An 88,082-nucleotide genomic window follows, 5' to 3' on the forward strand; every position below is an offset into this window, starting at 1 on the left:
GGGAGCACCCGGCGGCCGCGGCGCCGGCGAGCCGCTCGATCTCGCCAACACCGGCCCCCGTTATCAGCAGCAGGCCGCTCCCCCGGCCGCGCAGCCCGGCTATCCGCCGGCCCAATCCGGCTCTCCCGCGCCCGCCGGCGGCGCCGGCCTGACCACGCTGCCGCCCTCGGCAACGCCGCGCGACGAGTTCGACCTTGGCATCGGCTACATGCAGCGCAAGGACTACGCGCTCGCCGAGCAGACCATGAAGAACTTCACGCAGAAATATCCGAGCGACCCGCTGCTCGGCGACGCGCAATACTGGCTCGGCGAGAGCTACTTCCAGCGCCAGCAATATCGGGACTCCGCGGAAGCCTTCCTCGCCGTCACCACCAAATACGAGAAATCGGCCAAGGCCCCGGATGCGCTGCTGCGGCTCGGCCAGTCGCTCGCCGCGCTGAAGGAGAAGGAGGCCGCCTGCGCCGCCTTCGGCGAGGTCGGCCGCAAATATCCGCGCGCCTCCGCCGGCGTCAAAGCCGCGGTCGACCGCGAGCAGAAACGGGTGAAGTGCTGACGTCGGGGGTCCTGACAACGCGGATGGCGCTGCGCTAGACATCGTAACCATCCGCCTGCGACGGTCAGGGCCGCGTCATGTCAGACGACGACAATTCTCCGATCTCGACACGCGAGGCGAGGCGGCTCTTCGCCGGCCTGAAGAGCGCGCCGGCGCTGGTGCTCGCCGTGTCGGGCGGGCCCGACTCGGTCGCGCTGATGTGGCTTGCGGCGCGCTGGCGGCGCAGCCTCGCGCGCGGCCCAAGTCTCACCGTCGTCACGATCGATCACGGCCTGCGGCGAGAGGCGGCGCGCGAGGCGCGCGAGGTCAAGCGGCTCGCCACTGAACTCGGATTGCCGCACCGGACCCTGCGCTGGCGCGGCGCAAAGCCGAAGACCGGACTGCCGGCGGCGGCGCGCGAGGCGCGTTACCGCCTGCTCGCGCAGGCCGCGCGTGCCGTCGGCGCGAGCCATGTGCTGACCGCCCACACCCGCGACGACCAGGCCGAGACCCTGTTGATGCGCCTGTTGCGCGGCAGCGGACTTGCCGGGCTGTCGGCAATGGCCTCCCTCAGCGAGCGCGACGGGATCGTGCTGGCGCGTCCGCTGCTCGAGGTCCCGAAGGCGCAGCTGATCGCGACCTTGAAGCGGGCCAGGATCGGCTTTGCCGACGATCCCACCAACCGCGACACCGCCTTCACCCGGCCGCGGCTGCGGGCGCTGCTGCCGCTCCTTGCGGCCGAGGGTGGCGACGCCCGCACGCTGGTGCGGCTCGCGGCCCGGCTGGCGCGGGCCAATGCGGCGGTCGAGCTGCTGGCCGACGGCGCCGAGCGCTTCCTCCATTTGAGGGATCGCGGCGATGCGCCGCAGGCAGGTGTTCGAAGCTTCGAGGCCTCGGCCTTTGCCGTCCTGCCGGAGGAGGTCCGGCTGCGGCTCCTGCTGCGGGCCATCAACGCGCTCGGGCATGAAGGGCCGGCGGAACTCGGCAAGGTTGAGTCTCTCCTTGCCGCGCTCGACCAGGCCATCGCCGCAAGCCCTCGCACGGGCGCAAATGGCCGGCAGGCCTTGAGGCAGACCCTTGCGGGAGCCTTGATCAGCCTTGCCGGCGGGCGTATCCACATCGCACCGGCGCCGGTCCGGCGTCGCAAGGGCGGATAGGCGCGGACGAGGGCGGATCATGACACCGGCCAATTCGGCCCCGCGCCGTCAGGACACCTTAACCAGGCAGGAAAAACCCCGCTCCGGACGCCATTATTTCAGCGGGAATCGCTCTAAGATGGGATAAATAGTCCCACCTCGTTCCCTTGGCAGCGACCGGGACGGCACCTAAATTGTATGCGTCTAACGATGAGGATTCCTTGGGGATTTCCTCGTAGAGCCCAAGGATGAGGCCGCGATCCGCGCGACCACGAAGGAAGATCGATGAACGCCAATCTGCGCAATTTCGCCCTCTGGGTCATCATTGTCTTGCTGCTTTTGGCGTTGTTCACGCTCTTCCAGAATCCGGGTCAGCGGGCCTCCTCGCAGGACATCGCCTTCTCGCAGCTCCTGAGCGAGGTTGACCGCGGCAATGTGCGCGACGTCGTGATCCAGGGGCCGGACATTCACGGCACCTTCACCAACGGCTCCAGCTTCCAGACCTATGCGCCCAGCGACCCGACGCTGGTGAAGCGCCTCTATGACAGCAAGGTGCAGATCACCGCGAAGCCGCCCGGCGACAACGTGCCGTGGTTCGTCTCGCTGCTGGTCTCCTGGCTGCCGTTCATCGCCCTGATCGGCGTGTGGATCTTCCTGTCGCGGCAGATGCAGGGCGGCGCCGGCAAGGCGATGGGCTTTGGCAAGTCGCGCGCCAAGATGCTGACCGAAGCGCATGGCCGCGTCACCTTCGAGGACGTCGCCGGCGTCGACGAGGCCAAGCAGGACCTGCAGGAGATCGTCGAATTCCTGCGCGACCCCGGCAAGTTCCAGCGCCTCGGCGGCCGCATTCCGCGCGGCGTGCTGCTGGTCGGCCCTCCCGGCACCGGTAAGACCCTGATCGCGCGTGCGGTCGCGGGCGAAGCCAACGTGCCGTTCTTCACCATCTCCGGTTCTGACTTCGTCGAGATGTTCGTCGGCGTCGGCGCGAGCCGCGTCCGCGACATGTTCGAACAGGCCAAGAAGAACGCGCCCTGCATCATCTTCATCGACGAAATCGACGCGGTCGGTCGTCATCGTGGCGCCGGCCTCGGCGGCGGCAATGACGAGCGCGAGCAGACGCTGAACCAGCTGCTGGTCGAGATGGACGGCTTCGAGGCGAACGAGGGCGTGATCCTGATCGCCGCGACCAACCGTCCCGACGTGCTCGATCCCGCGCTGCTGCGTCCGGGCCGCTTCGACCGTCAGGTCGTGGTGCCGAACCCCGATGTCGTCGGCCGCGAGCAGATCCTCAAGGTTCACGTTCGCAAGGTGCCGCTGGCGCCCGATATCAACCTCAAGACCATCGCGCGCGGCACCCCGGGCTTCTCCGGCGCCGACCTGATGAACCTCGTCAACGAGGCCGCTTTGACCGCCGCCCGCCGCAACAAGCGGATGGTGACGCAGGCCGAATTCGAAGAGGCCAAGGACAAGGTGATGATGGGCGCCGAGCGCAAATCGCTCGTCATGACCGAGGAAGAGAAGTTGCTGACCGCCTATCACGAGGGCGGCCACGCCATCGTCGGCCTCAACGTCGTCGCGACCGACCCGATCCACAAGGCGACCATCATTCCGCGCGGCCGTGCGCTCGGCATGGTCATGCAGCTCCCCGAGCGCGACAAGCTGTCGATGTCTCTGGAGCAGATGACCTCGCGGCTCGCGATCATGATGGGCGGCCGTGTCGCCGAAGAGCTGATCTTCGGCCGCGAGAAGGTGACCTCGGGTGCGTCCTCCGACATCGAGCAGGCGACACGCCTGGCCCGGATGATGGTGACGCGCTGGGGCCTGTCCGAGGCGCTCGGCACCGTGTCCTATGGCGAAAACCAGGACGAGGTTTTCCTGGGCATGTCGGTGTCGCGCACCCAGAACGCATCGGAGGCGACGGTCCAGAAGATCGACACCGAGATCCGGCGTTTCGTGGAAGAGGGCTACAACGAAGCGACGCGTATTCTCACCGAGAAGCGCGCCGATCTCGAAGCGCTCGCCAAGGGCCTGCTGGAGTTCGAGACGCTGAGCGGCGACGAGATCGTCGATCTGCTCAAGGGCAAGAAGCCGAACCGCGAGTCCGTGCTCGAGCCGAGCACGCCGCGCGCCTCCGCGGTGCCCCCGGCCGGCAAGTCGCCGCGCCCGCGGCCCGATACGGATCCCGGCCTGGAGCCGCAGCCGCAGGCGTAATTGCGAGCGGCAGGTGAGATTGCAAAACGCGGCGGAAACGCCGCGTTTTTTGTTGGCTGGCGGTTCGCGGATGCAGGGCGCTCCCGGCGCGAGCGAAGCGCGCGGCTTCCGGGGCAACCGCGGGAATCACTAAAGAAGAACTTAACGCTTGCGTCCTATTTTGGCCCGCCATGACTGACCAGGTCGTCCACAGCGCGGTTCAACCGTTTTCGGCACGTGCAGCGCTCCCTTGGGCAGTGGGCCTCGGCGTCTATGCCCTGTTGCTGACCGTTGGGCCGTGGCTGCTCGGTGATCCCGACAGCTATTCTCATATCGAGGTCGGGCGTTGGATCATCGCGCATGGCACCCTGCCGGAGAGCGATCCCTTTTCGTTTTCGAAGCATGGCGCGCCCTGGATCACCTTCGAGTGGCTCTCGGAAATCGTCTACGCCGGAGCCTACGCATTGTCCGGCTGGCCCGGCGTCGTCGTCGTCGCAGCAGCGGCGATAGCGCTCGCCTTTGGCCTGTTCACCTTCTTCCTGCTGCGCGAGCTCTCGCCGGCCCTGACGCTGCTCATGGTGATCGCGGCCGTCATCCTGTTGGCGCCGCATATGCTGGCGCGGCCGCATGTCCTCGTGCTGCCGGTGATGGTGATTTGGGCGGCGGCCCTGGTGCGCTGCATGGATCGCGGCGGGCCTCCGCCATACTGGGCGCTGCCGCTGCTGGTGCTGTGGACCAATCTGCATGGCAGCGTGGTGCTCGCGCTCGGGCTGATCGGTCCGGCCGTGCTCGAGGCGCTGCTGCGTGAGGAGCGAAGCGAATGGCCGCGCGTGCTGCTGCGATGGCTGCCCTTCTCGGCCCTTGCCCTCGCTGCGTCCTGTCTGACGCCGCACGGGCCGGAGCCGCTGCTGATGCCGCTGACGACACTCGGCCTCGGCTCTGCGCTCGCCTGGATCGGGGAATGGCGGCCGCAGGATTTCAGCCATGTCGGTGGCTTCGAGTTGCTGCTGCTGGCCGGCATCTTTGCGCTCGCGCGCGGCGTGACGTTGCCGGTCGTGCGGGCCCTGGTGGTGATCGGCCTGCTCCATTTCGCACTGGCGCAGGTACGCAACGCGGATCTGCTGGCCATGCTGGCGCCGCTCTATCTGGCGGCCCCCTTGGGTCGGACATTCGGCGGGCGGATCACGGACGATGCGGAGGGCGCGTCGCGCGGCCTGAATCTGGCCGCGTTCGGTGTTCTGATCGCGATGAGCGGGGCGGCGCTGGCGCGCGACATACGGCCGGCTACCGTCATCACCCCTCAAGCTGCCGTCGCGCAAGCCGACCTCGCCAAGGCGGGGCGCGTGCTCAACGATTATTCCTTCGGCGGCTATTTGATCTTTGCCGGCATTCCCACCTTCATCGATGGTCGCGGCGAACTGTATGGCGGGCCGTTCATCGACCGCTACAATCGTGCCCTGGCGCTGGTTGACCTCGCAGATTTTCTCAAGCTGCTCGACGAATACGACATCGGCGCGACGCTGCTCGCGCCGCGGACACCGGCGGTCGCGATGCTCGACCGGCTGCCCCAGTGGCAACGCGTCTACAGCGACGACGTGGCGGTCGTGCACAAGCGGCGGGATACGCCGCAAAGATAAGTCAGACGGACCCGAAGGCCGCGTATTGGCCGCCGAGCGACACGCCGCTCAGGGCATCTTCGAGGCGACGCGCCGGTTTGGTGTCCCAGGGGAGCAGCAGGAAATGGCGGGCGCCGATCTCCCGCAAGCCGCCCGCAGCCATCAATTTTCGGGTTTTGCCGGCACTGAGCAGGACGGCGTCCCGGTCGAACTCGCAGCGCGCAACGGCAAGACGTGTCAGCGGGTTGTAGGGATTGTGCTCGATCACGCAGACGAGCCCCCCGGGCCGCACCACCCGCCGCATCTCGGTGATGAAATGCGTCCATTCGGCCGGCACGATATGGTGCATCACGCAGATGGCCGTGACGAGATCGAAGCTGGCGTCCTCGAAGGGAAACGTGCGGCCGTCAAACTCGCGGTAGTCGACCCCGCTATTGGCCGCGCGGGCCTGCGCCAGGCTGGCCGACGAAACGTCGATGCCGCTCAAGCGGCCGACCATGCCGTGCAACAGGGGATGAAGGCTGCCGACACCGCAGCCGACGTCCAGCATGTCGGGCCTCTCGGTGTTCAGCCGCTGCGCGATCAGATCGGCCAGGAGATCGGCCTTCGCGCGCATGAAGAAATCATGCGGCAAGCCGGAGAAGTCGATCGAGGATTGGACAACGTCACGGTAGTTGGCGTGATAGCCGTCGAAGAGCTCGCTCATGCGCCGGATCACTCGTTGACTGCGTGGATTGCAGGCGCTGCCGCCGCCTCGTTGCGATCGAAGCCGGCGCGCGTCTGTACCACATAGAGCGGGCGGCGTTTCACCTCGGCATGGATGCGGCCGACATACAGCCCCACGATACCGGTCATCAGCATGTTGATTCCGCACAGCAGCGACACGACGACGATCGTCGACGACCAGCCGGTCACGAGATGGCTGTCTTTGCTGAGCCACAGCAGGATCACCCAGCCGCCGTAGAGCAGGGCCAGTCCCGAAACCGTCAAGCCGCACCAGATCGCAAGCCGCAGGGGCAGATCGGAAAAGCCGAGCGCGGCGTTCACCGCGAGTCGCACCATCTTGAACAGCGGGTATTTGGTTTCGCCCGCGGCTCGCTCGAGGCGGTGGAAGGCGACCTCGGCCTGCCGGAAACCGAGCCAGGCGATCATGCCGCGTACGAAGCGATCCTGCTCCGGCATCTGCCTGAGTGCGTCGAGCACCTTGCGATCGATCAGGCGGAAGTCGCCGACATCGGCGGGGATGCCGACCGAGGACATCCTGCCGAGGAGCCGGTAGAACAGATGCGCCGTCGCACGCTTGAACCGGCTTTCGCCTTCGCGTGACAGGCGGCGGGCGTGGACGACGTCGTTGCCTTCCTGCCATTTTGCGATCAATTGCTCGATCACTTCGGGCGGATCCTGCAAATCGGCATCCATCACGATGATCGCATCACCTTCCGCGGCGTCCATGCCGGCGGTGATTGCGACCTGATGGCCGAAATTTCGCGACAGGCCGATATAGCGAAAGCGCGGATCGCGCTTGGCGAGCGCCTGGAGCACGATCGAGCTGGAATCGCTGCTGCCGTCGTCGACGAAGATCGCTTCAGCCGGACCGTCGAGCCGGGACAAGACCAGGTCGAGCCGGCGCAGCAGGACCGGCAGCACGGCTTCCTCGTTGAACACGGGGATGACGAGGCTGTAGCGGATCGATCTGGAATTGGCCGCCATGCGAGAGATTCCGGCTGGGTTGCAGGGGCGGGAGTCTAGTTCGGCGGTGGTTAAGGTCGCCTTGCCGCGACTGTTAAGGATCTAGGGCACTCGGGCGATTGAGGGCGGAGGCGGAACGGAATGGCGATGCACGATTAACCATGCTTGCGCAGCCGTGGCGTCGGTCTAGGACCTGCGGCGGATCTTGTAGAGAACAAATCGCTCCGAGGTGTCCAGCACCTCGAGCAGTTCCGGCAGCGGGTTCGCGGCCGGCGGTCCGAGCACATAGAGATAGTCGTAGTCCCGGTACCAGGTGCGGATGAACGGCGGAACGTCCGCCGGCGGCCGGCTTGCCGCAATCGCGGTGAGCAGCTCCGACGGCACCGGCCCTCCATAGGGAATGGCAAGGCGGCGCGCGCTCTCGCGTGGCCGCACCGGCTGCTTGCCCGCTTCCGTGAAGAGGTTGGGCACGAACGCGTTGGCATAATGCACGGCCAGCGTCGGCGCATAGTACATCGGATACGAGGTGAGGTCGGCGAAGGGCGGATCACCATTGTCGCCCGTGCTTCCAACGAGAACGCGTGAGCCGCGCTCGATCTTCTGGAACGAGGCGATGATCGCCGCATAGTCGGCGCGGTAAGGCAGCCACACCGCGAGGACGATCGCGAGATTGATCAGTGTGATCCCACTGATCGCGGCGAGCGCAGCCGTTCTCCAGGCCCGGCTCGGCAGCGACAGCGAGCAGAAGGCCGGCAGGATCAGAGCTGCAGCGGGAATCACGCGAAGGTCCACGAACGAGGTTCCGAACAGCTTGGAGGGAATGACCAGGTAGAGCAGTGCAAAGCCGATCGCGAGCCAGAGGCCGGCCGGCTCGAGCTTGAGGACGCCGCGCCTTGCGGCAAAAAGCAACGAGATCATCAGCGCCAGCCCGGTCACTGCCGATGCCGTCAGGCTGTAGCCGTTCAGGATGCGCAACGGCCAGATCGGCTTGAATCCGAAGAACCAGCTCGTCCCCTCGCTTCCGATCGAGCCCGCCGTCATTTGCATGATCCCAAACAACACGAGCGCCGGCAGGGCCAGCGCGCCGAGCCGCGCGGCCACGCCCAGGTACGATGCTCGCTGCTGACGAATGCGCGAGAGCTCGTAGAGGCCAAGCGTCGCGCCGTAGATACCGAGGGAGAAGAAATGCGCCGCATACAGCGCAGCGACGAACAGCAAATTGGCGACGAAACGCAGCGGCCATGGGCCTTCGGCCAGCATCAGGTAGATTGCGATGCCCCAGAGAGCGAGGCCGAGGCCAAACTCGAAATTCACGAAGCCCCAGCTGAACGGCAGACAGTAGAGGAAAGCGAGCGCAGCGAAGCCGGCAAGATGAACCCGGCCCTTCCGCGCCCATTCCAGCAGCAGCGCACCCCCGACGATCAGCAATTGGCTCAGCAGCAGAAACAGCCGCGTGGCGTGCTCGACGCTCATCAGCCGCGCCAGCTGCGGCACCAGCAGATCCATTCCAAGGTTGGGATAGAAGGCCCAGGCCACCTCGTAATACGGATTGGCGTCGGGGGTGCCGTTCCGGCTCAGAATGTACATGCGGGCGAGGTGATTGGGATAATCCACCATCGCGGGAATGGGGGTCAGCAGCACCGGAAGAAGGGAGACCGCCGCCAGCACCGCAAGAACGGCGATTCCCACGGACCGCTCCGAGTCGAGCCGAGCCGGGATGGTCAAAGTCGGCCTGTCAAAACAAGACATGTCGCGGGATCGCCGGGGTTTGAGCGTGGTGTGCCAGGTCGCGTCCACGTCGCCTTTGGAGGGACATCTCACGGTTACGAGTACGCCCTCAAGGAGGTTCTCACTTCGAAGGCGTCGCTGTCGCGCTGTCCGCATGGTCTCGCACATGGATCACCGCGATGTCGTCCGCATAGATCCGCTTCCAGCCCTTGAGCTGGTCGAGGATCTGCGGGCCCGGCGCATCGGCAACCAGGAGCGTCGCGTCGATCTTGTACTCGTCGAGCAGGCGCGGCAGCAGCTCGGGCTTCTTGCCCTCCGTCGCCTTGAAGAAGTCCATGACGAATTTCTCGCCATAGAGCTCGGCACGGCCGTCAACGAAGACCGGAATATCGCGCGAGATCAGATAGCCGCCGAACTGGTAGGCATTGAAGATGCGCTGCATCTTGCGTTGCTCGAGTACGTCGACGGCCGCAACCGGCGTGTGCGTCGTCGTGAAGGTGAAGCGGTGGTGCGCCATGTAGAGCGACGTCGAGGTCCAGCTCGCCGCCACGATCATCAGCGCGCCAAGCGCGGTGACATGGCGGGCGGGCCAGCGCCCGGCACCGGCGGCGTCAGGCGCCGGGCGCGGGAACATCTCGCCGAGCGGCTTTGCCAGCACCAGCGGCACCACGAACGCAAATGCCTCGATGCTCCTGACATGGGTCAGCGCGCTCCAGGTCAGGAACAGGATCAGGAAGATCCGGGGCGCCGACAGCACCAGGCCGCGATAATAGCCGAATGCGATCAGGCCGAGCAGGGCGCCTTCGAATGGGGTGAACGTGGAGAAGTTCGCGGGCATCCATTCGAAGATCAGCGACAGCAATTCGCCGAGGCCGAGAATATTGGTCGCGCCCAGCAGCGTCCGCCAGCCATACGGCGTGCAGCAGCTCGCGATCAGAGCACCGATTCCAAACAACACCCAGCGCATGAACAGCTGGAGCCGTCGTCCCTTCTCGGCGTGCTCGACGGCCTCGAGCGCGATCGGGCCGATCAGCACGAGGCCCAGCACGAAGCCGCCATGCAAATTCGCCCAGAGCGCCATCAGCGGCAGCCAATACCAGGACGGCGCGCTCTTGCGGTCGGCAGCTGCCATCAGCAGACCGACCCACGCCACCATGACGGGCAGCGCCAGGATATGCGGCCGCGCCAGCACGTGATGGGCCGACAGCAGCAGCGCCAGCATCGCGAACAGCACTGCGCGTGGTGCCTCGATCTGCACGTCGAGCAGATAGACGAAGATCGCGACCGTGACCGCGACCGCGACCGCGGTGAGGATGACGGGACCTGCCCAGTCCCATTGCGCGTGGGAATAGGCGAACAGCACCTGCGACAGCCACGACGTCGACATCCATGGCGCGCCCGTTCGCGTGAACGAATAGAAGTCGGTGGTGGGCATGGCGCGGTGATCGAGGATCCATTGCCCGATCTTCACCTGCCAGAACGAGTCGGAGTCCTGTAGCCGGGTGTCGCCGAGGTAGAGGAAGAACAGATAGACGCCGGCGCCGACGCATAGCGGCACCAGGGCCCTCGCGCGGCTCTGCGCCGCGATGCTGTTGGCAAAGGAAAGTGACATGCCGCCTCGTCGTCCTGTTGTTCTTGTCGGTCGGGCATGATCCGGACCCGGCGGGCCGCGTTGGCGCAAAGTGAGGTGCGGTTTCCGAGAAGATCATGCTCAAGCAATCACCTGAAGCGCGATGAAGGATTTCATCTCATCGCGCGCCAGTCCGAGCGGGCGGCATTGGATCACGGGCGGTCATAACTTCGGGTAAACCTGCAGGCTACGCCGGTTTCATGTCCCGACAATTTAACGGATTGTTTTAGATTTCGATTTACCATCGGCGAATACACGCAAACCGCTCGGTGTTTACGCAGACGAATTAACTGCGGCGCAATTCTTTGCCTCTACGTTTGGTTCCATGGTCGGGCGGCGCTGGGAAGCCGAAAAGACCAGATCAGTTGTAGCCTCGTGTACTCATTTGGAGCACTCTATGAAGAACCTCGTTGCGCGTTTCCTGAAGGATGAATCCGGCGCCACCGCCATTGAATACGGCCTGATCGCTGCCGGCATCGCGCTGGCCATCATCACCGTCGTCAACAATCTCGGCACCACGCTGAACGCCAAGTTCACCTCGATCTCGAGCAGCCTCAAGTAAGGCCGGCCGACCTGAGAATTCTGAGAGCCTCGTCCAAGACGAGGCTCTTTTCTTTTGTGCGAGGGCTTGCCGCCGGCCGATAGGCTAACGGACGAGGTGGCGTTTCGCGGGGAGGTGTCCGGCTCTCATTTTGGCGAGCCCGCGGCTTGTGTCTTGAGCCGTGTGGCCGGCGTTCCTGCCCGTGCGAGGCGCGCGAGAGCTGGCGGCCTGAAGCATGATCCGGATCATGCTCGAGATTTGGTTCGTGCCTCATTGTGACGCGGAGGGTTTGGTCGGTGTGTCGTCGCGAACGTGGACCACCGCGATGTCATCCGCATAGAGTCGTTTCCAGCCCGGCAAATGGTCCATGATCATCGATGCCGGGACCGTCCTGTTCAGCAGAGTCGCGTCGATCCGGTAGGTTTCGAGCAGGCGCAGCAGGGTCTCGACGTTCTTGCCTTCGACAGCCTCGAAATAGTCGAGCACGAATTGCTCGCCATACAGTTCGGCGCGGCCGTCGATGAAGGTCTTGATGTTGCGGGTGACCAGATAGCCGCCGATCGGCGCGGTGCTGAAGATCCGCTGCGCGTGCCGCCGCTCGAGCAGGTCGACCGCGGCCGCAGGAGACGGATCGCTGATGAAGGCATAGCGGTGCGGCGTGGCATAGGACCTCGTGATGCTCCAGCCGGCCGCGACGATCGCGAGCGCCGCGATCGCGGTCAGCGCAAAAGAGGGCCGCGTTTCCGTTCCCCTGGGTGCAACGGACCTCGTCATTCCAAAATGTTCGGCGAACGGTTTCGACAGCACGAGCGGCGTCAACAGCGCAAAAACCTCGATGTTCCTGAAGTGGCTGAGAGCCGCCCAGACCAGGCCGAGCAGCAGAAGAATACGGGTCGCGGTCAGCACCACGCCGCTGTAGTAGCCAATGCCGATCAAGCCGAGCAGGCTGACTCCGAACAGATCGAGCGAGCTGAAGTCGGCTGGCCTCCACTCCCCGATCATCGAGAGCAGCTTGCCGAGGTTGAGGATTTTCGTCGACGCGAGGAGCGTGTTCCAGCCATAGGGCGTGCAGCAGCTTGCCGCAAGCGCGGCAAGCCCGAACACGGTCCAGCGTGCGGCCAGTGCAAAGCGGTCCTTGCGATCGGCGGACGCGATCGCATCGAGGCCAACGGCTCCGATCAGCGCTAGACCCATGACGAAGCCGCCGTGAAGATTGGCCCACAGCGCCATCAGGGGCAGCAACAGCCAGGATGGCGCGGTGCGCCGGTCGGCGGCCGCCAGCAGTCCGCCGACAAAGGCCAGCATGACAGGCAGGGCCAGCATGTGCGGGCGCGCGAAAAAATGGCCCATCGACATCACGAGAATTGGGGCGATGAGCAGCAAGGCGCGCGCGGGATCCAGATAGGGGTCTATCAGGTGCGCGAAAATCGCCGCGGTCGCGCCGATCGCGAGCGACGTCAGGATAACCACGCCCGCCCAGTTCGACGGTTCGTAAACCAGCGCGAACAAAACTTGCGACAGCCAGGAACTCGAGATCCAGGGCTCGCCGTCGCGCGTGAACGAATAGATGTCGTTGTGGGGCAACGCGCGGTGTTCGAGGATCCACTGGCCGATCTTGATCTGCCACAGCGTGTCGGAATCCCGCAGCATGATGTCACCGACGCCAAGAAAGAACAGGTAGGCACCGGCACCGATGCAGAACGGCAAGATCCAGCGTGCTAAGCCGCGCGCGGGAGCGCTGCTTGTCAGGGAAAGCGACATTGAACTCTCGGGGTTGGATCGACCACGCAGTGACGGCGCATCGGCACATCACCATGATCGCGTTTAAGTTGAGGTAAACCAAACTGATCCTCCGCGGTCATCCCGCGTAAGGATGCGTTTATTATGCTTACGCCTGCTCTCCCGAGGTGCCGGGCGTTCGGATGATCATTTGCGTCTTGTCATCCCGCCTGAATAGTTGTTCAGTCTTTGCGGGGCGATTTGCATCTTTTGCGTGACGAAGCGTTTTGCCGCAGGGCGTGCGGCAGGCGTGTGGGACAGGAAGCGCGCCATGGTTTATCGGCGGACGCATCAAGTGGTGAAGCGCCTTGCGGCGCGGCGCAGTGCGATCTTGACGGCGGCACGGGAGACTGCAGCGGAAGGCGGGATGGCGGCGGTGCAGATCGCGCCCGTCGCGGTCCGGGCCAATGTCGCGGCCGGCACGGTCTACCGCTACTTCCCCTCCAAGGCCGAGCTGATCTCCGAGCTCATTGCCGAGGTCTCGCGCGATGAGCTCGCGGCGATCCGCCGGGCGGCCGATGCCGCGCCGGGGCCATCCTCGGCGCTGGCGGCCGCCGTCACCACCGTGGCGGTCCACACCCTGTCGCAGCGGCGGCTGGCCTGGGGCATTCTGGCCGAACCTGTCGATGTCGATGTCAGCGCCTCCCGCCTTGCCAGCCGGCGGGAGATTGCCGGCGAGATTGCCGCCCGGATCGACGCCGCGGTGCGTGCCGGTCACTTGCCGGCCCAGGACACCGCACTCGCCGCCACCGCCTTGCTCGGCGCGCTGCATGAGGCCCTGGTCGGGCCGCTAGCGCCTGACAATCTCGACGATCCCGTCAAGATGCGCGATGCGGTGCAGACCGTGACGCTGCTGGCGCTGCGTGCGGTCGGCGTCATGGACGCCCGCGCCCGGGGACTCGTGGTGCAGCAGACGCTGTTGCCGGCCGCGAAGGCGCTCGTTGGGGCGTAAAATCGCCCTGTGCACGAAGCGGCCGGCCTGACGGCGCTCAGATGGTTGACTGAGCGAGCCTTTTCGCAAAACCACAGCAGGATCGCCGGGCCCTCCGGCTACTGTGCATGGGGTTGTTTTTCGACTTTTTGTTTGGCGTGCCCTGGCGGGCCTACATGATCGCGTCGCCCTCGGGGCCGACCGAGGCGATGCGCACCATGTTGGTGGTGCCGGGGATGCCGAGCGGCACGCCTGCGACGATGATGACACGCTGGCCGGCGCGGACGAAACCGTCCCGGAACGCGATCTGGCCGGCGCGGCCGACCATGTCGTCCTGGTCGCGCGCGTCTTCCGCCACCACGCAATGCACGCCCCAGACCACCGCGAGCCGTCGGCCGGCGGTGATGTTCGGCGTGATCGCCACGATCGGCGGCTTCGGCCGCTCGCGCGCCACCCGCACTGCGGTCGAGCCCGAGCTGGTCCAGCAGATCAGGGCGGGAAGGTCGAGCGTCTCGGCGATCTGCCGCGCGGCGTCGGCGATGGCATCGCCCGCGGTGGATTCCGGCGCGGGACGCTGTGCGGTGAGCACGGAACGATAAATCGGGTCGCGCTCGACCTCCTCGCCGATGCGGTTCATGGTCGAGACCGCCTCGACCGGGAATTTGCCAGCCGCCGATTCCGCCGACAGCATGATGGCGTCGGCGCCCTCATAGACTGCCGTGGCGACGTCGGAGACCTCGGCGCGGGTCGGCACCGGCGACTGGATCATCGATTCCAGCATCTGGGTTGCGATCACCACCGGCTTGCCGGCGCGGCGTGCCATCCGCGTCATCTGCTTCTGCAGGCTCGGCACGCGCTCGAGCGGCAATTCGACGCCGAGGTCGCCGCGCGCCACCATCAGCGCGTCGGAAGCCTCGATGATGTCGGCGAGGCGGTCGATCGCCTGCGGCTTCTCGATCTTGGCCATGACCGCGGCGCGGCCGCGGATCATCTTCTTGGCTTCGATCACGTCGTCGGCACGCTGCACGAAGGACAGCGCGATCCAGTCGATGCCGGTGACGAGCGCCGCCTCGAGGTCGGCGCGGTCCTTCGAGGTCATGGCGGAGACCGGCAGGTCGGTGTCGGGCAGGCTGACGCCCTTGCGGTCGCTCATCTTGCCGCCGACCACGACCCGCGTCACCGCGTGCTCTTTCGAGGTCTCCTCCGCGATCAGGCGCACCTTGCCGTCGTCGAGCAGCAGCGCGTGGCCGGGCCGCAGCGCCGCCAGGATCTCGGGATGCGGCAGGTGGACGCGCGTGGTGTCGCCGGGGGCCTTGTCGGAATCCAGCGTGAAGGTCTGGCCGTTCTGCAGCTGCACCGAGCCTTCGGCGAACGAGCCGAGCCTGAGCTTCGGGCCCTGCAGGTCGACCAGGATGCCGATCGGCCGGCCATAGCTGCTCTCGACGTTGCGGATCGTCGCCACCAGCTCCCGCATCTTGTCATGCGGGGTGTGGCTCATGTTGATGCGAAACAGGTCGGCGCCGGCCTCGAACAGGCGGCGGATCATCGCGAGGTCTGAAGAGGCTGGGCCCAGGGTCGCGAGAATCTTTATACGGCGAAGACGCCTCATGGCTTATTTCCAGACGGGGGCGAGGGAGCTGGCGGGAGGCCAGGCGGGGCGGGGGGCGTACCACCGGGCGGGCTATTGGGCAAACCCGGAACCCCGCCCGGGCCAACCGGACCGGGGAGGCCGGGTACGCGCTGCTGCGCCGGCTGTTCGTTGGCATCGGTGAGCTGCACCGTCCACGCCCGCTGCTCACCGGTATCGACCTCGAAATAGCCGGTCCGGTCATAGCCGCGCGCGAGGCAATCCTCGGTGCCGCGGATGGTGAACTCCTTGTCGCGCGAGCACATGAAGGCCTGCCCCGACCACTCGCCGCCGCGGTCATAGTCGATGGCGTAGATGTAATAGTAACGGGCGACCAACGTTCCCCGCAGCAGGGTCTCGCAGGAGCGGGACGAGATGTTCCACCAGCCCTCGGTGGTCCAGCCCTCGGCGTCCTTGTAGCCGAGCGCAATGCCGACCCGGCTCGACGTGTTGTTGCAGAGACGGAAATCGGCGGAGGCCGGGCTGCTCCACAAGCACAGCAGGCCAATCGCCAGCACCGGGACCAACCGGGCGAGCATGCGAAGGGGGGAGCGGGGAGATTCGGCGATCATTGTCGCGGAAGCTATATCAGATCATTGGCGATTTGGCGTAGGGGGCCGGGGAACTGCCTCAAGGCCGGGTTCGGGTCGGTTTGCGCCGGGATATGGCAAAATCTGTGACAGGACCCACCTGATCCCATAAGGGTGACCGCAATCGGGGCAGGCCCAAAGGGATATCAAGGGACATAGCCATGGCAATCGACGACAAAACCAGAACGGAGCTCGAGGCGGCCGCTTTCCGCCGTCTGGTCGATCATCTGAAATCGCGGACGGATGTCCAGAACATCGACATGATGAATCTGGCGGGCTTCTGCCGCAACTGCCTGTCCAACTGGCTCAAGGAAGCTGCCGACGCCCAGGGCGTCGCCTTAAGCAAGGACGAGAGCCGGGAGGCCGTCTACGGCATGCCCTACGAGACCTGGAAGTCGAAATACCAGGGCACGGCCACGCCAGAACAGCTCGAGACGATGAAGAAGGTCCATCCCCACGGGCACTGAACGGCCCGGGTGCGCCTCGCTGAGTCGCACCACACAACAGCTTTCTTGGCCTCGCCGCAGGAAGGTGTGGGCGCGCTGTGGACGAGCGCGATGCTGCCTTGAACGCAGTCGGTACCAACCCTAAGGGTCTACCAGCACGCGCGGTGAGGGATGCCGGCGTCACCTCGTTTTGCCAGTTCCATTGGGAGTACCTAGATGGCCACCTCCGCCGCCGTCCGCGACGACGAGCCCGCGACGAAATTTGCCAAGGACCAGCTCAAATCCATCATCGAGCGCATCGAGCGGCTGGAGGAAGAGAAGAAGGCGATCTCCGACGACATCCGCGACGTCTATGCCGAAAGCAAAGGCAACGGCTACGACGTCAAGGCGCTACGCACCATCGTGCGCATGCGCAAGCAGGACCCCAACGAGCGCGCCGAGGCCGAGACGATTCTCGAGACCTACATGCAGGCGCTGGGCATGCTCTGAGGCGTTCGCGCCTCAAGCACGACTGCGGCAGCCCGGAGCACAGCGAAATCCGGGTTCTCGCAGTGTGAAAGCAATCCCGGATTGCGCCGCGCTCCATCCGGGCTAAAAATGGCGCGTGTTTCGTTTGCGAACGGAGTCGCGAATGACTGCGCCATCGCTGCCGCGCGAGGTGAACCGTGCCTTCGGCGCTCTGCCGGCACCGATCGGCAAGCGGCTGCTTCAGGTGCGCGCGCTGATCTTCGCGACGGCCGCGGCGTATGAAGAGGTCGGCCGGCTCACCGAGACTCTCAAATGGGGCGAGCCGGCGTATCTGACCGACGAGACCGGCAGCGGCTCGACGATCCGGCTCGGCCGCGTCAAGGACTCCGCACACGCCGCCATCCTGTTCAATTGCAAGACGACGCTGATCGATAGCTTCCGCGAACGCTTTCCCGATCGGTTCGAGTACCGGCAGACCCGGGCGCTGTTGTTGCCGGTGGTGGGCAAGCTGCCAAGCCGCGAGCTATCGGTCTGCCTGTCGCTGGCGCTGACGTATCATCTGGACCGGCGAGCGCGAAAGCGCGGTAGGGCGTTCTTGTAGCCTGGATGGAGCGAAGAGACTGAATTCGTGGAGGTAGCTCGGCGCCTCAGCGCAGCGCGGCCGTGCGCATGACGAAAGACGTCGTCTGGAGCTTCGCGGTCGCGCTGCCCGAAAAACTGTCGCAGGACAGGCCGTGCATCGGGTCGTCGGCAAAGCCCATCGCGATCACGGCCTGCGGCTTGACGAAATAGCCGCGCAGCGCGGCCGTATCGAGCTCGCCCATCAGCGTGACCGACATCGCGCGGCTGGCGCTCGGCGATAGCATCACGATCTTGAGCCAGATGCTCTCGCTCTTGGCGGCCGAGAGGCGGGTCGCGGTCGCGACCGCGCCGTCGACGCTCTTGCCGACCACCGTGTTGATTTCGGTCGCCTGGGCGATGCTGCGTGACGCGGGACGGGCCGAGCGCGGGATCGGCGCGGAGGCGGCGACGACATTGGCGCGATCAACCGGGGAGGCGGCCGGCGCGAAAGCCAGCGCCTGAAGGGCCGCGTTGGACACGCTCGCGGTTGCTTGCGGATCGGTGGCAGAGGCGAGCGCCTGGCGGGCCTTCAGCGCAGCGATTTGCGCCGGCGTCGCCTGCTGCGGCGCGGCCGGGACATCATCCCAGAAGCCGCGGGCGTTGATGATGTCGGCCGGGGTTTCCGGCTTGCCCTCCGCAGATTTGGGTGCCGGCTTGTCAGCCACGGCCGCGGGCTTCGGCTTGGGCGGCGCGACCAGCTGTGCGTCGGCCGAGGCGAGCTGGATCGCGGCGGCGATCTGCGGCTTGGCGCGCGGCGTCGGCACCGGATCGGCGGGCTTGGCTGCGGCTGCGACGACAGTTGCTGCCGCCGGCTTGGCGGCCGGCGCGGGCGCGCCCTCATCGTCCTCGTCGCTGCTGGCGGCCGGAGCGGCGGACTTGCCCTTGAACAAAGCGGCGAAGAAGTTCGGCTTGCTGCTGGAGTCGTCGCCATTGCCGCGGCGCTCGATCTCGGCCTTGGCGAGCTCATAGCCCTTGAGCGGGGTGCCGTCTGTCGGCAGATGCACCGTCTTTCCGTCCGGGAAGACGCGGGCGAGCTGGTCATGCGTCATGCGTGGCCAGTGCCGGATGCTGCCGGTGTCCAGATGCACGAAGGGCGAGCCCGACGTCGGGTAGAAGCCGACGCCGCCGCGCTGCAGGCGCAGGCCGGCGAAGCGGATCTGCTCCAGCGGCACGCCCGGAATGTAGAAGTCCATCGCATGTCCCAGCATGTGCTGGCTGAAGCGCGCCACCCCGGAGGAGCGGCGGCGGAGCATGGCGTTGGTGGCGGGGGAGCGGTAGGAGGAGATGATCTGGATCGGCTGCTTGGCGTCGACGTCGCGGTAGACTTCCCAGAGGATATCGAAGAGGCGGCGGTCCATGACCGTCTCGTCCTGGGTGCGCCAGTCGCGCAGGAAGTGATTGAGCTGCTTCAGCGCCGCTTCGTCATAGCGGCCATCACGCTTGAAGGTGACGGTCAGGTCTTCGCCGGAATGGGTGTGGTGGAAGGAGAGGGTCTTGGTTTCGCTCAGCGCGGCGGCGTTGTGGACTGAACCCGCGGCAGCAAGCAGCAATACGGCAGCGAGGCCGATCCGGGATCCGGCCTTCACTCCCGCATGGGACAACGACAGCACAGTAAATTGGCGTGCGAGACCAGTCAGCACGTATGAGCCCACCCAGTCGACGAGCGTTCAAAATGGACTCTCCCGCCAACCCCGTAGCAGTGCGAAAGAGGATGAACGCTTTCTTAAAGCGAGAAGGTTAATTCGAGGTTGACCTTCCCGCGCCCAAACCAAGTCAGGCTACAATCCTAACCCGTTGAGTGTGGCAAAAAAACGCCCGGTGCCGGGAGCCAGGTGGACAATGGTTAACGTTAAACGGCCCCATCCATGGGACGGGGCCGTTGATATCGTTGTGGAATTCGAAAAGCTGAGTTCCCGCAGCCTTACCGGGTGAACACCCGCTGCTGCTGGGACCGGCGGCCGACCGGAGCCGGCGGCGGGGTCGGCGCCCCGCCTCCGAACAGCCGTTCGAAGAAGTTCGGGCCCGACGAGCCGAAGCCACCGCCATTGTTGGCCACGGCCACGCCTGAGGGCAGGGTCGTCGCCGGGCGCGAATAGCTCGGCTGCGAGTGCGCAACGACGGCCTCGAGATCCTTGCCCCGGTTGTTCTTCAGGATGTTGATCATGGTCGCGTCGCGGCCATAGACGTCCTTGCGGAACTGCAGTTTGCCGGCATCGTCCACGAAGGCGGTCTGATAGGTGATGTTGACCGGGACCGGAGTCGGGAATTTCAGGTCGATCTCGCTCTTGCCGTACATGCTGCGCACGCGCTCGGGCGTGTACTTCTCGTTCGGCATGGTGATGTTGAGCAGCACGGACGCGTACTGATCCGGATTCTGCACGCGCATGCAGCCATGGCTGAAGGCGCGATCTTCCCTGGCGAACAGGTTCTTGTCCGGCGTGTCGTGCTGATAGACCAGGAACTTGTTCGGGAAGTTGAAGCGGATGCGGCCGAGCGCGTTGGCTTCACCGGGCGGCTGCGAGATGTGCACCGAGCCGTCGCGGTTCTGTTCGAGCTTGAGGCCCATGCGCTGCAGCACGGTCGGGTCCTGCTGCAACGCCGGCAGATACTCGTTGTAGACGATCGACGGCGGCACGTTCCAGGTCGGATTGACCGTGATGTACTTCATCGTCTCGGTCAGCAGCGGGGTCGCATGCGTGCCCGGCTTGCCGGTGACGACGCGGGTGGTCCAGACCTGCTGGCCGCGCTGCATCACCTTCAGCGTGTAGTCGGGAATGTTGAGGATCACATAGGCATCGCCCAGCGCGGGCGCGCCGAGATCGCGCGGCAGCCAGCGCCAGCGCTCCATGTTCACCAGCACCACGTCGATCTGCTTGTCGCGCTTGGGGGTGTTGAGCGCCTTGACCGTCTTGTCGTCGAGGATACCGGTCGCCTTCATCTCGGCGCCGCTCTGGAACTTGCGCACGGCGTCGGCGACCGCTGCGTCATAGCGGGTGTCGCCGGCATTCTCGGCAAGGCCGAGCTTGGCGCGAAGCTGCGGCACACGCGCATCTTCCACGACGACCTCAGCCTGCTTCTTGCTGGCCGGGGTGTATTTCAGCGCCGGACCGTCGGCGATCTCGATCACCGGGCCGCTGCCCTGACCACGAAGCTCCGCGAGCTTGGCCTTCAGCTCCTTGTAGAGCTTGTGCGGCGGATTGTAGCTGTCGAGCGCAGCGGAGGCGTCCGTCGCGGTCGTGACCTTGGCGAGCACCTCATTCGGGTCGACCGGATGCTCGGGATAGAGGATGTCGCCGCTGACCTGCGACCAATGCATGCGGCCGCTCTGGGCCTGGCGCGCATAGTCGAACATGCTGGCGGTGAGCTTGAGCTCGGCATCGGCCAGCGCATCGGGCGTGGTGGCGCTGGCGAAGTCCGGCACCGGATAGTCGGCGGGATTGAGGCCGTCGGACGCCGCGTCCTTCAGCCGCGCGATGACGCCCTTGGCCGCGGTGGTCAGGCTGCCGCCTTGCGTCCAGACCGGCGCGAAGTCGCGTGCGCCATAAAACTTCTCGATCGCCGCGCGCTCGTTCTTGCGATCGAAATGGCGCGAAGTCTTGGCGCCAATGATGTCCTTGAGCTTCTCGGCGACCGGCTGGTCGGCGGCGGGAACATTGCTCGCGGCCTTCACGGGCTCAACGGTAGGGGCCGCAGCCGTGGCCGGTGCCGCAGGCGCAGCCGGCATGGCGGTGTCTGCCTTGGCCGGCTCGGTCTTCACAGGCTCGGTCTTGGCAGGCTCGGTATTGGCCGTTTCGCCCTTCGGCGCCTCGGCGGCGGGCGTGGTGGCGATGTCGGAAGGCTTGGTCTCGACCTTGTTCGGGGCCGGCGCGATGTCAGCCTTCACGGGCGCCTGTGCCGGCTCCTTGGCGGAATCCTGCACCGTGGCGGTGGTGTCGAGCTTGATATCGGAGGCGGTCGGGGGCGGGACGTTGGCCGGCTCGGGGCGCGGGATCGCGGCTTCGATCGCGAGCTCGGCAGCGCTGCTGCGCGCCTGATCCTGCGCCAGGGCTGAGCTGGCCGACACCGTGAGGAAGGTCGCCGCGACCGTCATCAAGACACGGTCGAAGCCCGCACGGTGGTTCAAACAGTCACGCATTGTGTCGCACCCCTCGGGTGAACTGTCCCTCGTGGAACAGCTTTGTTATCGCCTATTGAGCTTCGGCTAAATCGCGCCGGCCTCTCGAAAGTTGCACGCCTGCACGCAACGATTCATACGCAGACGATATACAGGCCCCGGTTTTGCAGCCAGCGCTAACCGGGACAACTCACGCCAAACTGACTTCAAGGGAGCCTCTTGGCAACGGATTGTGCGCCTGCACAGCGCGCTTTTCCCTGTGTCTGTCACTTCCAAGTCACGGTTCAAGAAGCAGTCGAATTCTGTCGTCAGGCGAACGGCTTACAGCCGCTCCCGCATCGCCGCGCGAACCCTCGTTCGCATGATGCTCAGTGCGTCTCCTCGCCGCTTTTCCCGCCATGTCCGGGAACCCCGGCCTCGTCGAGTTTGCGGTAGAGGGTGGACCGGCCGATTTTGAGGCGGCGAGCCACCTCGGACATCTGGCCGCGGTAGTGCGAGATCGCGAAGCGGATGATCTCGTTCTCCATGTCCTCCAGCGAGCGGACATCGCCGGTCGCGGTGAGCAGGGCGAGCGTGCCTACCGCCGGGAGCGGCGCGATCGGTATTTCATTACCCGATACCACCGACGGGGTCGCCGCCGGCTCGAGCATCAGCGGGGCGGTCGGAATCTCGGTTACGGGATGCTGCTGCGAAGCGAGCAGAGGGAAGTCGCCGAGGCCGAGCTGGTCGCCGTCGCTCATCACCACGGCGCGGTAGACCGCGTTCTCGAGCTGGCGGATGTTGCCGGGCCAGTCGAGCTGGGCAAGATGGGCCATGGCCTCGCCGCTGATGCCGGTGATCGCGCGGTTCTCCTCGGCGGCAAACCGCGCCAGGAAATGCCGGAGCAGATGCGGGATGTCCTCGCGCCGCGCCCGGAGCGAGGGGATCGTCAGCGGCAGCACGTGCAGGCGATAGAACAGGTCTTCCCGGAAGTGTCCTTGTTTCACCCGCTCCAGCAGCCGGCGATTGGTTGCCGAGACGATGCGGACATCGACCTTGACGGGCTTGCGGCCGCCGACCGCCTCGACTGCGCCTTCCTGGAGCGCGCGCAGCAGCTTGACCTGCGCAGTCAGCGGCAGCTCGCTGACCTCGTCCAGAAACAGCGTGCCGCCATGGGCCTCGACGAACTTGCCCATGTGCCGCTCGGTCGCGCCGGTGAAGGCGCCCTTCTCGTGGCCGAAGAGAATGGACTCGACGAGGTTGTCGGGGATCGCGCCGCAATTGACGGCGACGAAGGGCTTGGCCTTGCGCTCGCCGCTGCCATGGATGGCGCGCGCGAACATCTCCTTGCCGACGCCGGACTCGCCTTCGATCAGAACGGGAATCGCCGAGTTCGCCGCCTTCTGCGCGGCGCGCATCACGGGTGCCATCGCCTCGGCGCGGGTGATGATGTCGGAGAAGGTCAGCCGGCCTTCGCGGCTGTGCCGGATGCGCTGCAATTCGCCCTTGAGCGCGGAGGCGTTGAGCGCGTTGCGCAGCGAGACCTGGAGCCGCTCCACACCAACCGGCTTGACCACGAAATCGGCCGCGCCGGCGCGCATCGCCGAGATCACGTTGTCGATGCCGCCATGGGCGGTCTGCACGATGACGGGGACGCTGAGGCCCGCTTCGCGGATTTTCGCCAGCACGCCCATGCCGTCGAGGCCGGGCATCACGAGATCGAGGATGACGGCGTCGATGGCCGGCGCGTCGGGAGCGGTAAGGGCGGCGATCGCGGCGTCACCGGAGTCCACGACGACCGTCTCATAGCCGCATTTCTGCACCATGTTCTCGACCAGCCGGCGGGCTACGGCGTCGTCGTCAGCGATCAAAATACTGGCAGCCATGGTGTTCCCCGCACGCTACTACTATCTGTCTCGAATCGGGGCACTCTGGCCGAAGCCGATTAACGCACTCTTAAACCTTGATGCCTCCGCCCGCCGTCGCGCTTGTTGAACACAGGTTTCCCACACAATGAATTCGCGCTCCAAGACTGCTCTCCGCAAGCCTGCCGCCAAAACATCCGCCGCCAGAACATCCGCCGCCAAGAAATCCGCCGCCAAGGCAAAGTCCCCCAAAACGCCGCTCGCAAAGCCTGCGAGCAAGACCGGCAAGCTTCCGGAGTGGAACCTTGCCGATCTCTATTCCGGGATCGATGCGCCGGAAGTGGCGCGCGATCTCGAAACGATGGATGCCGACTGCGTCGCGTTCGAGACGGACTACAAGGGCAAGCTGGCGACAGGGACAGCAAACGAAGATGGCGGAAAATGGCTCGCGGAAGCCGTGCGACGCTATGAGGCAATCGACGATCTTGCCGGCCGGCTCGGTTCCTATGCCGGGCTCGTCCACGCCGGCGACAGCGTGGACCCTGCGATTTCAAAGTTTTACGGCGATGTGTCGGAGCGGCTGACGGCGGCGTCCACGCATTTGCTGTTCTTTGCGCTCGAACTCAATCGTGTCGATGACGATATTTTGAACCGGGCCATGCAAGCGCCCGAGCTCGCGCACTACCGTCCCTGGATCGAGGATCTGCGCAAGGAGAAGCCGTATCAGCTCGACGACAAGCTCGAGCAGCTTTTCCTGGAGAAGGCGCAGACCGGCTATTCCGCCTTCAATCGGCTGTTCGACCAGACCATCTCCGGACTGCGCTTCAAGGTCGGGGCCAAGGAGCTGGCGATCGAGCCGACGCTCAATCTGTTGCAGGACCGCGACGGCGCCAAGCGCAAGAGCGCAGCCGAGGCACTGGCAAAAACCTTCAAGGCCAATGAGCGCACCTTTGCGCTGATCACCAACACGCTCGCCAAGGACAAGGACATCTCCGACCGCTGGCGCGGCTTCCAGGACGTCGCGGATTCCCGCCATCTGAACAACCGTGTCGAGCGCGAAGTGGTGGATGCGCTGGTCGCCTCGGTGCGGGCGGCCTATCCGAAGCTGTCGCATCGCTATTACGCGTTGAAGGCGAAGTGGTTCGGCAAGAAGCGGCTGGCTTATTGGGATCGCAACGCGCCGCTGCCCTTTGCCGCGACCGATACCATCGGCTGGCCCGACGCGCGCAACATGGTGCTGACGGCCTATCGCGGCTTCTCGCCCAAAATGGCCGATATCGCCGAGCGCTTCTTCACCGATCGCTGGATCGACGCGCCGGTGCGGCCGGGCAAGGCGCCGGGCGCGTTCTCGCATCCGACCACCCCGTCGGCGCATCCCTATGTCCTGATGAACTACCAGGGCAAGCCGCGCGATGTGATGACGCTCGCCCACGAGCTCGGCCATGGCGTGCATCAGGTGCTGGCGGCGAAGAACGGTGCGCTGATGGCGCCGACGCCGCTGACGCTGGCCGAGACCGCCAGTGTGTTTGGCGAGATGCTCACGTTCAGGCGGCTCCTTGCCCAGACCAAAAATGCAAAACAGCGCCAGGCGCTGCTCGCCGGCAAGGTCGAGGACATGATCAACACCGTGGTGCGGCAGATCGCGTTCTACTCGTTCGAGCGCGCGGTCCACACCGAGCGCAAGAACGGCGAGCTCACCGCGACGCGGCTCGGCGAGATCTGGCTGTCGGTGCAAGGCGAGAGCCTGGGTCCGGCGATCGAGATCAAGGCGGGCTATGAGAACTACTGGATGTACATCCCGCACTTCATCCATTCGCCGTTCTACGTTTACGCCTATGCCTTCGGCGATTGCCTCGTGAACTCGCTCTATGCGGTCTACGAGAACGCGGCCGAGGGTTTTGCCGAGCGTTATCTCGACATGCTCGCTGCCGGCGGCACCAAGCATTATTCCGAGTTGCTGCGGCCGTTCGGGCTCGATGCCAAGGACCCGAAGTTCTGGGACGGCGGCCTGAGTGTCATCGCCGGGATGATCGACGAGCTCGAGGCGATGGGCTGAGTGTAGGGCCGTAAAACATTTGTTGAACAATTGGGTGGGTCGTGTTATACAGATGTATAACGAGGTGCTGCCATGAACGAGAACGCGAGCTCTAAGGACTTGAAGAACGAATCCACCGTGCTTCAGGTGCGCAAGATAGGCAATTCGATCGGCGTTATCCTGCCGAAGGAGCTCGCGGGTCGTCTGAATCTCAAAGAGGGCGACAGGCTGTTTCCGGTCGAGCAGTCGGACGGTGGCGTGTTGCTGACGCCGCATGATCCTGACTTCGAAAAAGCAATGGAAGTCGCACGGCGAGGCATGAAGCGTTATCACAACGCTCTCGCCGAGCTTGCCAAGTGAATGAGCCGTTCTGGCTGACGCGTCGGATCATCATTGCGATCCACCACGAACAACTGGCGATCCATGGCGGCGCAAGCGGCCTTCGAGATGAAGGCATGCTCGAATCCGCGCTCGATCGGCCCAGAAACAAATGGTCTTACGAGAGCGCCGATCTTCCCGAATTGGCGGCGGCGTACGCCTTCGGCATCGCGCGCAACCATCCGTTCGTCGACGGCAATAAGCGCACGTCGCTGCTGGCGCTGTACACGTTTCTCGGCGTGAACGGCATCGACTTCGTTGTACCCGAGGCTGAAGCGGCAGCCATCATCCTGTCGCTCGCTGCCGGCGAGGTCAGCGAGGAGAACCTGACGCGTTGGATCCGCGACAATTGGGATTCCAAATGAGCCGATTTGCGGGAAAACCGCTGCCCAGCGCCGTTGCCCTGCTCGAAGGTTTCAGGTATCCCAGCCCAAGAATTCGACTTTCGACTGGGGACAATCCATGGCTGATCATAGCGAAGTGGCGTACAGCACCGCCGACGGCAACGACTACGTTGCCCACGAGCAGACCTACGAGGGCTTCATCAAGCTGGTGAAGTACGGCACGGTCTCGGTCGCGCTCATCGTGATCCTGATGGCGGTCTTCCTGACCTGATCTGTCGGCAGCTGCACACGCCAGCGGCAGCAGCTGCCCAGAATATTTGCATCCAAGCCGGTGCCAAAACCGGTATCGAACGCCGCGGGAGTAACGCTTAGTTTGCGCGCGCGCTGTCCCGCGCCGCCGGAGGACCTATGAAGATCGCCGTTGCCAAGGAAATCGATCCGCTCGAGCCGCGAGTCGCCGCTTCGCCCGATACGGTGAAGAAGTTCAAGGCGCTGGGCGCCGAGATCGCCGTCGAGCCGGGCGCCGGCCTCAAATCGGGCCTGCCGGATTCCGAATTCACCGCGGTAGGTGCCACCGTCAGCGCAGATGCGCTGAAGGATGCCGACATCATCATCAAGGTGAAGCGTCCTGAAGCCTCCGAACTCGCGCAGTACAAGCGCGGCGCGCTCGTCATCGCCATCATGGACCCCTATGGCAACGAGGCCGCGCTGAAGACGATCGCCGATGCCGGCGTCTCCGCCTTCGCGATGGAATTGATGCCGCGCATCACGCGCGCGCAGGTGATGGACGTGCTGTCCTCGCAGGCGAACCTCGCCGGTTACCGCGCCGTGATCGAGGGCGCCGAGGCGTTCGGCCGCGCCTTCCCGATGATGATGACCGCTGCCGGCACCGTGCCTGCGGCGAAAGTGTTCGTGATGGGCGTCGGCGTCGCCGGCCTCCAGGCGATCGCGACCGCGCGCCGTCTCGGCGCCATCGTGACCGCGACCGACGTGCGGCCCGCGACCAAAGAGCAGGTCGAATCGCTCGGCGCGAAATTCCTCGCCGTCGAGGACGAGGAGTTCAAGAACGCGCAGACCGCCGGCGGCTACGCCAAGGAGATGTCTAGGGAATACCAGGCCAAGCAGGCCGCGCTCACCGCCGAGCACATCAAGAAGCAGGACATCGTGATCACCACGGCGCTGATCCCGGGCCGGCCCGCGCCGAAGCTCGTCTCCGGCGAGATGGTCAAGTCGATGAAGCCGGGCTCGGTGCTGGTCGATCTCGCCGTCGAGCGCGGCGGCAATGTCGAAGGCGCCAAGGCCGGCGAGGTCGTCGACCTCGATGGCATCAAGATCGTCGGCTACACCAACGTCGCCGGCCGCGTCGCGGCCTCGGCCTCCAGCCTCTACGCGCGCAACCTGTTCTCCTTCATCGAGACCATGGTCGACAAGACGGAGAAGAAGCTCGCCGTGAACTGGGACGACGAACTGGTCAAGGCGACCGCGCTCACCAAAGACGGCGCCGTCATCCACCCGAACTTCCAGCCGAAGGCTTAAGGAGACCCGCCATGGAGCATGCTGCACAGGTCGTCGACCCCTTCATCTTCCGGCTGTCGATCTTCGTCCTCGCCGTCTTCGTCGGCTATTTCGTGGTGTGGTCGGTGACACCGGCGCTGCACACGCCGCTGATGAGCGTGACCAACGCGATCTCCTCGGTGATCGTGGTCGGCGCGTTGCTTGCCGGCGGCGTCGCGAACGTCTCGAGTGGCTCGGGCTGGGCCCGCGCCTTCGGCTTTGTCGCGCTCATTTTCGCCTGCGTGAACATTTTTGGCGGCTTCCTTGTCACCCAGCGCATGCTGGCGATGTACAAGAAGAAGTCGAAGTAAGCGGCCACCTCGGGCTGAAGGGATCAATGGGGACCTGAGATGAGCGCCAACCTCTCTGCATTTTTGTATCTCGTGGCGGGAGTGCTGTTCATCCTGTCGCTGCGCGGGCTGTCGAGCCCGGCTTCGTCGCGCCAGGGCAATCTGTTCGGCATGATCGGCATGGCGATTGCGGTCGCCACCACGCTGGCCAACCATCCGCCGGCAGACGGCCTCGCCTGGGTGCTCGTCATCGTCGGTATCGCCATCGGTGCCGCGATCGGCGCGGTGATCGCCCGTCGCGTGCCGATGACCTCGATGCCGGAGCTGGTCGCCGCCTTCCACTCGCTGGTCGGCATGGCCGCGGTGCTGGTCGCCGCCGGCGCGTTCTACGCGCCCGAGGCCTTCGATATCGGCACCCCCGGCAATATCCATCCGCAGAGCCTGGTCGAGATGTCGCTCGGCGTCGCCATCGGCGCGCTGACCTTCACCGGCTCGGTGATCGCGTTCCTGAAGCTGTCCGCGCGGATGAGCGGCGCGCCGATCATCCTGCCCGCCCGCCACATCATCAACATCGCGATTGCCGTGGCGCTGGTGTTCTTCATCGTTCGCCTGGTCCTGACCGGCGGCGCGCTCGACTTCTGGCTGATCGTCATCCTGGCGCTGGCGCTCGGCGTGCTCATGATCATCCCGATCGGCGGCGCCGACATGCCGGTCGTAATCTCGATGCTGAACTCCTACTCCGGCTGGGCTGCGGCCGGCATCGGCTTCACGCTCGGCAATTCCGCGCTGATCATCACCGGCGCGCTGGTCGGCTCGTCGGGCGCGATCCTGTCGTACATCATGTGCCACGCGATGAACCGGTCCTTCATCTCGGTCATCCTCGGCGGCTTCGGCGGCGAGACCGCGGCGGCCGGCGGTGGCGGCGGCGAGCAGAAGCCCGCCAAGCTCGGCTCGGCGGACGACGCGGCCTTCATCATGAAGAATGCCCAGAAGGTCATCATCGTGCCCGGCTACGGCATGGCGGTGGCGCAGGCGCAGCACGCGCTGCGCGAGATGGGCGACATCCTGAAGAAGGAAGGCGTCGAGGTGAAGTACGCCATTCACCCGGTCGCCGGCCGCATGCCCGGCCACATGAACGTGCTGCTCGCCGAAGCCAACGTCCCCTATGACGAGGTGTTCGAGCTCGAGGACATCAACTCCGAGTTCGCGCAGGCCGACATCGCCTTCGTGATCGGCGCCAACGACGTCACCAACCCGGCGGCCGAGGAGGACAAGACCTCGCCGATCTACGGCATGCCCGTGCTTCAGGTCTGGAAGGCCGGCACCGTGATGTTCATCAAGCGCTCGCTCGCCTCCGGCTATGCCGGCATCGACAATCCGCTGTTCTATCGCGACAACACCATGATGCTGCTCGGCGACGCCAAGAAGGTCACCGAGAACATCGTCAAGGCGATGTAGCACGCGAAGGAAACGGACCGTGGCCATCAACATGGAATGGTACCGGTCCCATCGCATGCCGCTCAAGGCGACGCGCGAGCAGCGCGTCGCATGGCATGCCGACCACAAGGCGGCGTGCGGCTGCCGCGACGTACCGGCGAGCCTCCGGCCCGATGTCATGAAATTGCTGCGGAGCCGTCGCAAGCCCTGAGCCTGAACCGGGGGCCAGCCGCGCAATGATCACCATCGCCAAATGGACCGTCATCCTGCTCGCGACCGTCTATCTCGCCGGGCTCGTCGCGCTCTATGCCCGGCAGCGCGAGATGCTGTTTCCGATACCGACCGCCAAGCGGACCCCGCCTGAGGCAGCAGATTGTCCCGAGCGGAGGAGCATGTCCTGACCACCTCGGATGGCGAGAAGATCATCGTCTGGCATGTGCCGGCGAGGCCGGGTCGTCCCGTGATCCTGTATTTTCCGGGCAATGGCGATTTTCTCGCCGGCCGTGTCAGCCGCTTCAAGGCCATGACGGCTGATGGCACCGGCTTGGTCGCGCTGTCCTACCGCGGCTATGCCGGCTCGAGCGGCGCGCCGAGCGAGGAGGGGTTGCTACGCGATGCCGCTGCCTTCTATGCCTTCACCACCGCCCGCTACACGGCGGAACGAATCGTCGCCTGGGTTTCTCGCTCGGGACCGGCGTGGCGGTTGCGCTCGCCTCGGAACAGCGTGTTGGAAAGCTCGTCCTGGAGGCCCCCTATACCTCGACGGCCGACATTGCATCTTCGTCATTCTGGTTCGTGCCGGTGCGCCTCTTGATGCGCGATCCGTTCCCTTCCGACGAGCGGATCGCGCGCGTCACGGTGCCGCTCCTGGTGATGCATGGCACCAATGACCTTGTCATTTCGATCGTGTTCGGAGAGCGTCTGTTCGCGCTCGCGCATGAACCGAAGCAGTTCGTTCGCTTTGCGGGCGGCGGACACGACAATCTCGATGCGTTCGGTGCGATCGAAACGGCAAGGCGCTTCATTGGATCCTGAACGGCTCGTCTCCCGGCTGTGGGGCGTATCCCTCGCCGCCATCCTCGCTTTGTTGCCGCAGCAGGCCTGGGCCGCAAGCGGCCTCGATGGTGCGGCGATGCGCTGGCCCTATGCGCTTCCCTTTGCCGGCCTGTTGCTGTCGATCGCGCTCGGACCGCTGCTGTTTGCAAAAGTCTGGCACCATCATTACGGCAAGATCGCTGCTGCCTGGTCGCTGCTGGCGCTGGCCTCGCTCGTCATTTTTGCCGGGAGCATGGCGACGCTGGCGGCGTTCGTCCACGCCATGCTCGCTGAATATCTCGGCTTCATCGTGCTGCTGTTCGCGCTCTATGTCGTGGCCGGTGGCATTCTCGTCACGGGCGACATCAAGGCCACGCCGGCGACGAATGCCGGCATCCTCGCGCTCGGCACCCTGATGGCAAGCATCGTCGGCACCACGGGGGCCGCGATGATCCTGGTCCGTCCGCTGATCCGCGCCAACCGGCCGCGGCGCCACAACGCCCATGTCATCATCTTCTTCATCATCCTGGTCGCCAATGTCGGCGGCGCGCTGAGCCCGCTCGGCGATCCCCCGCTGTTCGTCGGTTTCCTGCACGGCGTCGACTTCTTCTGGACCACGCGGAGCATCTGGTTGCAGACCGCAATCGTCGCCGGATTGCTGCTCGCGATCTTCATCGCCATCGATTCCTGGCGCTTCCGCAGCGAGCCCGCGCTGGGCGACGCCGGTCCTGCGGATCCGGTCCGCATCCGCGGTCTGGTCAACCTCGTGCTGATCGCAGCCATCGTCGCGAGCCTGCTGGCCTCGGCGATGTGGAAGCCCGCTATCGCCTTCGACATTCTCGGAACGAAGCTGGAGCTGGAAGACATCGCGCGCAATTTGGCGCTGCTTTCCATTGCGGCGCTGTCGGTGTGGCTGACGCCGGACGAGCACAGGCTGGCCAACGGCTTCACCTGGGAGCCGATCCGCGAGGTCGCAAAACTGTTCGCGGGCATTTTTGTCGCCATCATCCCGGTCATTGCCATGCTCAATGCCGGCCATCACGGCGCCTTTGCCTGGCTGTTGTCGGCCGTGACGGCACCGGACGGCACGCCGCGCGAGGTCGCCTATTTCTGGTTCACCGGCCTGATGTCGGCGTTTCTCGACAATGCGCCGACCTATCTCTTGTTCTTCCAGCTTGCCGGCGGCGATCCGCAAATGCTGATGCATCAGCTGTCGGGCACGCTCGCGTCGATCTCGATGGGCGCCGTCTACATGGGAGCGCTCACCTATATCGGCAACGCGCCGAACTTCATGGTCAGCAGCATTGCCAGCGAGAACGGGATCAAGATGCCGAGCTTCTTTGGCTATCTCGTGCGCGCCGGCGCGGTGCTGATCCCGCTGTTCATGCTGCTGACGCTGCTGCCGGTCGCGCCGATCCTGCGCTGGCATTGAATCCGCCGGCCGATTTGCTCGCCGCTCGACAACGAGCTCGAGCTCGGCCTCGACGCCCGGGGGGCAGCGTGCTCTTGCTCCCGACCTTCGTCCTGAGCATGCCGACCTTCGGCACGGGCAGGACAAACGTCCTGTTCGGGCTGGTCCATGTGATGGTATTTGGCGTCTACGTATTCATGGTTTCGTTGCCCTGAACCCACTTTGCGCTCACGCGGCCCTTCGGGGGCCGGGATCGCGTCCCAGGAGAGGTCCCAATGCTTGCCGCCAGATCCGAGGTTCAGGTCGACAACGAGGAGGTCCGGGTGACGGAATGGCGGCTCGGTCCGGGCAGCGCCACGGGGCATCACACCCACGGCATGGATTATGTGATTGTTCCCGTCGTCGCGGGCGAAATGACCATCGTGGCGCCGGGCGGCGAGCGGTCCAAGGCGCAGCTGGCAGCCGGGAAATCCTATTTCCGCAAGGCGGGCGTCCAACATGACGTACTTAACGAAACCTCAACCGAGATCGTGTTCCTTGAGATCGAGCTGAAGCCGTAGGTCCGGCCTTACAACTTGCCATCGATCCGTCGCAGTTGATCCCTTACAATGCCCCAAAGTTCCCGCATCAGATCGCGCGGGGAGTGGCCGGAATGCTGAAATACCTCGCTAAAATTTCGATGGATATTTTCCCCTCGGTGCTCGCGACGATCATCGGGGCGTACATCGTTAACCACTACATCAACGCCAAGCCGGCGGCTGACGCCCCTGCGGCCGTCGTGGCCCCTGCCGAGGCCGGCAAGAACGGCAAGCCCGCCGATGTGGCCAATCTCCCGGCGCCCGGCGTCAAGGCCAAAGGCATCCCCGAGAAGAGCGTGACGGACAAGCCGGCGGCTGAAAAGGCTGCCGATCAGCCGACTGCCGAGCACAAGGCTGCGGATGTGGCTCCGGCCGAGGCCAGCCCGCGTGGCAAGCCCTCGGCGCGCGAGAAGGCGGTCGCCAAGTCTACCCCGACGTCTACCCCGGCCGCCAGCACGCCCGCTCCCGCCGCTCCGGTGGTTGAGGCCAATTCGGCGCCGGCTGCCGCGGCTCAGGCCCCCGACGCCAACGACCTCGTGCGTGCTGCGATCGAGCGTCTGCGCAAATCTCCTGAGGGCAAGTCTCCTGAGGGCAAGTCGTCTGAGGGCAAGTCCGCCGAGACCAAGCCTGCCGAGGTTAGGCCGCCCGAGACCAGGTCAGCCGAGAAGCCGACCGAGCCTGCCGTGCGGGAAGCCGCTCGCACGCCCGAGGCCCCGCGGGTCATCAGCATGGAGCCGGCTACGGTCCGTCCGCTGCCGCCGCCGATCACGGTATCGACGCCCTCACCAGAGGCCTATGGCAAGGATGGCTCCTCGCCGGCCAATCCGTCCTATACGGCCTCGGTCGGCAGCGATGATCCGAACCGGATGACGCCGCCGGCCGACATTCCCGTGCCGGTGATCGCGCCACCGCTCGATCTGCGCGCCGACGCTGGCGGCTCCATGCCGCGGCCCAAGAAGACCAATGTCGCCGACGAGATGCTGTCGGGCATGAAGTCGATGTTCCACTCGGTTCTGCCGAAGAGCGCCACCCCCGATTGAGACGGTGCCAGAACCGTCAGCCGCCGACGCGGGCCAGGCCGCTGCGCGCGGCGTCGTCGCGTGGACGAAGCGAGACAGCCCTGGTGTAGGACGCCGCCGCCTTGGCCCTGTCGCCCAGCCGCTCATAGGCCTGTCCCCGCGCGGTCCAGACCTGCGCGTTGTGCGGATCGGCCTCTGAGGCCTCATCCAGATCGGCCGTGGCCTCCTTGACCTTGCCGAGCGCGAGATAGCTGGTGGCGCGGCCGAGCAGCGGCTCGACCTTCTGGGGATTGAGCCCGCTCGCAGCGCTGAAATCTGCGATCGCGAAGTCGTGCTGATTGTTGCTCTGGTAGATCAGGGCACGGCCATACAGCGCCTGCGCATTGTAGGGATCGAGCCCGACCGCGCGATTGAACTCGTCGAGCGCCGCCGCGACCTCGCCTGACTTGGCCAGGGATTGGGCTTTTGCGGTGTGGGCCTGAGCCTCGGTGACGTTGGCGGCGCTCACCGCGCTCTCGGCGGGCGCGGCGGCCTTGGGCGCCTCCTGCGGCTTGTCCTTCTCCGGCATCAGCGATCCCAGATCGAACGAGCAGCCGCACAACGCTATCCCCATGAGCGCCAGCGCGAACGGCGGCTGCGAGATCCGGCGTAGCCACGTCAAGCCGTGCTGGGGGAGGGGGGAGGCCATCTACGGTTCGCTCGCGCTAGAGCATGATCCGGACCCGAAGGGCCGCGTTGGCGAAAAGTATGCAGCGGTTTTTCCTCGCGACAAACGCGCAATGCGTTTGCGTAGAGATTGCTCAAACAACAAACTAAAGCGCGACGACGTTCAATCCAAATCTCATCGCGCTTGCGTGCCGCATCCGTGGTGCCGACCCGGAAAAGGCCCCGCGCACAAACAATAACGCGGGCCAGAGGCCCGCGTCATCGAAACTGAAATCTTGCAAAATTCGGTAAATCAGCGCGGTCCGCGCGGACCAGCACCTGCACCCGGGCCACGACCGCCGCGATCACCGCCGGGACCGGCGCCGAACACCGGCTTCGGCTTCATCGGCAGCAGGCCTTCGCGCTGCAGCTTCTTGCGGGCCAGCTTGCGCGCACGGCGCACAGCTTCGGCCTTTTCGCGGGCCTTCTTCTCGGAGGGCTTCTCGTAATGACCGCGGAGCTTCATCTCGCGGAAAATTCCCTCGCGCTGCATCTTCTTCTTCAGCGCCTTGAGGGCTTGGTCGACATTGTTATCGCGAACGAGAACCTGCACGCGGCATCCTCTTCAGTGGATCGGATTTGAATTCTGGTAAGACGAAGGGGATGGCGAAAACGCGCAAGCCCTTAACCTTGAGGGCGCGGATGTATCAGACAAATCCCGGGATGTCCACCGGACAAGCGGGCTTTCGGGCCAAGTTCAGCCATTAAATGAGGCGAAAATACCTCTGTGCGGCCCTGATTTGGGCGATTCGACGCCAGGGATGGGGCCGTTTCCGGAGCTTGTTCCGGAATCTTTGAAAGCAGGGGACGATACATGGATATCAAGAAATACGCCGCTGAAGCCATCGGCACCTTCTGGCTCACATTCGCAGGCTGCGGAAGCGCGGTGATCGCTGCCGGCTTCCCGCAGGTCGGAATCGGTCTGGTCGGTGTCTCCCTCGCATTCGGACTGAGCGTGGTCACCATGGCCTATGCGATCGGCCATATCTCCGGCTGCCATCTCAACCCGGCCGTCACGGTCGGTCTTGCCGCCGGCGGGCGTTTTCCGGCCGGCCAGATCCTGCCCTATGTGATCGCGCAGGTGGCCGGCGCGATCGTGGCCGCCTGGCTCCTCTACGTCATCGCGAGCGGAGCTCCCGGATTCGATGTCAGCAAGGGCTTCGCATCCAACGGCTATGATGCGCATTCGCCCGGCCAGTACAGCATGATCGTGTGCTTCCTCACCGAGGTGGTGATGACCATGATGTTCCTGTTCATCATCATGGGCGCGACCCATGGTCGCGCGCCCGCGGGCTTCGCGCCGCTCGCGATCGGGCTCGCGCTGGTGATGATCCATCTCGTCAGCATCCCCGTCACCAACACCTCGGTGAACCCGGCGCGCAGCACGGGTCCTGCGCTGTTCGTCGGCGGCTGGGCGATCGCGCAGCTCTGGCTGTTCTGGGTCGCACCGCTGATCGGCGGTGCGCTGGGCGGGGTGATCTATCGCTGGCTCAGCGAGGAGCCCACGGGCGTCGTCGCAGGCGCGAAGACGGCCTAAAGCGTTTTCGAGCGAAGCGGGATCGCAGCGATTGCTGCGGTCCCGCTACTTGCCTTTCGTCGGCCTGACTTCGGTGACGTGGCCCATCTTCCGGCCGGGGCGCGGCGCACCCTTGCCGTAGATGTGCACGGTCGCGCCGGGCACGCTCAGCCACTTTTCGTAATCGTTGATCTCGTCGCCGATCAGATTGGTCATGGTGACGACTTCGCCGTGGCGCACGGGCTTGCCGAGCGGCCAGCCGGCGATGGCGCGGATGTGCTGCTCGAACTGCGAGACCGACGCGCCGTCGAGCGTCCAGTGCCCGGAATTGTGCACGCGCGGGGCGATCTCATTGACCAGCACCTTCGGGCCTGTGCCGTTGGCGAGCACGAACATCTCGACAGCGAGCACGCCGACATAGTCGAGTGCGCTTGCGATCTTGCCGGCGATGCTGCGTGCTTCCTCGGCGAGCGCAGCCGGGATCGGCGCGGGCGCGCGCGATATCTTCAGGATGTGGTCGCGGTGCTCGTTCTCGGTGACATCGAAACACTCGACCTGGCCTGTGACTGAGCGTGCGGCGATCACGGAGATCTCGCGCTCGTATGGCACGAAGGCTTCCAGGATCGCGGATTTGGTCGCGAGGCTGGTCCACACCTTGGCGATATCGTCGCCCTCGCGGATGATGACCTGGCCCTTGCCGTCATAACCGAAGCGGCGGGTCTTGAGCACGGCCGGAAGGCCGATCCTGGCGATCGCCTCGCGCAGCGAGGACACCGAGGTGACGTCGGCATAGGCCGCAGTGCCGATGCCGAGCCGCGTCACGAAATCCTTCTCGGCGAGCCGGTCCTGGGTGGTCTCGAGGATCTTGCGGTTGGGCAGCACGGGTCGGCGCGCGTCCAGCACCATCGCGGCGGCCGATGGCACGTTCTCGAATTCGTAGGTGATGACGTCGACGTCGTTGGCGAACAGTTCGAGCGCTTCGACGTCGGCATATTCGGCGCAGGTCGCGTTCAATACGACGTCGAAAGCCGGCGAGTCCGGATCGGGCGAGAACACCTGGCAGCGCAGGCCGAGCCGCGCCGCAGCCATGGCCAGCATCCGGCCCAATTGTCCGCCGCCGAGGATTCCGATGGTGTCACCGGGCTTCAGCTTCACCTGCCTGGTGTCGGTCACGCCTTGTCCTCCGGGCGCTCGGCGACCGCCTCGGTCTGCGCCTTGCGCCAGGCGGCGAGGCGATTGGCCAAGGCCGGGTCGGACAACGCCAGGACGGCCGCTGCCAGTAGTGCGGCGTTGGTTGCCCCGGCCTTGCCGATGGCGAGGGTGCCGACCGGGATGCCGGCGGGCATCTGGACGATCGAATAGAGCGAATCGAGGCCCTTGAGCGTCTTGGATTCGACGGGAACGCCGAACACCGGGAGTTCGGTCAGCGCCGCCGCCATACCGGGCAGGTGCGCAGCGCCACCGGCGCCGGCGATGATGACCTTGTAACCCGCGGCCTTGGCGCCCTTGGCGAAAGCGAAGAGACGGTCGGGGGTGCGGTGGGCCGAGACGATGCGGGTGTCGGCGGCGACGCCGAGCGCGGCAAGCGTGTCGGCGGCATGCCGCATCGTGTCCCAATCCGACTGGCTTCCCATGATGATGGCGATCGGCGCGGTCATGACGTTAATTGTGCCTGAAAAACAGAAAGATAGGCCAGATTAACGGTTCCGGCCGGCGGCTCGCAAGGCGGTGGCAAGGAGAAGGGAATCCACTATCCTGTCTTGGTGAATCCCCGCAAGCCTTCATTGAGCAGGATGCCCATGAAGAAACCAAAAAGGGCGGGCGCTGCGAAGGCCAAAAAGGGCCGGAAAACCAGTGCCGGCCGACCCAAAGCCGCCCCAAAACGGCTGACCAGGCGTTCGGCGAGGCCGCCGACGCGCGGCGCGTCGGGCGATGAGGGAGCCAAGGATGCCGTCAGGACGACGATCCGGGGCTTGCGGACCAAGCTCAAGGAGGCGCAGCGCCGGGTCGTGGAACTGGAAGCTGCGGCAGACACCGATTTCCTGCTCGATATCCCCAACCGGCGCGGCTTCGAGCGCGAGCTCGCGCGCGCCATCGCCTACATGAAGCGCTACCGCGCCAGCGGGGCGCTGATCGTGCTCGACGTCGATCGGTTGAAGCCGATCAACGATTCGTTCGGTCATGGCGCCGGCGACGAGGTGCTCAAGGCGATTGCCGCCACGCTGACGCGGCAGGTCCGTGCCTCCGACGTGGTCGGCCGGCTCGGAGGCGACGAGTTCGCGCTGCTGCTCTGGAATCTCAGCGAGACCGACGCCAAGGCGAAGGCGGCCATCTTCGAGCAGGCGGTCGACGAATTGTCCTTTGTCTTTCGCGGCCAGGAGGTGACCGCGGGCGCCTCCGCCGGTGTCGCGCTTCTGGGGGCGCAGTCCGACCCGGGCCGCGCCCTGGAGGAGGCGGATGCCGCCATGTATGTGCGCAAGGCGCACCGGCGGCACGAGCCGGGGGTCAGGCTGGTCGGCAGCTAAAGCGCGCTGAGATCTGGCGGTACGTTACCGAATTTCCGCAGCAATTTGGCGTCGCCAAACTCGCCGGTCAGAGGATCGCCGCTGCGGCTGAAGGCGACGGCGCCGATATGGCCGGCGCCGTGCGCCAGCATTTCCGCACGACGCAGGGCGGCAGCCGATGTCTGGCATTCCTCGGCAGCACCCGCCACCGGCGATCCGTCCTCGTCGATCAGGAAGGGCAATGCAACGTAGTAGGTGACGTCGGGCATGATCGACTCCGATAGCTGACGGTTCAGGCGGCGCTGCTCTTGCTCCGCATCTTGCTGCGCGAGGTGTCCGGAATGCAGCCGGCGGAAATCGCCGCCTGCAGTTCCTCCAGCTCGGCCTCCAGATATTCGTTGGCCATGATCAGCGCCTTGATGGTGCTGCGCAGATTGCCGTCGCACATCGCGATCGCCTGATCGCAGGCCTGTTCATAATGGCTGTTGTCGAGAAGGGCGGCTGTCGACATCTGCATTGTCCTTGTCAGTTGTCCTGGGCGTTTTCTGGGGGCGCTGGGGTCCTCAAATGTTCCTATTTTGTTCTTTTGGAGTCAAGCGGATTCATCCGCGCGAGGGAAAGCCGGATCGCAGGTCAGGCGATGATGTCGGGGGTGATCTGGTCTTCGATGAACGCGATGCGGTCTCGTAACAACAGCTTGCGCTTCTTCAAGCGCTGTAACCGCAATAGGTCGGGGGCGGGCGATTGATGCAGTGCATCGATCGCCGCGTCGAGATCTCGGTGTTCCTGCTGCAACCGGGTGAGCTCGGCTTCGAGCTCACGCTCGTCTTCATTGGTCATGTCTGCGGTGGCCGAAAACCGATAGGCGTGGGATTAAGGCTGTGGATGCCCTGTGGAAATTATCGTCCTTGCGCGGCGTGATCGCAAGCGATCTGCGACCATCGTTCGCCGATCTCCAGCGACATATTTCCGCTGATCGCTGCGGCGCTGCGCAAGCGCATTGATATCATGGATTTTTCCCGCGCGGTTCCTTTACTCACGCTTCGTTACATATGAATTTTCAAAAATGAAGCTGCGGCGACGGTTACCCATCGACAGAACGAATCGCTGATGTACACTTCCTTGTCCGGATCGAATCCTGAGGTTCAACCCTACCGAGGAGGTTTCGAATGACAATTCAGGCACATCTCGTTGAATTGGAGCGGAAGCACAAACTTCTCGAAAACGAATTGCACGAAGCTCTCGTGCACCTTTCAACAGACGACCTGCAAATTGTTGAGTTGAAGCGCCGGAAGTTGATGGTCAAGGACCAGATCGAGCGTCTGAGGCACGGCGACACGCTCCACTAGTAACCCCCGTAACAGCGTAGAGTTGAACATACCCCTATCCCGCAGGGGTGGGAGCTTTTGCGCTCATCCCTGCAACAAAGGTGAGAAACCGTGCAAAGAAGTTTGCGCGGTGTTTGGTTTTTGTCGCAACGCGTTGTCTTGCCGCGAACTGATATCCACGTCGCTCGAAAACGCTTCAGATGTCTGCGAGCTCGGCGACGTGATCTGCGATCGCGAGCGACGACGTCAGTCCTGGCGATTCGATGCCGAACAGATTGATCAGGCCAGCGACGCCGTGATCGCGCGGGCCCTGCATCAGGAAGTCCTGCGTGGCCACCGCGGGCGGTACGATCTTCGGCCGGATACCCGAATAGCTCGGCATCAACGCGCCGTCAGGCAGTGTCGGCCAGTATTTGCGGATCGCCGGGTAGAACCGCTCGGCGCGTGACGGGTCGACCTCGTAGTCGATCGTCTCGATCCACTCGACGTCAGGGCCGAAGCGCGCTTGGCCTGCCATGTCCAGCGTCAGATGCACTCCCAACCCGCCGGGTTCGGGCACCGGGTAGATCAGGCGCGAGAACGGCGCCTTGGCATTGCAGCTGAAGTAATTTCCCTTGGCGAGATAGGCGCGCGGAATTCGGTCCAGCGGCATGCCGTCGATGTTGCGCGCCACATTGGTCGCCGAGAGCCCCGCGGCGTTGACGAGGAGGGCGCATTGCAGCGTCATTGGCGCCTCGCCGCCGGCGTCGATCTCGATCAGGCCGTTCGCCGCCTTGGCGCGGATCAGCGGCGTGTGAAACGCGAACGCCGTGCCGGCTTCCTCGGCTTCGCCGCGCAGCGAGAGCATGTAGGCGTGGCTGTCGATGATGCCCGTCGATGGCGACAGCAGCGCGGCGTCGCAGGCCAGCGCCGGCTCCAGCGCGCGTGCCGCCTCGCCCGTGAGCTGCTGCATGTCGAGCACGCCATTGGCCTCGGCATGCGCCTTGATCGATTGCAGCTTCTCGGTCTCCTGCGGGCTGGTCGCGACGATCAGCTTGCCGCAATTCTTGTGCGGGATGCCGCGCTCGGCGCAGTAGCGGTAGAGCGCGTGCTTGCCGTCGACGCACATGCGCGCCATCCAGCTCCCGGCGCGGTAGTAGATGCCGGCATGGATCACCTCGCTGTTGCGCGAGGAGGTGATGGTGCCGATCGCCTCGGCCTCCTCGAGCACGATGACCTCGCGTCCGGCCTGCGCAAGCTTTCGAGCCACCGCGAGCCCGACCACGCCGGCTCCGATGACGACGCAATCGACCTTATCCATGGTTGTGCAGGAGGTCCGCTGGAGGCGCCGGTGGCATCAGGCCTGGAGAGAATGCCGCGCGGCCGTTTTCCGTTAAGGAAGAATTTATCATGTCAGGGCAATTGCCGTATTTCACGTCACATTTTTCTGTTGCGCGTACAGGCGTTTACCCGATCCAAACGCGTGAAGCCAGACAATCCGACGTTGAAATCGCGGGTGGCTGATGGCTGAGAAGAACTGGCACGAGGGCAGCACGCTTCCGATTGCTGTGCAGGCCGTTGTGTGCCTGGCCGGCACGGTTGCGCCCGCGCGCGCCTTTGCGCTGTCGGATGGCTTCGCCGCGCCGAGCTATCTCGGCCAGCTCGATCCCAACGTGGTCTGGGAAGTCCTGATCGCGGGCATCGTCGTCTGCGCGTTCCTCGGCGCGATCGTACTGTGGATCCATTCCTCGCTGCGCCGGACCAGGCGTCTACAGTTGCGGCGCAACGCCTTCGTCTCCTCCGCCATGAACAATCTCAATCAGGGCGTGGTCATGACGGATGCGCAGCGCCGTATCATCTTCTGCAACGACCGCTATCTCGAGATCTACGGCCTGACGCGGTCGGAACTCTGGGCCAATATGGACGGCCATGAGCTTCTTAAGCTCCGGCGCAAGCGCGGGGTGCTCGGCGGCATCTCCGACGACGAATTCTACGAGAAGGCGGCGAGCCACAACGGCCTGGTCACCGAGCTGCCCGACGGGCGAGCCATCCTGGTGAAGTTTTTCGTGCTGCCGAACGGCGGCTCGGTGGCGACGCATCTGGACGTCAGCGAGCAGCGCAAGCTGTCGCGACAGCTCGCTTCCACCAAGCAATTCCTGGAATCGGTGCTGGACCATGTGCCGGCCTGCGTGGCCGCGAAGAACATCGAGGACGGCTGCTACATCTTCGCCAACAGCGCCTATGAGCGGTTCTGGGGGTTCTCGCGGGATCATGCCGTCGGCAAGAACGCACGCGAGCTGTTTGCGCCGGTCTCGGCAGCCAGTATCGAGGCGACCGACCGGGCGGCGCTCAACTCCCCGGACGGCCAGTTCCGCAACGAGTTCGAGGTCGACCGCGGCGGCGAGCGGCGCATGGTCGCCTCGATTCGGATCGTGGTCCGCAACGAGAGCAACAAGCCCGAGTTTCTGCTGCTGGTGTTCGAGGACATCACCGACCGCCGGTCGCTGTCGCAGGAGCTGGAGAGCACCAAGAAGTTCCTCGAGCTCGTGGTCGACAACATCCCGGTGGCGCTGATCGTCGAGCAGGTCAAGGACGGCCGCTATCTGCTCGCCAATCGCAGCGCGGAGACAATCCTCAACCGCCGGCGCGAGGAGGCCACGGGCCTGACCGCGTCCGACATCTTCAACCCCAAGGAAGCCAAGCTGATCATCGCGCGCGACGAGGCCGCGATCAAGAAACGCGGGATGATCACCGAGGAGCATCCGATCTCCACCAAGGACGGCCTGCGGCTGTTCCTGACCCGCCGCGCCACCGTGCTCGGCGATACCGGCGAGCCGCAATATCTGATCAAGACCCACGAGGACGTCACCGACCGCCGGCAGACCGAGTCGCGCATGGCGCACATGGCCTATCACGACGGCCTCACCGATCTGCCGAACCGCGCCGCCTTCCTTCAGGCGCTGACCCAGATGATCGAGGCCTGCGAAGGCACCGGCGAGGAGTTCGCCGTCCTCTGCGTCGACCTCGACGGCCTCAAGGAGGTCAACGACGTCTTCGGTCATGCGCTCGGCGACAAGCTCCTGATCGAGGTGGCCAAGCGGCTCCAGGACTCCGCCCGTGGCGGCGTGGTGGCGCGCCTGTCCGGCGACGAATTCGGACTGATCATCGACGGCAAGCAGCCGGACGCGGGTCTTGCGCTGGCGCAGCAGATCGGCGACGCCGTCGCGAAGGACTTCCAGATCGACGGCCGGGCGGTCCGCGCCGGCGTCACCACCGGCATGTCGATCTTCCCGCACAATGGCACTGACGGCGCCTCGCTGCTCGCCAATGCCGGTGCGGCGCTGTTCCGCGCCAAGCAGAAGTCGCGCGGCACGATCAGCCTCTTCCAGCCGGAGATGGACCAGCAGATCCGCGACCGCCGCGTGCTGCACCAGGACCTGTCGGTGGCCATCAAGAACGGCGAGCTCTCGCTTGCCTTCCAGCCCCAGGGCGCCGCCGGCCACAGCGTTGCCGAGAGCGAGATCATCGGCTTCGAGGCGCTGGCGCGCTGGCAGCATCCGGTACGCGGCCAGGTCTCGCCGGCCGAATTCATCCCAATCGCCGAGGAGAGCGGTCTGATCGTCGAGATGGGCGAGTGGATCCTGCGCGAGGCCTGCCGCGAGGCGGCGTCCTGGCCGAAGCCGCTCCAGGTCGCGGTCAATCTGTCCCCGGCGCAGTTCATGCACGGCGACGTGGTTGGCCTCGTCCATTCGATCCTGCTCGAGACCGGCCTTGCACCCGGCCGGCTCGAGCTGGAGATCACCGAGGGCGTGTTGATCGAGGACTTCGACCGGGGCCTCGCGCTGCTGCGCCGCCTGAAGGCGCTCGGCGTGCGCATCTCCATGGACGATTTCGGCAGCGGTTACTCCTCGCTGAGCTATCTCCAGGCGTTCCCGTTCGACAAGATCAAGATCGACCGGGCCTTCATCACCAATCTCGGCCGCAATCCGCAATCGGCTGCGATCGTGCGCGCGGTGATCGATCTCGGCCACGGCCTCGAAATGTCGATCATCGCCGAGGGCGTCGAGACGGTCGAGCAACTCGCCTTCCTCGCCAAGGAGGGCTGTGACGGCGTGCAGGGCTATCTGCTCGGCAAGCCCCTGCCGATCGGGAAATATGCCGGGCTCGTCGGCCGCGCTGAAGTCATGGAGCTTGCGCTCAAGACCGGCTAGAGCGTTCGAGCGAAGTGGACGCCGGTTCGCGTCAAGAAAAACCGTCAGAATAAGAATCTAGAGCCCCGTTCCGATTTCATCGGAATGGAATTGGCTCTAGTGATGATGGGGCGCTTTGCTCCCATTCGACGGCTTCATGGCGGATTACGACCTCGCGATCATCGGCGGCGGCCTGAACGGTGTCAGCCTCGCGCGTGATGCGGCAGGCCGCGGCTTGCGGGTGATCCTGTTCGAGCAGGGCGATCTCGGCAGCGCGGCATCGTCGGCGACACCGCGGCTGATCCACGGCGATCTGTCGGTGCTGGAGCGGCGCGGGTTCCGGCGGGTGCGCCGGGCCCTGGCCGAGCGCCGGACCTGGCTCCGGATCGCGCCGCATCTGGTCCGGCCGATGCGCTTCGTGATCCCCGCGCATTCCGACGAGCGGCCGCCATGGCTGCTGCGTGCCGGCCTGTATGTCTATGACGGTCTCACGAACCGGGGCGGCCTGCCGCCCTCGGCCACTCTCGACATCACGCATCATCCGGTCGGCAACGCGCTGAAGCGCCCGTTCGGTACGGCGTTCGAATATTCGGACTGCGTCGTCGATGACTCTCGCCTGGTGGTGCTGACGGCGCTGGATGCCGCTGAGCATGGCGCGGCGATCCGGACTGGTGCGCGTTGCGTCCGTGCGGACAGAACCGACATTTGGCGGCTCGCGGTGGTCGATCGCGGCCACCGCCGCACCATCACGGCGCGGGCACTGGCCAACGCCACCGGCGGCTGGACGCCAATGGTTGCTGAGACCGTGCTGCGGCAGCCGCAGCCCGCGATGGCGGCCACGCAGACGAGCCAGATCATCGTGCCCAGGCTGTTCGATTCCGAGAACGTCTACGTCTTTCAGAACAATGATGGACGGCTGATCTTTGCCCGGCCCTTCGAGCGCGACTTCACGCTGATCGGCACGGTCACGCACGCCTTCACCGGCGATCCCGCAATTGTGGCGATGCCGGGGGCCGACGTCGGCTATCTCTGCGAAGCGGCGAGCCGCTATTTTCGTCAGCGCGTCGCCCCGACCGACGTGGTCCGGACAGTCTCCGGCGTCAACCTGACGCTGGCGTCCCTGCGTGGCCGCGACGGCACGATGCTGTTCCATGCGCGCCAGCGCAAGGCGCCGCTGCTCACCATGTTCGGCGGCGACGTCACCACCTCGCGCCTGCGCGCGGAGTGGGCGGTGACGAAGCTGACGCCGTTCTATCCGATGTCGCCGCCCTGGACTGCCGGCGCCGCGCTGCCCGGCGGAGATTTTGCCTGGGAGCGTTTCGACACCGAAGTCGACCTTGCGCGCGACCGCTGGCGCTTTCTGTCGGAGCCAGAGGCCCAGCGTCTGGTCGGGGCTTATGGGACGCGGTTGTCCGCAGTTCTCGGTGACGCCAGGAGCCGCGACGATCTCGGCCCGGGCTTCGGTCCCGAACTGACCGGCGCCGAGGTCCGCTACCTGATGGCTCGCGAATGGGCCCGCTTCCCCGAGGACGTCCTGTGGCGCCGCTCCAAGCTGGGCTTGACCATGCCTGCGGCGGACCGCGACGCGCTGGCGTCGTTCATGGCGAATGTGATGTGAACGATCTCTCCCGGCACGGTTGAGCTAGGGACGATCGGCGGCTAGCGTGCGGCGGAATCGGGGTTGGCAGGATCATGACGGACGAGTTGCCCAGAACAGGCGCCGCGGCTGATGCGGCCGGCGGAGATGCGCTTCCTGCGGCGGGCCAGCCGCTGCTGCGCATCGAGGGCGTCGCCAAAACCTTTGGCACCTTCCGCGCCGTGGATGGCGTCTCGCTGGACATCAAGGCCGGCGAATTCTTCGCGCTGCTCGGCCCGAGCGGCTGCGGCAAGACCACGCTGCTGCGCATGCTCGCCGGCTTCGAGGCGCCGGACGAGGGGCGCATCCTGCTCGGGGACAAGGACATCGCGCAGGCGCTGCCGCATGAGCGCCCGATCAACATGATGTTCCAGAATTACGCGTTGTTTCCGCATCTGTCGGTGCGCGACAACATCGCCTTCGGCTTGAAGCGCGCCGGCATGGCACGCGCCGACATCGCCGCCCGTGTGGCCGAGATGGTCGCCCTGGTGAAGCTCGAAGGGCTCGAGAAGCGCAAGCCGGATCAGCTCTCCGGCGGCCAGCGCCAGCGCGTCGCGCTTGCCCGCGCACTGGCGCGCCGCCCGCAACTGCTGCTGCTCGACGAGCCGCTCGCGGCGCTCGACAAGAAGCTGCGCGAGAATACGCAAGGCGAGCTGATGGAGCTGCAGCGCCGGCTCGGCATGACCTTCATCGTCGTCACCCACGATCAGGAGGAAGCCATGACGATGGCGAGCCGGATCGGCGTGATGAACACCGGCAGGCTTGCTCAGGTCGCGAGCCCCCGCGAGCTCTATGAAGCTCCGCGCTCGCGCTGGATCGCGGAGTTCGTCGGCGACGTCAATGTGTTCGACGGCGAGACCAGATTGCGCGACGGTCATCGTCTGGTCATTGGTACGCGTGATGCGGGTACGTTGGTGGTGGCCGAGCCGCGCGAACCGGTCGGTGCGGGAAGATTCTCGATTGCGATTCGTCCCGAGAAGATCAAGTTGTCGCGCCGCGCCCCGGTCAGCGAAGCCGGTCGTGAAACCACGATCAACAGCCTGGACGGCGTGATCGCGGACATCTGCTATCTCGGCGGCACCACCACCTATAAAGTGAAGCTCGATACCGGCGGAATCGTACGGGCCTCCGTCGCCAACAGCGCGCGTCTGGACGTCGACGCCTATAGCGTGGGCCAGCAAATCGTCGCCTGGTTCACGCCCGATGATTGCGTGGTGCTGCCGTCATGAGCTCCCGCCGTATCTTCGCGCGTCCGGCGCGCTTTGCCGCGATCGCCCCCTATGTCTGGATGGTGCTGTTCTTCCTGGTGCCGTTCGCGTTCGTGCTCAAGATCAGCCTGTCGCTGACGGCGATCGCGCAGCCGCCTTACGAGCCGGTGTTCGACCTGATGGCGGGGTGGGACGCGCTCAAGGCGGCCTTTGCCGCACTGTCGATCGACAATTTCAAGCTGCTCGTCTCCGACGACATCTATGTGTTCGCCTATGTGCGCAGCCTCACCGTCGCTGTGACCGCGACTGCGCTGCTGCTGCTGATCGGCTATCCCATCGCCTACGGCATGGCGCGACTGCCGAAGAGTTGGCAGGCGGTGGCGATGGTGCTGGTGATCGTGCCGTTCTGGACCTCGTTCCTGATCCGCATCTATGCCTGGATCAACATCCTCCAGCACGACGGGCTGCTGAACCAGATCCTGCTGGCGCTACACCTGGTCAGCCAGCCCCTGGTCTGGCTTTCCACCGACAGCGCGATGTATATCGGCATCGTCTATTCCTATCTGCCCTTCATGATCCTGCCGCTCTACGCCACGCTCGCCAAGATGGAGCCAGCGCTGGAGGAGGCGGCTGGCGATCTCGGCGCGCCGCCGTGGCAGGTGTTCTGGCTCGTCACCTTCCCGCTGTCGCTGCCCGGCGTCGGTGCCGGCGTGCTGCTGTGCTTCATTCCCATCGTCGGCGAATTCGTCATCCCGGACCTTCTGGCCGGCTCCAATTCGCTGATGATCGGCCAGACCCTGTGGCTCGAATTCTTCACCAACAAGGACTGGCCGGTCGCCTCTGCCGCCGCCATCGTGCTGCTGGTGGTGCTGCTGATGCCGCTGCTGCTGTATGAGCGGCTTCAGAAGCGGCAGCTGGAACAGGGGCGCTGACGCCATGCGCAAGGTCTCACGCCTGTCCCGTTTCAACATCGCCTCGCTCGCGCTCGGGCTGGCGTTCCTTTACTTGCCGATCCTCATCCTCGTCATCTATTCCTTCAACGCCTCAAGGCTGGTGACGGTGTGGGGCGGCTGGTCGCTGCGCTGGTATCACGAGTTCTTCAACGACCGCGCCATGATCGAGGCGGCCTGGATGAGTTTTCGCGTCGCGGTCTCCTCCGCGACCATCGCCACGCTGCTCGGCACGCTCGCCGCGGTCGCATTGTCGCGCGGCGAGCGCTTCCGCGGCCGCACGCTGTTCTCCGGCATGCTCTACGCGCCGCTGGTGATGCCCGAGGTGATCACGGGCTTGTCGCTGCTGTTGTTGTTCGTCGCGCTGAACGCCGAGCGCGGCTTCTGGACGGTGACGATCGCGCATACCACGCTGACGATGTGTTTCGTCGCCGTGGTCGTGCAGTCCCGCCTCGGCTCGCTCGACCGTTCGCTGGAGGAGGCGGCGATGGACCTTGGCTGCGACCCGGTCCGCGCCTTTCTTTCGGTGACGCTGCCGTTGATCGCCCCCGCGATCGTCGCAGGCTGGATGCTGGCCTTCACGCTGTCGCTGGACGATCTCGTGATCGCGAGCTTCACGACCGGGCCGGGGTCGGCGACCTTGCCGATCCGGATCTATTCCGAGGTGCGGCTGGGCGTGAAGCCGGAGATCAACGCGATCTGCACGCTGGTGATCGCCCTGATCGCGGTGGTCATCGTGATCGCCTCGCTCGCTTCGAAACTGTCGAGCTCGCAGGGCGAGAGCGCGGCGCCGCTGTAGCCGTTCGTGCAGCGTGCCATCCTCGCGCCGCGCCCTGCACCGCCGCCCCGAGCTGCCGCAGCGCCAGGGCGTCGAGCGGAAATTCCAGCAGGATATGGATCAGGCTCAGCGCCAGCAGGAAGGTGAAACCGAACGCGTAGTCGTAGAAGTAGAGCGCGGTGGAGGCTGCGCTGGCGGCGGCCATCGCCGCCAGCCGCGCCTTCGGGACTGCGGTCCAGCGGATGACGTCGGCTTTGATGAACCAGTTGAGGTAATGATAGGTATAGACGAAGGCGAGCAGGCTCGTCAGCCTGGTGTCGAGGACGAGACCGGGTACGCCGAACAGCCGGCTGAGCGCCGGGCCGACATTGCCGAAATAATCCTGTCCAACCCGGGCAAAGCTTGCGATCCGGACTTCGGCGGTTGGCGGCAGCAGCAGGATCGTAGCAATCGCGACGAGGTAGACAGCCACCAGCGCAGCCTGGACGCGGCTGCCGGATCGGTGCGCGCCGAGCACCATGAAGATCAGCGTGAACAGCGAGACGTGGATCAGGGTCGGAATCAGGATGCCGATGACCGCGAGCGAAGACCCGCTCGAATACATGATCGCGGACAGGGCGAGTGCCGTCATGAACAGCAGCATGCTCTCGATCGCCGAGGTGGTGGCCGCGAGCATGGCGCAGACGATCAGCGCGCCCCACATCGCAAAGCCGAACCAGGAGGCGTTGTCGATCAGGGCCGCGACCACGGCGATGATTGCGAGGGCTGCCGCAATCCCGCGATGTGGCAGGTAGTAGCTGCGGTCGTGCAGCCACGAAATCTCGGTGAAGTAGTGCGCCGGGCCCAGCACGACATAAGCCAGCAGGAGCAGTTCGAACGGCATCAGATAGGCCGCCGCGAGCGCCAGCAGCATCAGGCCGAGATGGATCGCGTCGTTGCTGCGCATGATGCCGTGCCCTGCATTGGGGCACGGAGGTTAGAGCAGGCGTGGACAACCCGCAATTGTCCACGTTGTCGCTCGAACGTCCTGCTTGCGGCGACCCGATGCGTCCTGTCGCGTCAGGACTTCACCGCACCTGCCGTGAGCCCGCCCACCATGTAGCGGCGGAAGGCATAGTAGATCGCGGCCGGCGGCAATGCGTAGATGAAGCCGGTCGTCATCAACAGCTCCCACGGCGAGTCGTCGGCGGCGAGGAAGTTGCCGAGCGCGACGGGGAGGGTGATCTCGCGGTCGTTCGAGAGCAGCAGGAACGCGTAGAGATATTCGTTCCAGGCCAGCAGCACCGCATAAGTGCCGATCGCGACCAGCGAGGGCATCATCAGCGGCAGGTAGACCAGGCGGAAGATCTGGAGGGTCGTCGCACCGTCCATCACGGCGGCTTCGTCCAATTCGACGGGCAGCTTGTCGGAGGCCTGCTTGAGCACCCAGATCGCGTAAGGGCTGGCGATGGTCACCATCGCCAGGATCAGCGACCAGTGATTGTTGAGCAGGCCGTAATTGCCCATGGTGCGGTACATCGGCACGGCAAGGAACGCCGCCGGGATGAAATAGGTGAACAGCGCGAGATTCATCACGACCCGCCCGCCGGGCACCTTCAGCCGCGAGATCGAGAATGCCGCGGCGGTGGCGATGAACAGCGTCAGCACGCCGACGGATGCCGCGATCACCAGCGAGTTCCAGAACTGTATGTAGAAGTCGCGCAGGAAGTAGTGCTGTTGCTTGAACACGATTTCGAAGTTGTGCAGCGTCGGATGGTCCGGCCACAGCTTGCCGGAGAATGCGTCCTCCTTCGGCGAGATCGCGAACAGGAACATGTGGTAGATCGGAATCATCGTCCAGAGGAAGACGGGAATGCCGATCAGCAGCAACCGCGCTTCGGTTGCGACTTCGCGCAGGGTGGGGAGCTTCATCGCGACAACCGTTTCATCATGAAGTACACGAGCGGCAGGACGAACGGCATTGCGCAGACGATCGATGCCATGGCCAGGCTGAGCTGGTCGAGCCGGAGATAGCGGATGCCGAGGGTCGACAGCACATGCGTGAGGTCGGCCGGGCCACCGCCGGTGAGCAGATAGACGCTGTTGAAGTCGCCGAGCGTCCAGATCATCGAGAGCAGCGTGCAGGTGACGTAGAGCGTCTGCATCGACGGCCAGGTGATGTAGCGGAATTTCTGCCACCAGCTCGCACCGTCGACCTCGGCGGCCTCGAACAGATCGTGCGAGATCGCAAGGCGGCCGGTGATCAGGATCAGCGTCCAGAACGGCAGCGACTTCCAGATGTGCACCGCGATCGCCATGCTGAGCGCCACGGTGGGGTCGTTGAGCCAGTTCGGGCCGTCATCGCCGGTCAGGGAGAAGATGAGGTGATTGACCATGCCCCATTCGGGATTGAGCATGAACCGAACCGACAGGATGGTCGGGATCGACGGCACCGCCCAGGGCAGGATGAAGATCACCGAGAGCCATTTGATCCAGGGGCGCTGCACCGCGAAGAAGCCGGACAGGAACAGCGCGATCAGCATCTTGATGTTGATGCCGATGACCAGGAAGATCAGCGTGTTGACCGCGGCGCGCGCGAAGATCGGATCGTTGTAGAGCGCGACATAATTCGACGGGGCCCGCGCCAGCCACAGCCCGTAGCCGACGGGGTAGACCACGAAGGCAAGGAAAACGAGCAGATAGGGCGCAAGCAGCACGATGCCCCAGACCTGCGGCGGGGTCAGCCGCGACGACAGGGGCGGGCCGGGGAGTGCCTGATCGCCAGAGAGCGTGATCGCCATTCTTTTCGGACTCTTCAAAGAGATGCCGGCCGCGAAACGCGGCCGGTGTTGTTCTAGCACCTCTCCCCGCGAGGCGGGGAGAGGCAGGATGATTTAACCCGCGACCTGCTTGATGCGGGCGATCAGTTCGTCGACGGCCTTGTCGACCGGAACCTTCTCGCTGACGACGCGGTTCATCGCCTTCGCCCACACGTTCTCGTTGTTGAGGATCGTGAACTTCCAGTTTTTGGTGAAGTCGAACGCCGCGGTGCCGCCCTTGAACTGCGTGTAGACGGCCTTGCGGTGCTTGTCAGCCTGCCAGAACGGGCTTTCCTGGCTTTCCTTCGTCACCGGGAACCAGCGGCCGAGCGCGCCCTCGATGTAGGGGCGGACGTTCTCTTCCTGGAGCAGGAAGCTGATGAACTGCTTGGCCTCGGCCTTGTTCTTGGCCGCGGTGAAGACCAGTCCGGTCTTGACGTCGGAGCGGTAGCGGATGGTCGAACCATCCGGCGCCTTCGGGAAGGACGCCGTCACGATGTCCTGCTCGTAGGCCTTCTTGCCGGCTTCGCGCTGTTCGGGCGTGAGCGCCTGGTTCTGGGAGTCCTCGAACCACTTCGCGGCGATCGAGATCGTGAAATTGTGGGTCATCACGATGGTCTTGTTGTGGAACGCGACGTTGTTGTCGGGATCCTTCCAGGTCGTGGAGGATGGCGGCGTGCAACCCTTGATGTAGGTGTCGGTGTAATCCTTCATCGCCTTGATCAGGTTCTCGCGAACCGTGGGATCGTCGACCGTGAGCTTGCCGTCGTCATCGACCAGCTTGACGTGGTAGGCGTCCATGAAGGTGTAGAACGACTGGAAGGCGTCGGTGGATTCCACGCCCATCGGCTGGCCGACGGCATAGATGCGCTGGCCGGTGGCCTTGCGGATCCCCGGCTGCACCTTGTCGCACCAGAACGTCCAGTAGCCCGTCCAGTCGTTCGGGATATCGGCGAGCTTGAAGCCGGACTTCTCCAGCATGTCGTTCCAGATCTGAACGTGCATGCTCTGCTGCTTCAGCGGGAAGCCGTAATAGGCCTTCTTCTTGGTGACGTCGTTATAGAGGATCGACGCATCCAGCGTGTTCTGCACGAACCGCCCCTTGATCGGCTCCATCACGTCGGAGAGATCCTCAAGCTTGCCTTCATAGGCCCACTTGCCCTGCGCCTGGACGTCATAAGAGTCGGAATAGGCGACATCGGGCACGGTGCCGGCATCGAGCGCGGCGACCGTCTTCGGAATCATGTCCTGGATCGCGTATTGCGACAATTCGACCTTGATGCCGGTCTTGGCTTCGAACTTCTTGATCGTCTCGATCAGTGCGTCGTCTTCGGAGCGATAGAAGCCCTTGCCCCACCAGACCGTGATCGTCTTCTGCTGCGCAAATGCGGGTGCAGCGGCTGCAAACAGCCCGGCCGCAGCGACCGCCAGTGATACTGCGCCAATAACCTTGGATTTCACGTTTTTCTCCCTCAAACGGCCGGTGTTTTTAACCGGTCGTATAAAACACTAGCGCATGGCGTTAGCTCGATCTAGCGGCATGTTGTCAGACATAGGTCGCGGGGATGGGCCTTGCGGAGATCCTTAACGCGTGCATCGATCCAATCACCGCATCAATTCGCCCTGATCAATTCGCGCCTTCCGAGGAACTCCAGTTTGGGGAACGGTCTCGTCCCGCTCGGGCGAGCCGTCAGCGTTTCCGCTTTAGACCCGTCGATATCGTGTTCGAACTTGCCTCAGCGGATCGGGGCCGCGGCTTGCCATGCCCGCCGGCTCGAGAAGGAGAGCGCCATGCCTCGAGGAGCATCTTCAAAAACTGGCTGGCATGCGGCGATAGCGTCGCTCCGCGCCTGCGCACGATTCCGATCGTCCGCGACACTTCCGGCTCGATCAGCCGAACGGTGTGAATAATCGGATGACCGGCGGCGGGCGTCGCGAGCCTCGGCAGCACAGCGATGCCCAATCCCTCTTCGACCAGGCCAAGCGAGCCGGAGAGGTGGGCGACTTCATAAGACCAGTTCAGCTGCAGGCCATGCCGCGCCAGCGCATTGTCGATCAACGCGCGATTGCCGCTGTTGCGACCGACGGTGATGACCCGGTGCGACACGATCTCCGACCAGCTCACCTGCTTGCGCGAAGCCAGCGGATGGTCATGACGGCAGGCCAGGACGAACGGGTCCTCAACCAATTTCTCGAATTCGATTTCGGCATGCGAAGCGCCGATGAAATTGATGCCGAAGTCGGCTTCTCCGCGCGCAACCGCTTCCAACCCCTCATTGGCGCCGATATCCAGAATGCGGATGCGGATGCGCGGATACGCTTCGGCGAACCGGCCGATCGCTCGCGGAAGAAAATAGAACACCGCTGTCGGCACCGCAGCCACGGAGACCAAACCCGAACTTCGCGCGCCGATATCATGGATGGCGAGCACCGAGGTCTCGAACTCGTCGATGAGACGGCGGACCTTCGGCAGGAAGTCGCGGCCCGTCATGGTGAGATTGACGTGGCGCGTGGACCGTTCGAGCAGCGGCGCTCCGAGACTTTCCTCCAGCTTCTGAATGCGCCGGCTGAGCGCCGGCTGGGACAGATTGAGCGCCTTCGCGGTCCGGACGAAGCTGCCCATCTCCGCGACGGTGATGAATGCCTTGAGGTCGAGCAGTTCTGCGTTCATGGCAGGGCTCCATTATGTCGATTGACGAAATAATACCTCAGATATTTGCATTTCACAAAAGAGTTCGGAGGGAGGATGCTCTGGTTCAGGCGAGCATGTCGCCGAACGGAAGAACATCATGAACGATCAGATTGCCATTCCCTGTGTGGTCATGCGCGGTGGGACCTCGCGCGGACCGTTTTTCCTGGCCCGCGACCTTCCTGCCGATCCCAACGCGCGCGACGCGGTCCTGTTGTCGGTAATGGGAGGTGGGCACGATCTCGGAATCGATGGAATCGGCGGCGGCAATGCCGTGATCAACAAGGTCGCGATCATCGGACCGGCAACGGTGCCCGACGCCGATGTCGACTACCTGTTTGCCCAGGTGCGCGTTCGCGAAGGGATCGTCGATACCTCGCCGAACTGCGGAAACATGCTGGCGGCGGTCGGGCCGTTCGCAATCGAAGCTGGCCTGGTCGCCGCTACCGCAGATCGCACCCATGTGCGTATCCATAACGTCAACACCGGTAAGCTGATCGATGCGACGGTCGCCACTCCCGGAGGACGGGTGACCTATGAGGGCGGGGCGCGGATCGACGGGGTACCGGGAACGGCCGCGCCCATCGAACTGTCGTTCCCCAACGCGGCCGGCGCACGCACCGGTCGCCTGTTGCCGACAGGACGTCCGGTCGACCGTATCGGAGGGATCGACGTGACCTGCATCGACGCAGCCATGCCCGTCATGCTGGTCCGCGCGGCAGATCTCGGATGGACCGGCCGCGAGGCCCCTCCGGCCTTCGCCGACGGCGCCTTCCGCGGGCGGCTCGAACATTTGCGCATCGAGGCTGGACGCCGGATGGGTTTTCCGGATTCCGCGTCAATGGTGATTCCGAAGCCGGTTCTGATCGCGCCTGCAAGCGGGGCGGCGTTGAACGTCAGGTACTTCATGCCGCACGACTGCCATAGCGCGCTGGCGGTGACCGGTGCCGTCGCGATCGCGACCGCCTGTGTGACGCCCGGGACGATCGCCGCAGAGATGGTTGGATTGCTTGCACCTCCGGTGCCGATCACGCTCGCCCATCCCTCCGGCCAGCTCGTGGTTCGGCTGGAGCCCGGCCCGGTTGCCCGGGTGCAGCGGACAGCCCGGCGAATTCTCGAGGGCCATGTCTTCGCCCGTCGATCGCACGTCCCTCATTCCGTCCTGGCAGCCTGAAGCCGGACCGCTTTCAAAGCCTTCAAAAATCAGAGCCATGAAAAATCAGAGCCATGGGAGAAACGAGAATGCAGAAGCAAGCGCTGGTCGGGCCCGCGAACGGTGAGACGCGAAAGCCATTCTACCGGATCCTCTACGTCCAGGTGCTGATCGGTCTCATGTTGGGCGTCCTCACCGGCCATCTCTGGCCTGAGTTCGGTGCCGCGCTGAAGCCCTTCGGCGACGGCTTCGTGAAGCTGGTCAAGATGATGATCGCGCCGATCGTGTTCTGCACCATCGTCAGCGGCATCAACAGCATCAGCGATTCCCGCGAGGTCGGCCGCACGCTGGTGAAATCCATGGCGCTGTTCTACCTGCTGACCGTGCTCGCACTGCTGGCCGGGCTGGTCGCCGTGTTGCTGATCCAGCCGGGCGTCGGCATGCATGTGTCCGTCAGCACGCTGGATCCGTCGGTGGCCGCGAAATTCACCAAGCAGGCGAGTGCGACCGGATTTGCGGACTTCATGCTGCACATCATCCCGCATTCCTTCTTTGGCGCGTTTGCCGACGGCGAAGTGCTGCCGGTCCTGCTGGTCTCCATTCTGATCGCCTTTGGCCTGAGCCGTGCCGGCGATGGGGGCGCGGTGGTTACGAAGGCGGTCGATTCCTTCTCTCAGGTCCTGTTTGTGTCCTTTGGCTTCGTCATGAAGCTCGCTCCGCTCGGCGCCTTTGGCGCCATGGCGTTCACGGTGGGCCGCTACGGCATTCGATCGATTGGCTCGCTCGGACTGCTGATCCTGACATTCTATATCGCCTGCTCCGTCTTCGTGGTCGTCGTGCTCGGCACGCTGGCGCGGCTGAACGGCTTCAGCCTGTGGAAGACCATTCGCTACTTCAAGGAAGAGCTGCTGATCGTGCTCGGCACATCATCGTCGGAACCGGCGCTGCCGGGAGCGCTGCGCAAGCTGGAGCAGCTCGGATGCCGGAAAGGCGTGTCCGGCCTCGTGTTGCCGATGGGCTATTCCTTCAATCTGGACGGCAGCGCCATCTATCTCACCCTGGCCTCCATCTTCATCGCGCAGGCCTGCGACATCCACCTGTCGTGGGGGCAGATTGCGGCGATGCTCGGACTGATGCTGCTGACGTCCAAAGGCGCGGCTGGCGTCACCGGCAGCGGCTTCGTGGCGCTTGTCGCGACCCTCTCCGTCATGCCGGATCTGCCCGTGACCGGCGTGGCGCTGCTTGTCGGCATCGACCGTTTCATGTCGGAAGCGCGGGCGCTGACCAGCATGATCAGCAACTGCGTCGCAGCCATTACCGTTTCGCTGTGGGAGGACGCCTGTGACCGCGAGGTGTTGGCTCGCGAACTGGGAGGAAGCGGCGCTCTCAAGGTCGCCGGATCGAAGATCGGTGGAGGAGCAGTGCTGCAGGGGGACAAGGCCTGGATTTCGACGACGCAATCGGCCGCTTAACGCCGCCTCCGGGATGCAATCGGCCGCACTGCTCGATTTGGATTTGGCAAGTCGCTGGCATGTCGAGCTTGTTGAACTCGGGCTACCGAAATCCGCGAAGGCTGCGTTGATCAGCCTAGTTGGATTTGGCGTTTTCCTTCGCGTTCTCTTTGGCGTTCTCCGCCGTCGGCGATTCCGCCGGTGGAGGACGCTTTCCGCTGCCGGTGATGCGCTCGATCGCGGAGCGCACGGCGTCGCCCCCCTTGCGATCCTTCAGCATGTCGAGCAGCGGCGCGGAGGCCGGCGAGCGGCGGATCAGGCTTTCCGGATCGGGGAAGATCAGGGGATCGTCCCAGGGGCCCTGCACCACGAATGGCAATTCGAATCCCGACGTGCTGTTGAGGCTCGCCACGCCCTTCATGTCGTATTCGCGCGTCGGCACCGAGGCGGTGCCGGTGAGCGTAATCTTCGCCGCCGGCCCTTCGACACGGATGTCTTCGGCGGTCGCGACCCCATCGGAGAATTTCACGGCGATGGTGAGATTGTTGTACGGCGTCGAACCGTTGCGGAAATTGCCGCCGCCGGACAGCGGCCTCCGCTCCAGGCGTTTCAGCAGCTGCTCGGCATTGAAGCCCGAGATCGCGCCGTCATGACCGGTGACGGTGGCGCTGCCGTCGAGCGACTGCACGAGGCCGAACGGGCTCGAGCCCGAGGCGAAGAGCGACACGTTGATGTTGCCGCGGCCGGATAGCTTGCTGAGGCCGAACAGTTCGGTGGCGCAGGCCTGGAGATCGACGTCGGTGAACTGGAATTGCGCCTTGATGTCGGCGACGGTGTCGGAGCGCGCGATGCCGAACGAGCCCTTGGCGATGCCGCCATAGACCTGCGCCTCGCCGACCGAGAGCGCCAGCGTGCCGTTGCGCAAATTGGCGCCGATCGCGGTGCGGCCGAGCCTGGTCGGCCCCACCGTCAGCTTTGCTGCCGACAGGCGCATGTCGAGGTCGGTCGTCGACAATCCGTTGAGATCGAACAGCTGCCTGTTCCAGTCCCGCGCGCCGCTCGCGAGCAGGCGGAAGGTGGAGATATAAGGTGTGAAGTCGAGCGCGTCGGCGGCAAGCGTCGCCTGCAGCGTCTGCCGGCCGTTATTGGCGTAGGTCATGACGCCCTCGGCGGCGTTGCCGTCGAGCTCGACATTGACGTTGGTGAGCGCGATCGAGGCGCCGACGACGTTGGCGCGCGCCTTCAGCACGAAGCGGCCGAAGCCGCCGCTGGCGGGTTGCGGCTGCCCGGTCCAGCGCAGCGCGTTGCGCAAGGACGGGCTGTCGATCGTCAGCGTGCCTTCCATCATCGGGCTGGTGCGGTTGGCAACGCTGCCGTCGAAGGCGAGCTTGAGCGGCGCACTGGCGATCCGCGCCTTCAACCCCGAGCGCTCGCCGGAGAGGGCGGCGACGAAATCGGAAAAGCTGATCGAGCCGTCGACACGCTCGCCACGCCAGTCGAACTGTCCGGTCGCGGCGAAGGAGCGCGAGATCGAAGGCCAGGCCAGCGACAGGTCGATGTCCGCGAACTTCTCGGTGCCGTGCGTGGCGGCGTCCTCGTAGTCGAGCACGCCGTCCTGGATCCGGATTTCGGAGAACGAGACCTGGTTCTCGGCGCCGGGCTTCATGGTGCGCGCGATGGTCTGGATGAAGGGCGTCCAGTTGCTCTGGCCGTCCGGCTTCAGGCTGACATGGATGCGGGGCCGCAGCAGCGTCAGGTCGGCGATCTCGAACCGTTGCAGCAGCAAAGGCAGCAGCCGCAGATTGGCGGTGAGCACGTCGACCTGGAGTGCGGGATCGCTGGTGCCGCCGCCCTTGAGGCCGACGTCGCGGAAGGAGATGTAGCTCGCCGGCAGCACCGAGATGTCGATTGCGCCCGCGACGCTGAGCTCGAGCCCGGTGACGTCACGGATCTGCGCTTCGACCGCCTTGCGCAGCGCGTCGCGGTTGATGAGCCATGAGGTCGCGATCAGGGCGATCAGCGCGACGCCGAGCAGCGCCGCGATCGGCGTCCCGAGGCGCTTCATTCCTTGGGCCATGGTCAATGGCATGTCCTGATCGGGTTGGTCGTTGGAGCCAGGAGGGCGGGTCGGGAAACCTGCGTGCCCACGCCCAACCCCCGCAACTTGATGGTTTTTCTTGTCGCTTTCAAGGCCGCGGACGGTTCTGCCCACGGTGTGGGCAGCTTCTATCACCCGGGCGCGGTGCGGAGAACCCCGTATCATTGACGGCTTTGGAGGATTTCGCCTAATAATCGCCGCCAACAGGGCGCGCCGCCTCCAAGCCGAAGGTTCAGTCGAAGGTTATTTGCATGAACAAGGTCTATCCCGACGCGAAGTCGGCTCTCAACGGCATTTTGAAAGACAACATGATGATCATGTCGGGAGGCTTCGGCCTCTGCGGCATCGCCGAGGAGCTCTCGGATGCGATCCGCGAGTCCGGCGTCAAGGGCCTGACGGTGGTCTCCAACAATGCCGGCGTCGACGGCATCGGGCTCAGCCGCCTTTTGGAAACCCGGCAGATCAAGAAGATGATCTCGTCCTATGTTGGCGAGAACAAGCTGTTCGCCCAGCAATTCCTCGCCGGCGAGCTGGAACTCGAATTCAATCCACAGGGCACGCTCGCCGAGCGCATCCGCGCCGGCGGCGCCGGCATCCCGGCCTTCTACACCAAGACCGGCGTCGGCACGCTGATCGCCGAAGGCAAGGAAGTGAAGGAGTTCGACGGCGAGAAGTATCTGATGGAGCGCGGCCTGTTCGCCGACCTCGCCATCGTGCATGCCTGGAAGGGCGACACCGCCGGCAACCTGATCTACCGCAAGACCGCGCGCAATTTTAACCCGATGATGGCAACCGCCGCCAAGATCACCGTCGCCGAGGTCGAGCATCTGGTTCCGGCCGGTGAACTCAATCCCGACCACATCCACACGCCCGGCATCTTCGTGAAGCGCATCGTCGAGGTCGGCACGGCCAAGAAGCGCATCGAATTCCGCAACACCCGCCCGCGTACCGCCGCTTAAGCGTATCAGGAGACACACATGGCCTGGACCCGTGAACAGATGGCCGCGCGCGCCGCAAAGGAATTGCGTGACGGCTACTACGTCAATCTCGGCATCGGCATCCCGACGCTGGTTTCGAACTTCATCCCCGATGGGGTCGATGTCAGCCTGCAGAGCGAGAACGGCATGCTCGGCATGGGCCCGTTCCCCTATGAAGACGAGGTGGACGCGGACCTGATCAACGCCGGCAAGCAGACGGTGAGCGAGCTGCCCTCGACCTCGTATTTCTCGAGCGCGGATTCCTTCGGGATGATCCGCGGCGGCCACATGGACCTGTCGATCCTCGGCGCCATGCAGGTGGCCCAGAACGGCGATCTCGCCAACTGGATGATCCCCGGCAAGATGGTCAAGGGCATGGGCGGCGCGATGGACCTCGTCGCCGGCGTCAAGCGCGTCGTCGTGGTGATGGAGCATTCGGCCAAGGACGGCTCCAAGCTCCTGAAGAAGTGCAATCTGCCGCTGACCGGCGAGCGCGTGGTCGACATGGTCGTCACGGATCTGGCGGTCTTCACCATCGACAAGCACGGCGACGGCGGCATGGCCCTGATCGAGCTCGCCGACGGCGTCTCGCTCGACGAGGTCAAGGCGAAGACCGAAGCCGAGTTTCGCGTGGCGCTGAAGAACAGCTGAGTTAGCGATCCGCGAATAATGGGAAAGGGCCGGGCTTTGTCCCGGCCATTTTCATTGAAGTACCGACGCGCACTGCTTCCACATCGCAATGACGGAGTATGAGGCGCGGCCGAGACTCTGCTATTTCGCGAGTCAGGCCCGCCCTACGACCTCACCGCCCACACCTTGCTCCAGCGCGCCGACACGCTCGCGACCCAGGAGGTCTCCTCGCGCACCAGGCGAAAGCCGAGATTGGCGGGCGGCACGCCCTGGGCGCAGCCGCCGGCGCGGGCGTCGCGGATGAAATCGGTGACATAGGCGCGGTGGGCGCCCTCGGCGACACGCACGCCGCAGTTCACGGTGGGGCGGCCGGCATTGCCGGCGGCGTCGACGCGCGAGCGCACGAAGCAGGTCGAGGTCCATTCCCAGACATTGCCGGCGAGGTCTTCGACGCCGTGCTCGTTCGGGCCGAACTTGCCGAACGGATAGGCCGTGGTGTCGGAAAGGTCGCGTTCGGATTCGCGCTCATAGCGGCTGATCCAGCGCTTCGAAGGATCGTCGGCATCGACAGCGACGCCATCGTCCTTGAATCTGGAGCCTGCTGCAAAGGCCCATTCTGCATCGCTCGGCAGGCGGTAATGGTGGCCTGTCTTGCGCGACAGCCAGCCTGCATAAGCCTCGGCATCGTGCCAGCTCACCTGCACCGCGGGACGATCGGCGGCGACCGCGACGTCGCGATCGAGCGCGCGGCAGGCGCCATCCTGCACACAGAGCTGATAATCGGATGAGGAGACCTGATTTCGCATGATGTGGAGCGGCCGGTCGACGCGCATCACGCGCAGCGGCGCTTCCGCCTGCTGTCCGCCGCGCGTGAAATCGCCGGCCTCGCGATAGGACAGGCTGCCCGCTGCGACCCTGACGATCGCAGGCTCCGACGCCGTGCCGTGGACGGTCATGTCCGAGACCAGCGGCGCCATCGCGATCGGCCCGGCGAGTCCGGCGGCGCAGGCGAGTGCCAGTTTGAGCTTGAATGCGATCAGCATGGTCATTCCTCGAAGAAAGAAGGGGCCGGTGATGACCGGCCCCTTGTCGCGTTTAGTTGGTGGCGGCCGGTATTTCGGCAGGGGCCTTCACCTGCATCATCAGATCGTCGTTCCACTTGCCTTCGACCTTGAAGTGCGCGGTGGCGCCAAGGTCGGCGGCCTCGATCAGATTGTGCGTGACGTAGGCGTAGATGCCGGGCTGCTGGAACTTGTACAGTGCAGCTCCCGCCGAGCCGCCGCGGATGAACCAGGTCTCGAGCCCGACTTCGGGTGCATTACCGAACTTGCCGGTCTCCCAGACGTAGTCGCCATGGCCGCCGATCAGATGCGGGCGGCTGTCGCGGTTGGCCTGCGAATGCACCATCAGAACGTTCTCGCCGACCTTGGCAGTCAGTGCGTTCTTGCCGGTGAGCGCGCCGACCTTGCCGTTGAACACGACGTGGGTGGGGGTCAGCTTTTTCATCACCTCTTCGGTGTCGGTGAAGGCTTCACCCGGCGAGTCGTAGGACTTGAAGTTGCCCTTCTCGTCGCGCGGCACGTACATGTCCTGCTCGCCGATGTAGTAGACCTTGTCGTACTTCAGAGCGTGGCCCTTGCCATCGTTCAGTCCGTCGCGCGGCAGCACCATCACGGCGCCGTTCATGCCGGAGACGACGTGCCAGGGGATCATCGGGCCGCCCGGAGCGCAATGGTAGACGAACACGCCGGTTTTGGTTGCCTTCCAGCGCAGCACGACCTGCTCGCCGGGATTGACCAGAGTGAGCGCGCCGCCACCGAGCGCGCCGGTCGCGGAATGGAAGTCGATGTTGTGCGGCATGGTGTTGGTCGCGGGATTGACCAGCGTCGTTTCGACGTAGTCGCCCTCGTGCACGACCATCAGCGGGCCCGGCATCGAACCGTTGAAGGTCATCGCCTGGAAGGTGGTGCCCTTCTCGTCGATGACGACCTTCTTCTCCTCGATCGTGAGCTTGAACTCGATGATCTTGGGGCCTTGCTTGGTCGCCTGCTCGTGCGCGTGCACGAAGGGCGGAGCGACCAGCTCTACCTTTTGGCGCGGCAGCTTGAGATCATCGGCCGCGAAGGCGGGGGTCGCCAGCATCAGCGCGGTCGCGGCGGCGCTGATCAATGCGGCTCTGCGGGTGAACATCGGAAGCATCCTTCATCTGGAAAGGTTTTTGATGACGGATGCAGTGTGCGCCGATCGTGGCAAGAGTGTTTGCGCTGCGACAAGGTTTTGCCGGATTCGTCTCCGCAACAGTACTTAGGTGTCTCAACGGAGCAGGATCGGTGACACCACGTTAACCGCATCCGACGGATTGATGCGGATGTCGAGGCCGAGCGACCAGCGGCCGGACAGCGGTGCCGACATTCTGACTCGCCACTGATCGTTGCCGACGCGTTCGGCGTTCGCGGTGATCGGCGCGACGCCGTGCTCGGCGTTGCCGAGCGTGACAGCAACCGCGTCGGCGCTCAGCGGCAACTCATTCGCATCTTCAAGCTGGATTGCGATTTCGACTGGACCGGCGCGCCCGGGCGAGACCGTGACGTTGGCCATGGCCTTTTCAGCATGGAGATGCGTGAAGAAGCTCTCGTCAGCTTCGGTCGTCGACGGGGGTGGGACCGCCGCAGCCTGCTCCACGCGATGTGCAGGCTCTGCGGCCGCCGTTGTCTTCGCGCTTTCGGGAGCCTGTGCGCCGATGGCCTGCACGTCCAGCGTCACTTTCACTGCGCCGGCGTGCTCGAACGACAGCGTCACGGGCATCTGGTCGCCGGCATGGAGCGGCACATCGAGACCGATGAACATCAGGTGTCCGCCGCCGGGTGCAAGCGTCACGATTTGTCCGGGTGCGATGACAAGCCCCTTGTCGAGCGGGCGCATGGTCATGACACCGTCGTTGACGGTCATTTCATGGATCTCGGTTCGAAGCGCATGGGCGGCCGATGCGGCCTGCAGCCGCTCCGGCGCGCGGCCCCTGTTCTCGATCGTCAGATAGCCGCCGGCGACCCTGGCTCCGCCGGGCGTCGCCCGGCTCCAGGCCCTGGTGATGACGAGATCGCCGCTGGTCGTGTCGGCCGCAAAGGCCGACGCCCCGACAATGCATGCCAGCACGACCGCGCCGGCGAATGCGCGCTTGGATGAGATCATGGTCGAGGCCTTCGCGAAGACGTGACTAAAATAGATGTGTGGCAAGCCAGACCGTTGCCCAGATCGCCAGCGACAGCACGGCGAAGACGGCGATGGCCGCGGCCAGAGCGCGCACGGTGCCGGCCGGGGCCGGTGCGACCGGGGGCCGAAAGTCGTCGAAACGCGGGATATGGCCGCGGACGTCGAGCAAGGAAAGAATCAGTTCGAGTGCGAGAAGCCTCATGGGCAAACGCTCCGGATGGCGTGCGAATTGCCATGATCATGGCCCCGAACCCGCCGCTGCGCTTTGCGCGAGCGCAATGTCTGCTGCACCCCCGGCCGACTTTGCGCGAGCGCAAGGTCGCCTCCGCGGATCCGGGTTATTGGAGTGCATTCCGTGATTTGCCGTGATGTCTGCGCACGGCGGAAATTTACGAATGGGTAAGACATGAGAGCTGATCTAGCGGCGAGCTACGGCGAAGAACGATTGCCACGCTACACGAGCTATCCGACCGCGCCGCATTTTTCGACGGCGGTCGGACCGGACGCCTACGCCAGTTGGCTGGCGGAGCTGCCGGCGGGCGCCAGCGCGTCACTCTATCTCCACGTGCCGTTCTGCCGCGAGATGTGCTGGTATTGCGGCTGCCATACCCAGATCGTCCGCCGCGACGAGCTCATCGCCGGCTATCAGCGGACGCTGCGCAACGAGATCGAGCAGGTCGCCGAAACCATTGGCCGCCGCATCAAGGTGGAGCACATCCATTTCGGCGGCGGCACGCCGACGATCATGCAGCCGGAAGCTTTCGCCGAGTTGATGGCGACGATGCGCCAGAAGTTCTTCGTGCTACCCTCGGCCGAGATCGCGGTCGAGATCGATCCCCGCACATTGACCGCCGACATGGTCGATGCCATGCGGCTCTCCGGCGTCAACCGTGCGAGCCTTGGCGTGCAGAGCTTCGATCCCGTGGTGCAGCGGGCGATCAATCGCGTGCAGAGCTTCGAGCAGACGGCTTCCGTGGTCGACATGCTCCGGCGCGCCGGCATCGAGGGACTCAATTTCGATCTGATCTACGGGCTGCCGCACCAGACCGTCGCGTCCTGTCTGGATACGGTCCGGCGCAGCCTCACGCTCGCGCCCGACCGCTTCTCCGTGTTCGGGTACGCTCACGTGCCCAGCTTCAAGAAGCACCAGCAGATGATCAACGAGGCCGTGTTGCCGGACGGACTCGCGCGCCACGACCAGGCTTGCGCGATCGCGAATGCATTGAAGGAGGCCGGTTACGTGCAGATCGGGCTCGATCATTTCGCGCGACCCGACGATTCCATGGCAGTGGCCTTCGAGGAACGGACGCTGCGGCGCAATTTTCAGGGCTACACCACTGACAAGAGCGAAGTCCTGCTCGGTTTCGGCGCGAGCGCGATTGGGCATTTGCCGCAGGGTTACGTCCAGAACGAGGTGCAGATCGGCGCCTATGCGCAAAGCATCGCCGCCGACCGTCTCGCCACCGCCAAGGGCTATGGGCTCACCGACGACGACCGGCTGCGCGCCGACATCATCGAACGCATCATGTGCGAGTTCAGCGCCGATCTCGGCGACATCTGCGCGCGCCATGGCGCGGAGGCGGGGGCGATGCTGAATTCGGCGGCGCGTCTGAAGCCGCTGATCTCCGACGGCATCGTGAGGCTGGATGGCAACCGCCTCGCAGTCGCAAAGGATTCGCGCTTCCTGGTCCGCAGCGTCGCGGCCGCGTTCGACGCGCATCTCAATCCGGCGAAGCAGCTGCACAGCCGGGCTGTGTAAGGTCTCTCCTCCTGTCATTCCGGGGCGCGCCCTTTGGCGCGAACCCGGAATCCATTTCTCCACGTCACCTGCTGCGCGATGGATTCTGAGATGCGCAATTGCGCATCATAGTTCGCGCTTCGCGCGCCCCGGAATGACAAGCCAGCTTGCGCTTCGACAAGGAGCCTTCGATCCATTCTGCTATCGTCGTTGCGGAACGGAGTTGTCCATGTCTTTTGGATCCGACGATCTGGTCGATGACATCATGCGTACCGCGCCGCACACGATCCGCGTGTTTCTGGCCTTCAGGATGGCTTGTGTCGGTTGCCCGATCGCAACCTTCCACACGGTGGATGATGCCTGCCGCGAGCATGGCATCGACCGCGAGAAATTCCTCGCCGCGTTGTGCGATTGCGTGCCGGCGTGAAGCGGTCCGGAATTCACGCGGGCGCGCGCGGATTCCCGGGTGAGGGACGCTTTCGCCGTAAGCGGAAGCGCCCCTCACCCCTATCTCGATCCCTGTCTTAATCCCTATCTCGGGCGGAGACGTCCCGGCGGCTGTCACGCCGCGCCGCTGTCGGCGCTTCGCTCCGCCAACACGACGATCCTGTGCGGGTCGCGCAGGATGATGCGCTGACGGCCGCTCTCGACGAGCCCTTGGCTCTCCCAGCCGCTCAGGATGCGGCTGACGGTGTGCAGCGTGGTGCCGGTCATCTGGGCGATGTCCTGGCGGCTGATCGGGAAGTCGATCTCGATGCCGTGGTCGAGCTTCTTGCCGGACTGCTTGGCGAGGCGCAGCAGCGCATGGGCGACGCGCTGCTCGACCTGCTGGGTCGACATTTCCAGGATGCGGGTGTGGCTTTCCTGGAGGCGCTTGCCGACGGTCTGGAGCGTGTTGGCCGCCAGCGAGGGAAATCGCTCGACCAGCCGCGGCCAGGCCGAGGTTGGCCAGATCAGCACCACGCTGTCATCGACCGCGATCGCGGTCGCCGGATACTGCACGGCTCCGATCGCCATGGCGAGCCCGAACGTTTCGCCGGGCGCGACGTAGCGTACCACGATCTGCTCGCCGGTCGGCGTGGTCTTGGCCGCGCGGACATGGCCGTGCAGCAGCAGGAAGAAGGACTGCGCATCCGCCCCCTGCTCGAAAATGGCACTGTTCTTGGGATAGCGCGCCGAACGGGCCTCACGCAGGATCTCATCCAGAGCTTCCGGCGTGACCCCGGCAAACAGCGGCAAATGCGCAATCAGCGATGTGTCGACCTTGGCCATTCTGCCTCCTTGGCATCAGGGAGTGTGATGGCACCTGCAATCGTTCGATAGTTTGCGATAGCGCAAAACGGGACGGCTGAGTGGCAGTATTTTTCCAGATAACGGACTGAAATTTATTGGAGTTGACCCCATGGCTGGCGCTCGATCCCGCAACTTTGAGGGCTGGCCGCTATTTGCGAACAGTTTTCGGCCCTTTTTCCTGCTCGCCGCGATCCAGGCGGGGCTATCGATTCTGGCTTGGCTGCCGATGTTCTACGGCGAATTGTCGGTGAGTTCCGCGTTCGCGCCGCGCGACTGGCACGTCCACGAGATGCTCTACGGCTTCCTGCCGGCGGTGATCACCGGGTTCCTGTTCACGGCCATCCCGAACTGGACCGGGCGGCTGCCGATCCAGGGCACCTCGCTGGGGGCGTTAGTGATGGTCTGGCTTGCCGGACGTATCGCGGTGACGTTGTCGGCCGATACCGGCTGGGCGTTTGCGCTTCTCGTCGATGCCGCCTTCCTGGCGCTGGTGGTCGCTGCCGCGGCGCGCGAGATCATCGCGGGCGGCAACTGGCGCAACCTGCCCGTGGTGGCGATGGTGTCCGTTCTGCTCGCCGGCAATGTCGCTTTTCATCTCGAGGCGCACTACCAGGGCGCGGCCGATGTCAGCATCCGCGTCGGCATCGGTGTGGTCATGCTGCTGATCTCGCTGATCGGAGGCCGCATCATTCCGAGCTTCACCCGCAACTGGCTGGTCAAGTTCAATCCCGGCCGTCTGCCGGTGCCGTTCGGACGCTTCGACGGCGCAGTGATCGGATGCAGCGCGCTCGCGCTCATCTTCTGGATCATGGCGCCGCTGAATGCCGTCACCGGTGTCCTGATGGCGCTGGTCGGCGGGCTGCATCTGGTGCGGCTTGCGCGCTGGGCCGGCGATCGCACCTTTCGCGAGCGACTGCTGGTGATCCTGCATATTGGCTATGTCTTCGTGCCGCTCGGCTTCATCCTGCACGCCGTCGCGGCTTTCGGAGCGCTGCCGCCAAGCGCCGGCATCCATGCCTGGATGACGGGCGCGGCGGGAACCATGACGCTGGCGGTGATGACCCGCGCGAGCCTCGGCCACACCGGACAGGCGTTGACCGCTTCGCCGGCGACCCAGGGAATCTACGCTGCGATCATCATCGCGGCTCTGGCACGGGTCGCCGCCGTGGTGTTGCCCGCGCACAGCGATCTATTGTTGCACATCGCCGCCTGCGGCTGGCTGGTCGCGTTCCTCGGATTTGCCGTCGCGTTCGGCCCGCTGCTCGCCGGCAGCCGGCGGCGTGCCCTTGCCGTAATGGGCGTGCCTGCTCCGGCGCGCTGAAACTCAAGCTGCGGTCGCCGAAGGCGCATCGGGCCGTGTCGGAGGCCGAATGCCCTTGCGCCAGTCGGTGACGGTGCAGCCGAACCGGCCACGGAACCAGCGCGCCATGGCGCTCTGCGCGGAGAAGCCGAGCTGGGTCGCGATGTCAGCCAGCGGCCGGTCGGGGTCCTCGATCAGCTGGATCACGAGATCGGCGCGTTGCGCATCCAGGATGGCCGAGAAGCTGGTGCCTGATGAGGCCAGATGCCGGTGGATGGTACGGCGGGTGCAGGCAAGATGCTCGGCGACGCGCTCGACGGTGCAGTCGCCGCCGGCGAGCAGGGTCCGCACGACCTCGTCGACCTTCCCTTCCCAACTTGCCGGCCGGGTCTCGATCGCCTCGATCCGCTTGCGCAGATAGCTCGCGATCAGGGGATGCGCGCTCGGGATCCGGCGCTCCATGTCGCGCGCCGAGAGCAGGATCGCATCGTGTTCGGCGTTGAAGGTCACGCGGCAGCCGTAGAACTCGCGATAGCGCTTGCGATCGCGCGGCGGCGGGTAATGCAGGTGGACCTCCTGCGGCCGCCAGTCATGGCCGTACAGCGATTGGATGATGCGGTGGATGCTGCCGAGCGCCATGTCGATCGCCTGGCGCGGCGCGCTCGGCTGCCGGCCGCGCAGGTGCAGCGTGACCGTCACGATCTGCCCGTCGCGCGCAACGTCCAGCCGCATGCCGTCATGATGGATGTGGATGAAGCGCGAGAATGCTTCGATCGCCTCGCCGACGGTCGCCTGCTCGCGCACGATCAGGCCGACCGCACCGAAATTGGTCAGGCCGCCGCGCTCGGCGAGACGCAAGCCGAAATCTTCGGCGCCGGAGGCCTCCGCCGACAATTCGAGCAGACGGCGCAGGCCGGCGACGGCGATGGGCGTATCGGGCTTGTCGAGGCAGGCCAGCGGCAGCCTGGCCTTGCGCATCATCTGTTTGGGATCGAGCCCGACCGACCGGGCGACCTCCGGGTAATAGCTCAAGCCTGCGCTGCGAACGAGGTCGGTCATGCGAACCGTTCCTGCCAGCCATTCCCGCAGATGTCCCGAAATGTAAAGTTTCTGTCTCGATCCGTCAAATCCAGGAACCGGCCGGAACATACATAGGGGAAACCGAAGCACTGGCGTGAATGCCGTGCTCACGACGGCGCGGCAGGGCGATGCGGCCCGCTTTCCGTCTCGGACCATTTGACCAAGACATTGCTGGATCGGGATTATGCCGGGGAACATGCTTTCCAAGGGCGAGGTATTCGTCATCGACACCGACGCTGCCTCCCGCGAACAACTTTCGACCGCGCTCCAACAGAGCGCCTATGACGTGATCTGCTTCGCTGACGGTGCCTCACTTCTGTCGGAAGCGAAGGCGCGGATGCCGGCCTGCGTGCTGATGGAGCTGCCGCCCGATCGCTCCGGCCTCGACATGCTCAGGCGGCTGCGCGAGGAAAACTGCATGGCACCGGTGCTGGTGACCTCGGCGAATGGCAGCATCGCCATGGCGGTCGACGCCATCAAGAGCGGCGCGGCCGACTTCATCGAAAAGCCGTTCCGCACCCACGACATCGTCGGCCGGATCGATGCCGCCATCGACGAATTTGCGCAGCCCGGCACGAGCCGGCAGCGCTGGTTGCCCGGCTGCGAGCCCTTGACCGAGCGTGAGGGCGACGTGCTCGAGCACCTCGCTGCCGGCCTGACCAACAAGGAGATCGCCCGGCGCATGCATCTGAGCGCACGGACCGTCGAGGGCTATCGCGCCGGCATCCTGAAGAAGGCCGGAGCCAGGAACGTGACCGATCTGCTCCGCCGCATCTTCGGCCAGGGGGCGTCGACCCAGGTTTAGCGGGCTCGCCGCGGGACGACGTTCCGTTCCGCGGCCTTGGTGCCGCCGCCGCGGCGCCCCACGGAAACCCCAATCGAACCAGTTCCTTCCCTGCCGCGTCCAACCATGTTGGCGAGGCATTTGATCGCGCGCGTCCGGCTGGCGGCGCGGCGGTACGGCAGGAGGGACTTCATGCGCATCACCGCAAGATATTTGGCAACGACGACCCTGGTTCTGGTCACCATGGCGGCGTCGTCGCCATCATGGGCCGCCGATCTGGACGCCATTTCGGCGATCGATACGGTCACGGTTTACCCCGATGGTGCCACCGTCACGCGCGTCATCACGGTCGATTTGCCGTCCGGGGATTCGACGCTTGTTGCCAAGGACTTCCCGCTTGGTCTCGATGCCTCCTCCATCCGGGTCGAGGGTGAGGGCGGCGCAAAGCTCACCATCGGCACGATCGATGCGCGGTCGCCTCGCGCCGCGCCGGTCAATCTGCCCGAGCTGGAAAAGCGCATCGAGGCCTTGAACGATCAGCGCGCCGATTTGCAAGGCGCGATCGACTCGGCGAATGCGCGGCGCAAGTTTGCGGAGCACTTTGCGGAAACCTCCCCGGCGGGGATCGGCGACAAGGGCGAGGCGCGGCCGATCGCCGAATGGCGCGTGGCTTTTGCTGCGGTCGGCGAGGAAATTGCGAGCGCCGACACCGCCGTCCGCGACGCCACGCGCAAGACGCGCGAGATCGACCGGCAGATCGCCCAACTCGAGGTCGAGCGCAAGGCCAAGCCGCCGAGCAAGCTCGAGGTTCGCATGGACGTTGCCGCGGCCGCTGCGATGAAGGCGACGCTGCGCGTGACGTATGCCGTGCGCAATGCGCGCTGGATGCCGCTCTATGACGCCCGGCTCGACACCGGCGCCAAGGATCGCAAGCCGCAGCTCGAACTCATTCGTCGCGCCGAGATCACGCAATCGACCGGCGAGGATTGGTCCAACGTGACGCTCGGCGTCTCCACAACCCGCATCAGCCGCGGCGGCAGTGCGCCGGAGCTGCATTCGCTGGTCGCGCAATATCCCCAGGTGCCGAAGCCGCTGGCAGCAGGCTCGGTCTCCGATCTGGCGCGGCCCGCGCCGGTCCTGCGCCAGATGCAATCGCCAGCGATGGCCAAGATCGCGGAGGCGGCCGAGCCGCGCGAACGTGCCGACGAGCAGCAGGCAATTGCCGAGATCGGGGATTTCCAGGCGACGTTCAAAATTCCCGGCCGCGTCAGCCTCGGCGCCGCCGAGGGCGCCAAGAGCCTGCGGATTGCAGCGATGACCGTGCCCGCCGACCTCGCGGTCCGCGCCGCACCGGTGCTGGACCCGACCGCCTTCCTCGAAGCCAGCTTCAGGCAGACCGACGACTCGGCTCTGCTGCCCGGCAAGGTCGCGATCTACCGCGACGGCGTCTTCGTCGGCCGCGGCAAGCTCTCCGCTTCCGCCAAGGACGACATCGTGCGGCTCGGCTTCGGCGCCGACGACAAGGTGAGAATCGAGCGCGCCGTGCTCAAGCGCAACGAGGGTTCGGCCGGCCTGCTTGTCACAACATCCAAGACCGACGAGCGTACGTTCAAGACCACCATCCGCAACGGTCATGATTTCCCGATCAAGGTCGCGATCGAGGATCAGTTGCCGGTCAGCGAGAGCGAGGACATCGTCGTCGAAATGCTGCCCGCGACCACGCCGCCGACCGCCAGCAACATCCGTGACCGCCGCGGCGTGCTGGAATGGTCGTTCGACGCCAAGCCGGGCGAAGTCAAGGATATCAACTTCGCCTGGCGCATCCGCTGGCCGAAGGACAAGAGCATGGTGATCGTGCCGGCGGGGTAGGCGGCTAGGCCCTCACCTCTCCCCGCTGGGAAGAGGTGAGGAGCGCCGCCCGCATCGACTGCGGCAGCACGTAAGGCACGCCGTCGTCGCCTTGATGGACGACGGCATCGATCTCGAAGATCTCGCGGATGATCTCGCGGGTGACGACATCCGCGCGCGGGCCATCCGCGGCGAGCTTGCCGCCAGCCAGCACGACCAGCCGGTCGGCGAAGCGGATCGCGAGATTGAGGTCGTGCAGGATCGCGATGACTGCGGTGCCGCCGGCCGCGCGGCGGCGCGCTGCTTCGACGAGGTCGATCTGGTGGCGCAGATCCAGGCTCGAGGTCGGCTCGTCCAGCAGCAGAAGTCCCGGGCCATGCTCGGCTTCGCCGCAGGCGAGCTGCACCAGCACGCGGGCGAAATGGGCACGCTGCTGTTCGCCGCCTGAGAGCGTCGGCAATTGCCGTTCGCGGAAATGGGCCAGCCCAACCTCATCGAGGGCCGCGTCGACGAGCGCGCCTGCTTCACGCGCGCTGCGCTCGCCCGCGCCCATCAGCACGATCTCCTCGACGGTGAAGGGGAAGGTGACGTTGATGTGCTGGGACAGCATGGCGCGGTGCGCGGCAAGCTCGCGGGGCGCATAGCCGCTGATATCCCGCTGCTTCAGGCGCACCTCGCCTGCGTTCGGGCGGAGATCGCCGGAGAGCAACCGCAGCAGCGTCGACTTGCCGGCGCCGTTCGGGCCGATGATTGCGACCATCTCGCCGGCCGCAACCGTCAGGCCGACGCCATCGAGCAGCGTCGCGCGGCCGGCGCGCTTGCTCAAGGCACGCGCCTCGATCACGGCGCTCATAGCGAGGCCAGCCCGCGCTGCCGCAGCAGGATGAAGAGGAAGACCGGCGCGCCGACCCCTGCGGTCAGAATGCCGATCGGCATCTCCGCCGGCGCCACGATGGTGCGCGCCAGCGTGTCGGCGCCGACCATCAGGATCGCGCCTGATAGCACCGAGGCCGGCAACAACAGCCGATGCGCAGGTCCAATGACGAGACGGAGCAGATGCGGCACGACGATGCCGACGAAGCCGATGACACCGCTGATCGACACCGCGACGCCGGTCATGGCGGAGACCATGACGATCGAGATCCGCTTGAGACGCTCGACGTCAACGCCGCCGTGAAAGGCGTCGGCCTCGCCGAGCACCAGGAGATCGAGGCCGCGCGCGATGAAGGCGCAGGCGCCAAGCCCGATGACGAGGATGGGCGCCAGCACGGCGGCCTTGGTCCAGGTCACCCCGCTCATCGAGCCCAGCAGCCAGAACGTGACGTCGCGGAGCTGGCGGTCGTCGGCGATGAACACCAGAAGCCCGATGCCGGCATTGGCGATGGCGGTGATGGCGACGCCGGCGAGCAGGAAGACCGCGATCGAGGTGCGGCCCGAGCGGCTCGAGATGCCGTAGAGGATCGCGGTCGTGGCCAGCGATCCCGCGAATGCCGCGAGCGGCAGGAGCTCGGCCTGGAGGAAGCGCAGCGTCTCGCCGAAGCGCGAATCGGTGAACACGATCGCGCTTGCGGCTGCGAGCGCGCCGCCGCTGGAGACGCCGACCAGCGCGGGATCGGCGAGCGGGTTACGAAACAGCCCTTGCATGATCGCGCCGGCCGCGGCGAGCAGGCCGCCGACCATCGCCGCCGCCGCGATCCGGGGGACGCGGATCGACCACAGCACGAGCTGGTCGCGGGCCGTCATGGCCGTGCTTTCGCCTGATAGGCCGAGTGCGGCAGGCAGACGGGAGAGGGGAATGCCGGCGGCGCCGAAGCTCAGCGCCACGATCGCAGCGACCGCGAGCACCGCGATCAGGAGAGGGATTGCGAACGATGCGGACCGCGAGCTGGGGCGTCGTTCCGTGCCGCGCGCTTCCGTGCCGATCGCCACGCTCATTGCCGGCAATTTGCCGCCGACAGCGCCGAGGTGAATGCATCGCCCGGTTCGGCCAATGCCGGATATAGTTTTACCGAGAGATCTCGCGCCGCCGCCGCCGTCCGTGGCCCGAAGCCGAGCAGATAGAGCCCGTCCATTGTGATGAGGCTCTTGTTGGCCGCGACCGGCGTCAGGGCGAAGCCGGGATGGGCATAGATCGCGTCGGCAGCAAGCGAGTCCTTGCCGCGCTCGATCGACAGCACCACGTCGGGTCTTGCCGCCGCGATGGCCTCGTCACCGATGATCTTGTAGCCGTCGAAATCGTCGACGGCGTTGGCGGCGCCGGCGAGTTGAATGATCTCGTCGGCCGCGGTCTTGTGGCCGGCGACCATGGCGCGCCCGTTCTGGAGCGACATCACGAACATCACGCGCACCGGCTTGGTCACCTTGGCGCGCAGGGCGCGCAGCTGCGCAAGATCGGCGCCGACCGCGGCGCTGAGGCAGGCGGCGCGCGCATCGACACCCATGGCGTGGCCGACCAGTTTTATCTTCTCGATCAGACCGTCCTCGGAGAAGGTGTCGGGCACCAGCACCAACGGCACCTTCGCCGTTTCCAGGATCTCCATGGTCGCGTGCGGGCCTGAGCCCTGGATCGCCAGGATGAGGGTGGGGTTGAGGCCCAACACGCCTTCGGCGGAGATCTGGCGCATGTAGCCGACATTGGGTTTGTCGTGCAGCGCCGCCGCTGGATAAAGGCTGGTGGTGTCGACGCCGACCAGCCGGTTCTCGAGCCCGAGCGCATAGATGATCTCGGTGATGGCGCCACCGATCGAGACGGTGCGCGCGAAGTCGGTCACGGCGACGTCGCGATTGCGCGCGTCATGCACGGTGATGCCGGCGGCGTGCGCGGCAGAGGCGAGCGCGATCGTGCTGGAGAGCAGGAGGCTAGCGAGGGTGCGACAAAATGTCATTATAGGTTACTTCGTCAGGATCAGCTTGTTCTGCGAGGTCAGGCGAAGCCGATAGCTGTCCTCGCCATGCGCGATGATGATCTCGCGCTCGGCCGCAAACAGCTCGCGACTGTCGATCCGGCTCCCACGCATGGTGAGGGTTCTCGTTGTCGCAGCAGGGCTTCCTGCCGACCCCGCCGCGCCGCCGCTGCTGTCTCCTGATGTTGCTGACATGTTGGCTGTGATGCGCTTTCGAAACCCTGGAGTGCTGCTTGCTTGTTTGTACAAGCGGCACGAAGCGCATTCCAACGGCTGCAATTTACAATCGATATAAACTGCAACCTTGTGACATTGACCGTCAGAGTGTTGCCACGTAACCAATTATGGCGGCGGGGTGACTTGCCCGCGTCTTGAGAAAACAGCCAGCCAGTCGTTCGCGTTGCGAACGCACGCCAGCCAAAAGACCTGAAATAATAGAGTGAAGTGCAGGCTGGGGCTGATATGGCTGACGGGGCTAAGTATTCGCGCGCCTTGATTTTGGGCGCGTCGGTGATTTCATTTGCGGCAATGACGACGAAGAGCGGTCTTGCACAGACCGCCGAGCCGCAGGCTGAACGCGCGTCGACGGAGCGGCCGAAGCAGGCTAAGCGCAAGCCGGCCAAGCCGCTGGTCGCGCAGCAGGCAGCGCCGGAGGTCCTCAACGCCCGAGCCCAGGCCGGCGGCACCGCGCCGGTTCAGACGCTCGACACCATCACGGTCGCTGCAACGAAAACCAAGGAGCGCGCGATCGATGCGCTCGCGCCGGTCAGCTCCATTTCGCCCGACCAGATCCAGGGTCTTCAGCCGAACCGGCTGTCGGGCATCTTCTATGCTGTCCCCGGCGTGTCGTTCCAGGAACGCGGCGACGATCCCGCGACCGTCATCAACATCCGCGGCCTGCAGGAGTTCGGGCGCGTTGCGGTGGTCGTCGATGGTGCGCGCCAGAACTACCAGCGCACCGGTCATAACGCCAGCGGCTCCTTCTTCCTCGATCCTGAATTGGTCGGCGGCGTCGACGTCGTGCGCGGCCCGACCGCCAACATCTACGGCTCCGGCGCGATCGGCGGCCTGGTCTCGTTCCGCACCAAGGACATCGACGATGTGCTGCGTCCCGGCGAGCGCTGGGGCGTCGATCTCTCGGGCTCCTACGGCTCCAACAACAATCGCGGCCTCGGCTCGGTCTTCGGCGGCGTGCGCGCCACACCGGACGTCGATATCTTCGGCGGCGCGGTCTATCGCACGCAAGGCAATTACAAGGACGGCAACGGCACCGAGATCGGCAACACCGGCAACCAGGTCGAGAGTGGCCTGATGAAGCTCACGGTGCGTCCCGCCCTCGGCCACGAGGTCAAGTTCGGCGCCATCTTCCAGGACTATCAATACGATGTCGGCCAGTTCAACAGGGGCCCCGTCGCGACCGCCGCCCAGCGCGCGCTCTATCAGGGCTCGTCGGTCTACGCCTCCGATGCCAAGAACTACACCGGCACGATCACCTGGAATTACGCGCTGCCGAGCGACAATTTGTTCGACTGGCACATGTCAATCTATGGAAACCGCGTCGATAACGACCAGACCAAGACCTACCACTATTCGACCTCGGGTGCGGCTCTGTGCGGCACCGGCAATTTCGGCAACAACATCTCCGGCTGCGTCGGCGACAAGCGCGGCTATGTCCTCAATACCTACGGCATCGACGCCAACAACACCACGCGGTTCAACGTCGGTGACTGGCGCAACGCACTCACAGTGGGCTTCGATGCGTTTCAGGACGATGTGATCACGACCGACAGCCGCGGCAATTCCAACATCACCACGCCGAGCGGCATCCGCACCGTGTCGGGCGGATTCCTGCAGTTGAAGCAGAACTACAGCACCTGGTTCGAGGCCGTGAGCGCGATCCGTTACGATCGCTACGATCTGGAGTCGGGCAAGACCAACGGCAGCGGCGACCGCTTCTCGCCGAAGATCACCCTTGGCGTCACGCCCGTTCCCGGCTTCCAGCCATATGTCAGCTACGCCGAAGGCTATCGCGCTCCCTCGATCACCGAGACCGTGATCTCAGGCGCGCATGCGACCGGTGGCGGGCCGGCCTTCTTCCCCTGTCCTGACGGGACCGTCGGCCTGTTCTGCTTCCTGCCCAATCCGAATCTTCGTCCCGAAGTCGGCGAGAACAAGGAAGTCGGCATCAACCTGAAGTACGACAACATCTTCAGCGCCAGTGACTCCTTCCGCGGCAAGATCAACCTGTTCCGCAACGACGTCAGCGATTACATCGACCTCGTCGCCTCGACGCCGGTCCCGACCGGGTTTGGCTCGTTCAGTCAGTTCTACCAGTACCAGAACATCGCGCAGGCCCGCATCCAGGGTTTCGAGGCGGAGACGATGTACGATGCCGGCAGCTGGTTCATCGGTGTCGCCGGCCACTACATCCAGGGCAAGAACGCCGTCACCAATGTCGGGCTCGCGACCATCACCCCGCGCAAGGTCGTCACGACCGGCGGCGTCCGCCTGCTCGACCGCACGCTGATCCTGACGGCGCAATGGGCCTCGTTCGGTGCCAACAACGACGTACCCGCCGGCTATTTGCCCGCGACCGGGTACGAGCTGGTCAATCTGTACATGACCTACAACGCAACGAAGGACATCGTGTTCTCGGCGTCGATCGACAATCTCTTGAACCAGTACTACCGGCCTTACGCCATTCCCGGCACGTCGACCGACGGCACCACGCAGAACGACGTGCTGTGGTCGAGCCCCGGACCGGGCCGGGTCTACAAGGCCGGCATGAAGATCCATTTTGGAGGTGCGTAGCGCCAGCTTCGCAGCACCACATCTCCGCCGGGCCGCGCTGATGCTCCAGCGCGGCTCCGGCGCGTTTCGTTTTGATCAAAAGGAGAGACTTTGATGTTCATCGCCATGAATCGTTTCCAGGTGAAGAAGGGCGCGGAGACCGCGTTCGAAACCGTCTGGGCCACCCGTGAATCCTATCTCGGCAGCATGCCGGGCTTCGTCGAGTTTCACCTGCTGAAGGGCCCGGAGGCCGAGGACCACACGCTTTATTCGTCGCACACCACCTGGGTCGACAAGGCGGCGTTCGAGGCCTGGACGCGCTCGGACCAGTTTCGTCGTGCCCATGCCCGCGCCGACAACTCGACCGGCGAGAGCCTGTATCTCGGCCATCCCAAGTTCGAAGGCTTTGAGGTGATCCAGAGCGAGCGCAAGGCCGCGGCCGCCTAGATTGCAATGGCAGAGGAGCCGGACATGTTGAGCACCGATCTTGCCGATCTCAGGGTCCATATGGCCGACAATCCGGGTGCTGTGATCGAGGACGTTGCGCGCGAGCGCAAGGTCACCCCGCGCAGCGTGATCGAGGCGCTGCCATCCTCCATGGTGCGGATCGGTGGCGGCGAGCACTTTGCCGCCGCCATGCTGGACATCGCGGAGTGGGGCGAGGTCACGCTGATCGTGCACACCGATGACGCGATCTTCGAGTTCACGGGCGCTGTTCCTGCGGGCGAGATCGGCCGCGGCTACTTCAACCTGATGCAGCCGAAGGGTCTGCACGGCCATCTTCGCCACGAGCGCTGCGCTGGCGTCGCCTTCGTCGAGCGCCCGTTCATGGGCAAATCGTCGGCCTTCGTCGCGTTCGTGAACGCCGACGGCGGCATCATGTTCAAGATCTTCGTCGGCCGCGACGAGACAAGGGCGCTGCGGACGGATCAGCTGGCGCGGTTCCGGCAGCTCGCGGCCCGGATCGCGGCGCAGCCGGCTGCGTAGCTTTCTTTTGTTGTCGGGAGATCAGGATGCAAGGCAAGTCCAGGCTTCGGCAAATGGTCGTTGCAATCGCGCTGGTGCCGACACCGGCCTTCGCGATCGACGAAGCCCTGTTACCGCGCAATCTGTCGCCCTGGGGCATGTTCGTCAGCGCCGACATTATCGTGAAGACGGTGATGATCGGGCTCGCTGTCGCCTCGCTGGTGACATGGACGGTGTGGCTCGCCAAGACCATCGAGCTGCGCCGCAAGGGCATGCTCGCCTTGCAGCGGACGCGCGGGCTCGAAGGCAACATGACGCTGGCTGAGGCATCGTCACGGGCCGGTGACGCGCACGATGCCGTTGCCCAGCTGATCCAGTCCTGCGCCAGGGAAGCCGAGCTCTCGGGCGGCATCCTCGACGACGGCCTTCAGGAGCGGGTGGCGCTGCGGCTCGAGCGGGTGGAGGCGGCGATGTCCAGGCAGATCGCGCGCGGCACCGGCGTGCTCGCGACCATCGGCGCCACTGCGCCCTTCGTCGGCCTGTTCGGGACCGTCTGGGGCATCATGAACGCCTTCATCGGCATCTCCGAGAGCCACACCACCAGCCTCGCGGTGGTCGCGCCGGGCATCGCGGAGGCGCTGCTCGCCACCGCGCTCGGGCTCGTCGCAGCGATCCCGGCGGTCGTGATCTACAATCACCTCGTCCGCGGCATCGCCAATTACCGCGCGTTGCTCGGCGATGCCTCGGCGCAGCTGATGCTGCTGGTCAGCCGTCAGCGCGACCACAGGGAGTTCCGCCTGGCGCGGGCGGCGGAGTAGGCCCATGGGTGCGAAGCTCGGCGCGCGCGCGGGATCGCCGCTCAAGCGCGGTGACCCGGATGATCTCCACGTCGTCAACGAGATCAACGTCACGCCGTTCATCGACGTGATGCTGGTGCTGCTGATCATTTTCATGGTGGCAGCCCCACTCGCCACCGTCGATATCGGTGTCGAGCTGCCCGCGACCGCAGCCGAGCCGGCGCCGCGGCCGGACAAGCCGACCTTCGTGACGGTGAAGCCGGATCTCACAATTGCCGTTGGCGAGGACACGATGGCCCGCGACGGTCTCGCCGCCGCCCTCGATGCCGTCATCAAAGGCCGTAAGGACGAGCGCATCTATCTGCGCGCCGACAAGGCCGTCTCCTACGGCGACCTGATGGAGGTGATGAACACCCTGCGTAACGCCGGCTACCTCAAGGTTGCCCTCGTCGGCCTCGATGGACGCAACTGATGGCCGCGAACGCCTTTGCCCTGCACGAGCCGCTTCGAGAGCGCGAGACCGCGCGCTGGGGCGCATCGGCGGTGGTGGTCGTGGCGTTGCACATCGCCGCCGCACTGCTGGCGATGAATTGGATCAGGTCGCAGCCCGAGCAAGGTGTCAACATGCCGGCGATCCTCATCGACATGACGCCGGAGACATCGGCGCCGCAGTCGACACCGCTCGATATCGCGCCGGGCCCCGTGATGGAGCAGGCGGATGCGTCGCCGCCGGAGCCGATGCAGCAGCAGGCCGTCGAAGAGACGATCGCGCCGACGCCGCCGCAGGAAAAGCCGGACGTGGTTGCGCCGCCGGAGCAGAAGCTGGAGCCGGCTCCGCCGAAGCCCGAGCCGGTGCAAGTCGCGCCCGTGGAGAAGCCGGCACCGGCAAAGCCTCGGGTGGTACGTCCCGATGCTCGGAAGCCGTCGGATGCGCCGCCCGCGCCGCGCACCAGCGCGCCGCCACGTGCCGAGCGCCAGGCTCCGCTGGCATCCGCCGTGAGTGCCGGCTCAGTTGCTTCGGCGATGGCAACCTATTATCAGCGCGTGCGTGCGCACCTCATGCGCTTCCACCAGTATCCGACGAGTGCGAATGGTCAGAGGGGCGTGGTCAAGCTGAGCTTCACGCTCGGCCGTGGCGGTCAGGTGCTGTCCAGCCGCCTCGGGGGCTCTTCGGGTGTGGCGGTGCTCGATGCCCAGGCCATGGCCATGGTGCGTCAGGCCCAGCCATTCCCGCCGGTGCCGTCCGAAATCACTTATGCGACGATTCCCATCAACGTGGGCGTCGCGTTTGGTAATTGATTTGCGACGAACTCCTCCCCCGCGCGAAGCGGGAGAGGAGCATAGCGTCAGCCTATTTCGCCTTCAGGAAATCCGCGACCTCGAGCAGCATGAACTCGTCGTCATCGGCCTTGTTGGGATCGCGGCTGGAGGAGAACGGCAGATTGTTGTCGTTGCCGACGATGATGTGGGTGTCGTCGACGCGATCGACGTTCTCGATGGTGAAGAACGGGAAGGTGTAGACGCCGTCGTTGAGCGGCTTCCTCGCCTTCTTGTCGGGATCCTTGATCTTCAAGAGGTCGATATAGCCGATCTTGCGCACGGGCTTGCCGACATTGGCCTCCGTGAGCTCGATCTTGTAGATGCGCTTGAACTTGGCGAGATCCGGGAAGCAGTTCTCGCCGCGCTGGCCTTGCGGGCAGGCCTTGTCCGCCGTGCCTTCGCCGTTGTCGCGCTCGATGATGAGGCCGGAGGCCTGATCGATCATGTTGAAATCGCCGATGGCGTTGCCGTTTTGCTCGAACACATACTGCCAGTAACGGCCGGTGAACTTCTCCGCAGCGACGTCGAATTCGAGGATGCGGGAGGCTTCCTTGCCGTCGACCTTCTCCCAGTCCTTCTTCTCGGCGTCCCACAGCGGTCCCTCGAGCAGGCCGTAGAGGAACTTGCCGTCCTTGGAGGACGCAAAGCCCTCATAGCCCTTGGAGCGGCGGATGTTGACGTTGGTGTAGGTCGCGCCCGGCGCGCCCGGCGTCGCCACGGCCCAACTGTCCGGCGACCACACCGGCTTGCCGTCAGCAACCGTATCGAACACGGCCAGGATCTTGCCTGATTTGTCGGCCTTCAGGATGTAGGGACCGAACTCGTCGCCGATCCAGAAGGTCTCGCCGATGATCTGGAAGCCTTCGGTGTCGAAGTCGGAGCCGGTGAGATAGCGCTTCTGCGTGTCCTCGTGCACGATGCGGAACGGGACCTTTTTGTCGGGATCGTGCAGGAAGATCGTCTCCAGCCGCTCGATTTTGCCGCCGGCCCAGTCCATCTTGTAGCGGTTGAGGTACAGCATCGAATCCGGCGAGTTGGCGCGCGCGCCCATGCCGTTGTCAGTGATGACCCAGAAGCTGCCGTCGGGCATGGTCTTGATGCCGGAATGGCCCTGGAGCGGCTGGCCCTTGAACGGCAGCGACAGGCCGGTCGCGCGCTCATAGGACTTGCCCATCACGGTGCCGAGCGCGTCGACCCGCTTGCCGGTGGTGTATTTCCCTGAAGTCTTGAGATCGGCGGGGGCATCGGCGGGGGCGTCGATGAAGGTGGCGGCCGGCATCACCACGTGGCCGGCGAGCTTGGCGGGGAATTCACCTTCGCTCTGCGCGAGCGCTGGGCTCGCGGCGAGAATGATCGTTGCGACGGTGGCAAGAAAAGTCGCGCGCATGTGCGTCTCCTGTTGGCGGACGCACGCGTTATGCGGATCGCGTGTTGCAGTTTTGTGAAACCGGGCCAAACGCCGCAGCCGCGATCTACTCCTTTACCGCGCCGGTCAGCGAGGACACGTAGTAGTCCACGAACAGCGAGTAGAAGATCGCGACCGGCAGCGAGCCCAGCAGCGAGCCTGCCATCAGCGCCCCCCATTGGTAGACATCGCCGGTGACGAGCTCGGTCAGGATTGCGACCGGCACGGTCTTGTTGGCGCCGCTCTGGATGAAGGCGAGCGCGTAGATGAACTCGTTCCAGGACAGCGTGAAGGAGAAGATGCCGGCGGAGATCAGCCCGGGCACCGCGAGCGGCAGCGTGATCCGTCGCAGGATCTGGAGGCGTGTTGCGCCGTCCACCAGCGCGCATTCCTCGAGCTCGTAGGGGATCGACTTGAAGTAGCCGATCAGCAGCCAGGTGCAGAACGGCACCAGGAAGGTCGGATAGACCAGGATCAGCGCCAGCGGTGAGTCGAACAGGCCGAACTGCACAACGACGGTGGCGAGGGGAATGAACAGGATCGACGGCGGCACGAGATAGGCCAGATAAATGCCGAGGCCCACATAAGGACTGCCGCGGAAGCGCAGGCGCTCGATCGCATAGGCAGCGAGCGTGCTCGCGATCAGGGACAGCGTGGTCGAGCCGATCGCCACCAGCATCGTCGTCTTGAGCCAGCGCGGATAGGCAGTGTCGAACAGCAGATGCTTGATGTGGGCAAGCGTCGGCGAGGAGATCCAGAACGGATTGTGGTCCTTGTAGTTCATCAGCTCCGCGTTCGGCTTGAACGAGGTGATCGCCATCCAGTAAAACGGGAACAGCAGGATCAGCACGAAGCAGCCGAGCGGCAGATAGATCATCATCAGCCGCCGCAGCCCGGAATCCCAGGCCATGGTGTCAGGTGCCGCTTTCGCGTCGGCCACAGCGGCGGTTTGCGCGACGGTATCAGTCATTGGCCTCTCCCTGCTGCCATTTGCGGCGCGCCAGGCCGAAATAAGAGAACAGCGTCGCGAAGATCAGGAACGGGATCATCGATACCGCGATCGCCGCACCTTCGCCGAGTTCGCCGCCGGCGATGCCGCGCTGAAACGCCAGCGTCGCCAGCAGATGGGTCGAGTTGACGGGCCCGCCGCGGGTGATGGCGTAGACCAGCTGGAAGTCGGTGAAGGTGAAGATGATCGAGAAGGTCATGACGATGGCGAGGATCGGCATCATCATCGGGAAGGTGATGTAGCGGAAGCGCTGCCAGGCGCTGGCGCCGTCGAGCATCGCGGCCTCGTAGAGCGAGGGCGAGATGGTCTGCAGGCCCGCGAGCAGCGAGATCGCGACGAAGGGAATGCCGCGCCAGATGTTGGCGGCGATCAGCGAGAAGCGCGCCGGCCAGGGCGAGCCGAGGAAGTCGACATTGCCCGATCGCCAGTGCAGCACGTCGACCAGCAAATAGGAGATGATCGAGAATTGCGGATCGTAGATCCACCAGAACGCCAGCGCCGAGAGCACGGTCGGCACGATCCAGGGCAGCAGGATGATCGCACGCAGGATGCTCTTGAACGGAAAATGGTTGTTGAGCAGCAGCGCGAGCCAGAAGCCGAGCGCGAACTTCCCGAAGGTCGCGATGCCGGTATAGACCACGCTGTAGAACACGGCGTTCCACCACAAGGGATCGGTGAGCAGATACTGGAAATTCTCCAGGCCCACGAAGACGCCGCGCCGGCCGATCGTGGTGTCGGTGAAGGCGAGCCAGATGCCGAGGCCGAGCGGGTAGGTCAGGAACACCGAGAGCAGCCCGATCGCGGGCGCCAGGCACATTACGATCAGGAACGGCTTGTAGTCGAACAGCCGCACCAGCCAGTTCGGCTGCCGCTGGGCAAGTACGGGAGAGGAAAGTGTCGTCACGGACATCAGTGTGTTGTCCTATCGTTGAACGTCACCACACCGTCATTGCGAGCGAAGCGAAGCAATCCAGTCTGTCGCCGCGGCTGCAGTCTGGATTGCTTCGTCGCAAGTGCTCCTCGCAATGACGACGGCTCTATCGTCGCGCGTTACCGCTGCCGCCGGAAGTACCGCTTGCAGCGCTGCTCGGCTTCCGCGGCGGCGGCCTCCGGCGTGGCCGCACCGGTCGCAACGGACGCGCACATCTGAATCAGCACGTAGTCGGCGCTGACGGCTCCGGTCGCCGTCGAGATCGGGCCCTTGTAGCCGTCATAGTAAGTGCTGTTCATCGTGTCCTTGAACAGCTTCACCTTGGGATCCTGCGACCACACCGCGGCCTCGGCATAGGCGGCCAGCGGCTGCGACCAGTAACCGGAATTGGCATTGAGCCAGGGCTCGTACTGGTCCTTTTCCAGCATGTATTGCAGGAAGGCCTTTGCGGCGTTGGGGTACTGGCTGTGCTTGAACACCATCGCGTTGAGTGTCAGGCCCGCCATCGGAGAGACCTTGGCCAGGCCCTTGGGCAGCAGTTGATGCTCGCTGTCCTCGGCGATCGCCTTGGTCGCCGGGTCGTTCTTGAGCGAGAAGTACAGCGAGACGCCGTTGGCGGTCAGGGAGATCTCCTGCGAGGAATAGGCGCGGTTGTTGCTGACGTCGTTCCACGACGGCGTGCCGGCGATGAAGGTCGGGTAGATCTGCTTGACCCAGTTCAGCGCCGAGATGGTCTCCTTGCTGTTGATGACGACATTGCCTTCCTCGTCGAGCAGGGAAGCATTGTGCGACCACAGCGCCCAATTGGCGAAGCCGTTGCCGTCGCCCTTGGCGTTGCCTAGCGCGAAGCCGGCTGGTTTGCCGGCCTTGTGCAGCTTCTGGCACAGGTCGAGGATTCCGGCATGGTCTTCCGGCACCTTGTCGAAGCCGACCGATTGCAGGATCGACTTGCGGTAGATCAGTGGCCCCGCGGTTGCACCGAACGGCAGGCCGATCCAGGCGTCGCTCTTGTTCTTCTTGCCGTAGCGCTGCGCAAGCGGCAGCCAGCCGCCATAGCGCTTGCCGACATAGTCGGCGACGTCGGTCAGCTCGATCAGCTTGTCGACGTAAATGTGGGGAGCGTCGGAGAAGCCGATGATGATGTCGGGGCCCGCGCCGGAGTTCGAGGTGACCGCGGTCTGCTGGTTGATGTCCTCCCAGCCGACGAAATCGACCTTGACCTCGACGCCGGTCTCCTTGGTGAACTTTGCTGCATTGGCGCGGAACACGTCCTCGTCGGCCTGGACGAAGCGCACCGGGCGTAGCATGCGCAAGGATGCGCCCTTCTCGATCGCAAGCTTGGGCGCCGCCACGTCGGCGGCCTTGATTGTCGATGATGTTGTTTGCGCTGCAGCACCGGTGGCCGCGAGCGTTGCAGCGGACAGGCCCAGCGCCAAGGCATCACGACGTGTGATGTCGTTCCTCATCAGTTCCTCCCTATGATGTCCCCTTCCCGGCGTTGATCGCCGGTGAAGGGCCGTTTCGCCTCTGGCGCCTTGGCGCCGGCCGCCTAGCTGTTCGGCCCGCGATCCATGCTGACGGGTTGCCAGCGGCGGAGCGTGGTGTCTTGCAGCACCGACGGATTGACGCAGCTTACCGGCCACATGCCCTGAAGCACCAGTGACAATTCGTAGCCCACGCGGCGCTTGCGCGCTTCGTCAAACCGTGCCGAGGCCGAAGCGACGTGGGCGGTCAGCGTCACGTTTTCCATGCCGAGCAGGGGATTGTTGTGCGAGGGCGGCTCCTTCTCCAGCACGTCGAGCGCGGCGTGCGCGATCCAGCCTTCCTGCAGCGCCTTGATCAGGCTCTCCTCGTCCACGGTTGCGCCGCGCCCGGTGTTGATGAAGATCGAGCCCTTCTTCATCTGCCGAAAGTGCTTCTCGGTCAGCATGTGATGCACCTCGGGCCTTGCCGGGGCATGCATCGAGACGAAGTCGGATTGCGACAGCACCTCGTTCAGTGTCGCCGGGATCACGCCGTGATCGTACATCAGCGTTTCCTGGATGAAGGGATCGTAGGCCATCATGCGCAGGCCGAACGGCGCCGCGCGTTTCGCAACCGCACGCGCCACGCGGCCGAACGAGACGAAGCCGAGCGTCTGGCCCATCAGCCTCGGGACCTTGAGCAGCGCTGGCCGGCCCTCAGCCCAGCGGCCGCTGCGCACCATGCGGTCCTGCTCGACCAGGCGGCGGAAGCCGGCGAGCAGCAGCATCATGGCGTGGTCGGCGACCTCTTCGATGAAGGTGTCCGGAATGTTGGTGACGGGAATGCCGCGCGCGGTGGCGGCCTTGACGTCGACGCTGTCGACGCCGACCGAGCCAAGCGTGATGACCTTGCAGGTCTGCAAGCTGTCGATGATGGTCTTGGTGATCGGGATGCCCTTGGCATAGATGGCGTCCGCGGTCTTTGCGGCGGCGATGAACCCCGCCTCGTCGGCGGGAGCCTCGATGATCTCGGCGTCGATCGGATCGAGCGCCTCGCGCTCAAAGGAATAGTCGCTGCCCGCGACCGTGAAGCTCGCGCCCTTCGGCGTCACCACCCTGTATTTCGGCATTTTCTCGCTCCCGATTTGGTTTGTCGGTTCTTGTTGTGACCCGTCTCCGCGGGCGGGCCTTTGCGTCTTTTACGCGAAATCGGAGCGGTCGCGTACAATCGTTGGTTGCCGGTGCGGAGATAAATTGCCGTTTTTTGCGGCTGCGTCCGGGCTTCTACGGAGGCACGTAAGTAACTTGCTAAGGCTCTCTCCCTAAAAGTTATTTCGATTTCGATCGATCTGTCGCGCGCCCGTATCCCATTATTGCCGGAGCTAATCGTGAAATTGAGCAATCTGAAGATCGCCCCGAAGCTCGGCATCCTTGTCGGCGTCACCTTGTTCGGCCTGTGCATCTCCGGTGTCCTCGCCGGCTATCTGATGAAGCGCGAGATGGTGAATGCGCGCATCGATCAGGCCAAGGCGATCGTCGAGCTGGCACGCAACTATGCGGGCGCTCTGAAGAAGCGCGTCGACGCCGGCGAGCTGACGAAGGACGCGGCGATGGCCGAGCTTCGCCGCTACGGCAATTCGATGACCTACGACAACGGCGCGGGCTATCTGTTCGGTACGTCGTATGAAGGCATCACGCAGCTCGCGCCGGATCCCAAGCAGATCGGCACCAACCGCATGGATGTCGTGACCAACGGCCGCAAGCTGTCGGTCGAGCTGATGGACGGCGTCAAGGCCAACGGTTCGATCCTGCTGCATTATGAATACATGAAGCCCGGTCAGCCGACGCCGATCCGCAAGATCGGCTACGCGGTGGCGGTGCCCGGCTTCGACATGTATCTCGGCACCGGCGCCTATCTCGACGACATCGACGCCAAGATGGGTCCGGTCTATTGGCTGCTCGGCTTTGCCATGCTCGGCATTTTCATTGTCGCCGGCAGCGTCGCCTGGCTGATCGGCCGCGGCATCAGCCGCCCGCTGGCGCTGCTTGGCGCCCGCATGAAGGATCTCGCCGACGGCAAGCTCGAGGGCGACATTCCCGGCGTTGGCCGCGGCGACGAGGTCGGCGCGATGGCCTCCACCGTCCAGATCTTCAAGGACAACGCGGTCCGCATCCGCGACCTCGAAAGGACCGAAGCCGATGCCAAGGAGCGCGTCGCGGCGGAACGTCGCAGCGCGATGGAAGGCATCGCCAACGACTTCGAACGCAGCGTCAACGGCATCGTCCGCTCGGTCTCCTCGGCCGCGGCCGGCATGCAGACGACGGCGCAGTCGATGACCGCGACCGCCAGCGACGCCTCCTCGCGCGCGGCGACGGTCGGCGCTGCCTCGCAAAAAGCCTCCGGCAATGTCGGCACGGTTGCGGCGGCCGCCGAAGAGCTGTCGAGCTCGGTTGCGGAAATCTCCCGCCAGGTCACGCGCTCGACCGAAGTCGCCAGCCGCGCCGTCAGCGACGCCGAGCGTACCAATGCCACCGTTCAGGTGCTCTCGACCGGCGCCGAGAAGATCGGCGAAGTTGTCAAGCTGATCCATTCGATCGCCGCGCAGACCAATCTGCTCGCGCTCAACGCCACCATCGAGGCGGCACGCGCCGGTGAATCCGGCCGCGGATTCGCAGTCGTCGCCTCCGAGGTCAAGGCGCTGGCCAACCAGACCGCCAAGGCGACCGAGGAGATCTCCGCGCAAGTCGCGGCGATGCAGACCTCGACCAGCGACGCGGTCACGGCCATCTCCGGCATCACCCAGACCATCGCCGAGATGAGCGAGATCACCGCCGGCATTTCCGCATCGATCGAGCAGCAGGGCGAAGCGACCCGCGAGATCGCCCGCAACATCCAGTCGGTCGCGGCCGGTTCGAACGAGATCAACGCCAATATCGGCAGTGTCACCTCGGCCGCGGAAGCGACCGGCACCGCGGCAACCGACGTGCTCACCAACGCCCGCGAACTGGACAGCCAGTCCGGCGCGCTGCGCAGCGCCGTCGACGGCTTCCTCGCCAAGGTGCGCGCGGCGTAAGGCCAAACACTCGAAATT

At 64.9% G+C, this 88,082-nt stretch carries 83 protein-coding genes and 2 pseudogenes; 46 read left to right on the plus strand and 39 right to left on the minus strand.

What is annotated here, in order from left to right; translation table 11 throughout:
* The 4 genes from ybgF to XI03_RS11040 form a co-directional block, all read left to right on the plus strand.
* Positions 1-553 (plus strand): tol-pal system protein YbgF (ybgF, locus tag XI03_RS11025; RefSeq protein ID WP_271592160.1); only part of this gene is annotated, 553 nt, incomplete at its 5' end.
* Between the two features lie 77 nt (positions 554-630).
* Entirely contained in the window at positions 631-1,689 is a 1,059-nt protein-coding gene (gene tilS, locus XI03_RS11030) for a tRNA lysidine(34) synthetase TilS (RefSeq protein WP_095426676.1), read from the plus strand.
* 264 nt (positions 1,690-1,953) lie between these two features.
* Positions 1,954-3,879, plus strand: a complete 1,926-nt coding sequence (gene ftsH / locus XI03_RS11035) for an ATP-dependent zinc metalloprotease FtsH (protein WP_028140315.1) — start codon at positions 1,954-1,956, stop codon at positions 3,877-3,879.
* 170 nt (positions 3,880-4,049) lie between these two features.
* Positions 4,050-5,495, plus strand: a complete 1,446-nt coding sequence (locus tag XI03_RS11040) for a hypothetical protein (protein WP_271592161.1) — start codon at positions 4,050-4,052, stop codon at positions 5,493-5,495.
* Between the two features lies 1 nt (position 5,496).
* Here the strand turns inward: XI03_RS11040 and XI03_RS11045 are convergent, their stop codons facing one another.
* The 4 genes from XI03_RS11045 to XI03_RS11060 all read right to left on the minus strand — a co-directional run bounded on the left by XI03_RS11045 (position 5,497) and on the right by XI03_RS11060 (position 10,503).
* Entirely contained in the window at positions 5,497-6,180 is a 684-nt protein-coding gene (locus XI03_RS11045; protein WP_271592162.1) for a class I SAM-dependent methyltransferase, read from the minus strand.
* Between the two features lie 8 nt (positions 6,181-6,188).
* Positions 6,189-7,184, minus strand: coding sequence for a glycosyltransferase family 2 protein (locus XI03_RS11050; protein WP_091956434.1), 996 nt, complete (start codon positions 7,182-7,184; stop codon positions 6,189-6,191).
* A gap of 165 nt (positions 7,185-7,349) precedes the next feature.
* Entirely contained in the window at positions 7,350-8,912 is a 1,563-nt protein-coding gene (locus tag XI03_RS11055; RefSeq protein ID WP_271592163.1) for a hypothetical protein, read from the minus strand.
* A 100-nt stretch (positions 8,913-9,012) separates the two neighbouring features.
* Positions 9,013-10,503, minus strand: a complete 1,491-nt coding sequence (locus XI03_RS11060; RefSeq protein WP_271592164.1) for a hypothetical protein — start codon at positions 10,501-10,503, stop codon at positions 9,013-9,015.
* Positions 10,504-10,918: 415 nt separating this feature from the next.
* Between XI03_RS11060 and XI03_RS11065 the strand changes: the two genes are divergently transcribed.
* Positions 10,919-11,083 carry a Flp family type IVb pilin gene (locus XI03_RS11065; protein WP_028140309.1) on the plus strand — a complete coding sequence of 55 codons (165 nt, stop codon included), beginning with the start codon at positions 10,919-10,921 and terminating at the stop codon, positions 11,081-11,083.
* A 249-nt stretch (positions 11,084-11,332) separates the two neighbouring features.
* Here XI03_RS11065 and XI03_RS11070 read toward each other — a convergent pair whose 3' ends face one another.
* A complete protein-coding gene (locus tag XI03_RS11070; RefSeq protein WP_271592165.1) occupies positions 11,333-12,823 on the minus strand; it encodes a hypothetical protein in 1,491 nt (496 codons plus the stop codon).
* A gap of 289 nt (positions 12,824-13,112) precedes the next feature.
* On the opposite strand from XI03_RS11070, the gene XI03_RS11075 reads away from it, so the two are divergent.
* Positions 13,113-13,793 carry a TetR/AcrR family transcriptional regulator gene (locus XI03_RS11075; RefSeq protein WP_028140307.1) on the plus strand — a complete coding sequence of 227 codons (681 nt, stop codon included), beginning with the start codon at positions 13,113-13,115 and terminating at the stop codon, positions 13,791-13,793.
* 151 nt (positions 13,794-13,944) lie between these two features.
* Here XI03_RS11075 and pyk read toward each other — a convergent pair whose 3' ends face one another.
* Positions 13,945-15,381: a pyruvate kinase gene (gene pyk / locus XI03_RS11080; protein WP_018317789.1), complete on the minus strand. Its 1,437-nt coding sequence runs from the start codon at positions 15,379-15,381 to the stop codon at positions 13,945-13,947.
* A complete protein-coding gene (locus tag XI03_RS11085) occupies positions 15,378-15,971 on the minus strand; it encodes a DUF1036 domain-containing protein (RefSeq protein WP_091956438.1) in 594 nt (197 codons plus the stop codon). The genes pyk and XI03_RS11085 overlap by 4 nt, the downstream gene beginning before the upstream one ends.
* 179 nt (positions 15,972-16,150) lie before the next feature.
* On the opposite strand from XI03_RS11085, the gene XI03_RS11090 reads away from it, so the two are divergent.
* The 3 genes from XI03_RS11090 to XI03_RS11100 all read left to right on the plus strand — a co-directional run bounded on the left by XI03_RS11090 (position 16,151) and on the right by XI03_RS11100 (position 17,504).
* Complete coding sequence (locus XI03_RS11090; protein WP_018317791.1) at positions 16,151-16,456, plus strand: DUF1244 domain-containing protein; 306 nt, start codon at positions 16,151-16,153, stop codon at positions 16,454-16,456.
* Between the two features lie 195 nt (positions 16,457-16,651).
* Positions 16,652-16,924, plus strand: coding sequence for a DUF2312 domain-containing protein (locus tag XI03_RS11095; RefSeq protein ID WP_014492426.1), 273 nt, complete (start codon positions 16,652-16,654; stop codon positions 16,922-16,924).
* 142 nt (positions 16,925-17,066) lie between these two features.
* On the plus strand, positions 17,067-17,504 hold the full coding sequence (locus XI03_RS11100; protein WP_271592166.1) for a DUF1801 domain-containing protein: 438 nt from the start codon (positions 17,067-17,069) through the stop codon (positions 17,502-17,504).
* Positions 17,505-17,550: 46 nt separating this feature from the next.
* On the opposite strand, the gene XI03_RS11105 is transcribed toward XI03_RS11100, so the two are convergent.
* The 3 genes from XI03_RS11105 to XI03_RS11115 all read right to left on the minus strand — a co-directional run bounded on the left by XI03_RS11105 (position 17,551) and on the right by XI03_RS11115 (position 23,503).
* A complete protein-coding gene (locus XI03_RS11105) occupies positions 17,551-19,176 on the minus strand; it encodes a DUF882 domain-containing protein (protein WP_271592167.1) in 1,626 nt (541 codons plus the stop codon).
* Between the two features lie 269 nt (positions 19,177-19,445).
* Positions 19,446-21,659 (minus strand): L,D-transpeptidase family protein, encoded by a 2,214-nt coding sequence (locus XI03_RS11110; RefSeq protein ID WP_271592168.1) that lies wholly within the window; start codon positions 21,657-21,659, stop codon positions 19,446-19,448.
* Between the two features lie 347 nt (positions 21,660-22,006).
* Positions 22,007-23,503 (minus strand): sigma-54-dependent transcriptional regulator, encoded by a 1,497-nt coding sequence (locus tag XI03_RS11115; protein ID WP_038948410.1) that lies wholly within the window; start codon positions 23,501-23,503, stop codon positions 22,007-22,009.
* A 127-nt stretch (positions 23,504-23,630) separates the two neighbouring features.
* Between XI03_RS11115 and XI03_RS11120 the strand changes: the two genes are divergently transcribed.
* The 13 genes and pseudogenes from XI03_RS11120 to XI03_RS11175 all read left to right on the plus strand — a co-directional run bounded on the left by XI03_RS11120 (position 23,631) and on the right by XI03_RS11175 (position 33,584).
* Positions 23,631-25,538, plus strand: a complete 1,908-nt coding sequence (locus XI03_RS11120) for a M3 family oligoendopeptidase (protein ID WP_271592169.1) — start codon at positions 23,631-23,633, stop codon at positions 25,536-25,538.
* 72 nt (positions 25,539-25,610) lie between these two features.
* On the plus strand, positions 25,611-25,877 hold the full coding sequence (locus XI03_RS11125; protein WP_038948412.1) for an AbrB/MazE/SpoVT family DNA-binding domain-containing protein: 267 nt from the start codon (positions 25,611-25,613) through the stop codon (positions 25,875-25,877).
* Complete coding sequence (locus XI03_RS11130) at positions 25,874-26,260, plus strand: type II toxin-antitoxin system death-on-curing family toxin (RefSeq protein WP_038948414.1); 387 nt, start codon at positions 25,874-25,876, stop codon at positions 26,258-26,260. The genes XI03_RS11125 and XI03_RS11130 overlap by 4 nt, the downstream gene beginning before the upstream one ends.
* A 97-nt stretch (positions 26,261-26,357) precedes the next feature.
* Positions 26,358-26,510: an aa3-type cytochrome c oxidase subunit IV gene (locus XI03_RS11135; RefSeq protein WP_028140297.1), complete on the plus strand. Its 153-nt coding sequence runs from the start codon at positions 26,358-26,360 to the stop codon at positions 26,508-26,510.
* Positions 26,511-26,647: 137 nt separating this feature from the next.
* Positions 26,648-27,775, plus strand: coding sequence for a Re/Si-specific NAD(P)(+) transhydrogenase subunit alpha (locus XI03_RS11140; RefSeq protein ID WP_038948415.1), 1,128 nt, complete (start codon positions 26,648-26,650; stop codon positions 27,773-27,775).
* Positions 27,776-27,786: 11 nt separating this feature from the next.
* A complete protein-coding gene (locus tag XI03_RS11145) occupies positions 27,787-28,104 on the plus strand; it encodes a proton-translocating transhydrogenase family protein (protein WP_018317801.1) in 318 nt (105 codons plus the stop codon).
* Positions 28,105-28,143: 39 nt separating this feature from the next.
* Positions 28,144-29,541: an NAD(P)(+) transhydrogenase (Re/Si-specific) subunit beta gene (locus XI03_RS11150; protein WP_028140295.1), complete on the plus strand. Its 1,398-nt coding sequence runs from the start codon at positions 28,144-28,146 to the stop codon at positions 29,539-29,541.
* Between the two features lie 19 nt (positions 29,542-29,560).
* The gene (locus XI03_RS11155) at positions 29,561-29,731 is read left to right on the plus strand and encodes a hypothetical protein (RefSeq protein ID WP_271592170.1); all 171 of its coding nucleotides are present in this window, start codon (positions 29,561-29,563) and stop codon (positions 29,729-29,731) included.
* 28 nt (positions 29,732-29,759) lie between these two features.
* Positions 29,760-30,555 (plus strand): annotated as a pseudogene (locus XI03_RS11160) (alpha/beta hydrolase).
* Positions 30,509-31,987, plus strand: a complete 1,479-nt coding sequence (locus XI03_RS11165; protein ID WP_271592171.1) for a sodium:proton antiporter — start codon at positions 30,509-30,511, stop codon at positions 31,985-31,987. The pseudogene XI03_RS11160 and the gene XI03_RS11165 overlap by 47 nt, the downstream one beginning before the upstream one ends.
* Positions 31,988-32,011: 24 nt before the next feature.
* Positions 32,012-32,181 (plus strand): annotated as a pseudogene (locus XI03_RS40510) (ionic transporter y4hA); the annotation flags it as partial.
* Between the two features lie 60 nt (positions 32,182-32,241).
* The gene (locus tag XI03_RS11170; protein WP_028140292.1) at positions 32,242-32,526 is read left to right on the plus strand and encodes a cupin domain-containing protein; all 285 of its coding nucleotides are present in this window, start codon (positions 32,242-32,244) and stop codon (positions 32,524-32,526) included.
* Between the two features lie 92 nt (positions 32,527-32,618).
* The gene (locus XI03_RS11175) at positions 32,619-33,584 is read left to right on the plus strand and encodes a hypothetical protein (protein WP_271592172.1); all 966 of its coding nucleotides are present in this window, start codon (positions 32,619-32,621) and stop codon (positions 33,582-33,584) included.
* Between the two features lie 16 nt (positions 33,585-33,600).
* On the opposite strand, the gene XI03_RS11180 is transcribed toward XI03_RS11175, so the two are convergent.
* On the minus strand, positions 33,601-34,251 hold the full coding sequence (locus XI03_RS11180; protein ID WP_152102405.1) for a tetratricopeptide repeat protein: 651 nt from the start codon (positions 34,249-34,251) through the stop codon (positions 33,601-33,603).
* A 270-nt stretch (positions 34,252-34,521) separates the two neighbouring features.
* Positions 34,522-34,821: a 30S ribosomal protein S21 gene (gene rpsU, locus XI03_RS11185; RefSeq protein WP_028140289.1), complete on the minus strand. Its 300-nt coding sequence runs from the start codon at positions 34,819-34,821 to the stop codon at positions 34,522-34,524.
* Positions 34,822-35,082: 261 nt separating this feature from the next.
* Between rpsU and aqpZ the strand changes: the two genes are divergently transcribed.
* A complete protein-coding gene (gene aqpZ, locus XI03_RS11190; protein WP_028140288.1) occupies positions 35,083-35,805 on the plus strand; it encodes an aquaporin Z in 723 nt (240 codons plus the stop codon).
* Positions 35,806-35,850: 45 nt separating this feature from the next.
* Here the strand turns inward: aqpZ and XI03_RS11195 are convergent, their stop codons facing one another.
* Both XI03_RS11195 and purE read right to left on the minus strand, forming a co-directional pair.
* The gene (locus XI03_RS11195; protein WP_271592173.1) at positions 35,851-36,957 is read right to left on the minus strand and encodes a 5-(carboxyamino)imidazole ribonucleotide synthase; all 1,107 of its coding nucleotides are present in this window, start codon (positions 36,955-36,957) and stop codon (positions 35,851-35,853) included.
* On the minus strand, positions 36,954-37,442 hold the full coding sequence (purE, locus tag XI03_RS11200) for a 5-(carboxyamino)imidazole ribonucleotide mutase (RefSeq protein ID WP_038948420.1): 489 nt from the start codon (positions 37,440-37,442) through the stop codon (positions 36,954-36,956). Before purE ends, XI03_RS11195 begins: the two co-directional genes overlap by 4 nt.
* 141 nt (positions 37,443-37,583) lie before the next feature.
* Between purE and XI03_RS11205 the strand changes: the two genes are divergently transcribed.
* Positions 37,584-38,309 (plus strand): GGDEF domain-containing protein, encoded by a 726-nt coding sequence (locus tag XI03_RS11205; RefSeq protein ID WP_271592174.1) that lies wholly within the window; start codon positions 37,584-37,586, stop codon positions 38,307-38,309.
* Here the strand turns inward: XI03_RS11205 and XI03_RS11210 are convergent.
* The 3 genes from XI03_RS11210 to XI03_RS11220 form a co-directional block, all read right to left on the minus strand.
* Positions 38,306-38,557, minus strand: a complete 252-nt coding sequence (locus XI03_RS11210; RefSeq protein ID WP_028140285.1) for a hypothetical protein — start codon at positions 38,555-38,557, stop codon at positions 38,306-38,308. The two genes, XI03_RS11205 and XI03_RS11210, sit on opposite strands and share 4 nt — an antisense overlap.
* A gap of 23 nt (positions 38,558-38,580) precedes the next feature.
* A complete protein-coding gene (locus tag XI03_RS11215) occupies positions 38,581-38,799 on the minus strand; it encodes a hypothetical protein (RefSeq protein ID WP_028140284.1) in 219 nt (72 codons plus the stop codon).
* 122 nt (positions 38,800-38,921) lie between these two features.
* The gene (locus XI03_RS11220) at positions 38,922-39,128 is read right to left on the minus strand and encodes a YdcH family protein (protein WP_008546179.1); all 207 of its coding nucleotides are present in this window, start codon (positions 39,126-39,128) and stop codon (positions 38,922-38,924) included.
* Positions 39,129-39,457: 329 nt separating this feature from the next.
* On the opposite strand from XI03_RS11220, the gene XI03_RS11225 reads away from it, so the two are divergent.
* A complete protein-coding gene (locus XI03_RS11225) occupies positions 39,458-39,637 on the plus strand; it encodes a YdcH family protein (protein WP_026201910.1) in 180 nt (59 codons plus the stop codon).
* 175 nt (positions 39,638-39,812) lie between these two features.
* Here the strand turns inward: XI03_RS11225 and XI03_RS11230 are convergent, their stop codons facing one another.
* A complete protein-coding gene (locus tag XI03_RS11230; RefSeq protein ID WP_038948423.1) occupies positions 39,813-40,916 on the minus strand; it encodes an NAD(P)/FAD-dependent oxidoreductase in 1,104 nt (367 codons plus the stop codon).
* 202 nt (positions 40,917-41,118) lie between these two features.
* Between XI03_RS11230 and XI03_RS11235 the strand changes: the two genes are divergently transcribed.
* The 5 genes from XI03_RS11235 to XI03_RS11255 all read left to right on the plus strand — a co-directional run bounded on the left by XI03_RS11235 (position 41,119) and on the right by XI03_RS11255 (position 48,378).
* Positions 41,119-43,806, plus strand: coding sequence for a sensor domain-containing protein (locus tag XI03_RS11235; protein WP_271592175.1), 2,688 nt, complete (start codon positions 41,119-41,121; stop codon positions 43,804-43,806).
* A 136-nt stretch (positions 43,807-43,942) separates the two neighbouring features.
* A complete protein-coding gene (locus tag XI03_RS11240; protein ID WP_271592191.1) occupies positions 43,943-45,403 on the plus strand; it encodes a glycerol-3-phosphate dehydrogenase in 1,461 nt (486 codons plus the stop codon).
* 74 nt (positions 45,404-45,477) lie between these two features.
* On the plus strand, positions 45,478-46,650 hold the full coding sequence (locus XI03_RS11245) for an ABC transporter ATP-binding protein (protein ID WP_271592176.1): 1,173 nt from the start codon (positions 45,478-45,480) through the stop codon (positions 46,648-46,650).
* Positions 46,647-47,561, plus strand: a complete 915-nt coding sequence (locus XI03_RS11250; RefSeq protein ID WP_028140279.1) for an ABC transporter permease — start codon at positions 46,647-46,649, stop codon at positions 47,559-47,561. The genes XI03_RS11245 and XI03_RS11250 overlap by 4 nt, the downstream gene beginning before the upstream one ends.
* Before the next feature lie 4 nt (positions 47,562-47,565).
* On the plus strand, positions 47,566-48,378 hold the full coding sequence (locus XI03_RS11255; protein ID WP_028140278.1) for an ABC transporter permease: 813 nt from the start codon (positions 47,566-47,568) through the stop codon (positions 48,376-48,378).
* On the opposite strand, the gene XI03_RS11260 is transcribed toward XI03_RS11255, so the two are convergent.
* From XI03_RS11260 to XI03_RS11280, 5 genes are all read right to left on the minus strand, one after another.
* Positions 48,311-49,303, minus strand: a complete 993-nt coding sequence (locus XI03_RS11260) for a hypothetical protein (RefSeq protein ID WP_152102407.1) — start codon at positions 49,301-49,303, stop codon at positions 48,311-48,313. The genes XI03_RS11255 and XI03_RS11260 overlap by 68 nt on opposite strands.
* Before the next feature lie 113 nt (positions 49,304-49,416).
* The gene (locus XI03_RS11265) at positions 49,417-50,268 is read right to left on the minus strand and encodes a carbohydrate ABC transporter permease (protein ID WP_018317827.1); all 852 of its coding nucleotides are present in this window, start codon (positions 50,266-50,268) and stop codon (positions 49,417-49,419) included.
* Complete coding sequence (locus XI03_RS11270; protein ID WP_028140277.1) at positions 50,265-51,137, minus strand: carbohydrate ABC transporter permease; 873 nt, start codon at positions 51,135-51,137, stop codon at positions 50,265-50,267. Before XI03_RS11270 ends, XI03_RS11265 begins: the two co-directional genes overlap by 4 nt.
* Positions 51,138-51,230: 93 nt before the next feature.
* On the minus strand, positions 51,231-52,616 hold the full coding sequence (locus XI03_RS11275; protein ID WP_028140276.1) for an ABC transporter substrate-binding protein: 1,386 nt from the start codon (positions 52,614-52,616) through the stop codon (positions 51,231-51,233).
* Between the two features lie 229 nt (positions 52,617-52,845).
* The gene (locus tag XI03_RS11280; RefSeq protein ID WP_271592177.1) at positions 52,846-53,826 is read right to left on the minus strand and encodes a LysR family transcriptional regulator; all 981 of its coding nucleotides are present in this window, start codon (positions 53,824-53,826) and stop codon (positions 52,846-52,848) included.
* 118 nt (positions 53,827-53,944) lie between these two features.
* On the opposite strand from XI03_RS11280, the gene XI03_RS11285 reads away from it, so the two are divergent.
* Entirely contained in the window at positions 53,945-55,018 is a 1,074-nt protein-coding gene (locus XI03_RS11285; protein ID WP_028140275.1) for a 4-oxalomesaconate tautomerase, read from the plus strand.
* A 68-nt stretch (positions 55,019-55,086) separates the two neighbouring features.
* Positions 55,087-56,469: a C4-dicarboxylate transporter DctA gene (dctA, locus tag XI03_RS11290; protein WP_271592178.1), complete on the plus strand. Its 1,383-nt coding sequence runs from the start codon at positions 55,087-55,089 to the stop codon at positions 56,467-56,469.
* A gap of 115 nt (positions 56,470-56,584) precedes the next feature.
* On the opposite strand, the gene XI03_RS11295 is transcribed toward dctA, so the two are convergent.
* Complete coding sequence (locus XI03_RS11295) at positions 56,585-58,525, minus strand: AsmA family protein (protein ID WP_271592192.1); 1,941 nt, start codon at positions 58,523-58,525, stop codon at positions 56,585-56,587.
* Between the two features lie 272 nt (positions 58,526-58,797).
* On the opposite strand from XI03_RS11295, the gene XI03_RS11300 reads away from it, so the two are divergent.
* Both XI03_RS11300 and XI03_RS11305 read left to right on the plus strand, forming a co-directional pair.
* Positions 58,798-59,505: a CoA transferase subunit A gene (locus tag XI03_RS11300; RefSeq protein WP_028140272.1), complete on the plus strand. Its 708-nt coding sequence runs from the start codon at positions 58,798-58,800 to the stop codon at positions 59,503-59,505.
* An 18-nt stretch (positions 59,506-59,523) separates the two neighbouring features.
* Complete coding sequence (locus XI03_RS11305) at positions 59,524-60,174, plus strand: 3-oxoacid CoA-transferase subunit B (protein ID WP_028140271.1); 651 nt, start codon at positions 59,524-59,526, stop codon at positions 60,172-60,174.
* A 143-nt stretch (positions 60,175-60,317) separates the two neighbouring features.
* On the opposite strand, the gene XI03_RS11310 is transcribed toward XI03_RS11305, so the two are convergent.
* From XI03_RS11310 to XI03_RS11325, 4 genes are all read right to left on the minus strand, one after another.
* A complete protein-coding gene (locus tag XI03_RS11310) occupies positions 60,318-61,196 on the minus strand; it encodes an SUMF1/EgtB/PvdO family nonheme iron enzyme (RefSeq protein ID WP_095426774.1) in 879 nt (292 codons plus the stop codon).
* A 52-nt stretch (positions 61,197-61,248) separates the two neighbouring features.
* The gene (nirK, locus tag XI03_RS11315; protein WP_271592179.1) at positions 61,249-62,343 is read right to left on the minus strand and encodes a copper-containing nitrite reductase; all 1,095 of its coding nucleotides are present in this window, start codon (positions 62,341-62,343) and stop codon (positions 61,249-61,251) included.
* A gap of 123 nt (positions 62,344-62,466) precedes the next feature.
* Positions 62,467-63,342: a copper chaperone PCu(A)C gene (locus XI03_RS40260; RefSeq protein WP_333935669.1), complete on the minus strand. Its 876-nt coding sequence runs from the start codon at positions 63,340-63,342 to the stop codon at positions 62,467-62,469.
* 25 nt (positions 63,343-63,367) lie between these two features.
* Positions 63,368-63,565: a hypothetical protein gene (locus tag XI03_RS11325; RefSeq protein ID WP_271592180.1), complete on the minus strand. Its 198-nt coding sequence runs from the start codon at positions 63,563-63,565 to the stop codon at positions 63,368-63,370.
* 204 nt (positions 63,566-63,769) lie between these two features.
* Between XI03_RS11325 and hemN the strand changes: the two genes are divergently transcribed.
* Together hemN and XI03_RS11335 are read left to right on the plus strand one after the other, a co-directional pair.
* Positions 63,770-65,122, plus strand: coding sequence for an oxygen-independent coproporphyrinogen III oxidase (gene hemN, locus XI03_RS11330; RefSeq protein WP_271592181.1), 1,353 nt, complete (start codon positions 63,770-63,772; stop codon positions 65,120-65,122).
* A 208-nt stretch (positions 65,123-65,330) separates the two neighbouring features.
* Complete coding sequence (locus XI03_RS11335; RefSeq protein WP_028140266.1) at positions 65,331-65,528, plus strand: DUF1858 domain-containing protein; 198 nt, start codon at positions 65,331-65,333, stop codon at positions 65,526-65,528.
* Between the two features lie 134 nt (positions 65,529-65,662).
* On the opposite strand, the gene XI03_RS11340 is transcribed toward XI03_RS11335, so the two are convergent.
* Complete coding sequence (locus XI03_RS11340) at positions 65,663-66,373, minus strand: Crp/Fnr family transcriptional regulator (RefSeq protein WP_028140265.1); 711 nt, start codon at positions 66,371-66,373, stop codon at positions 65,663-65,665.
* A gap of 130 nt (positions 66,374-66,503) precedes the next feature.
* Between XI03_RS11340 and XI03_RS11345 the strand changes: the two genes are divergently transcribed.
* The gene (locus XI03_RS11345; RefSeq protein ID WP_271592182.1) at positions 66,504-67,715 is read left to right on the plus strand and encodes an NnrS family protein; all 1,212 of its coding nucleotides are present in this window, start codon (positions 66,504-66,506) and stop codon (positions 67,713-67,715) included.
* 3 nt (positions 67,716-67,718) lie between these two features.
* Here XI03_RS11345 and XI03_RS11350 read toward each other — a convergent pair whose 3' ends face one another.
* Positions 67,719-68,753 carry an AraC family transcriptional regulator gene (locus XI03_RS11350; RefSeq protein WP_271592183.1) on the minus strand — a complete coding sequence of 345 codons (1,035 nt, stop codon included), beginning with the start codon at positions 68,751-68,753 and terminating at the stop codon, positions 67,719-67,721.
* A 205-nt stretch (positions 68,754-68,958) separates the two neighbouring features.
* Here XI03_RS11350 and XI03_RS11355 point away from each other — a divergent pair, with 205 nt between their 5' ends.
* A complete protein-coding gene (locus XI03_RS11355) occupies positions 68,959-69,579 on the plus strand; it encodes a response regulator transcription factor (protein WP_028140262.1) in 621 nt (206 codons plus the stop codon).
* A gap of 171 nt (positions 69,580-69,750) precedes the next feature.
* Positions 69,751-71,427, plus strand: a complete 1,677-nt coding sequence (locus XI03_RS11360) for a mucoidy inhibitor MuiA family protein (RefSeq protein WP_271592184.1) — start codon at positions 69,751-69,753, stop codon at positions 71,425-71,427.
* Positions 71,428-71,431: 4 nt separating this feature from the next.
* Here the strand turns inward: XI03_RS11360 and XI03_RS11365 are convergent, their stop codons facing one another.
* Genes XI03_RS11365 through XI03_RS11380 form a run of 4 tightly spaced genes read right to left on the minus strand, consistent with a single transcriptional unit; the run spans position 71,432 to position 74,504 of the window.
* A complete protein-coding gene (locus XI03_RS11365) occupies positions 71,432-72,259 on the minus strand; it encodes a heme ABC transporter ATP-binding protein (protein ID WP_095426647.1) in 828 nt (275 codons plus the stop codon).
* Positions 72,256-73,341 (minus strand): FecCD family ABC transporter permease, encoded by a 1,086-nt coding sequence (locus XI03_RS11370; RefSeq protein ID WP_271592185.1) that lies wholly within the window; start codon positions 73,339-73,341, stop codon positions 72,256-72,258. The genes XI03_RS11365 and XI03_RS11370 overlap by 4 nt, the downstream gene beginning before the upstream one ends.
* Complete coding sequence (locus tag XI03_RS11375; protein ID WP_271592186.1) at positions 73,338-74,291, minus strand: heme/hemin ABC transporter substrate-binding protein; 954 nt, start codon at positions 74,289-74,291, stop codon at positions 73,338-73,340. The genes XI03_RS11370 and XI03_RS11375 overlap by 4 nt, the downstream gene beginning before the upstream one ends.
* Before the next feature lie 6 nt (positions 74,292-74,297).
* Positions 74,298-74,504: a hemin uptake protein HemP gene (locus tag XI03_RS11380; protein ID WP_028140258.1), complete on the minus strand. Its 207-nt coding sequence runs from the start codon at positions 74,502-74,504 to the stop codon at positions 74,298-74,300.
* A gap of 267 nt (positions 74,505-74,771) precedes the next feature.
* On the opposite strand from XI03_RS11380, the gene XI03_RS11385 reads away from it, so the two are divergent.
* From XI03_RS11385 to XI03_RS11410, 6 genes are all read left to right on the plus strand, one after another.
* Positions 74,772-77,120: a TonB-dependent hemoglobin/transferrin/lactoferrin family receptor gene (locus XI03_RS11385; RefSeq protein WP_271592187.1), complete on the plus strand. Its 2,349-nt coding sequence runs from the start codon at positions 74,772-74,774 to the stop codon at positions 77,118-77,120.
* A 93-nt stretch (positions 77,121-77,213) separates the two neighbouring features.
* Positions 77,214-77,546, plus strand: coding sequence for an antibiotic biosynthesis monooxygenase family protein (locus XI03_RS11390; protein ID WP_091956483.1), 333 nt, complete (start codon positions 77,214-77,216; stop codon positions 77,544-77,546).
* Positions 77,547-77,570: 24 nt separating this feature from the next.
* Positions 77,571-78,086, plus strand: coding sequence for a heme utilization cystosolic carrier protein HutX (gene hutX / locus XI03_RS11395; protein WP_271592188.1), 516 nt, complete (start codon positions 77,571-77,573; stop codon positions 78,084-78,086).
* Positions 78,087-78,112: 26 nt separating this feature from the next.
* Complete coding sequence (gene exbB, locus XI03_RS11400; RefSeq protein WP_038948450.1) at positions 78,113-78,883, plus strand: tonB-system energizer ExbB; 771 nt, start codon at positions 78,113-78,115, stop codon at positions 78,881-78,883.
* A gap of 4 nt (positions 78,884-78,887) precedes the next feature.
* A complete protein-coding gene (gene exbD / locus XI03_RS11405; RefSeq protein WP_028140253.1) occupies positions 78,888-79,334 on the plus strand; it encodes a TonB system transport protein ExbD in 447 nt (148 codons plus the stop codon).
* Complete coding sequence (locus XI03_RS11410) at positions 79,334-80,161, plus strand: energy transducer TonB (RefSeq protein WP_028140252.1); 828 nt, start codon at positions 79,334-79,336, stop codon at positions 80,159-80,161. Before exbD ends, XI03_RS11410 begins: the two co-directional genes overlap by 1 nt.
* A gap of 52 nt (positions 80,162-80,213) precedes the next feature.
* Here the strand turns inward: XI03_RS11410 and XI03_RS11415 are convergent, their stop codons facing one another.
* The 5 genes from XI03_RS11415 to XI03_RS11435 form a co-directional block, all read right to left on the minus strand.
* Positions 80,214-81,569 carry an esterase-like activity of phytase family protein gene (locus XI03_RS11415; RefSeq protein ID WP_271592189.1) on the minus strand — a complete coding sequence of 452 codons (1,356 nt, stop codon included), beginning with the start codon at positions 81,567-81,569 and terminating at the stop codon, positions 80,214-80,216.
* Positions 81,570-81,654: 85 nt separating this feature from the next.
* A complete protein-coding gene (locus XI03_RS11420) occupies positions 81,655-82,557 on the minus strand; it encodes a carbohydrate ABC transporter permease (protein WP_028140250.1) in 903 nt (300 codons plus the stop codon).
* Positions 82,550-83,506: a carbohydrate ABC transporter permease gene (locus XI03_RS11425; protein ID WP_018317857.1), complete on the minus strand. Its 957-nt coding sequence runs from the start codon at positions 83,504-83,506 to the stop codon at positions 82,550-82,552. Before XI03_RS11425 ends, XI03_RS11420 begins: the two co-directional genes overlap by 8 nt.
* A 140-nt stretch (positions 83,507-83,646) precedes the next feature.
* Positions 83,647-84,993 (minus strand): ABC transporter substrate-binding protein, encoded by a 1,347-nt coding sequence (locus tag XI03_RS11430; protein WP_271592190.1) that lies wholly within the window; start codon positions 84,991-84,993, stop codon positions 83,647-83,649.
* Between the two features lie 83 nt (positions 84,994-85,076).
* Entirely contained in the window at positions 85,077-86,120 is a 1,044-nt protein-coding gene (locus XI03_RS11435; RefSeq protein WP_028140247.1) for a C-terminal binding protein, read from the minus strand.
* Between the two features lie 258 nt (positions 86,121-86,378).
* Here XI03_RS11435 and XI03_RS11440 point away from each other — a divergent pair, with 258 nt between their 5' ends.
* Positions 86,379-88,064, plus strand: a complete 1,686-nt coding sequence (locus XI03_RS11440) for a methyl-accepting chemotaxis protein (RefSeq protein WP_028140246.1) — start codon at positions 86,379-86,381, stop codon at positions 88,062-88,064.
* Positions 88,065-88,082 lie beyond the last annotated feature (18 nt).

It is taken from the genome of Bradyrhizobium sp. CCBAU 65884 (assembly GCF_028128835.1).
GTDB classification, from domain to species: domain Bacteria; phylum Pseudomonadota; class Alphaproteobacteria; order Rhizobiales; family Xanthobacteraceae; genus Bradyrhizobium; species Bradyrhizobium ottawaense.

Coding starts and splice junctions, on each gene's coding strand:
- dctA (WP_271592178.1), top strand. CDS start 55,087: ATGCAGAAGCAAGCGCTGGTCGGGCCCGCGAACGGTGAGACGCGAAAG.
- XI03_RS11425 (WP_018317857.1), bottom strand. CDS start 83,506: ATGTCCGTGACGACACTTTCCTCTCCCGTACTTGCCCAGCGGCAGCCG.
- XI03_RS40260 (WP_333935669.1), bottom strand. CDS start 63,342: ATGATCTCATCCAAGCGCGCATTCGCCGGCGCGGTCGTGCTGGCATGC.
- purE (WP_038948420.1), bottom strand. CDS start 37,442: ATGACCGCGCCGATCGCCATCATCATGGGAAGCCAGTCGGATTGGGAC.
- XI03_RS11285 (WP_028140275.1), top strand. CDS start 53,945: ATGAACGATCAGATTGCCATTCCCTGTGTGGTCATGCGCGGTGGGACC.
- XI03_RS11090 (WP_018317791.1), top strand. CDS start 16,151: ATGGCAATCGACGACAAAACCAGAACGGAGCTCGAGGCGGCCGCTTTC.
- nirK (WP_271592179.1), bottom strand. CDS start 62,343: ATGTTCACCCGCAGAGCCGCATTGATCAGCGCCGCCGCGACCGCGCTG.
- XI03_RS11235 (WP_271592175.1), top strand. CDS start 41,119: ATGGCTGAGAAGAACTGGCACGAGGGCAGCACGCTTCCGATTGCTGTG.
- XI03_RS11085 (WP_091956438.1), bottom strand. CDS start 15,971: ATGATCGCCGAATCTCCCCGCTCCCCCCTTCGCATGCTCGCCCGGTTG.
- XI03_RS11050 (WP_091956434.1), bottom strand. CDS start 7,184: ATGGCGGCCAATTCCAGATCGATCCGCTACAGCCTCGTCATCCCCGTG.
- XI03_RS11165 (WP_271592171.1), top strand. CDS start 30,509: ATGCGTTCGGTGCGATCGAAACGGCAAGGCGCTTCATTGGATCCTGAA.
- XI03_RS11170 (WP_028140292.1), top strand. CDS start 32,242: ATGCTTGCCGCCAGATCCGAGGTTCAGGTCGACAACGAGGAGGTCCGG.
- XI03_RS11230 (WP_038948423.1), bottom strand. CDS start 40,916: ATGGATAAGGTCGATTGCGTCGTCATCGGAGCCGGCGTGGTCGGGCTC.
- XI03_RS11380 (WP_028140258.1), bottom strand. CDS start 74,504: ATGTCAGCAACATCAGGAGACAGCAGCGGCGGCGCGGCGGGGTCGGCA.
- tilS (WP_095426676.1), top strand. CDS start 631: ATGTCAGACGACGACAATTCTCCGATCTCGACACGCGAGGCGAGGCGG.
- XI03_RS11355 (WP_028140262.1), top strand. CDS start 68,959: ATGCCGGGGAACATGCTTTCCAAGGGCGAGGTATTCGTCATCGACACC.
- XI03_RS11310 (WP_095426774.1), bottom strand. CDS start 61,196: ATGCTGATCGCATTCAAGCTCAAACTGGCACTCGCCTGCGCCGCCGGA.
- aqpZ (WP_028140288.1), top strand. CDS start 35,083: ATGGATATCAAGAAATACGCCGCTGAAGCCATCGGCACCTTCTGGCTC.
- XI03_RS11340 (WP_028140265.1), bottom strand. CDS start 66,373: ATGGCCAAGGTCGACACATCGCTGATTGCGCATTTGCCGCTGTTTGCC.
- XI03_RS11350 (WP_271592183.1), bottom strand. CDS start 68,753: ATGACCGACCTCGTTCGCAGCGCAGGCTTGAGCTATTACCCGGAGGTC.
- XI03_RS11070 (WP_271592165.1), bottom strand. CDS start 12,823: ATGTCGCTTTCCCTGACAAGCAGCGCTCCCGCGCGCGGCTTAGCACGC.
- XI03_RS11075 (WP_028140307.1), top strand. CDS start 13,113: ATGGTTTATCGGCGGACGCATCAAGTGGTGAAGCGCCTTGCGGCGCGG.
- XI03_RS11095 (WP_014492426.1), top strand. CDS start 16,652: ATGGCCACCTCCGCCGCCGTCCGCGACGACGAGCCCGCGACGAAATTT.
- XI03_RS11065 (WP_028140309.1), top strand. CDS start 10,919: ATGAAGAACCTCGTTGCGCGTTTCCTGAAGGATGAATCCGGCGCCACC.
- XI03_RS11260 (WP_152102407.1), bottom strand. CDS start 49,303: ATGCGCAGCAACGACGCGATCCATCTCGGCCTGATGCTGCTGGCGCTC.
- hemN (WP_271592181.1), top strand. CDS start 63,770: ATGAGAGCTGATCTAGCGGCGAGCTACGGCGAAGAACGATTGCCACGC.
- pyk (WP_018317789.1), bottom strand. CDS start 15,381: ATGAGGCGTCTTCGCCGTATAAAGATTCTCGCGACCCTGGGCCCAGCC.
- XI03_RS11240 (WP_271592191.1), top strand. CDS start 43,943: ATGGCGGATTACGACCTCGCGATCATCGGCGGCGGCCTGAACGGTGTC.
- XI03_RS11295 (WP_271592192.1), bottom strand. CDS start 58,525: ATGGCCCAAGGAATGAAGCGCCTCGGGACGCCGATCGCGGCGCTGCTC.
- XI03_RS11430 (WP_271592190.1), bottom strand. CDS start 84,993: ATGAGGAACGACATCACACGTCGTGATGCCTTGGCGCTGGGCCTGTCC.
- XI03_RS11180 (WP_152102405.1), bottom strand. CDS start 34,251: ATGGCCTCCCCCCTCCCCCAGCACGGCTTGACGTGGCTACGCCGGATC.
- XI03_RS11140 (WP_038948415.1), top strand. CDS start 26,648: ATGAAGATCGCCGTTGCCAAGGAAATCGATCCGCTCGAGCCGCGAGTC.
- XI03_RS11390 (WP_091956483.1), top strand. CDS start 77,214: ATGTTCATCGCCATGAATCGTTTCCAGGTGAAGAAGGGCGCGGAGACC.
- XI03_RS11435 (WP_028140247.1), bottom strand. CDS start 86,120: ATGCCGAAATACAGGGTGGTGACGCCGAAGGGCGCGAGCTTCACGGTC.
- XI03_RS11210 (WP_028140285.1), bottom strand. CDS start 38,557: ATGCCCGACGTCACCTACTACGTTGCATTGCCCTTCCTGATCGACGAG.
- XI03_RS11300 (WP_028140272.1), top strand. CDS start 58,798: ATGAACAAGGTCTATCCCGACGCGAAGTCGGCTCTCAACGGCATTTTG.
- exbD (WP_028140253.1), top strand. CDS start 78,888: ATGGGTGCGAAGCTCGGCGCGCGCGCGGGATCGCCGCTCAAGCGCGGT.
- XI03_RS11150 (WP_028140295.1), top strand. CDS start 28,144: ATGAGCGCCAACCTCTCTGCATTTTTGTATCTCGTGGCGGGAGTGCTG.
- XI03_RS11270 (WP_028140277.1), bottom strand. CDS start 51,137: ATGGCGATCACGCTCTCTGGCGATCAGGCACTCCCCGGCCCGCCCCTG.
- XI03_RS11135 (WP_028140297.1), top strand. CDS start 26,358: ATGGCTGATCATAGCGAAGTGGCGTACAGCACCGCCGACGGCAACGAC.
- XI03_RS11250 (WP_028140279.1), top strand. CDS start 46,647: ATGAGCTCCCGCCGTATCTTCGCGCGTCCGGCGCGCTTTGCCGCGATC.
- XI03_RS11120 (WP_271592169.1), top strand. CDS start 23,631: ATGAATTCGCGCTCCAAGACTGCTCTCCGCAAGCCTGCCGCCAAAACA.
- XI03_RS11245 (WP_271592176.1), top strand. CDS start 45,478: ATGACGGACGAGTTGCCCAGAACAGGCGCCGCGGCTGATGCGGCCGGC.
- XI03_RS11335 (WP_028140266.1), top strand. CDS start 65,331: ATGTCTTTTGGATCCGACGATCTGGTCGATGACATCATGCGTACCGCG.
- XI03_RS11110 (WP_271592168.1), bottom strand. CDS start 21,659: ATGCGTGACTGTTTGAACCACCGTGCGGGCTTCGACCGTGTCTTGATG.
- XI03_RS11115 (WP_038948410.1), bottom strand. CDS start 23,503: ATGGCTGCCAGTATTTTGATCGCTGACGACGACGCCGTAGCCCGCCGG.
- exbB (WP_038948450.1), top strand. CDS start 78,113: ATGCAAGGCAAGTCCAGGCTTCGGCAAATGGTCGTTGCAATCGCGCTG.
- XI03_RS11325 (WP_271592180.1), bottom strand. CDS start 63,565: ATGAGGCTTCTCGCACTCGAACTGATTCTTTCCTTGCTCGACGTCCGC.
- XI03_RS11225 (WP_026201910.1), top strand. CDS start 39,458: ATGACAATTCAGGCACATCTCGTTGAATTGGAGCGGAAGCACAAACTT.
- XI03_RS11125 (WP_038948412.1), top strand. CDS start 25,611: ATGAACGAGAACGCGAGCTCTAAGGACTTGAAGAACGAATCCACCGTG.
- XI03_RS11365 (WP_095426647.1), bottom strand. CDS start 72,259: ATGAGCGCCGTGATCGAGGCGCGTGCCTTGAGCAAGCGCGCCGGCCGC.
- XI03_RS11265 (WP_018317827.1), bottom strand. CDS start 50,268: ATGAAGCTCCCCACCCTGCGCGAAGTCGCAACCGAAGCGCGGTTGCTG.
- ftsH (WP_028140315.1), top strand. CDS start 1,954: ATGAACGCCAATCTGCGCAATTTCGCCCTCTGGGTCATCATTGTCTTG.
- XI03_RS11360 (WP_271592184.1), top strand. CDS start 69,751: ATGCGCATCACCGCAAGATATTTGGCAACGACGACCCTGGTTCTGGTC.
- XI03_RS11370 (WP_271592185.1), bottom strand. CDS start 73,341: ATGAGCGTGGCGATCGGCACGGAAGCGCGCGGCACGGAACGACGCCCC.
- XI03_RS11045 (WP_271592162.1), bottom strand. CDS start 6,180: ATGAGCGAGCTCTTCGACGGCTATCACGCCAACTACCGTGACGTTGTC.
- XI03_RS11220 (WP_008546179.1), bottom strand. CDS start 39,128: ATGACCAATGAAGACGAGCGTGAGCTCGAAGCCGAGCTCACCCGGTTG.
- XI03_RS11175 (WP_271592172.1), top strand. CDS start 32,619: ATGCTGAAATACCTCGCTAAAATTTCGATGGATATTTTCCCCTCGGTG.
- XI03_RS11410 (WP_028140252.1), top strand. CDS start 79,334: ATGGCCGCGAACGCCTTTGCCCTGCACGAGCCGCTTCGAGAGCGCGAG.
- XI03_RS11055 (WP_271592163.1), bottom strand. CDS start 8,912: ATGTCTTGTTTTGACAGGCCGACTTTGACCATCCCGGCTCGGCTCGAC.
- XI03_RS11205 (WP_271592174.1), top strand. CDS start 37,584: ATGAAGAAACCAAAAAGGGCGGGCGCTGCGAAGGCCAAAAAGGGCCGG.
- XI03_RS11145 (WP_018317801.1), top strand. CDS start 27,787: ATGGAGCATGCTGCACAGGTCGTCGACCCCTTCATCTTCCGGCTGTCG.
- XI03_RS11420 (WP_028140250.1), bottom strand. CDS start 82,557: ATGACTGATACCGTCGCGCAAACCGCCGCTGTGGCCGACGCGAAAGCG.
- XI03_RS11280 (WP_271592177.1), bottom strand. CDS start 53,826: ATGAACGCAGAACTGCTCGACCTCAAGGCATTCATCACCGTCGCGGAG.
- XI03_RS11040 (WP_271592161.1), top strand. CDS start 4,050: ATGACTGACCAGGTCGTCCACAGCGCGGTTCAACCGTTTTCGGCACGT.
- hutX (WP_271592188.1), top strand. CDS start 77,571: ATGTTGAGCACCGATCTTGCCGATCTCAGGGTCCATATGGCCGACAAT.
- XI03_RS11345 (WP_271592182.1), top strand. CDS start 66,504: ATGGCTGGCGCTCGATCCCGCAACTTTGAGGGCTGGCCGCTATTTGCG.
- XI03_RS11305 (WP_028140271.1), top strand. CDS start 59,524: ATGGCCTGGACCCGTGAACAGATGGCCGCGCGCGCCGCAAAGGAATTG.
- XI03_RS11100 (WP_271592166.1), top strand. CDS start 17,067: ATGACTGCGCCATCGCTGCCGCGCGAGGTGAACCGTGCCTTCGGCGCT.
- XI03_RS11060 (WP_271592164.1), bottom strand. CDS start 10,503: ATGTCACTTTCCTTTGCCAACAGCATCGCGGCGCAGAGCCGCGCGAGG.
- XI03_RS11375 (WP_271592186.1), bottom strand. CDS start 74,291: ATGACATTTTGTCGCACCCTCGCTAGCCTCCTGCTCTCCAGCACGATC.
- XI03_RS11385 (WP_271592187.1), top strand. CDS start 74,772: ATGGCTGACGGGGCTAAGTATTCGCGCGCCTTGATTTTGGGCGCGTCG.
- XI03_RS11255 (WP_028140278.1), top strand. CDS start 47,566: ATGCGCAAGGTCTCACGCCTGTCCCGTTTCAACATCGCCTCGCTCGCG.
- XI03_RS11415 (WP_271592189.1), bottom strand. CDS start 81,569: ATGCGCGCGACTTTTCTTGCCACCGTCGCAACGATCATTCTCGCCGCG.
- XI03_RS11215 (WP_028140284.1), bottom strand. CDS start 38,799: ATGTCGACAGCCGCCCTTCTCGACAACAGCCATTATGAACAGGCCTGC.